Raw genomic sequence first — 113681 nt, 5'->3', positions numbered from 1 at the left:
CGAGCAGCGGGAGGAAGGCGGCAACAACGGGCACGTGTGGCAGCTGCCCTCCCGGGTGCGGCACTCCAACGTCCGGCTGACCAGGCCGCTCACCAAGGAGACGGTGAAGGTGACGGCGTGGATCTCCTCGGTCTCCACGGGGGTCGAGCGGCCGACGGCGGAGATCGAGGCGTTGCGGCTCGACGGGTCCGTGGTGGCGCGGTGGAAGCTGCTTGAGGTGGTGCCGGTGAGCTGGACGGGCCCGACGCTGAACCCCGAGAGCCCGGCGGTGGCGACGGAGGTCCTGGAGATCGCGCACCACGGGTTCATGAGCTGATGAAGGGCAAGGCGAGCCACGTCCGGGCGAAGCTCAGCATCCACAACCCGCCCGCGGGCAAGGGGACGCGGCCCGGCGCGCTGATGAAGGTGGTCAAGTTCCAGTTCAACCCGGCGTCGCTCGAACTGACCAAGTCGGCGAACTGGCGGTCCAGCCCGGCGGTCGCGACGCGGGCCGGGGCGGAGGTGGAGTTCCTCGGCACCGAGCAGCAGAGCCTCGATGTGGAGATCTTCCTCGACTCCTCGGACAAGCCGGGCGCGAGCAAGGTCCGCGACGAGGTGGAGACGCTGTTCTCGTGCCTGCGGGCGGCGCCGTCCAGCCTGCCGGACCGGGCGTCGCCGCCGTGGGTGCTCTTCGAGTGGGGCGAGTTCACGACCGTGCGGTTCGTGGCGTACGTGCGGCAGGTGAGCGCGTCCTACACGCTGTTCAGTTCCACGGGGGTGCCGATCCGCGCGACGTGCAGGGTCTCGCTGGAGGAGATCCCGCAGGACACGCCCAAGCAGAATCCGACCTCGGGGGCGTTGACGGCGCGCAGCGTCCACCGGCTGGTGGCGGGCGACTCGCTGCAGTCGCTGGCGTGGCGGGAGTACGGCGACGCGACGGCCTGGCGGGTGATCGCCGAGGCGAACGAGATCGATGACCCGATGCGGCTGGCGCCGGGACGTGAGCTGCTGCTCCCCGCCGCCGACGAGATCCGGGTCTAGAGGGGGAGTCGTGAGCTACACCAACGAGCTTCAAGTGACCATCGACGACCGCAGGCTGCCGAGCGCGCTGGAGGCGAAGCTGGTCGAGGCGTGGGTGGACACGAGCGTGAACCTGCCCGCCGCCTTCCAGCTGACCTTCCGGGACAAGGAGCGGGAGCTGCTGGCGGACGTCCGGGCGACGCTCGGGTCCGAGGTGGTGCTGCGGGCGCTGGTCGTCGGCAAGGACGGCGGCAAGCCGTTGTTCACCGGGGAGGTCACCGCGCTGGAGGTCGACTCCGACCGGACCGGGAAGTACACCGTCGTGCGGGGCCACGACCAGGGGCACCGGCTGCTGCGCAACCGGCGGGTCATGGGCTACAAGGAGATGACCGCCTCGGACATCGCCCGCAAGCTGGCGTCGCAGAACGGGTTGAAGGTCGACCGCATCGACCGGACCCCGATGAAGTACGACATGATCACCCAGGCGAACGTCACGGACTGGGAGTTCCTGACGAGGCTGGCGCAGGAGAACGGCGTCGAGCTCTACTTCTCCCCGGAGGGGAAGTTCCGGTACGTCAAGCCGAAGCCGGCGTCGGGCGCGCCGGGTAAGGGCGTCAAGGCGGAGTCCAACTCGTACGTCCTGGAGTTCGGGGCCAACCTGCTGCGCATCCGGGCGGGGGTCACCGCCTCGGACCAGACGAGCACGGTCCAGGTGCGGGGCTGGGACCCCAAGCGCAAGCGGGAGTTCGCCGAGATGGCGGAGGCCGCGGTGAGCCCCGAGCTGTCCATCGGGCTGACCGGCAGCGCGGTGACCAAGGCGTTCGGGAAGGCCGAGCTGGTCGAGACCGGCGTCCCCTACGAGACGCAGGCGCAGGCCCGCGGGGCCGCGAAGGCGCTCGCCGCGGACGTGGGCTCCGCCCTCGCCGAGCTGGAGGCCGAGGTGCATGGCGACCCGAAGCTGCGCCCCGGGCTTCCGGTCGCGGTGAACGGCGTCGGCGCGCCGTTCGAGGGCAAGTACACCGTCACCTCCGCCCGGCACATGTTCATGAGCGGCGAGGAGTACGTGACGCGGCTGACGGTGTCCGGACGCCAGGACCGCTCGCTGTTCGGGCTGGCCTCCGGCGGCTCGGCGGCGCCCGCGCCGAGGCTGCCCGGGGTGGTGTCCGCGCTCGTCACCGACAACGACGACCCGGAGAACCAGGGCCGCGTCAAGCTGCGCTTCCCCTGGCTGGACAAGGACTACGTCAGCGACTGGGCGCGGGTCGTGCAGTTCGGCGGGAAGGGCGGCGGCGGGCTCCTCATGCCCGAGGTGAACGACGAGGTGCTGGTCGCGTTCGACCGGGGCGCCCTGGACCACCCCTACGTGATCGGCGGCCTCTACAACGGCGTCGACCGGCTGCCCAAGTACCAGCGGATGCCGGTGGTCGCGCCGCGGCCGGGCGGAAAGGTCAACTGGCGCAGCGTGGCCTCGCGCTCCGGCAACCGGATCGAGCTGCTGGACGCCCCGGGCCGGCAGGGCGTCACGATCTCCAGCGGCGACGACCGGATGTCCATCACGCTGCGGGAGACCGGCACCCGCCTCACGGTGGAGAGCAACGGCTCCGTCGACATCTCCGGGGCCCGCGCGGTGATGGTCAGCGGCGGGGTGGCGACGGTCGACGCCAGGTCGAGGCTCGACCTCCGGGCGCCGACCATCGGCCTCACGGGGGCGAACATCAGCCTCACGGGGGCGAGCATCACGCTCACCGGGGTGGTCCAGGTTCAGGGCGCCCTCAACGTCAACGGGTTGATCACGCAGGCCGGCCATCCGGTCGTGGTCGTTTGAGCGAGGGGCGGTCATGGGGGAGCAGTTCGTCGGCGCGGGCTGGGGGTTCCCGATGCGGGTCAGCGCGTCCGGCGGGATCGTGCTGGTCACCGGGGAGCGGGAGATCGAGGAGGCGATACGGCTGGTGCTGGCGACGGCGCCGGGCGAGCGGCCGACGCGGCCGGAGTTCGGCTGCGCGATCCACGACCTGGTGTTCGCGCCCGTCAACGAGGAGACCACGGGCCGCATCGCCTACGAGGTGCGCGGCAGCCTGGACCGCTGGGAGCCGCGCATCGAGGTCACCGACGTGCGGGTGAGCGTGTCGCCGGACGACGGGTCGGTGCTGTTCATCGACGTCCGGTACGAGGTCCGCGGCACCAACAACCCGCGCAACCTGGTCTTCCCGTTCTACGTGATCCCGTCGCATGAGGAGCCGCCGGACGACGGCGTCCCGCCGTACGGCGATCCGTCTTCCGAGAGCGAAAGCTGATGCCCCTTTCCGCGCCCAACCTCGACGACCGGCGCTTCCAGCAGTTCGTCGACGACGCCAAGCGCTACATCCAGCAGCGCTGCCCGGAGTGGACCGACCACAACGTCTCCGACCCGGGCGTGACGCTGATCGAGGCCGTCGCGCACATGGTCGACCAGCTCGTGTACCGGCTGAACCGGGTGCCGGCGAAGAACCACGTGGCGTTCCTCGAACTGCTCGGCATCACGCTGCTGCCGCCCGCCGCCGCCCGCACCGACGTGACGTTCTGGCTGTCGGCGCCGCAGGACGAGGACGTCGTCCTGCCCGCCGGGGTGGAGGTCGCGACGCGGCGCACCGAGCACGAGGACGCCGTCGTGTTCGTCACCGAGCGGGACCTGCGGGTCGTGCCGTGCGAGCTGGCCGCGGTCGCCGTGCAGCCGGAGGGCGGGGCGACGACCGACCACACCGCCGACGTCCGGTCCGGGGAGGACTTCGCGTGCTTCTCCGCCGCGCCCCGTCCGGGGGACGTGCTGGCGCTCGGGCTGTCGGCGGCGGTCCCGTCGTGCGCGGTGATGATCCGGCTCGACAGTCAGGTCGACGGCGTCGGCGTCGACCCGCGGCAGCCGCCGCTGCGCTGGGAGGCGTGGACGGGCGAGGGCTGGCGGGAGTGCGAGGTCGCGTCCGACGGGACCGGCGGCCTGAACCGGTCAGGTGAGGTGGTGCTGCATGTGCCGGACGGGCACGTCATGTCGCGCGTGGGCGTCCAGGAGGCGGGGTGGCTGCGCTGCCGGGTGACGGAGCCGCTGCCCGGCCAGCCGTTCTATTCGGTGTCGCCGACCGTCAAGCAGGCGGAGGCGGCGACGGTCGGCGGCACGACCGGGGCCGTCCACGCCGAGACGGTCCGGGACGAGACGCTCGGCGAGGCCGCGGGCGTCCCGGGGGAGCGGTTCCGGACGGAGCACGCCCCCGTGGTGGTCGGCGACCCTTCGCTGGTGCTGGAGTCGTCCGACGGTGAGGGCTGGCGGGAATGGGAGGCGGTGGAGCATTTCGCCGCGTCCGGGCCCGCCGACCCGCACTTCCGGCTGGACGCGGCGACCGGCGAGATCTCGTTCGGCCCCGCGGTCCGGACCCCGGACGGGGGGCTCCGGCAGTACGGTGCCGTCCCGGACAAGGGCGCGGTGCTGCGCGCGCGCCGGTACCGGACGGGCGGCGGACGCACCGGCAACGTGGCGCGCGGGGCGTTGAGCGTGCTGCGCACGTCCGTCCCGTATGTCGCGCAGGTCGAGAACCGGGAGGCCGCGCGTGGCGGGGTCGACGCCGAGACGCTGGACGAGGCCAAACGGCGCACCCCCGTCGCGCTGCGCGCCCAGGACCGTGCCGTGACCGCGCGCGACTACGAGGAGCTGGCCCGCCGCGCCGCGCCCGACACCGCCCGGATCCGCTGCCTGCCCGTGGACGAGGCGGGCACGGGCGCGGTGCGCGTCCTGGTGGTGCCGCAGGCGGTGCCCGACCCGGGCGGACGGCTCAGGTTCGAGCAGCTCGTGCCAGGCGACGACCTGCTGCGCCGGATCACCCGCTACCTGGACGACCGGCGCCCGATCGGCATCCGGCTGGCCGTGGGCCCGCCGTTCTACCAGGGCGTCACGGTCGTCGCGACGGTGCACGCGTTCGCCGCCGCCGAGGGCGAGGCCGTCCGCCGCGCCGCGCTGAACGCCCTGTACGCCCACCTCGACCCGCTGACCGGCGGCTCCGACGGCCGGGGCTGGCAGTTCGGGCGCCCCTTGCAGGCGGGCGAGATCTTCGCCGTGTTGCAGCGCGTCCCCGGGGTGGAGCTCGTCGACGAGGTCCGGCTGCACGCCGCCGACCCGCTGACCGGCAAGCGCGGCGACGCCGCCGACCGCATCGACCTGGACGCCTCCGCCCTCGTGTTCTCCTACGACCATAAGGTCCGGGTGCTCGGCGGAGCGTCGGGAGCGGCGTCGTGAGGGGCGCCGTCGACGGGCTGCGCTCGCCGTATCCGCTGGGCCCGCGGCTGCCCTCGGTGTTCGCCGACGACGACCTCGCCCAGCGCTACGTCGCCGGTCTCGACGACCTCCTCGCCCCGCTGCTGACGGTGCTCGACAACCTGGAGGCGTACTTCTCGCCCGCGCTGGCCCCGCTCGACTTCGTCGGCTGGCTGGCCGGATGGGTCGGCGCCGAGCTGCACGGCGACGAGCCCGAACCGCAGGCCCGCGCCGCCGTCGCGAAGGCGACGGGGCTGCACCGGCTGCGCGGCACCCGGCACGGCGTCGCCGCGGCCGTCCTGATGGCGTTCGGCGAGACGCCGGAGATCGTCGAGAGCGGCGGCGCGACCTGGTCGGAGCGTCCGCTCGGCGCGATCCCGGGCGAGCCTGAGCCGCGCCTCGACGTGTTCCTGCGGGTCGACGACCCGTCCCGGGTGGACGAGCGGCGGCTGGACGCGCTGGTCGCCGCCGTCCGTCCGGCCCACGTTCCCTACGCCGTGCACGTTCTGAAGAAAGGAACAGCGCAGTGACCTCGACCGGAGTGTGCGTGGACTGCGGGGCCACCGGTCAGGGCGGCTCGTTCTGCGACCGCTGCGGCGCGGTGCTGAACTGGACGCGGCCGCGCGGCCCGTCCCAGCCCGTCCCGGCGGAGCAGCCCCCCGAGCCGAACCCCGCGCCCCCCACGGCGCCGCCCCCCGCACCCACGGCCCCGAACCCGATACCGCACGCCGCGCCATCCGCCGCACCGCCTGCCGGACGGCCCGCCGCGCAACCCGCGCCGCGCACCGGACGGCCCGGCGCGTCCGGTGGGCGGGCCGTGCCGTCGTCCGGCGTTTCGCGTGATCGTCGCGTCGCCCCGCTGCCGCACGAGCAGCCGCACGAGCAGCCGCCCGCGCAGCAGCCGCAGCCGTTGCCCGCGGAGGAGCGGCCGCCCTGGGAGGAGCCGCCGCCCGCGCAGGACGAGCGCGCCCGGCGGCTGCTGATCCCCGTGGCTCCGGAGAACCGGCCCGCTCCCGTCCCCCAGGGACCGACGCCTGTCCTGCCGGGCCGTCCGGAGGCGGCCCGGCCGCACGTGCGAACCGGACGTCCGGACCTGTCCGGCGGCATCCCCTGCCCCTGGTGCGACACCCCGAACCCGCCCGACCGGCACTTCTGCCGCCAGTGCGCGATGAGGCTGGCCGCCGCCGACAAGGACGGCCTCCGCACCCGCACCTGGTGGCAGCGGATCTTCCACGGCGAACGGGACCGGGAGGCGCCCTGGGCGGGGGACCGGCCGAGGCTGCGCCGCGGCCCCGGCAACCTGCTGACCGTCGTGGTGCTGGTCCTCGCCGGGGCCGCGCTGGTCGGGACGGCCGCGGTCAAGACCGACGACGTGGCCAACGGGATCGTCGACCACTTCGTCAAGCGCGCGCCCGTCCCGGCGAACGGGGCGAAGGCGTCGCACTCCGACCCGAACCACGGGCCGCAGCTCGCCATGGACGGCCTCCACACCACCTTCTGGGGCACCGGATTCGGGGGCGGCAGCCCGGGCGTCTTCCTGGAGGCGTCCTTCACCCAGCCCCGCCGCCTGCTCAACGTGATCATCACGTCGGGGATCTCGAAGCAGCCGGACAAGTACGCCACCCAGGCCCGCCCGCAGATCCTGGACGCCACGATCGTCTCGTCCGACGGGACGCGCAGGACGACGGCGTTGCACCTCGACGACTCCCCGGGACCGCAGAAGCTCAAGCTTCGCGGGGACAACGTCGTCCAGGTCAGGCTGACGATCCGGTCCGCGTACGGGGTCGCGGCCAACCGTCAGGTCTGCATAGCCGAGGTCGAGTTCTTCACCCGATCCACCGTGAAGACGCTCTGACCGGCCCGTCCGAAACGGCGAGGCTCCCGGCCGGGGGCCCGGGAGCCTCGCTGGGAGTGTCGTCGCAGGTCAGGAGCAGATCGCGGTGTCCACGGCGTCGAGGACGTGCTGGTGCGCCTTGAGCATGTCCGCTTCGTTCGCGGCGACCGCGCTGGGGAGCGCGGTGACCGCCACCGTGGCGGCACGCCCGTCTCCGGTGACGCCGCCGCGCGTCTCGTACCCGTTGATGTCGCCGCCGTGGCCCCAGAGCACGGCGCCGCATGACAGCTTCGTCCTGAACAGGCCGAGGCCGTAGGAGGCGCCCGGCAGGCTGCCCGGCGCGGCCACGGTCCTCGTCATCTCCCGCAGTTCGGCCGGGCGGAGCACCTTGCCTCCGAGCAGGGCGCCGAAGAAGCGGTCGAGGTCGCGCGGGGTGCTGACGAGCTGACCCGCCGCCCAGCCCCAGGACGGGTCCAGCCGCGTGATGTCGCGCAGCGGAGCCCCAGGCTCGGACGCGTCGTAGCCCTTCGGATGCGGCCCGCGGACGCCCCGCTCCCCGACCCCCGGCCAGTAGGTGTCGCGCAGGCCGAGCGGGCGGACGAGCCGCGTGGCGATCTCCTCGCCGACCGGACGGCCGGTGACCCTCTGGACGAGCAGCCCCGCCAGCACGTAGTTGGTGTTGCTGTATTCCCATTTCGTACCGGGCGGGAAATCGGCGGGATGCTTGAACGCGAGGTCGAGCAGTTCACGCGGTTCCCGGTAGGTGTCACGCATATTGAAGGCGTTCCGGTCCATGTAGCGGGTGTATTCGGGCAGGCCGCTGGTGTGCTGCAGCAGTTGCCGCACGCTGATCTTCTTGGAATTTATCCCTTTCCCGCGGACGAGCCCCGGCAGATAGGTCTCGATCGGGGCGTCCAGTTTGACCTTGCCATCGCCGACGAGTTGCAGCACCACGGCCGCCGTGAACGACTTGGTGTTGCTGCCGGCGCGGACGCGTCCGTTCACCGGCGGCTTCGCGCCGGTCGCGCGGTCACCGACGCCTGCGACGTAATCGGCGGTGCGCCCGTCCCGTCCGCGGACGGCGGCGAGCACGCCGGGGAAGCCATCGCGTACCAGCACGTCCATGCTCCGTTGGACGGCAGGATTCCCCCGCCTCGTGCCGGGCGCCTTTTCCTGGGCGCCGCTCAGCGTGGCGTGAATGCCGCCGTCACCCTTGTCGAAGTAGGCCAGCGCAGGCACGCCCGCCGCGACGATTCCGCCGGACACGGCGAACGCGGCGATGGCGGCGGACATTTTCCGGCGCCGCGCGGGTGGGGTGGGAGAGCTTTGAGAAAACTGCTGACGACCCGGCACGGGGAACTCCTCACGAGTGGTTCTCGGGACGCCTTAAAGCATCGCCACCAGCCATCTCCGGAACGAGCCTGGCGGCCCCCCGAATCGCGGTGTAGCCAGCACTACCATCGCCCGCCGGGCGAACCTCGCCGGAACTTCAGTTCTTGCAATTGGCCTCTAGATAGCGCAGGACGGCGGTGACGCGCCGGTCGGCCGGGCTGGTCGGGTCCAGGCCGAGCTTGGCGAAGATGTTGCGGATGTGCTTGTGGACGGCCCCCTCGGTGACGACGAGCCGTTCGGCGATGGCGGAGTTGCCCAGGCCCTCGGCCATCAGGGCGAGCACGTCCATCTCCCGGGGCGTCAGGCCGTCCAGCGCGCTGTCGGCGCGGGGGCGCGTGAGGAGCTGCGCGACGACCTCCGGGTCGATGGCCGTGCCGCCGCCGGCGACGCGGTGCAGCGCGTCCAGGAACTGCTCGACGCGTCCGACCCGCTCCTTGAGCAGGTAGCCGATCCGGTGGGCGCCGCCGTCGTGGAGCAGCTCGGTCGCGAACGCCTGCTCGACGTACGCCGACAGCACGAGCACGGCCAGGTCGGGACGGCGGCGGCGCGCCTCCACAGCCGCCCTGATCCCCTCGTCGGTGTGGGTCGGCGGCATCCGGACGTCGACGATCGCGGTGTCGGGACGGTGCTCGTCGACGGCCGTCAGGAACGCGTCCGCGTTGTCGGTGGTGGCCACCACGTCCAGGGACTCCGCGCGCAGCAGCAGCGCCAGCCCCTCGCGCAGCAGCGGATCATCCTCGGCGATCACGATCCGCATGGGAGCTCCACCTCAAGAGTCGTCGGCCCACCGGGTGGGCTGGTCAGGGTGAGGCGGCCGTCGTGCGCCTCGATGCGGCTGCGGATCCCGGCGATGCCGGAGCCGCCGCGGGCGTCCGCGCCGCCGACGCCGTCGTCCTCGATCCGCAGCCGCAGCTGCGCGCCCTGGCGCCGCACGGTCACCAGGGCGTGCCGCGCCCGGCTGTGCCGGGAGACGTTGGTGAGCGCCTCGGCCGTCACGAAGTAGGCGGTGGCCTCGACGGACGCGGCGCAGCGGCCCGGCACGTCGACGTCCACCTCGCAGGGGACGCCGCAGTTCGCCGCGAGCCCGGCGAGCGCGCCGGTGAGGCCGCGGTCGTTCAGGACGGGCGGCAGGATGCCGCGCACGACCGTGCGGAGCTCGGCCAGCGCCTGCTCGGCGGCGTCCTGCGCGCGGTCCAGCATGGCGAGGGCCGCGGCCGGGTCGCGGTCGAACGCGCGGCGGGTGGCGCCGAGCAGCACGGTGACCCCGACGAGCCGGTTCTGCGCGCCGTCGTGCAGGGAGCGTTCGATGCGCCGCAGCTCCGTCGCGTGGGCGTCCAGCGCGGCGGCGCGCGTGGCGGACAGCTGGGCGACCCGCAGCGACAGGTCGGTGTCGGACGTGGGCGCCAGGAGCCGCCGTCCCGGCCAGGCCTGCAACCGGGCCAGGACGGGCCCGAACAGCACGAACGCGGCGGCGAGCCCCAAGCCGATGAGCGTGACCGGCAGGGCGGTGGCCTCGTCCCGCACCGACCAGAACACGCCGGTGGGCTCGCGGTCGCCCGGGGGGAGGAACCGCCACCACAGCGGGTAGGTGATGTCCTGCGCGGCGGCGACCGGCATCGTTATCGCGGCCGCGCTGAAGAACAGGCCGACCGTCCCGTGCTCGAACACCCAGAACAGCTCGCGGCGCAGGCCCGTGTCGGCCAGGGCGTCCCGGACGCGGGGCGGCGCCCGCCCCGGGCCGATGATCTCCGGGCCCCAGCGCGACAGCCGCGCGCGCTCCCGCGCGGCCACGGCCCGCACGGCGCGCGGCAGGCTGGGCGTGAGGAGCAGGCCCACGCCGACGACGCACAGCAGCGCCACCACCGTGACCCACGCCATCGCCACGAACGCCAGCAGGGCGGTGCCGAGGCCGCCGACGAGATGCTCCATGGCGTCCAAGACGGCGCGGGCGCGACGCCAGAGGACGCCCTGCCCGGCCTGCCGGGGAACCGCCGGTTCCGGCTTGCCCGCCACCATCCGCACCCTCCTCGCGCTGACGACTCTAGGACGGCGTGTCGGGGACCGCCCGGCGGGCGCCGCAGGAGTACAGCCTGCTATACCACGGGGGGACATGCGGGCTGGATCGTTGGCGGCTTTTGTGGTTCTTAGAGTGATTTGCGGTAATCGAAACCCCGCAACTCGGAGCGCAAGATGAATGATTCTCACAGCGGGTCGAAGACGACCACCCCGTCTACGACCACCCCGCCGTCTGTGACCCCCACCCCGTCCACGACCACCCCGTCCGCTGTGGCGGCGGGCGAGCGGAGCGGGGCCGTGCGTCCGGTGCTGTGGGTGCTCCTGGTGGTCTGCGCGGCGGGCGACGCGGTGGCGTCGAGGGCCGACGCGGGCGTGGGCGTCAGGGTCGCGTTCTGGCTGGCCACGCTCGGCTGCGCCGCCGCCCTGATCGTCCATCACTACCGGAGACGGCGCGGCTGAGCCGTCTCGCCCTCGCGCGCCCGGCCGCCCGGCAGGACCTCCGCGGGAACTCGGCGGGAACTCGGCGGGAACACGGCGGGAGTAGTGCCTGCTGTACCGCGCTCGGGTAACAGGCTGCATTGTCGCGCGCACATGACGTCCCTAATTTCGGAGGGCCATCAGCCGACCTCTCCCGGAAGACCTCGTCATGTCAGTGACCGCAGCTCAGCACGCCGTCAGCGTCGAAGGCGTCAGCAAGACCTACGGCGGCGACCAACCCGTCGCGGCGCTGACCGACGTCAGCGCCTGGTTCGCCCGCGGGACCGCGACCGCGATCATGGGCCCGTCCGGCTCGGGCAAGAGCACCCTGCTGCACTGCGCGGCGGGCCTCGACCGTCCCACCGCCGGACGGGTCCGGATCGGCGACACCGACCTGTCGGCGCTGTCGGAGAAGCAGCTGACGAAGCTGCGCCGCGGCCGGGTCGGCTTCGTCTTCCAGGCGTTCAACCTGGTCGGCGCGCTCACCGTCGAGCAGAACATCCTGCTGCCCGCGCGGCTGGCCAAGCGTCCGCCCGACCCGGCATGGGTCGACGAGGTCGTCGAACGGATCGGGCTGCGCGAGCGGCTCGGGCACCGTCCGGCGCAGCTGTCCGGCGGCCAGCAGCAGCGGGTGGCGATCGCGCGGGCGCTCGTCAGCCGTCCCGAGGTGATCTTCTGCGACGAGCCGACCGGGGCGCTCGACACGCAGACCGCGGCGGAGGTCCTGGCGCTGCTGCGCGCGGTGGTCGACCGGGCCGGGCAGACCGTCGTCATGGTGACGCACGACCCGGTCGCCGCGTCCTACGCCGACCGCGTCGTCGTCCTCGCCGACGGGCGGATCGTGCGGGACATGCCGCAGCCCGGCGTCCAGCGGATCGCCGAGCAGCTCGCGATGCTCGGCCCGCGTCCGCAGCCCACCGTGTCCTGGGCGGGCTGAACCGTGCTGCGACTCGCCGCGCAGATGCTGCGCTTCCGCAAGGGCACGTTCGTCGCGACCTTCGTCGCGCTCGCCGCCGGGGTCATGATCCTCACCGTGTGCGCGGTCCTGGTCGAGTCGGGGCTGCGGTACAAGGGCGAGCCGCAGCGGTACGCCGGTGCGGCGGCCGTCGTCGCGCAGCGCGAGATCACGATCGCCGGGCCGAAGATGTTCGGGGAGTCCGAGTCGGTGACGCTGCCGCTGTCCGAACGCGGTGGCGTCCCGGCGTCGCTGGTCCAGCGCGTCGCGGGGGTGCCCGGCGTGGCCGCCGCCGTGCCGGACCGTTCGATCACCGTCGCGCCGGTCGCCGCGCCCGGGGTCCCGGCCACGGGCCACGGCTGGGGGAGCGCCGCGCTCGCCCCGTACAAGGTCGTCTCCGGCGCGCCGCCACGGGCCGACGACGAGATCGCCGTCGACGCCCGGCTCGCCGAGCGCGGACGGCTGAAGCCCGGCGCCGCCACGGCGGTCGTCACCGGCGGGACCGTCCAGCGGTACCGGGTGAGCGGCGTCGTCGAGGCGCCCGGCTCGGACGGGTCCCGCGCGTCGCTGTTCTTCACCGACGCGCAGGCCGCGAGGCTCGACCCGCACCAGGGACGCGTCGACGCGATCGGCGTCCTCACCGCCCCGGACGCCGACCGCCCGGACGTGATCGCCGCCGTGCGCCGGGTGGCGGACGCCGCCGGAGTCACGACCTACGAGGGCGACGAGCGCGGGCTGGCCGAGGAGCCCGAGGCACTCGCCGCGCAGGACTTCGTCGTCCAGGGCGCGGGCGCGTTCGCGGGTTACGCCGCGCTGGTCATCGCCTTCGCGATCGCCGCGACCGTCGGGCTGTCGGTCCGGCACCGCCGCCGCGACCTGGCGCTGCTGCGGGCGATCGCGGCGACGCCGGGCCAGGTGCGGCTGATGATCCTCGGCGAGGTGGGGCTGCTCGCCCTGGTCGCCTCGGTGGCGGGCGTCCCGGCCGGGGTGGCGGGCGCCTTCTGGACGCGCGACCAGATCGTGGCCAGGGGATTCGCGCCCGAGACGTTCGCCGTGCGCGGCGGAATTCTGGCCTCGCTCGCCGTGATCGCGACGGTCGCCGTCGTCGCGCTGGCCTCCGCGTGGATCGCCGCGCGCCGCACCATCAGGATCCGTCCGACCGAGGCGCTGGGCGAGGCGGCCGTGGAGCGGACGCTCGGCGGCCGGGTCCGGATCGTGTCCGGCCTGGTGTTCCTCGGCGCCGCGGTGTCCCTGATCGGCCTCACCGGCGCGACCGACGGGCAGGCCGCGCTGGGCGCGGCGGTGAGCATGCTGTACACGTTCGTCCTCGCGATCGCGCTCCTCGCCCCGTGGATCAACCAGGGCACGGCCCGGCTGCTCGCGCCCGTGCTGCGGGCCGTCTGGCGCGACAGCGGGTACCTCGCCGCCGCGAACCTGCGGGCGAACGCGCGCGGCATGGTCGCCGTGCTGACCGCGCTCGTCCTCTCCGTCGGGTTCGGCGGATCGGTCTGGTTCCTGCAGGACAACCTGAAGCGCCAGACCGTGATCCAGAGCCGGGACGGGACGCTGGCGCAGCGGGTCCTCGTCGGCGGCGCGGGGCTGCCCGCGTCGGCCGCGGCGGACGCCCGCCGCGTCCCCGGCGTCGTCGCCGCGACGGGCGTGCGCCGCACCTCGGTGATCGTGCCGTCCGGGCCCGAGGCGATGACGGTCGTCGCGCAGGGCATCGACCCGCAGGGCGCCGACAAGACCCTTGACCTGCGCATACGTTCCGGAAGCCTCGCCGAGCTGCGCGGCGGCGCCGTGGCCGTGTCGTCCTCGCAGGCGGACACGTCGGGCTGGGACGTCGGCGACGACGCGACCGTCTGGCTCGGCGACGGCACCAAGGTCGTCCTGCGGGTCGTCGCGATCTACGAACGGGGCCTCGGGTTCGGCGACGTCACCCTCGCCAGCGAGACGCTCGCCGGGCACACCGCGAGCGGCCTGGACGATCACGTCCTGATCCGTGTCGCACCCGGATCTGACACAGGTCCGGCCCTGTCGAAACTCGCCGAGCGCTACCCGGGGAGCACCGTCACCGGCGCCGACCGGCTCACCGGCGAACTCGCCAGGGACCTGGAGATCAGCGCCTGGCTCAACAAGCTGCTGATCGCGGTGCTGGTCGGCTACGCCGCCCTCGCCGCCGCCAACACCCTGGTCATGGCCGCCCTGGGCCGGGCCCGCGAGCTGTCCCTGCTGCGCCTGACCGGCATGACCCGCGGCCAGGTGAGACGGATGGTCCACGCCGAGCAGTCCGCCCTGCTGGGCGTGGCGCTCACGATCGGCGTCGGCATCGCGGCCGTGACGCTGTCCTCGGTCGTCAACGCCGTCGCGGGACAGCGCATCCCGTACGTCCCGGTCCTCGGCTGGATCGTCATCGTCGGCGGCACCGTCGCCCTGGCGATGACCGCCACGATCCTCCCGATCACCCGCCTGCTGCGCACCCGTCCGGTCGAGGGCATGGGCATCAAGGAATAACACCTCGTAAACATTTCCTGGGGCGGGGTAAAGAGCGGAACCCGCCCTCTGGCGAAATCCGGTGAAAACAGAGGAAATTGAGAGACGTAGGTGACATATGTCCTGACCGGGGGAAATGCAATGGAGTTCTATGAGCGGGAGCTGGAGCGCCAGCGGGAGACGGCGGCGCGCCGGGTGGCCGAGCGCGTGCCGGAACGGCGCGAGCACGAGACCGTGCTGGCCTCGCCCGGCGGCGTGGCGGCGGCCGACACCGCCGAGCGCGTCGCCAAGCGGGTCGACAGGCTCAGCCGGTTCTACGGCGACGGCTCCCTGCTGGAACCCGGCGTCGCGGAGCCCGCCGCGCGGCTCGAAAAGATCATCAATACCGTCGACTACGTGGGCGTCCGCTACCTGGACGCCGGGGTCGCCGCGGCCCGCACCGTCGGCCGGGTGAACGTCCGCGACGAGGGCGGCCACACCGCCGGCTACGGGACGGGGTCCCTGGTGTCCCCGTCGCTGCTGCTGACCAACCACCACGTGCTGCCCGACGCCGGCACGGCCCGGACCAGCATGATCGAGTTCAACTACCAGGACGGCGTCGACGGACGCCCGCTCGCCGTCACGGCCTACCCGCTCGACCCGGACCGGTTCTTCCTCGCCGACGCCGACCTCGACTTCGCCCTCGTGGCGGTCGACGCCCCGGCCGCCGAGCTCGCCGCGTTCGGCTACAACCGGCTGATCGAGGCCGAGGGCAAGGCGATCATCGGGGAGTTCGTCACGATCGTCCAGCACCCGCGCGGGGACCGGAAGCAGGTCGCGCTGCGCGAGAACCGGATCGTGGACGTCCCCGACCTGTTCCTGCACTACGCGGCGGACACCGAACCCGGCTCGTCCGGCTCACCGGTGTTCAACGACCAGTGGGAGGTCGTCGCGCTGCACCACGCGAGCGTCCCCGTGCCGGACCCGGGGGAGCTCGGCGGGTTCGTGAACGAGGGGATCCGCATCAGCCGGATCTGCGCCCTGGTGCGCGCGGCGACGCTGCCCGACGCGCAGCGGGCGCTCGTCGAAGAACTCTTCGCCCCGCCGGGCACCGAAAAGGCCGCATCCCTCCAGGCGTCCACGGTCGGCCCGTCTCAGGTCGCGCCTCCGTCCCCGCTCATGGCCTCGTCGTCGGCCACGGCGCCGCGCGCTATGGCCGCCGTCCCGGCGGCGTCGGCGACCCGCGAGCGGACGATCACGATCCCGCTGGAGGTCACGGTTCGGGTCGCGGACGAGCAGTCACGGTCGGCCGAGGCCGCGCGCGAGGCCGTGCGCGAACCGGAGGCGATCGACACCGACTACAGCGCCCGCGAAGGCTACGACCCGGCGTTCCTGGCCCGGCCGCTGCCGATGCCCGTCCCGTCGCCCGACCTGGCCGCCGTCGCCTCGCCCGAGCTGCGCTACCACCACTTCAGCGTCGTCATGCACCGGCAGCGGGCCCTCGCCCTGTTCACGGCCTGCAACATCGACGGCCGGAGCGCGCGGCGTCCCAAGCGCGAGGGCGACCGCTGGTTCTTCGACCCGCGGCTGCCCGCCGGGGAGCAGACCGGCGAGGACGTCTACCGCGCCAACGACCTGGACCGCGGGCACCTGGTGCGCCGCATCGACCCCGCCTGGGGGACCGAGGCCATGGCCAAGGCCGCCAACGACGACACCTTCCACTTCACCAATTCCACCCCGCAGCACCACGCGTTCAACGCCGGCCAGACGCTGTGGCTCGGGCTGGAGGACTACGTCCTGAACAACGCCGACAACCATGACCTGACCGTCAGCGTGTTCACCGGGCCGGTGCTGGCCGACGACGACGACGTCTACCGCGGCGTCCGGCTGCCCCGGCAGTTCTGGAAGATCGTCGCGATGAGCGGCGCGTCGGGCGAGCTGTCGGCGACCGGCTACCTGCTCAGCCAGGAGGCCCTGATCGAGGATCTGGCCGGGAAGGAGGCGTTCTCCTACGGCGCGTACCGGACGTACCAGGTCCCGGTCCGCAAGATCGCCGAGCTCACCGGGCTCAACGTCGACCCGCACGTCCAGGCCGATCCGCTGGAGCGGCTGGAGTCCGTTCCGGCGCCCCGCGAGGTCGTCCGCCCCGAGGACCTGATCCTCTGATCCCGACGCCCGCTGCACCTGGTCGAGACAGCGCTACGGCTCGCGGGGCGTGGATCGCGCGGCGTGGGGCGGTCAGAGGGTTTTGACGGTGCCGCCGTCGATCAGGTAGTCGGCTCCGGTGATGTTTCCGGCGACGTCCGAGAGGAGGAACGCGATCAGGGCCGCGACCTCCTCCGGTTCGGTGATGCGTCCGGTGGTGATGTTGAAGGCCGCGGGGATCTGCTGGAGGAACGCGCCGTGCTCGACTCCGGCGGCGGCCGCCACCGTGGCGCCGAAGCCGTCGGGGTCTTCCCAGATGGAGGTGCGGACCACTCCCGGCGACACGGTGTTGACCCGTACTCCCCGCGGCCCGAACTCCTCGGCCAGGGACTTGCCGACGGCGGCGAGGGCCGCCTTGGCCGCGCTGTAGGCGACCGGCGCGGCGGCGGGCAGCCGGGAGTTCATGGACGAGACGTTGACGATCGCTCCGCGCCGCTCGATCAGGCTGGGCAGGGCCGCCCGGGAGGCGCGGACCGCGCTGAGCAGGTTGAGGTCGAAGACGCGGGCCCATTGGACGTCGTCGACGTCGAGGAAGCCGCCGAGGCGCACGTCGTCGCCGGCGCCGACGTTGTTCACCAGCAGATCGATGCCGTCCAGTTCGGTGCGGGCCGCGTCGATGAACGCGGCGACGCCGTCGGCGGTGCTGAGGTCCGCCGAGATCGCCAACGCGCCGGTCTCCTTCAGCTCGGGGGTGACGGTGCGGGCGGCGCCCGCGACGTGGACGCCTTCGGCGATCAGCGTCCGGACGGTGGCCAGCCCGATCCCACGGCCGGCGCCGGTGACGACGGCGGTCTTGGAGGCGAGGTCGAGGTTCATGACACTCCATTCTTGAACTACAGGTACAAAATCAGCCCAAGCGAAAGCCCGCCCGCGCGGCGGGGAGGTCAGAGCGTGTCGAGTGTCGCGTCGATCACCCGGGTGAGCCGTTCCGGCCCTTCGGCGACGCGGGCCACGACCCGCATCCCCACGACGGTGTTCATGAGCAGGCTTCCCAGGGCGGCGGGGTCGCGTCCGGGATCGATCTCCCCGGTCCGCTGCCCTTCTTCGATCAGCGCCCGGAATCCCTGCTCGGAGCGGTCGAGCATGCGGCGGACGAGCTCGGCCGCCTCCTTGTCGACGCCCGCGACCTCCGCCGCGGCGTTCACCGCCATGCAGCCGCGATGGTCCGGGTCGGCCAGGTCGCTCTCGACGATGGCCTGCAACACCTTGCGGAGACGCTCCTTGACGGGGCCTGGCTGCTCAAGCATGTTCAGCAGGGCGAGCGACTGGTTGTCGCGATACCGGCGCAGCGCCTGCGCGTAGAGCCTGTGCTTGCTGCCGAACGCATTGTAGAGGCTCCCCTTTCCGATGCCGAGCGCGTCCACCAGGTCCTGGGGGGTGGTGGCGGCGTATCCCTTCCGCCAGAACACGTCCATCGCCTGGTCGACGGCGACCTCCGGGTCGAACTGCTTGGGCCTTGCCATGTCCAGGACACTACGCCAATCTGTACCCGTAGGTCAAGAACGAGACTCGCGCCGTCCAATGGGGGTGGGAGCAGTCCGTGCGATCCGCCGTCCTCGGTCGGCGGGCGCTGCCATGATTCACGGGCCTAGCACCGACGACCCTTCCGGAGGGGCCCATGCTCAAGGTGACGAACGACGGCGTCGAGTGGGTCGACGACGGCCTGCTGCTCGGCGAGGTCTTCTGTCTCACCTTCCTCAAGAACGTCGACGAGACCGAGGCGCTGTCGCGGCTGGGCGGCCTGCCGGACACGCTGCGCCCCCGCACCCTGGACGAGGCGACCGAAGCATACGGCTCCTACGAAGAGGGCTATGCGGAGTTCGCGTTCGCCCTGAACCTCGGCGCCTGGACGGTGCTGGTCGAGCCCGACAGCGTCCAGGGGTCGTGCACCGGGCCGCTGACGGCGCTCTCCCAGGGCACCGAGGCCGTCTCGGTACGGCGCAACGACTACGCCGACCACGCCTTCCGCTACGCCGTCGACGGCACGCTCGTCACCGGGTTCGAGCCCACCTGGCCCGATCACCGCTGGGGCAGCGAGCCCGACCGCCTGCTCGGGCAGATGCGCGCGGCGGGCCTGGACCCGGACGCCGACGACGACGATGACGACGACTACGTGTCGCGCGCCTATGTCCCGGCGCTCCTGCTGGCGGGGCTGATCACCGGCGCCGTCCCGCATCCGGACGCCCTGGCCGGAGAGCTCCCGTCCGCCCAGATCGAGCCCTGGTTCAGCGCCGCCCCGCCGTCGCGGTCGCACGGCCCGGCCGATCCCGCCATGATCGCGGCCCTCGACGCCGCCCCGCCGCACCTGCTCCGCGCGGTCGCCGCCCGCGAGGCGATGCGGCTGGCCGCCGTCCTCGATCTGGACGGCACCCCCGGCCTGGCGGAGGCGGTCGCCGCGGCAGAGCGCGGTGAGACGGTCGCCGTCCCGCCCGGGTCCGAGCTCGGCACGCACGTCCGGTCCTGGCTGAAGCGCTCGCGGCAGGCGGGAATGTCGCTGAACGACTCGTCCGCCGGCGCCAAGTTGAGCGACGACGAGCGGACCGCCGCCGGCCTGCTGGGCTGGTTCGCGCCCGCCCTGAACGCCGCGCTGTGGCCCGAGCCGCACGCCGCCGCCCGCGCCGCGCTCCGTCCGCTCACCGGCGGCCCTCCCGAACTCCGCGACGCCGCCGAGGAGACCGCCGTCCTGCACATCCTCCGCGGCGAGCCGGAGGTATAGCGTGGAGGAGCCCCTCAAGAATCCGCCGCCGTACGCCATCGCCAGCGTCGACAACGCGCTCCGGGCGGCCCAGATGCTCCAGTTCGAAGGGCCGATGACGGTCACCGAGGTCGCCCAGCGGCTCGGCGTCGCCAATTCCACCGCGCACCGGCTGCTGGCGATGCTCGTCTACCGGGACTTCGCGGCCCAGGGACCGGACCGCGCCTACCGGGTGGGCCCGGTCCTCGAACTGGCGGCCGATTCCCAGTCCACCGTCTCCCGGCTCCGCGCCGCCGCGCTGCCGCACCTGCGCCGGCTGGTCGACCTGCTCGACGAGTCGGCCAACCTGACCGTCCGCACCGGCGACTCCGTGCGCTTCATCGCGAGCGTCGAGTCCTCGCAGGCGCTCCGCGTCGGCTCCCGCGAGGGCATGGTCTTCCCCGCCCACCGCACCACGGCCGGACTGCTGCTCCTCGCCGACCTCACCGCCGAGGAACTGGACGCGCTCTACTCCGCCGAGCGCTACGAGGACCGCGCCCACCAGCGTCCCGACATGACCGAGCTGCGCGCCGACCTGGCCCGCGTCGCCCGCAACGGGTTCGCCGTCAACCAGGGCCGCTCCGAGCGCGGCCTGGTCGCGATCGGCGTGCCGGTGCACGGCCCGGACGCGACGCTGGTCGCGGGCCTCTCGATCTCGATGCCGAGCATCCGCTACGACAAGACGAGGCTGCCGCACCTCGTCGCGACCCTGAAGAACGCGGCGGCGGCGCTCGAACGCTGCCTCGCCACCGACTGACGTCCACCGCCTCCCCCGGAGCAGCGCACACTCACGATCGTGTCGCCCGGCCCTACCGGTCTTGGAAGGAGAAGACGGTGGCGAGCGCGTCCGGGTCGTAGCCGTCGGGGTAGAACCACGCTTCGGCGATCTTGCCGTCGGCGATCCGGAAGACCCCGAGGTCGTTGCCTTCGACCTTGACGTCGCCCCGGCCGGCGCTCCAGCGGGCGTTGGTGGCCACGTGCTCGGCGGTGACGATGAACACGGTCGGCTCCAGGCGGAAGGTTCCGCCGGTGACGTCCAGCATGCGCCGCAGGAGTCGCAGTACGGTGTCCCGGCCGTGGTGATGGCCGGAATAGTCCTCGTTGCCTGGCTCGTGCCACGCGACGTCGGCGGCCAGGGTTCGCTCGACCGCCGTCCAGTCCTCGCGGGCGCGGGCGGCGTAGAACTCGCGGACGACGGATTCCAGAGCCGACATGAGAATGATCTTATAGCGCTCGCCCCTTGGCCTACGACGCCGATCCTCGCCGATCCCCCGCCGACGTTCTATACGTCAGCGTGTATAACGGGCGCGGGTAGTGTCTACTCCGTCCTGTCCGAGGAGCCCGAGACATGCCCGCACCCACCCGCACGCCGCGCGACCGCTGGGTCGCCGCCGGCCTGGACGCGCTCGCGGAAGGCGGGCTCGAAAGCGTGCGCGTCGAGGCGCTGGCGGCCAGGCTCGGCGTCACCAAGGGCGGGTTCTACGGCTACTTCCCGAACCGCGCCGCCCTGCTCACCGAGATGCTCGACGAGTGGGAGCGCCGCACCACCGACGACGTGATCGCCCAGACCGAGCGGGAGGGCGGGGAGCCGTCGGCCAGGATGCGGCGGGCGGGGCTGCGCACGTTCTCCAGCGAGCTGCTGCCGATCGAGCTCGCGGTCCGCTCGTGGGCGCGCCGCGACCCCGCCGTCGCGGCCCGGCTGAAGCGGGTCGACAACGTGCGGATGGGCTACCTCCGGACCCTGTTCGGCGCCTACCTCGACGATCCCGACGAGATCGAGGCGCGCAGCACCCTCGCCTTCACCCTCGCGATCGGCCACCACTTCATGGCGGCCGACCACGAGGGTCGCACCGAGCGGGAGGCGATGAGGCTGGCCAGCGAGTACATCCTCCGGCCGCCGCGCCCCTAGGGGTGCGCCGTGCGCTATCGGCGGTCGGCGGGGGGACCGAGCGCGGTGACGTTCAGCAGGAGGTTGGGGGAGCCGCTGCCCGGGTCGGAGATCACGCCGCGTTGCGCCGCGTTGACCACCGCGTTCCGCGACTCCTGCGGTGTCGCGGTCGGATGGCCCTCCAGGTAGATCGCGAGCGCCCCGGCCGCGTGCGGCGTCGCCATGGACGTGCCGCCCAGCACCGTCGAGCCGGTGTCGGAGTCGTTGCTGGCGGACGTGATGTCGCCGCCCGGTGCGAACAGGTCGAGGCAACGGCCGTAGTTGGAGAAGTAGGACACCCAGTCGCCCTCGTCCGTCGATCCGAGCGTGACGGCCTCGGCCACGTCGCCGGGCGCGTCGCAGCCGTTGCGGGAGTCGTTCCCGGCGGCGATCGCGAACTGGATGCCCGCGCGGATGGCGCCCCTGGTCGCCTCGCGGAAGGCCTGCGGCTCCGGGACGGGCGGGTCGGAGGCGATGCTCATGTTGCCGATGGCGGGCTTCTGGGCGTTCTTCGCCACCCACTCAAGGCCCTGGATGGCGAGCCGGTCGGGGGAGTAGCCGTCGCAGTCCAGGACGCGCACCGCGACGACCTTGACGTCCTTGGCCACGCCGTACTCCTTGCCGCCCACGGTGCCCGCGACGTGCGTGCCGTGGCCGTGGCAGTCCTGCGCGGTGGTGTCCTTGTCGACGAAGTCGTAGCCGTCGACCGCCCTGCCGCCGAACGTCCGGTGGCTGATCCGGACGCCCGTGTCGAGGACGTAGACGCTGACGCCCGCGCCGGTGCCCGGGTAGTCGTACGTGCGGTCCTGCTTGCCGTCGACGCGGTCCGTGCCCCAGGTCGGGGGATTGGGCTGCGAACCGCCTCCGGCCGCCGTGCCGTCCCCGGCCGTCGAGCCAACTCCGGTCGCAGTGCCGTCCTTGGTGGCTGTGCCGACCATCACCGACTTCTGCACGTAGCGCACGGCCGGGTCCGCGGCGAGGCGCCGGGCCTGCCGGGCGGTCAGGTCGGCGGCGAAGCCGCGCAGCACGGCGCTGAAGACGCCCTGCACGGAGCCGCCGTAGTCGTGCACCAGATCGTCCGCCTGGGCGGCCACCGGGGCGTCGGCCCCGGGGGCGAGGGACGTCGCGCCCTTCAGGGCCACGATGTACTGGCCGTCGACCGTGCCGGGCGAGTCCGCGTTGATCACGATCCCCTCGGCGGCGTCCGCCGGGGCGCTCAGGCCGCCGACGCTCAGCAACGCGGCGACGACGGTGAGGGCCGCACACCAGGTCCTCGGCCGTCTTCGGTTCTTGCCCACCTTTTCCATGGTGCTTTCCTCCATGTCCTGGCACTGACGGCCGGGAGCCGGGCCGCCGGGCCATAACAATAGAGATTGGACTAAAGGTGAACAATCAGACATAAGTGACTAAAATAGGAGCTATGACCGGCAGTTATTCTCGCTTGCCGTGCTGGGATGCCGCCGCCGTCGACTTCGCGACCTGCCCGCGGCGACCCCGGCCGCGGCGACCCTGAACACCGCCGATCGATACGACCGGGCACGCGTCCGGCAGTCGAATCGTGTCTCCGGCACCGGGTTGGCTGGCCGGGAACGGACATGGCGGGCACCTTGCTGCGACGTCCGAAATGATCGATAAATCTAAATGACCATGAAACATGGCACGTGCCATTCACAAGGAGAATCACATGGAATTACGGGGGTCTCATCGCCTGGCGGTGGCCACGGGGGCCGCGGTGCTCGTCACCGTCATGAGCGGATCGGCGGTCGCCGCCGCCCGGACCACGGAGACCGTCTGCGGCCCGGAAGTCGAACTCGGCTCCATCGTCTATCAGACCTGTAGTGACGTCCTCGCGGGGGACCCGCCCGGGTACGGCACCATGCCGTTCATGTTCGCGCGGAACCGCGGCCTCGCCTCGACGGACGTCTCCCTGACGCTCCAGTACTGGAACTACGCGACGAGCAGCTGGGAGACCGACTCCACCGGCTCGCGGACCATCGCGCCCGGCTCCGAGACCCGCTACTTCGCTCCGTCGCACAGCTGGGCGTGCGGCCAGGACGCGCGCGAGCGCACCCAGGCGACCACCACCGTCGGGACCGGAGACTGGTCCGAGGCGGTCACGCCCGCGGCGTGCTGATCGAACGCCGCCTCCACCCTTCCCGCTCCACCCTTTGAACGCGGCCCGCACCGGGTCGCGCGATCAGTCCTGCGCACGGCGGGCGTCCACGCCAGGGCGCCCGCCCCAGGACGCCCGCCTGCGGGGCCGAATCGGGCGCTCTTGAGTATTTCCTACTTAAGAAGTAGGGTTTGCATGGAAATGTCGAGGGCGTGAGGAGGCCGTCGAGGTGTCGAACGCCGCATCCACCGCGTCCGCGCCCGCGCCCGCGCCCGCGGCCTCGGGCTTCGCCGGCGTTCGCGTCGGCGCCTCGTCGGACGCGTCTGGAGGGCCGCGCCTCACCGTACGGCGGCATGTCGACCTGGTCCGGGTGGCGAGCGCGGTCTGTCGGGTGCGGTGTCGCCCCGTCCGGCCACTGCCCTGAGCCGGCGCCGCCTCGACGAGCCTGACCCGAGGCGCCCCGGCCCCCGGCGGCCCCCGGCATGCGCGCGGGTCTTCGTCCCCGTCCCTTCGCCGCGCCGCCGCCGGGTGTCCGCCCCCCGGTTCGCCCAGATCAGGAGCAGCCTCCTGACCGACCTCGGCATGGCCGACCCCCGACCTCGACTCCGACCCGGCTCCGATGACGAACGATCGACCAGCGTCCCCGACACGGAAGGAGCGGGAGGACGATGACCGCGCGACGGTTGCACCTCAACGCCTTCTTGATGAGCAACGGACACCACGAAGCGGCATGGCGGCTCCCCGACGCCGACCCCTTCGTCAACCACGACGCGGCGTACTTCACGCGGCTCGCGCAGACCGCCGAGCGCGGCCTGCTCGACTCGGTGTTCTTCGCCGACAGCCCAGCGCTCATGGGCGGTGTGGGGCAGCGCCCGTCGAGCGTTCTGGAACCGACCGTCCTGCTGGCGGCGATGGCGACCGCGACGACGCACATCGGGCTGATCGCGACGGCGTCCACCACCTACAACGATCCGTACAACCTGGCCCGCAGGTTCGCCTCGCTGGACCACATCAGCGGCGGCCGGGCCGGCTGGAACATCGTGACCACCGCGACCCTCGACGCCGCGCGCAACTTCGGCCTCGACGAGCTGCCGGCGCACCGGGACCGCTACGAGCGCGCGGACGAGTTCGTCGCCGTCGCGCGCAGGCTGTGGGACAGCTGGCAGGACGACGCCGCCGTCGGCGACAAGGACGCCGGCACGTGGGCGGTCCCGGACCGGGTGCGGGCGATCCGGCACTCCGGGCGCTACTACCGGGTGCACGGGCCGCTGAACACGGCGCGCTCTCCGCAGGGGCATCCGCTGCTCGTCCAGGCGGGCTCGTCGGAGCACGGCAGGGACTTCGCCGCCCGCCACGCCGAGGCGATCTTCACCGCGCACCAGACGCTGGCCGACGCGCAGGCGTTCTACGACGACGTCAAGCGCCGCGTCGCCGCCGCGGTACGCGACCCGGCCCAGATCAAGATCCTGCCGGGGATCGTCCCGGTGATCGGGAGCACGGAACGGGAGGCGCGGGCGCTCGACGCGGAACTCGACCGGCTCATCCGTCCCGAATACGCGCGCTCGCAGCTGGCCGAGACGCTGCGGGTGGACCCAGAGCGGCTCCCGCTGGACGCGCCGCTCCCCGCCGACCTGCCCGACGAGGACGAGATCGAGGGCGCCAAGAGCCGGTACACGCTGATCGTCAAGCTGGCCCGGGACGAGAGCCTCACGGTCCGCCAGCTCATCGGCAGGCTCGGCGGCGGCCGCGGGCACCGCACGTTCACCGGGACGCCCGAGCAGATCGCCGACACCATCGAGCACTGGTTCACCGCGGGCGCCGCCGACGGGTTCAACGTCATGCCGGCCGTGCTGCCGTCCGGGCTGGAGGCGTTCGTGGACCACGTCGTCCCGCTGCTCCAGGCGAGAGGCCTGTTCCGGACCGAGTACACCGGCCGCACCCTCCGCGAGCACTACGGCCTTCCCCGGCCCGCGGACGACCGGACGGCCTCCGCATCGCCGGCCGGAGACCGGGGCCCTGTCGCGTCCACAGGAGGAGCACCGTCATGACCGCCCGGAACGTCGCATCCGACCTCGCCCCGAGGCCCGCCCAGAACGTCGCACCGGACCTCGCCCCGGGCTTCGCCTCGAACGCCGCACCGGACCTCGCCGCGGGGCGGGACCGTTCCGACGGCGTCGGGGCCGACCTGTTCAGAGAGGCGCTGGGCCGTCACGCCAGCGGCGTCGTCGCCATCACCGCCGAGGTCGGCGGCGCGCCCGTGGGCCTCACCGCCACGTCGTTCACCAGCGTCAGCCTCGCCCCGCCGCTGGTCTCCTTCTACATCGCCGACTCGTCCACGACCTGGCCCAGGCTCCGCCTGGCGCGGATTTTCGGCGTCCATCTGCTCGCCACGGACCAGGCGGACCTGGCCGCCCGCTTCGCCGACCGCGGGGCCGACCGGTTCGGCCCGCCGACGGCGTGGCGGCCGAGCGAGGAGGGCGTCCCGCTGATCGACGACGCCATCGCGCACCTCATCTGCGACCGCCACGAGACGCATGCCATCGGCGATCACTGGCTCGTCGTCGGGCACGTCAGGCGGGCGCTCCTGAACCGCCGGAGGGAGCCGCTGCTCTACCACCAGGGCGCGTTCGGCGGCTTCGCGGAGCTTCCCTGACGTCCGGCCCTTTTCCGTCCGGCCTTCTTCCGTCCGGCATCACCAGACTTTCGACACATGGAGGAGCGATATGTCCATCACCGTCCTCGTGGGGAATCCGCGCCCGGCCTCCCGCACGTCGCTGGCCGCCGTCAGCGCCGCCCGCGTCGTGTCCCGGCTCGCGGGCGACGAGGCCGAACCGCACGTCATCGAGCTGGCGGGCCTGGCCCCTCATCTCTTCCAGCGCGGGGACCCGTCCGTCGCCGAGGCGGTGCGGCAGGTCAACGCGGCCCGCCTGCTGGTGGTGGCGAGCCCGACGTACAAGGCGACCTACACGGGCCTGCTGAAAGCGTTCCTCGACCAGATCGACACCGGCGCGCTGACGGGGACCGTCGTCCTGCCCCTGATGGTCGTGGGGTCGCCGGCGCACGCCCTGGCCGTGGAGGTGCACCTGCGGCCTCTGCTGGTGGAGCTCGGCGCCACCGTCGTCACCCCCGGGCTGGCGGTCGAGGAGGGCGACCTCCCGCGGATCGACGAGATCACGACCGCGTGGGTCACGCGGCTCGAACCTCAGCTGCGCCCTCGGTTGAACACCGTCTGGTAATTTCATATTAATTAGGTAGGAATAGTGAAAGAGGCTGCTCCCATGAGGGTGAGACCGACCGTCCTGCTCGGCGCCGCGTTACTGGCGATCGTCACGGCCTCGGCGGGGTGCGGCGGCTCCGGCGCCGAGGCCGGAGGGGCGTCGTCGTTCGACCGGGACGACTGCCAGGGCGGGACGCTGACCGTCCTCAACCAGGGCGGGCTGGACGAGTTCGACCCGGCGCGCCTCTACACCTCGGGCGGCGGCGCGCTGCCGACGCTCGTCTACCGCACGCTCACCACGCGGCAGCGGGTCGCCGGAGAGGCGGGCAACAAGCCCGTCCCGGATCTGGCCACCGACCTCGGCACGCCCAGCGACAACGCCAAGACCTGGAAGTACACGCTGAAGGACGGCCTGAAGTTCGACGACGGCACGCCCATCACGTCCGCGGACGTCAAGTACGGCATCGAGCGCTCGTTCTCGCCCGACCTCCCGGGCGGCGCCCCGTACCTGCACGACTGGCTGATCGGCGGCGAGGACTACAAGGGCCCCTACGACGGCGCCCACCTGAAGTCGATCGAGACGCCCGACGCCAGGACGATCGTCTTCAGGCTGCGGCAGCCGCACGGCGACTTCCCCTACCTCGCCACCGCCACGCAGTTCGCCCCGGTGCCGAAGGCCAAGGACACAGGCACCAAGTACACCAACGCCCCGGTGTCGAGCGGCCCCTACAAGGTCGAGAAGTACGAGCCGGGCAAGAAACTGCTCCTCGCGCGAAACCCGCACTGGTCGCGGTCCGTGGACGGCCAGCGGCTGGCCTGCCCCGACCGCATCGAGGTCACCGCGGGACTGGACGCGACGGTCATCAACCAGCGGCTCGTGAGCGGCGCGGGCGCGGACGCCGGGGCGATCACCACCGACACGCCCGTCGGGCCCGAGCAGCTCGCGCGGCTCGGCAGCGATCAGCGACTCGCCAAGCGGGTGGCCAGGGGCGTGTTCGGGGAGACCAAGTACCTGGCGTTCGATGCGACCAAGAAGCCGTTCGACGACATCCGCGTGCGGCAGGCGTTCGCGTACGCGACCAACCGGCAGTCCGTTGTCAACGCGGTCGGCGGCAGCTCGCTCGCCTCGCCCGCGACGACCTTCCTGCCCGAGGGAAAGGCGTTCGGGCACCGGCCATACGACCATTTCCCGGCGGGCCCGAACGGGAATCCGGCCAAGGCCAAGGAGCTGCTCGCCCAGGCGGGCCACGCGAACGGGCTGACCGTCGAGCTCGCGTTCCCCAACTCCGACGCCGGCGGCTACGGGCCCAAGGTCGCCGCCGCCGTGCAGGACGCGCTCAAGCAGGCGGGCGTCACCGTCAAGCAGAAGCCGCTCGGCGAGGAGGACTACCGGACGATCGCCGGCAAGCCCGCCACCCAGCCGCCGCTCACCCTCCAGTCGTGGGGCGCGGACTGGCCGGCCGGCGGCCCGTTCCTCATCCCGATCTTCGACGGCCGGCAGATCCTGCGCGACGGCGGCAACTTCAACCTCGCCCAGTTCGACGACCCCGCGGTCAACGCGGAGATCGACGCGATCAACCAGCTCACCGACCCGGCGAAGGCCGCGCCCAGGTGGGGCGCGCTGGACGCCAGGATCGGCGGGCAGGCGCTGCTCGTGCCGCTCTACCACCCCCGGACCGTCGTGCTCTACGGCAAGGACGTCAAGAACGCCTACATCGACCAGTGGCGCGGCTGGTACGACGTCTCCACGGTCTCGGTGAAGTGACCCTCCGGCCGTGACGCTGCTGGAGAGGGAGGCCGCGCCCGGGGCGGAGCCGGCGCGGGACGCCCCGCCCCGGGGACGGCAGGCGTGGCGGCGCCTGCGGGCGGACCGGGCCGCGATGGCCGCCCTCGCCACCGTCGTCCTGATGATCACGGCCGCGCTCGCCGCGCCGCTGCTCTGCGCCCTCGAAGGCCAGGACCCCACCACCTTCCACAGCGAGCTGCTCGACTCCGAGCGGGGTGGGGCGCCGCGCGGCGCGTTCGGCGGGCTGAGCGCCGACCACTGGCTGGGCGTCGAGCCCGCGACGGGACGGGACGTGTTCGCCCGCGTCGTCCACGGCGCCCGCGTCTCGCTGGGGGTCGCGATCGGCGCCACCGTCCTGGAGCTGCTGGTCGGCGTCGCGGTCGGGCTAGGCGCCGGGTTCGGCGGGCGCCGCGCCGACGCCGTGCTCAGCCGCCTGATCGAGCTGTCGCTGGCGTTTCCGCACTTCCTGCTGGCGCTGGCGCTGATGGCGATCGTCCCGCAGTCCGTGCCGCGCCCGCTGCTGCTCGCCTGCGTCATCACCGCCGTCAGCTGGGGGAACGTCGCGCGCCTCACCCGGAACCAGGCGCTGTCGCTGCGCACCCGCGAGTACGTGGACGCGGCCAGGCTCAGCGGGGCGAGGCCGAGCCGCATCGCCGTCCGCGAGATCCTGCCGGGGCTGACCGCGCCGCTGCTGGTGCTCGTCGCGCTCAAGGTGCCGCTCAACATGGTCAGCGAGGCCGGGCTGTCGTTCCTCGGCGCGGGCGTGCGGCCGCCGACGCCGTCCTGGGGGCAGATGCTGTCCACCGCGACGACCTGGTTCCGCACGGACCCGATGTACGTGATCGTCCCGGGCGGGCTGCTGTTCGTCACGCTGCTGGCCTTCACCGTCCTCGCCGACGGGGTGCGCAAGGCCCTGGACCCGCGCTGGAGCGGCGCGGATCTCCGCCGGGGCGACGCATGATCTGGTATCTGCTGCGCCGGACGGGCGCCGCCGTCGTGGTCCTGCTGGGCCTCTCCGCGATCGTGTACGCGCTGTTCTACCTGACGCCGGGCGACCCGGCCGTGCTCGCCTGCGGCAAGGGCTGCGACGGCGAACGGCTCGCCCTGACCCGGCAGAAGCTCGGCCTGGACGACTCCGTCCTCCTCCAGTACTGGCACTTCCTGGAAGGGCTCGTCGTCGGACGCGACTACTCCGCGGGCCCGGACGTGGACCACTGCGCCGCGCCCTGCCTCGGCTACTCCTTCCAGACCGACCAGCCCGTCACGGCGATGCTGCTGGACCGGATGCCCGTCTCGACGTCCCTCGCCTTCGGCGCGGAGGCCCTGGCGCTGCTGCTCGGCGTCTCCGCCGGGCTGCTCTCGGCGCTGCGCCGGGGACGGATCACCGAACGGATCCTGACCGGCGTGACCCTCCTCGGATACTCCACACCGGTCTTCCTGATCGGGCTGGTGCTGCTCCTGGTGTTCTGCGCGTATCTGCAGTGGCTGCCGTTCCCCGCGTACGTGCCGCTGACCGAGAACCCGGGGGAGTGGGCGCGCAACCTGATCCTGCCGTGGCTCGCGCTCGCCCTCATCCAGGCGGCCGTCTACGCCCGCATCAGCCGGGTCGGCGCCCTGGAGACCCTCGTCGAGGACCACATCCGCACCTTCCGCGCCTACGGCCTGCGGGAACGCCAGGTGATCAGGCGGCACGCGCTGCGCGGCGCGCTGGCCCCGCTCGTCACCCTCACCGCCGTGGAGGTCGCGCAGATCATGACGGCCGCCGTCCTCACCGAGACGATGTTCGGGCTGCCCGGCATCGGCAAGCTCACCGTCGAGTCGGTCAACTCGGTCGACCTGCCGGTCGTGGTCGGGGTGACGGTGCTCGCGGGCGCCGTCGTCGTGCTCGCCAACACCGCCGCCGACCTGCTGCACGCGGTCGTCGACCCGCGGGTGCGGCTCGCATGACGCTGCGCGTGCGCGACCTGCGGGTGCGGTTCGGCGGCTTCGAGGCGGTCAGGGGCGTTTCGTTCGACCTCGCCGCCGGACGGGCCCTCGGCGTCGTGGGCGAGTCGGGCTCGGGCAAGAGCACCCTGGCGATGTCGCTGCTGCGGCTGAACCGCGGCGCCGAGGTCACCGGCGAGATCGTCGCCGCCGGGACGGATGTCCTCACCGCCCCTGACGCCGAACTGCGGCGGCTGCGCGGCGGCGGGATCGCCATGGTCTTCCAGGATCCGCTGTCGTCCCTCGACCCGTACCTGCGGGTGGGCGACCAGATCGCCGAGGTGTACCGCGTCCACACCGGCGCCGCCCGCAAGGCCGCCCGCGCCAAGGCCGTCGAGGTGCTGGACCGGGTCGGCGTCCCCGACGCCGCGCGCCGCGCCCGCTCGTACCCGCACGAGTTCTCCGGCGGCATGCGCCAGCGCGCGCTCATCGCGATGGCGCTCGCGCTGGAACCGCCGATCCTCGTCGCCGACGAGCCGACCACCGCGCTGGACGTGACCGTCCAGGCGCAGATCCTCACCCTGCTGAACGACCTGCGCGCCGACACCGGGATGGCGCTGCTGCTGGTCAGCCACGACTTCGGGGTGATCGCCGGGAGCGTCGACGAGGTCCTGGTCATGCACGACGGGGAGGCCGTCGAGCACGGGCCGGTGGACGCCGTCCTGCGTGAGCCGCGGGCGCCCCACACGCGCGAGCTGCTGGCCGCCGTCCCGCGGATCGACGCCCCGCGCACCAGAAAACCGGCACCGGCACCGGCTCCGGGATCGGCGTCGGGCGAGCCGCTGGTGCGCGTCACGGATCTGCGGCGCGACTTCGTCCTCGGGCCGCCGCTGCGCCGCCGGACCGTCCCGGCCGTGGACGGCGTCACCTTCGACGTCCGCCGGGCCGAGACCCTGGGCATCGTGGGGGAGAGCGGCAGCGGCAAGACCACGCTGGCGCGGCTGCTCGTGCGGCTCCTCGAACCCACCTCGGGCGGCGTCGCCTTCGACGGGCACGAGCTGGCCGGGATGCCCGAACGGCGGCTGCGCCCCCTCCGCCGCGACCTCCAGATGATCTTCCAGGATCCCGGCGCGTCCCTGAACCCGCGCCGCACCGTCGGCGAGAGCATCGCGGACCCGCTGCGCGTCCACGGCGAGGCCGCCCCGGCCAAGACGGCCCGCGCCCTGATGGAACGCGTCGGCCTGGACCCGGCGCGCTACGGCGCCCATCCGCACGAGTTCTCCGGCGGGCAGCGGCAGCGGGTCGGCATCGCCCGCGCCCTGGCCCTGCGTCCCCGCCTGCTGGTCTGCGACGAGCCGGTCACGTCCCTGGACGTCTCCACCCAGGCCCAGGTCCTGGACCTCCTCGCCGACCTCCAGGACGAGTTCCAGCTGACGCTGGTCTTCGTCTCCCACGACCTCGCCGTGGTCCGCCAGGTCAGCGACCGCGTGGCGGTGATGCGCGACGGCAGGATCGTGGAACTGGCCGCCACCGACGAGGTCTTCGGCTCGCCGCGGCACCCCTACACGAAGGCGCTGCTCGACGCCGTCCCGGTGCTGGCCCCGGCGGGCCCTCGCCCTTCGGCGTCCCGCTAGCGTCCTTCGGCGCCGAGCCGGCGCAGGAGCGCGCGGTTGTCGGTGCTCACCCATTCCTCGACGAGGCGGCCCCGGTCGTCGAACCGGAAGATGTTGATCAGGTCGAAGACGACGCGCTCGCCGTTGGGCGGCACCGGACCGGCCGGCGACCGGCTGAACTCGCGGACGAAGGTGCCCTCGATCCAGGTCTGGCAGGCCAGGCGGTCGCCTTCCGCCACCACGATGCCGCGCCGGATCGACCGGTCGTCGAAGGCGTCGCGCACCGCCGCGAAGTAGTCGTTGAGCCCGTCGAAGTCGGTTTCGAAGCCGTCCGGTCCGTGGAAGCGGAACTTCTCCGTGTCGAAGTACGTCGCGGCCTCGGCCAGATCCTCGCCGGACACTTCCAGTTCCCCGGCGCGGACGAGGCGCGCCACGAGTTCGTCCCGAGTGAATCGCTGCTGTGTCATGGCTCCAGCCTGCCTGCCGTCAGACATGCTGTCCAACGATGGTTTGGCACCGTTTCCATGAGGAGAACGCATGTTAGGCTCCGCGCCATGGCGGAGTTCACCCTCACCGGCCTGCGGGTCGTGCACCAGGTCGCCGCCGCGGGATCGTTCACCCGCGCCGCCGAGCTGCTCGGCTACACGCAGTCGGCCGTCTCCCGCCAGGTCGCCGCGATGGAGGCCGCGGCCGGGGCGCCGATCTTCGACCGCGGCCGGCGGGGGGCGGCGCTGACCCCGGCGGGGCAGGTGCTCGTCCGGCGCGCGACGGAGATCCTCGCCGACCTGGCGGCGGCCGAGCAGGAGCTCGCGGGCCTGCGCGACCGGCTCGCGGGCCGCCTCACCGTCGGCGCCTACCCCACCGCCGCCATGGCGCTGATCCCGCGGGCGATGGCGCAGGTCACGTCCGGCCATCCGGGCCTCGCCGTGGTCCTGGAGGAGGCGTCGACGCCCGCGCTGCTCCGGCGGCTGCGGACCGGACGCCTGGAGGTCGCGGTCATCGGCGTCGGCCACGGCCTGCCGGACTACGACCTGAGCGAGCTGCGGCAGACCACCGTGCTCCAGGGCGATCTCCGGATTGCCGTCCCGGACGCGCACCGGTTCGCGGGCCGCACCGCCGTCACCGTCGCCGACCTGGCCCAGGAGCACTGGATCGCCGGGGACGGCGCGGCCGGCGAGCCGCAGTTCGGGGCCTGGCCGACCCTGCCCGATCCCCACGTGGTCCATACCGCGCGCAGCTGGTCGACACGTCTCGGCCTGGTCGCGGCCGGGCTGGGCGTCACGGTCGTTCCCGTCCAGGCCCTGCCGGCGCTGCCTGCGGGCGTTCAGGCCGTGGCCGTCACCGACGGCCACTGGACCGGCCGCGCGACCGTCGCCGTGACCCGGCCCCGCCCGTCCGCCCAGGCCCAGGCGATGATGACGGCCCTGCACGACCAGGCCGCCCGCCTCCACAGCACCTGAACCTGGCCTGGCGACGTTGTGGCTCAAGGCCCCTGGTGCCGGGCCTGGGTGCTGACACGCAGGGCGATCATGGCGATGTCGTCGGTGCCGGTGCTGGGCATGGCGTCCAGGAGGTCGTCGCAGAAGTCCTCCAGTGGACGGTCCGCGAGGTCGGCCGCGTGGCCGCGGAGCCGGTCCAGGCTCGTGTCCAGGTCCTCGCCGGGATGTTCGACGAGGCCGTCGGTGTAGAGCAGCAGGGTGGAGCCGGGCGGCAGCGGTTCGGTCGCGCAGCGGTAGGGCCGGTCGAGGGGGGAGCCGAGCAGGGGGTCGGCGACGGCGTCCAGGAAGCGGGCGTCGCCGCCGGCGCTGATCAGCAGGGGCGGCGGGTGCCCGGCGACGGCGTAGTTGAGCCGCCACCCGCCGGGCTCGGCCTCCTCGACGCGGGACAGGACGCAGGTCGCCGTGGCCTCCGGATCCACCGTCTCCATGGCGATGTTGAGGCGGCGCAGGATCTCGCAGGGCGGGGTGAGGCGGTCGGCGGTCAGCACGCGCAGCATGTTGCGCAGCCGGCTCATCTCCACGGCGGCGGCCAGGTCGTGCCCGGCCACATCGCCGATGACCAGCGCCGTCGCACCGTCCGGCAGGACGAACGAGTCGTACCAGTCGCCGCCGACCCCGGCCGCGGCGGCGCCAGGTACCGGGCGGCGAGTTCCAGGTCCGCGAGCCTGGGCGGGTCGGCGAGCAGGCTGTGCTGGAGGGCCAGCGCCAGCTGCTGCGTGCGGTGGTACTGGACGGCGCCGCTCAGCGCGTCGTGCGTGTGGTTGAAGACCTGCTTCATGAGGGCGATGTCGTCCGGCCCGAGGGGCGCGCGGTCGCCGCGCCGGGCGGCCGTGACCGCCGCGGCCACGGTCCCGTCGACGATCACCGGCATCAGCACGACGCTGGTGGCCTCGGCCTGGGTCAGCCAGGCGACGGTGGTGTTGGGCAGCAGATCCGCGGGCGGGCGGCCCGGCGGGAAGGTGCGGTGCAGCGGACGCCGCCGTTTGATCGCGCGCGCGAATCCGCTGTCGGGGGCGAAGCGCTCCTCGCCGGTCGGCGGCTGCCGCCGGACATCGTCCCGCGACGCGGTCGCGATGCGGTGCGCGACGATCGGGGCCCCCGCCGGACGGTCGACGAGGTCGGGCAGCAGGTGCACGCCGCACCCGTCGGCGAGCGCGGGGACGAGCACGTCCGCGAGCGCGGCGAACATCCCGGCCAGCTCGGTCTGCTCCCCGGCCGCCGCCGCGGCGCGGTCGAGCAGTTCCGCGCGCTGCCGCTCCTGCCACTGGTCCTCGACGTCGGTGCAGGTGCCGACCCATTCGACGACGACGCCGTCCTCGAACACGGGCGCGGCGTGGACGTCGAAATGCCGGTACTCGCCGTCCCGCCTGCGCACCCGGTACGTGTAGTGCCAGGGACGGGCCTGCCGGCACGTCTCGACCCACGACCGCAGCGCGGGCTCGCGGTCGTCGGGATGCAGCACGTCCGACCAGCCCTCGCCGCGGTACTCCTCCCAGCTCTGGCCCGTCACCCGCTCCCAGATCCCGCTCGACTCGGTCACCAGGCCCGACGGGTCCGCGACCCACACGATCTGCGCGCTCAGCCACACCAGGCTCTCGAACCGGCGCCGGAGGCGCTCCTGCTCCTTGGTGGCCCGGTCGGCCCGGCGGGCCGCGACGACCTGTTCGGTGACGTCCACCGCGATCACCAGCACCCCGGGCCGCCCGTGGCTGAACCGGGACAGGCTGACGGACAGGAACCGGTCCGGGCCGCCGCCGGCGGCCCGGACCGGCGCCTCGACGAGGCTGGCCGGCTCCCCGGTGGCCAGCACCTGGTCGAACAGGGCGCGGTAGCCGCGCCCCGCCTGCTCGCTGAACGCCTCCGCGATCGGCCGGCCGAGCGGATGGTCGCCGACGTGGGTCCGGTAGGCGTGGTTGGTGTACGCGAGCCGGTGGTCGGGCCCGATCGTCAGGGCGACCGCGACCGGCGTCGGGTCGAACGCCTCAAGCGCGACCCACTCCATCCCCCGCTCGCCATGCATCACGCGTCCCCCGGTCGGCCCGCCGCATCCGCGGCATCCCGTCCCTACCCACGATGCCGGGCCGTATTTTGCACGGGTTCATTGGCGCGGCCGCCCATGGGCCTTTCGGCCGGATCGGGCCCGCCCGGAGAAACTCCGTGCCCTGCCGCGCTGGCCGAGGACGGCCACGGCGTGACATTTCTTGGCCGGCGATCGCTGAATAGGGCCTGGTTCACCCCTGCATTGCTGGAAGTTATGCCCAAATGTGATGGCCCGTAGGCGTTCATGAGGTGTCAATCTCGTCTTTGCAAGACGTGATGGCCGTCCGGCGCGGCGCGCTGCTCCCCAGTACGTGCGCGCCGCCACCCCGGTCCGCCGTCGCGTCGGCCGCCGCCCCGACTCCACGGGGCGGCCTCACCCCCGCCCATATGGAGGCATGCGGCTGTGAAACGCAGAAGTCATCTCCTGGTGATCACGACGGTCACCGCGCTCGCGGTCACGGGCATGGCGGCTCCCGCCATGACGTCCACCCAGAGCAGCAAGAAGGCCGGCCCCGATCCGCGGACCGCCGCGATGGCGACGGCGGACCGGCTGATCGCCGGCAACGCCGCCGACCTGCACACCGGCAAGGACGAGCAGTACATCCGGACCCAGGTCGTCGGGACGCCCTGGGACCAGTACTACGTCGCCTACGAGCGCACCTACCGCGGGCTCCCCGTGGTCGGCGGCGACTTCGTGATCGCCACCGACGCGAAGGGCAGCGTCCGCACGCTGTCCGTCGCGCAGAAGCAGCAGATCACGGTCGGCACCACCCCGAAGGTCGACGGGACCAAGGCGGCGGGAAGCTCCCGCACCGCGGTCGCCAAGCCGGACAAGGCCGAGCTCAAGCCGCGCCTCGTCGTCCACGCGCTGGCGAAGCCCAGGCTCGCATGGGAGACGGTCGTCTCCGGAAGCGAAGGCAAGGAGCCGAGCCGCAAGAAGGTCTACGTCGACGCCCTGACCGGTAAGCGCTTCGCCGAGCAGGAGACCATCCAGGCGGGCACGGGCACCGGCATCTGGGGCGGCCCGAACCTGACGATCGGGACGACCCAGTCCGGCAGCACCTACTCGATGCGCGACCCGAACCGGGCCGGCCTGACGTGCGCCGACTTCAGCGGCAACCGGATCTTCACCGGCCCGGACGACGTCTGGGGCAGCTCGTCGAAGACCGACAAGGAATCCGGCTGCGTGGACGTCATGTACTCCGCCGGCGGTTTCTGGGACCTGCTGAAGTCCTTCGGCCGCACCGGCCTGCGGAACAACCAGTGGGCCCCGGCGAGGGTCGGCCTCAACGCCGTCAACGCCTACTGGAACGGCACCGACGCCCAGTTCGGCCACAACCAGCAGAACCAGTGGATCACCTCGACCGACGTGGTGAACCACGAGTTCGGCCACGGGCTGGACAACTTCACCCCGGGCGGCATGTCCGGCGGCGGCACCCAGGAGTTCGTCGGGGACGTCTGGGGCGCGGTCACCGAGCACTCCCTCAACAACCCGGCCGACACCCCCGACTACACCGTCGGCGAGCTGGTCAACCTGGTCGGGCGCGGCCCGATCCGCAACATGTACAACCCGTCGCAGGTCAATAACGACCCGAACTGCTACTCGGCGTCCGTGCCGCGCATGGAGGTCCACAAGGCGGCCGGTCCTGGCAACCACTGGTTCTACCTGCTCGCCGAGGGCTCCCAGCCGGGCGGCGGCAAGCCGAACAGCCCGGTCTGCCAGGGCGGCCAGGTGACGGGCATCGGCGTCATGAACGCCGCGAAGATCTTCTACAACGCGATGATGCTGAAGACGTCCGGCACCAGCTACGGCCGGTACCGGGTGCTGACGCTGACCGCGGCGAAGAACCTCGACGCCACCTGCGCGCAGTTCAACAAGGTCAAGGCGGCGTGGGACGCCGTCCAGCTCGGCGCGCAGTCCGGCGAGCCGACGTGCACCGCGGGTGCTCCCTCCGCGTACACCGTGGGTGGTGGGTCCCCAAAAGCACTGGCCGCGCCTGACATCAACGTCGAGAACGTCAAGGCGCACCTGCAGCAGCTCCAGACCATCGCCTCGCAGAACGGCGGTACGCGCCGTTCCACCGGTGCCGGCTACCTCGGATCGGTGTCCTACATCGAGCAGAAGCTGAAGGCGGCCGGGTTCACCGTGACCCGCCAGGCCTGCTCGTCCGGATGCAGCGGCGGCGCCGGGCCCAATCTGATCGCGGACTGGCCCGGCGGGAACGAGAGCAACGTCTACATGTTCGGCGCCCACCTCGACAGCGTCGCGGCGGGTCCGGGCATCAACGACAACGGCACCGGGTCCACGGCGCTGCTGGAGACGGCGCTCCAGCTCGCCCAGACCAAGCCCACCATGCTCAACCACGTCCGCTTCGCCTGGTGGACGGACGAGGAGCAGGGCCTGCGCGGCTCGAAGTTCTACGTGAGCCGCCTGCCGGCCGCCGACCGGTCGAAGATCAAGGGTTACTTCAACCTCGACATGGTCGGCTCGCCGAACCCGGGCTACTTCATCGACAACCTCAACTCGCCGCTGGCGAAGAACGTGAAGGAGTACTTCGACTCGATCAACGTGCCGACGGAGGAGGTCGCCGAGTGCTGCAGTGACGACGGGTCGTTCCGCGACGCCGGAATAGCCACGACGTTCCTGTTCACCGGCGCTCCGGCCAGGAAGACCGCCGCCCAGGCGCAGAAGTGGGGCGGCACCGCGAACCAGGCGTTCGACCGGTGCTACCACCAGTCCTGCGACAGTTACCCCGGCAACGTCAACACGACGGCGCTCGACCGCTTCTCCGACGCGCTCGCCTACGCACTGTGGAAGGTCGCCGTGGGCGCTTAGCCCGCGTCCGGCTACCGGCTGAAGCATCAGCCTTCAGCACTGCTGGAACCGTGCCCGGTCCGGTCTGTCTCCAGGGGTAGGGAGACCGGACTGGGCACACTCGTGCGCGCAGCCTGATGCCCCAGGGGTCAGGGGCGGACGAGGGCCTTGAGCGCTTCGCGGTCGTTCATCGCCCGGAACCCGTCGGCGACGTGGTCGAGATCCACGGACAGGTCGAACATCTCGCCCGGCGTGATCGTGCCGTCGAGCACCTCGGCCAGCAGTTCCGGGATGTACCGGCGGGCCGGGGCTACGCCGCCGGTGATGGTGAGGTTGCGCATGAAGACGTCGAAGTCCAGGCGCGCCTCGGAGTACTGGGGGACGCCCACCCGGCTGATCGTGCCGCCGTCGCGGACGATCCCCAGCGCCGTCTCGAACGCGGCCGCGTTCCCGACGCATTCGAGCACGTGGGGCGCGCCGTCGCCGCCGGTCAGCTCCCGCACCTTGGCCACGGCCTCCTCGCCGCGCTCCGGCACCACGTCGGTCGCGCCGAACCGGCGGCCGAGGTCGGTGCGGGCGGTGTGGCGGCCGAGCAGGACGATCCGCTCCGCGCCCAGCCGTGCGGCGGACAGCACGGCGCTCAGCCCGACGGCGCCGTCGCCGATGACGGCGACCGTGGAGCCTTTCCCGACGGCTGCGGTGACCGCCGCGTGATGGCCGGTGGGAAGGACGTCCGACAGCGCCATCACCGAGGGGATCAGCGGGTCGTCGGCGCCGATCGGCAGCTTGATCAGCGTGCCGTCCGCCTGGGGGACGCGGGCCGCCTCGCCCTGGCCGCCGTCCAGGCCGTTCATCGCCCAGCGCCCGCCGTTGCGGCAGGAGCCGTGCAGGCCGTCGCGGCAGAAGTCGCAGGAGTTGTCGGTCCAGAGGAAGGGGGCGAGGACGACGTCGCCGCGCCGCACCGTGTTCACCTCGGTGCCGGTGTCCTCGACGACGCCCATGAACTCGTGGCCGATGCGCAGGCCCTCGGTCACCGGGTCCATGCCCCGGTAGCGGTGCAGGTCGCTGCCGCAGACGCAGGCGCGGGTCACCCGGACGATCGCGTCCGTCGGCGCGGCGAGGACGGGGTCGGGCACCTCCTCGACCCGGACGTCGCCCCGGCCGTAGATGAGGGTGGCTCGCATCTGTTGATCACTCCTTCGGATCGGCGATCGTGGCGCCGACCAGCTCGCGTACCGGACGGTGGTCGAGGTCGAGGGCGACCGCGACGAACCCGTCCAGGCGCGCGGCCGTCAGCGGGGTCTCGGCGGCCATGGCGCGCAGGCGGGCGGCGGTCTCGTCCCGGTCCCAGTTGAACGTGGTCGCGTCGGGGGCGAACGCGTCGGCGCGCGTCCCGCCGTCGCGGGTGCGGACGGTGATCCGGCAGCCGCCCCGCGGGACGTCGTCCGCCGCGGCCACCGTGATCCGGCGGGTCAGATCCATCAGGGCGGGGTCGTCGAAACCGGTCAGGTCGGCCAGTTCGATGCCGCCGTTGCGGAGCGCGACCGCCAGGCAGTAGGGGAGGCTCATCAGCGTGCCGCCGACGTCGCGGAACGGGCCGTGGGCGTCGACGCCCGGGTAGGCGGCGTCGTCGGGCGACAGTTCGGCGGTGACGGACGCGACGTCGTCCGCCTTGATGCCGTGGCGGCGCGCCAGCCCGGTCAGCACGGTGACGGGGACCTGGTTGATCGCGCAGATCGGGTACGGCTTGTAGGTGACGCGGCGGATCCGCCAGTCGCCGCCGAGCCGCTCCGGTGCCGGGGCGTCCTCGACGCCGGCGAAGGCGCGCTGGTGCCCGGCGGCCCCGTCGAGCGCGTCCGGCGCGCCGGTGACGCCGCGCGCGGCGAGCAGCGCCGCCACCATGCCGTTGCGGCTCGCGGCCCCGACCTGGTAGCGCCACTCCTGGGTTCCGGCGAGCCACGTCTGGTTGGTGCCGCCGCCGAACGCCGCCGCGAGCCCGAGCGCCGACACGGTCTCCTCGACGCCGAGGCCCAGCAGCCGGGCGGACGCGGCCGCCGCCGCGAGCGGCCCGTAGACGCTGGTCGCGCGGAACCCGCGCGCGGTGGCCGGCCAGGCCCGGCCGTCCGCGATGACGGACGCCGCCTCATACCCGGCGATCATCGCGGTGAGCAGGTCGCGGCCGTGCAGATCGCCGCGGTCGCCGAGGGCGAGCAGCGCGGGCAGGGTCGTCGATCCCAGGTGGGTGGACACCGCGACCTGCGTGTCGTCCTGCGTCCGCGCGTGGATGAGCGCGCCGGTCGCGAGCGCGCAGGACTCGACGGTCACGGCCGTCCCGTCGACCGGGAGCCGCGCCCCGCGCGACGGGTCGCAGGCGCCGTTCTCCTTGGCGAACGCGAAGCCGGTCTCGGCGAGCCGGTGCCCGGCGAGCCCGACCCCGAGGTCGTGCAGCAGCGTGACCTTCGCCTTCTCGACGACGTCGGGCGGCACGGCGGACAGGTCGAGGCCCGCGGTGAACTCCGCGACTCGTTCGGCGAGCGTCCTGTTCGCGGCGGTCATGAGGCCGCTCCGTTGCCGGTGTCGATCCTGGCGATGACCTGGCCCACGACGACGTCGGCGTCCTGGGCGACGAGGAGTTCGACGACCGTCCCGGCGGCCGGGCTGACGATCTCGGCGGTCGCCTTGTCGGTCTCCATCTCGGCGATGGGCTCGTCCTCGGCGACCCGGTCGCCGACGTTCTTCAGCCATTGGACGATCGTCGCCTCGTCCATGGTCGCGCCCCACTTCGGCACCACGACGTCCGTCATGCGTCCTTCCCTTCGATCGTGGCCAAGGCCGCCGACACGACGTCGTCCGGCCCCGGGTAGTAGGCGCGTTCCAGGTCCGGGGCGAACGGCACCGGCGCGAACGGCGGGCGAACCTGCGCGGCCGGGGCGCGCAGGGACGCGAAGCCGTCCGTGGCCGCCAGCCGGATGACCTCCGAGCCCACGCTGCACGGGCCCTGCGCGTCCTGGACGACGACGAGCCGTCCCGTCTTGGCCAGCGACCGCAGGATCAGGGCCTCGTCGAGCGGGCTCAGCGTCCGCAAGTCGAGCACTTCTGCGCCGACGCCGCGCCCGGCGAGCGTCTCGGCGGCCTCCAGGGCGGACGGCACCGTGTCGCCCCAGCACACCAGCGTCACGTCGTCGCCTGGGCGGCGGATCAGCCCGGCGCCGATCGGCACCACGTGGTCGGGGTCGTCGGGGACCTCGCCGCGGCGCGTCCACAGGCTCAGGCTCTCGATGACGATCACCGGGTCGTCGTCCCGGATCGCGGCCTTGAGCAGGCCCTTCGCGTCGGCCGGGGTGCCGCCCCAGACGACCTTCAGCCCGGGGACGGCGGCGAGCCAGCCCTCCAGACTCTGCGAGTGCTGCGGGCCCGACCCGCGGTGGCCGCCGCAGAGGGTCCGGATGGTCAGCGGGACCGCGAACGCACCGTCCGACATGTACGACATCTTGGCGGCCTGGTTGACGAGCTGGTCCATGGCGAGCGTGATGAAGTCGAAGTACATGACCTCCGCGATCGGCCGGAGGCCCGCCATCGCCGCGCCGACCGCCATTCCGGTGAACGTCGATTCGCTGATCGGGGTGTCGCGGACCCGCCACTCCCCGAACCGCTCCCGCAGCCCGCGCGTCGCCGCGAACGGGCCGCCCGGCAGGCCGACGTCCTCGCCGAACAAATGGACGGACTCGTCCCGCTCCAATTCCTCGTGCAACGCGGAATTGACCGCCTGCCAGTACTTCACGGTCGTCATCCGACGGCACCTCCGTTCACCGGACGGCGATACACGTGCGCGGAGATCGAGGCGGCCGACGCGACGGGGTCGGCCTCGGCGGCGGCGACGGCGTCCGACATCTCCTGTCGCGCCGCGTCCTCGATGGCGGTGAACTCGGCGGCCTCGGGCGGGTCGCCGGAGACGGTGTCCGCCAGGCGTTTCAGCGGGTCCGCGGCCTTCCACTCCGCGACCTCGGCGGCGTCGCGATACCGCTGCGGATCTCCTTCGAAATGGCCGTGCCAGCGGTAGGTCACGCACTCCAGCAGGGACGGCCCGCCGCCCTCGCGCGCCCGCTCCACCGCCTCCTCGGCGGCCCGGCGCACGGCCATCACGTCGTTGCCGTCCACCCTTATGCCGGGGATGCCGTACGGGGCGGCATGGTCGGCGACGTGCTGCGCGGCCAGATGCACGGAGACCGGGGTCAGCTCGACGTACTGGTTGTTCTCACAGACGAAAACGATGGGCAGTTTCCACAGCGCCGCGAGGTTCAGCGATTCGTGGAAGACGCCCTGCGCGACCGCGCCCTCACCGAAGAAAGCCACCGCGACGCCCTTCCGTCCATGCCGGGCCGCCGCGAACGCGCCGCCGAGCGCGATCGGGATGCCCGCGCCGACGATCGCGTTCGCGCCGAGGATCCCGGCCGCCGGATCGGCGATGTGCATCGAGCCCGACCGGCCGCCGCAGTATCCGGTCTCACGGCCGAGCAGCTCCGCCATCATCGCCTTCGGCTCGCCGCCCTTGGCGAGGCAGTGCCCGTGGCCCCGATGGGTGGTGGTGATGTGGTCGTCGCGGCGCAGGACGTCGCAGACCCCGGCCGCGACCGCCTCCTGCCCGATCGAGACGTGCAGCGTCCCGGGCAGCCGTCCGGTCGCCATCAGCTTGGACGCGGCGACCTCGAACTGCCGGATCCGCGCCATCGTCCGGTACAGCCGCCGCGATGTCGCGGTGGTGCCGGTGTCCTGCCGAACGGTCATGCTCGGGCGTCCTCTCCGTCGCCGCCGTCCGGCGACCTTCTCGGGAGTTCCAGGACGGCGGTTCCCGGGGCGCAGAGCGTCCCGTCGTCCTTGCGTTCTTCCAGGGCGCATTCGACGATTCCGGCTCCTGACTCGTCGACCCGGCAGGCGGTGACCACGCCGGTGCAGGTCAGCGTGTCGCCGGGCACGGCGATGCCGCGGTTGCGCCAGCCGAACGAGCGCAGCCGCGCCGCCGGGCCCGCCCAGCCGAGCGCGGTCCGCAGCAGGAAGCAGCCGTGCAGATGCGACTGGACGAGCACGTCCGGATACCCCTCCGTCGCCGCGTACCGGGCGTCGTAGTGGATGCGGTGCGCGTTCCAGGTCGCCGCGCTGAACCGGAACAACTGCGTCGCGGTCGGACGGACCGTCACCGCGTCGAGCGCCATCCCGACCGCGACGTCCTCGAAAGCCCGGGAGGCCCGGGGGAGCTGCGAGGTCATTCGCTTGCCTCCGGGCGGGCGATGAGGTTGTCGCGGCAGGTCAGCAGGGGTGTGCCTGATTCGTCCAGGAACCTGCGCAGCCGCGTGATGACCAGGAACGGGCCGGAGCGGCCCTCCTTGAGCGTCACGTCCTCGACCGACGTCTCCCGGACGACGCGCACCCCGTCATGCACAGGGTTGTGGAAGTCGAGGTCCTGACCGGCGCCCATCAGCCGGAGCCCGGCCAGGGGAAGACCGGCCGTCTCGTCGCCGGTGCCGTCGGCCCCCAGCTCATCGTCGGACGGGCCCGCGCCCCAGCCGAGCACGCTGCTCAGGAACAGCGGCGGCGCGACGGCCCCGGGCAGCCCGGCGGCGCGGGCCGCCTCGTCGTCGAAGTACACCGGGTCGGTCTCGCCCGCGGCCATCGCGAACCGCTGGAACTCCGTCGCGGAGACGCGGCCGAGGCTGTCGCGGACGACCGTCCCGACCTGCTTCCGCACGCGCTCGCACACCTCGTCCAGCCCGCTCAACGCCCACCTCCCGGGACCATTTCTGACAGCCGTCGTCTCAGCAGCTTCTTCTCCACCTTGCCGATCGAGGTCTTCGGCAGCTCGGGGACGACATGGATCCGCGTCGGCACCTTGAAGCTCGCGAGACGCGTCCGGCAGTGCTCGGCGATCTCGTCGCGGGACGGCGGCCCGCCGGGCGAGCGGGGGACGACGAACGCCACGACCTCCTCGTCCCGCACGGGATCGTGCCCGGCGACGACCGCGGCCTCGACGATCGACGGATGCGCCAGCAGCGCGAACTCCACCTCGCTCGCGGAGACGTTCTCGCCCGCGCGCTTGATGACGTCCTTCTTCCGGTCGAAGAAGTACACGTAGCCCTTCTCGTCGAGGTAGCCGTGGTCGCCGGTGTGCAGCCAGCCGTCCCGGATCGTCGCGGCGGTGGCCTCCGGGTCCTTGAAATAGCCCTTCATCAGCGTCCTGCCCGGCACCCCGGACACGAGGATCTCGCCGACCTCGCCCGCCGGGAGGTCGCGTCCGCCGTCGTCCACGATCCGGATCCGGCGGTCGAAGTTGGGCAGCCCGATGGACGGCCACCGCCGGTCCCCGAACACCGGGGACATCGTGACGACCGTGCCGCCCTCCGACAGCCCGTAGCCGTTGATCAGCTCGACGCCGAAGCGGCGCTCGAACTCGTCCTTCTCCTGGTCGGTGACGTTGATGGCATAGATGGCGCGATGGACGCGGTGGACGGCGTCGTCCGGCGAAGGGGGCTGGGCGAGCATCGTCCGCACCTGCATGGCGACGAGGCTCACCGACGTCGCGCCGTGGTGCCGCACCCGGGGCCAGAAGCCGCTCGCGTGGTACTCCTCCAGCAGGATCGCCGTGCCGCCCACGGTCAGCGCCGCCAGGAAGGTGATCTCCTGCGCGTTGATGTGGAAGAGCGGCAGCGCGGTCAGCAGCCGGTCGCCGCCGTGCAGCGCGGCGCCGCGCGAGACGCGCTCGCCGCCCCACAGGCAGTTCGCGTGCGTGATCATGACGGCCTTGGGCCGGGCGGTGGTGCCCGAGGTGAACAGCATCTCCACGACGTCCTCGGGGCCGAGGCCCTCGGCGGGGTCGGCGGGCGGGCCGGACGCCACGTCCGCGAACGGGACGAACCCGCCGCGCGTCCCGTCGCCCCGCGCCAGGATTCTGTGCTCGACCTTCGGCGCGTCCGCCAGGACCTCGGCGAACATCGCGAGGTGGTCGGGTTCGGTCAGGACGCCCACGGCGTCCGAACGCTCGATCAGATACGCCAGCTCGGCGGCCGAGTTAGCGACGTTGGACGGCACCATGACCGCCCCCAGCCAGGCCAGCCCGAACCACGCGAACACGAACTCGGCGCAGTTGCGGAGCTGGATCACGACCGCGTCGCCGCGGCCGACGCCCAGCGCGGCGAATCCTCCGGCAGTCCGGCGGACGGCGTCGAGCGTCTCCCGGTAGGTGTATTCCGTGACGTCGCCCGACCGGTCCTCGATGACGAGGCAGGCGCGGTCCGGATGCCGGTCGGCGCGTTCGATCAGCAGGTCGGCGAGGGTGCGGTTCCCGATCAGGTCCACGACGGCTCCCGGCGCTCAGTCCCGTGACGACAGACCGAGCAGGTTACGCGCGATCATCCAGCGGTGGATCTCGGACGACCCGTGCCCGATCCGCCACACCCGCACCTGCCGGTAGAAGCTCTGGATCGGCAGCTCCTTGCTGTAGCCGAGCCCGCCGAAGATCTGCAGGCAGCGGTCGGTGACGCGCTGGGCCATCTCGGTCGCGTAGAGCTTGGCCATGAACGCCTCGTTGCGGATCGGCTCGCCTTCGTCCGCCATCCACGCGGCCCGGTAGACGAGGAAGCGGGCCGCGTCCAGCTCGACGGCGGAGTCGGCCAGCATCCACTGCACCGCCTGCCGCGTCGCGATGGGCTTGCCCCAGGTCACGCGCTGCTTCGCCCACTCGACGGCCATGTCGATGCACCGCTGCGCGATGCCGAGCTGGTAGGCGGCGATCTTGAGGCGGCCGTGCGTCAGCTGCTCCGACGCGAGCGCCCAGCCGCCGCCGACCGGGCCGAGCCGGGCCGAGTCCGGGACGACGCAGTCGTCGAAGGACAGCTCGTACGGCTCCCAGTCGTCCCCCATGGTGGGGATCGGCCGGGACGCGTCGAACCCGGGCGTGCCCATGTCCACCAGGAAGCAGGTGATGCCCCGGCTCCCGGCGGACGGGTCGGTGCTGGCGAACAGGATGCAGAAGTCGGCCCGGTCCACCTCGGAGATGAAGATCTTCGTGCCGTTGATGACCCAGTCGTCGCCGCTGCGCACGGCCGTCGTGGTGATGCGGGCGAAGTCGGATCCGGTGCCGGGCTCGGTGAACGCGTAGCAGCTGCGCCGCTCGCCCGCGATCACCGGATACAGGTACCGCTTCTTCTGCTCGTCGTCGGCCTGGTAGAGGACGGGCTCGGGGCTGCCGCCGAAGTCGAACATCGCCGGATGCTTGTACAGCTCCTCGGCGACCAGGCAGGCGGCGAGCGTGCCCATGCCCTGGCCGCCGTACTCCTCCGGGACGTCCAGCGCCCACAGCCCGTGGTCCCTGGCCTTCTCCTGGAGTTCGCGGCGCTCGGCGGGGGAGAGCCTGCCCTCGGTGAGGAAGCGCGGCTCCAGCGGCATCAGTTCCCGCTCGCGGAACCGGCGCACCGAGTCGACGAACATGCTGAGCTCGGCCGGGATGCTGAAGTCCATACGCCGTCACCCTCCATTCGACCGACTAGTCGGTCGGTTTCGACTTTTCCATGACCCCGGGCCGTTGTCAACGCCCGGTCGGGAGCCCTCGGAACCGGTGTCAGGCGGAATCAATGGGCACGAACCGCTCCTCGCAATTCAGGCTCGGGTGTTATGCCGGGCGGCGCCGAATGGGATCCATCGCGCACCCGTTTCGGATGGAACAACGATCTCCGGTGAATTGTCAATCCCCCGGAATCCGGGGTTGACGGTCTCGCGAAGACGAGGTTAACTGGAGTCGCCCGACCGGTCGGTCGACAGAGATCGTCTGGGTCGTGAGCTGCATAGATTCCTGCCGTCGCCGCGAGAGGCCTGGATCGTCGAGACCGGCCTCGAACCCGTCCTCGAACCAATCGATCAACTGATCGTCGTCCCGCCGCGGACCCGGACCGGCGCATTCCGCCGCCGTCCGCGGCGGAATAGATATCGTCACTCGAATTCTCAGGAGGACGGATGGCCGGCGATCTCAACAATGTGCCGACGGCGGGCGAACTCGTCACCGCGTATGCCGCGGGGACGCTCTCCCCGGTGGAGGCGGCGACCGCGGCCCTGGACGCGATCCAGGAGCGCGACCCCGACGTCAACGCCTTCGCCCTGGTCGACCGGGAGCAGGCGCTGGCGACCGCCCGCGCCGCCGAGACGCGCTGGCGCGACGGGACCCCGCTCGGCCCCCTCGACGGCGTGCCGATGTCGATCAAGGACCTGTTCCTCACGCGGGGCTGGCCGACGCTCCGCGGCTCGCGGCGCATCGACCCCGCCCAGGCGTGGGACGTCGACAGCCCGGTCGCCGCCCGGCTCCGGGAGGGCGGGCTGGTGCTGCTCGGCAAGACCAACACCCCGGAGATGGGGTGGAAGGGCGTCTGCGACAACCCGCTCACCGGGATCACGCGCAACCCCTGGGACACGTCCCGCACGTCCGGCGGCTCCAGCGGGGGCAGTGCGGTCGCCGTCGCCACCGGCATGGGCCCGCTGTCGGTCGGCACCGACGGCGGCGGCTCGATCCGCATCCCCGCCGCGTTCTGCGGCGTCGTCGGGTTCAAGCCTACGCACGGGCGCGTCCCGCAGTATCCGCTCAGCTCGCTCGCCGTCCTGGCGCACGCCGGGCCCATGGCCCGCACGGTGGACGACGTCGCGCGCCTCCTCGACGTCCTCGCGGCGCCCGACCACCGCGACCCCTACGACCTGGGCCTCCACGACGGCCCCTACAGCAGGGCGGTCGGCGGGGACGTCAGCGGGGTGTCGGCCGCCTTCTCCGCCGACCTGGGGCACGTCCGGGTCGACCTCGAGATCGCCGCCGCGGTCGCGTCCGCCGCGCAGGCCCTCCAGGACGCGGGGATGCGCGTCGAAGCGGCCGACCCCGGGTTCCCCGACCCGCTTCCCGCGTTCGACGTGCTGTGGTGCGCGGGCGCGTCCAAGTGGCTCGACGTCTTCGACGCCCGCGCCGACGACGTCGACCCCGGGCTGCGCGCCGTGATCGAGCGCGGCCTCACCTACTCGGCGGGCGACTACCTGGCGGCGGAGGCGGAGCGGCTGGCGCTCGCCGTCCGGATGGGCGAGTTCCACACCCGCCACGACGTGCTGATCACACCGACGGTGCCGATCCCCGCCTTCGAGGCCGGACACGACGTGCCGCCGGGCAGCGGCCTGAACGACTGGGCCGAATGGACCCCGTTCACCTACCCGTTCAACATGAGCCATCAGCCGGCGATCAGCGTCCCGGTCGGGTTCACCGCCGCCGGGCTGCCGATCGGCCTCCAGATCGTCGGGCCGCGGCACGCCGAGGCGCTGGTCCTGGCCGTGGCCCGCGCGGTCGAGCGTGCGCGGCCCACGGGGGACCGCCGTCCGCCTGCGCCGTCCCCCCGCAGGACGACCGCCGCGGCCCCCTGACCCATGCCCCTGATCGCGGACGGGCCGCGGGCCGTGCTAGCGCAGGCGGTCGGCGAACGTCGCGAGGTCGTCCAGGGCGTGGAGCGCTTCGGCCTCGCCCGTGGTGGGGAGGGCGAGGCCGATCCGCTCCACGCCCGCGTCGGCGAGGTCCGCGACGGCGCGGGCGTCGGCGTCCAGGCCGCAGAGCGTGATCGGGACGTCCGGCCGCCCCCGGTCGGCCAGGAGCGCGGCGACCCGCCGGATCTCGGCCGGCGGGGTCGCGGCGCGCGGCAGCCAGCCGTCCCCGTGCCGGACGACCCGGTCGAGCGCCGCCGGGCTCTCGCCCCCGATGTAGATCGGCGGATGGGGGCGCCGCGCCGGCTTCGGCCACAGGTGGATCGGGTCGAAGTCGATGTGCTCGCCGTGGAACTCGGGCTCGTCCTCCGTCCAGATCGCCTTGATGGCGGCGAGCTGCTCGTCCAGCAGCGCGCCCCTGGTGCGCGGGTCGGTGCCGTGGTTGCGCATCTCCTCGCGGTTCCACCCGACGCCGACGCCGAGGACCGCGCGGCCGCCGGAGAGCACGTCGAGGGTCGCGACCTCCTTGGCGGTGTGGATCACGTCCCGCTGCGGGAGGAGCGCGACGGCGGTGCCGAGCAGCAGGGTGGACGACGCCGCCGACGCCGCGGCGAGCGCCGGGAACGGGGCCAGCGTGCGGTAGTAGGCGTCCGGCAGCTCGGCGCGGCCCTGCCAGAGCGTCTCGCGCTTGACGGGAATGTGCGAGTGCTCGGCGACGAACAGCGAGTCGAAGCCGCGCTCCTCCGCCGCGCGGGCCAATACGTCCGGCCGGACGCTCGCCGCGGTCAAAAGCGTGTAGATGCCGAACTTCACGGGATCACCGGCCTTCTCATCGTCCCGCCCATTTCTCCGGCCGAACCGAGCGGGATTCGCCTGGAGTTCGCCGTGAGTTGCCTGGGAGGGGGATCGTTGAATTCCATGTATCGACATCTGGAGCTTAGGAGGACGGCCCCGAAGCGGCAACCGCACAATGGCAATGGATCATGTTGGCAAGGGTTGACACGCCCCCTCCCACCTGCAATCGTACTTGTACGCCCGACCGGTCGGTCGGGAGGATGGGGATTGGTCGGCGGCTCCGCCCATAAGGCGGGCGCGGGCCGCCAGTCCGACCCGGTGGCCGCACCTCTGCCGCCGTGCCGGACGACCACATCCGAGGTGACGTGAGCTGAAATCGAGATCGCCGCCCTCAATGACGACGCGGCCGATCCACAAAGCGCTGCCCGGGGGTATCAGCGCGACCATGAGCCGAGGCGGGAAAAATGCGAACCCGGCGGTGGAGAACCCTGGGTCATGACACTTTCCACGCGCGGCGAGTGACCGGGAGACCGCCGGCGGGCGGTCCGCCACGTCGTTGAAAGGAAACGCGGATGGCCTCCGGAACGACACCCGCGAAAGAAGCGCCCAAGAAGGGCACGCTCAGGATCGCCGCAGCGGCGCTGGCGGCGTCGAGCATCGAGAACTACGACTTCTTCATTTACGGGACCGCCGCGGCGCTGGTCTTCCCGGATCTGTTCTTTCCCGGGCAGAGCCCGCTCGCCGGCGCCCTGCTGTCCTTCTCCACGTTCGCCGTCGGATTCATCGCCAGGCCGCTCGGAGCGGTGATCTTCGGCCATCTCGGCGACGTCCACGGCCGCAAGCGGTCCCTGGTCATGGTGCTCCTGACGATGGGCGTCGGCACCACGCTCATCGGCGTGCTGCCCACCTACGACGCCATCGGACCTGCGGCCCCGCTCCTGCTGGTGCTGCTGCGGCTCGTCCAGGGGATCGCGCTCGGCGGCCAGACGGGCGGGGTGATCCTGCTGGCGCTGGAGAGCGCGCCGTCCCACCGCCGCGGGTTCTTCTCCAGCTTCGCGCTCGCCGGCGGGCCCGCGGGCATCCTGGTGGGCAACCTCGCCTTCCTGATCGCGGACCTGGTCACCACGTCGGACTCCTTCGACGCCTGGGGCTGGCGGCTGCCGTTCCTCGCGAGCGTCGTCCTGCTCGGGCTGACGATCTACATCCAGCTGCGGATCGAGGAGACCCAGGCGTTCAAGCGCCTGCAGCGCACCGCGACGACCGCCGACACGGCGAACACGGCCAACGCCGACACGGTGAAGGCCGGTGCGGCCAAGCGGCCGGTGTCGCCCACGGGACGCTCGCCGGTCCTGGAGGCGGTGAGCCGCTACCCGAGGAAGATCATCCTCATCGGTGGCGCCTACGTCGGCATCAACGTCACCTACTACCTCTTCATGACCTTCGCCGTCGCCTACGGGACCAACGAGGACATCCTCGACATGCCGAAGAGCAGGATCCTGCTCGGCGTGCTGCTCGGGGCCGCGGTCCAGCTCGTCCTGCTGCCCGTCGGGGGAGCGCTGTCGGACCGCGTCGGCCGCAAGACGATGCTGATCGCCGGGTCGGTGCTGCTCGGGGTGTGGGCGTTCGCCTTCTGGCCGCTGCTCAACACCGAGTCGCCCGTCGTCATCGCGTTCGCGTTCGTCATCGGGCTGGGACTGCTGCACACGACGATGTACGCCCCGCAGGGCGCGTTCTTCGCCGAGACGTTCCCGACCGCGACCCGCTACTCCGCGATGTCGCTGAGCATCCAGGTCGCCTCGGTGGTCGGCGGCGCGCTGGCGCCGCTCATCGCCACGTCCCTGTACGCCTGGACGGACTCCTGGGTGGCCATCGCGGCGTACATGGCGGGAGTGTGCCTCATCACCCTCGTCTCGGTGCTGCTGCTGCCGGAGACCTACCGGAACGACATCGAGGAGCACGCGCTGCCGGGCCAGGAGGCGCCGGGCCCGGACGAGGCGGGCACGGTGAGCACCGTCTGACCGCCGCCGGAGCCGCCGACTGAGGTTGAGGCCCTGACGGGACGCGTCAGGGCCTCAACCCGCGGTAGGCGTAGTCCCAGAAGGCGTCGGCGATCTCGTCGTGCGTGAGCGCCCCGTCCGGGTGGTACCACTGGTACGCCCAGTTGCTCATCCCGAATATCGCGAGGCTGAACAGCTTGGCGTCGACCTTCCGGAACGTTCCGGCGGCGATTCCGTCGCGGACGACGTCCTGCACCATCGCCTCGTACCGGGCGCGTTTCTCGGTGGCGACGGCGAGATCGGCGTCCGGAAGCTCGCGGTGGTTCTCGAAGAAGACCCGGCACTGGCCGCGCCTGGTGGCGATGTTCTCCAGAAAGTCATGGATCACGCCGCGCAGCAGTTCGGCCGGTTCCAATCCCTGTTCGACCCGGGCGCCGTGCGAGTCGATGAGGCCGTCGATGAGCTCCTCGTGCATGTACCAGAGCAGTTCCGACTTACTGCGGAAGTAGTGATACAGAGTGGGCTTGCCGATTCCGACGGCGGCGGCGATGTCGTCCATGGAGGCGCGGGCGTACCCCAATTTCTCGAAGAGGTCGGCGGCGACCCGGATGATCTCCGCGCGCCGTTCGTCCTTCGACATCTGCCGCCGCCTCGACCGCCGCGCCGACTCAGCTTCCGACATCCGCGTTCACTCCGCATCACTGGAAAACTTCAAGGGGGCGAGCCGGGCCTTATGGGCCGGAGCGGATCTCCCGCCCGATAGCTTGATCCTGAAGTATACCAGGATGTTCATAATTGACTTGACGCCCCCGTCCGGCGGCGGCGAAGCCCCGCCAAGCCAATAGTGAAGTCGCCCGATCGGGCGCCCGATCGGCCGCCCGCAAGGGCCGAATAAAATGCGGCCGCTCGCCCCGGTATTCCCCGGCTCTAAAGCGGCATATCGGCACACGGGATGGGAGAGCGGCATGAGCCGGTCGGACGGTCACGGGTTCGGCTCGGGGTCGTCGTCGAGATGTCGCGCGGCCTGGAGGCCCGCTTGGAAACGGGTCCGGGCGCCCAGCCGCTGCATCAGTTCGCTGACCCGGCGGTTGAGGGTCCGGACGCTGACGCCGAGCCGCCGGGCGGCGGCCTCGTCCTTCAAGCCCGCGGCCAGCAGGGTGAGCAGCTGCCGGTCGAGGCCGGCGTCGTCGGGGAGCTCGTGGCCCTGGACGGGGATGGCGCCGTCCCAGAGCAGCTCGAACAGGCGGACCAGCGCGTCCAGCAGGTTCCCGGCGTGGATCACGAACGCGCTGTCGACCGTTTCGCGCTCGTCGCCGCTGAACGGCAGGATCGCGGTCGTCCGGTCGGCGATGGCGAGCTTGAGCGGGACGTCCACGTGCACCCGCGCCTCCTCCCCGGCCGCGGCGGTCTGCCGGAACGTCTCGAACGCGCCCGGGACCTCCAGCGCCTCCGGGGCGTACAGGCCGCGCACGCGCACCCCGCGGGCGAGCATCTCCAGCTCCGGGCCGTTGGGCTCGGCGGGCTCCTGCGCGTACGGCGGCCGGTCCAGGACGAGCAGCTCGTGCCGCGCCGCCCGCTGGAGCCGGTCGAACCGCGCTGCGACCGCGTCCCGTCCGAAGAGGATCTCCACCTGGTCCTCGGGACGGTGCCTGGCGTCGACCGGGAGTTCGGCCAGCAGGGCGCGGGCCGTCGCGCGGGCGCTGGTCACGCGCTCCTGCCAGCGGGTGGCGAGCATCTCCACGGCCGCGTCCGGACGCGCCGCCGCGAGCCGGACCGGCCTGCCGGGCAGCGGCTCGACCAGGCCGAGCTCCTCCAGCCTGGCCAGCACGGGGCCGAGGTCGGAGACGGTTCGTCCCGTCCGCGCGGCCAGTTCGTCGCGGGTGAGCGGCGGGTGGCGCAGCAGCAGCCGGTAGATTTCCTCGTCGGCCTCCCGTACCCCGAACGCCTCCAGCATGGCGCGTCCTCCCAGCGTGACGTGTTCCCGCCGTGGCAGCGGTCCGCCATCCAAGATCATGGACGAGACCCGCGCGCTCGCGCTACTTCCTTGATCAGGACCCCGCAGTCTGGAGGAGCCGACGTGAGAAGCCTCGTGACCCTGATCGTGGCGGCGGGCCTCGGCCTGTCCCTGGTTCCGGGCACCGCCCGGGCCCAGTCAGCCGCGCCCACCGCCCGCACCGCCGCCGCCCGCACCGCCTCCGACCCCGCCGACCTGGAACGTTCCGGATTCTGGTGGCATCGTCCGCGCTGCGAGACGGTCACCGGCGACGGCTCCGTCTCCTTCACCCGCGACGGCGGCCGGACCGTCGCCCCGACGACGGGCGTCCTGAAGCCGGTGACGTACGTGACGGGCCTAACGCCGCTGGCGCGGCCGAACCACCTGCTGGCCGTGGACGACAGGGGCCGCCTGTCACGGTCGCGCGACGCCGGCTGCACTTGGGACGCCTTCGCCGCGCTCCCGAGCCGGGGCACCTGGTCGATCATCCCGACGCCCGACGGCGCGGCCTACCTGTGGAGCTTCCGCGGCGACCGCGTGTACCGGGTGGACGGGACGACGGTGTCCGAGGGCCCGGCGTTCGACGCGGAACGGCTCGGCGGCCTGGTCACCCTCACCGCCGACCGGTGGCGGCCGTGGCACCTGCGCGGCGTCACCAAGCTCGGCCGCGTACTCGACTCCCGGGACGGGGGCCGTTCGTTCCGGCCCATCGGCGCCGCCCCGGTCGAGGACGCCGGGCCGCACTACCTCGTCTACGACGCGAAGATCGCTCCGTCCCGTCCCGACCACATCGTGCTCGGCATGACCGACCTGGGCGGGCTCACCAGCACCGACGGCGGACGGACCTGGCGCCGCACCAAGATCGGACGGCCCGGCGACCGGGTGAACGGGTTCACGATCGCGATGTCGCCGATCGATCCGCGGATCGTCTTCATCCAGGGCCTGAACGTCACCGAGCTGGACGAGGGCGGACCGGGCGGCGGACGCCACCTCTACCGCTCCGCCGACGGCGGACGGTCGTTCCAGCCGGTGGTCGACCAGGACGCCCAGGTGACGATCACCAACGGCGGCCTGGTCGTGCCGAGCCCGTGGGACCGCGACCTGGTGTACTTCGAGTACGGCGACCCCGTGGTGCGCACGGAGCTCTACACCTACAACACCCGCACGCGGCAGCTGTCGATCACCCGCGACCCGCACGACGGCATCAAGTCGATCGCGTTCAATCCGGGCGCCCGCGACGTCATGTACCTCGGCTTCATCGAGGAGCGCTGACCGGCCATGCGCAACCACTCCCGGCTCGGCGCCGTCGTGCTGCTGCTCGTGGGGCTTGCCGTCCCGGCGCAGGCCGTCCCCGCGTCCGCTCGCGCTGCCCCCGCGCGTTCGGAACTCGCGCCCGTGGAGCCCGCGGCCCGTGAGGTGCGGCTGCCGACGGGCGACCTGGTCAAGGTGTCGGCGGCACGCGGCGACGACGGCGGCGGCGGCCCGCTGGTGACCGACATCCAGGCCGCCGCGCGCAAGGGCGGACAGCCCGCCTTCCTCACGACCGAACGCGGCGAGAACGTCTACGTCGTCCCCGAGGACGCGCTGCCCGGCCTCACCGACATGGAGCCGTACAACGTGACACGACTGGCCCGCGGCGGGCAGGCCCCGCGGGGGCGGGTGAAGGTTCCGGCCGGCGCCACCCTCGACCTGCGCGTCAGGGCGGTCGACCGGTTCGGCCGTCCGGCCCGCGGGATCGTCGGCGTCCTCGACGTGGACGACGGCGGCGTCGTCGAGTACCGCTTCCTCCCCGGCGACTCGGCGAAACCCTGCACGGAACAGGGCAGCTCCTGCATCCGCCTGCCACCGGGCACCTATTCCGTGATGGGGTTCGTCTACACGATGCCGATCTGGCGCGGCAGCACCGACCGCGGTACGGAGCTGCACCGCAGCCTCGTCGGCGACCCGGAGCTGACGCTCACCCAGGACGGCGAGTTCGTACTGGACGCCCGCAAGGCCACCGAGGTGAAGGTCGTCACGCCCGACCATCAGACCAAGGCCAACCGGGGCTCCCTGAGCCATGTCATGTGGCGCCGCGCCCCCGCGAGCGGCCCCGACTTCTCCCAGGGCTTCCTGATCTCGGGCCAGCAGATGCAGGAACGGGTGTTCCTCCAGCCGACCCGCCGCGTGCGCACCGGGACGTTCGAGGCCTACACCCGGTGGCGGCTCGAAGCCCCGGCCATCACGCTGGGCACGCGCGGCGTCCGGCTCGACCCCGACTACTACCGGCCGACGTATTTCAGCGACGTGTCGGCGGAGTTCCCGCGGCTGGACGGCCGCGCCAGGCTCCGCCTCGCCGACGCGGGCGCCGGTCGTCCCGAGGACCTGGCCGGACGGGACCTGCGCGGGAAGCTGGCGCTCATCCGCCGGTCGGACGAGCTCACCGTCGCCCAGCAGTCCAACGCCGCCGCGAAGGCGGGCGCGAGGCTGGTGGCCGTCTACAACGACCGGCCGGGTCTCGACACCGACACGGCGTACGGCTCGCGGCTGATGGTCCCGACCGTCCATCTGCCGCATGAGCAGGGCCGCCGCCTGCTGGACCTCCTGGACGAGCGGCCGGTGACCGTCGACGCGAGAGGCATCATCGACAGCCCGTACCTGTACGAGCTCGTCCTGCCCGAGAAGGGGCAGATCCGGTCGGACCTGCGCCATGTCGCCCGCTCGCGCCACCTGGCCCGCGTCCGCGCCGACTACTACGCCCTGCCGGGCCAGGACTTCGTCATCGAGACCATGCGGACGCACCGCCGTCCGTGGGAAAGCGTGGCTCGCGCCACCATGACGCCTTTCTTCAAGGCGCCCCGTTCCCGCGTCGAATACCTGTCGCCCGACCCCGAGACCCGCTGGCACGCCGCCCTGACCGCGCCCGAGAGCCCCTACAACGTGCAGTGGCCGCGCCCGAAGACGCCCTACATGCTGCTGGACGAGACCCAATGGAAGTCGTACTCGCCGGGCGAGCGCAGGCACATCGGCTGGCTCAAGCAGCCCGTCGCGCCCGGCGTCTACCCGCTTTTCCCGAGTTCCCGGGACGGCGACGTCGTCCGGCTCGTGCACAAGGGCTTCGCCGACGCCGGCGGCAACGCGGGCGACGCCGCCACCACCCCCTATCCGGACGGCCTGTCGACCGACTTCCGCGTCTACCGCGACGGCCGGCTGATCACTCAGACCCATGACGCGCCCTACGGGTCGATCACCGTCCCGCCGGAGGAGGCCGTCTACCGGATCGAGCACGAGGTCGGCAACGACGCCGTCTGGGCGCGGCTGTCGACCCGCACCCGGGCCGTCTGGACGTTCCGTTCACGACGGTCGGCCGAGCCCGTCGTCCTCCCGCTCCCGCTGATCGGCGTCGACGCGCCGGTGGACGAGCACAACCGGTTGCGGGGCCGCACCCTGACCCTGACGCCGCACCACCAGCGGGGCGCGGCGGAGATCCCGTTCCGCGCCGTGACCCTCGCCGCCTCGTACGACGAGGGCGCGACCTGGCATGACGTGCGGGTCCGCGGGAACCACGACGGCTCCTACCGGGCCCTCCTACGGCCGCCGCGGCGCGGAGCCGAGACCGTGTCACTGCGGACCCATGCGGAGGACGTCCAGGACAACGCCCTCACGCAGGAGATCGTCCGAGCAATGGCGCTCCGCTGACCACCGCACCCGGCCCTGTGGGACGCGTCGGCGGGTCAGACCGTCCATCCCGGTCAGGGCGTCCATGCCGGGTCGCGGCCGAGGTAGCGGAGGAGGGCGGCCACGTCGTCGCCGCCGGAGTGCTCGATCGCCGCGGCGTACGCGCCGTACTGGCGCAGCGGCTCGACGATCTGCTTGGCGACGTCCATCAGCGGCCGGGCCAGTTCGGACGTGAGCGGGGACGGCCGCCCGATGGCGACGGCGATGTCCCAGGCGTGGACGGCCGCGTCCAGCGCGGCGGCCCCGGCGCCGGTCTCGGGCTTGAGCGACCCAGGCGGGACGGGGACGGCCACCGAGCCGGCGTCGCGGTCGACGGTGGCCCAGGCGGCGGCGCACGCGGACACCGACGGTTCCAGGAAGCCCATCGGCGATCCGTCGAGCCTGCCGGACGGAGCGAAGGGGTCGTAGTCGGGCCCGGGCTCCCCGGTGATGAAGGAGGCGTAGGCGAGCTGGTCGCCGGCCGCGTGCTGGAGGACCTGGGCGACGTTCCATTCGGAGCAGGGGGTGGGGCGTCCGAGGTCCTGGTCGGACAGGTCGCGGACGACGGTGCGCAGCGCCTCGTGGGCGGCGTCGAGGACGGGCCAGCCGGAGATGATGTTCTCGCTCATGCCCGCCATTCTAGCAGAACGGAATGATTCGTTCCAGTAGAATCCGGCTCAGATCAGATCGGGGGTGAGCTGAGGTGCGAAGCCGGAAAGTTGGTGCCCCGGCCGCCCGAGGGAGGAGTGGAGAGCGTACGGGCGGCCGGGGAGGTGTGGGGGATGGGAGTCGGTTCACGCTCTCGGATTGGCGTCCACGAAGAAGGGTGACATCCGGAGAGGCATATGGGGCCTGCTAATTTCACATAGCTCCAAAGCTATGCCGACCCGGCACGCGTGATCGGGACTTCGCTCTGGGCGGGTTACGCCATGGAATGCCTGCTCGGGCCTGTCGTGTCCGGGTGGGCCCTCGCGTTCGGGTGGGCCGTCACGTCCGGGTGGCCGTCACGTCCGGGTGGCCGTCACGTCCGGGTGGCCGTCACGTTCGGGTGGGCGTCACGTTCGGGTGGGGCGGGGTGGGCGCATGGCGATGATCCGGGCGCTCGCCGGGTCCGGGGGGACGGCCGCGCGCCGGTCCTCGGCGAGTTCGATCAGCCGGGCGGACGTGTCGGCGAACAGCACCAGCTGGCGCGCCGTCGACGGGTTGAACGGCTCCGCGCCCGGCCGCCCGAGGACGGCGAGCACGCCGCGCGGGGCCTCCCCGGGGTCCAGCGGCAGGATCAGGATCGGGCCCGCGGGCAGGGCGGTGAGCGTCTGGTCGGCGACGATCCGCGCGGACAGGGCCCGGCGGGAGTTGAAGGCCCGGCCGAGCATGGACCGGCCGCGCCGCACCGTCAGCCCGCGCACCAGGTCGCTGCCGGGGCCGACCGCGACGTCGATCCGCAGCGTGTGGGCCTCTTCGGCGGGCAGGGCGATGAACGCCAGCGGGACGTCCGCGATGGCGCGGGCCCGGTCGGCGACGAGTTGCAGCAGACCGGACAGGGCGATGCCGTCCAGGGCCGCCGCCATCAGGTCGAACGAGGCGGCCAGCCGCTGCCGGTCGGCCGCGCCCCGGGACATGTCCGGCGGACCCCAGACGGTCGTCGGCAGGTCGTCGCCCATCGTCGTCATCCCGGTCTCCTCCTCCGGCCGGGCGGCCACCCCGGCTGTCGCCCCTCGGCCTTGGCCCCCGGTCCTTGCTGGGGCTCCGCCCGCGCGCGGGGGGCCCGCGTCCGGCGGGATCAAGCCGCGGGCGATTGGACGTCCGGGCCCGCGTCGCGCGCGTCGGCGCCAGTGGAACGGACGGTGAACCCGTGCGACAGCCCGGTGACCCGCAGCAGCCTCGCCACCTGGGGACGCGGACGGTTGAGGATCACGGCCGCGCCCGTCGCCTCCGCCCGGCGGCGCGCGCCGACGAGCAGCGCCAGCCCGGACGCGTCGCAGAACGTCACGTCCGCGAGGTCGATGACGATGTACGCGCCGGGGTCCCGCAGCGCGACGAACAGGCGCTCCCGCAGGCGCGGCGTCGACGAGAAGTCGAGTTCGCCGCTGACGGCGACGACGGTGTGGTCGGCGCGCCGCTCGTGGGTCAGGGCGGCGGCCCCGACCCCGGCGGCGAAGCGACCGGCCGTCTGTTCGGCGAGGTGTTGCGGCGTCATAGCGCCGGACCTGTCTGGTCCGCGAAGGACCGAGAATCGTGAAACCAGGGGACGCGAGCTTGTCCGCCCGCGTAGAGAAACCCTGATCACCGTGAGTCTACGCCCTCGCCTCGCCGTCGCGCTGCGTCGCGAGCCGCCGACAGGGCGAACAGGGCGGCGGGCCGATCAGGGCGGCGGGGCGATCGGGCGATCGGGGCGGTGGGGCGGCGCGCCGTCGTTCGGGGTGGATGGTCAGTCGGTGATGCCGGCGGCGTCGAGCAGGGTCTCGGCGGCCGCTCGGGCGTGGGCGGCGGCGTCCGGGGTGCCGGCGATGGCGGCGGTGGTCTGGGCGCCCTCGGCCAGGAGCGCCAGCTGCGGCGCCAGCTCCGGAGGCGCCCCCGCGTCCGCCACGAGCCGGGCGACGTGCTTCTGGAACCCGTCCTTCTGCTCGCGGACGGCGCGCGAGACCGCCTCGGAGGTGGAGCCGAGCTCCCCGTGCATGTTGATGAACGCGCATCCGCGGAAGCTCGGCTCCCGGAACCAGGCGTCCAGGAAGTCGAAGATCACCAGGATGCGTGCGCGGGGCGTCGCCGCCCGTTCGGACGCGGCCGCGAGCCCGGTGTCCCAGATCTCGGTGCGGTGGCGCAGGACGGCGGCGATGAGCTCGTCCTTCGAGGCGAACAGGGAGTAGATCCGCTTGAGCGACACTCCGGCCGCCGTCCGCACCGCGTCCATCCCCACGGCCTGGACGCCGCGTGCGTAGAACAGCTCGTCCGCGGTCCGGACCACGGCCCGGCGGGCGGTCTCCTGGTCGGTCATGCGCCTTCACTCCCGTGTCGACCGCGCGTGGACTTGCGCTGAGAACGATCGTTCTCTAGAGTAGCAGACATCCGGAGAACGACCGTTCTCCGGAGAGATCCAGGGAAGGGGACCCAGGACCATGGGCTACATCAACGTCGGGACCGAGAACAGCACCGCCGTCGAGCTCTACTACGAGGACCACGGCGCGGGGCGACCGGTCGTCCTCATCCACGGCTACCCGCTGGACGGCAACAGCTGGGAGCGGCAGGCCCGCGAGCTCATCGACGCGGGATTCCGCGTCATCACCTACGACCGCCGCGGCTTCGGCAGGTCGAGCAAGGCCGGCGCCGGGTACGACTACGACACGTTCGCGGCCGACCTGAACACCGTCCTGGAGACCCTCGACCTGCGCGACGTCATCCTCGTCGGGTTCTCGATGGGCACCGGCGAACTCGCCCGCTACGTCAAGAACCACGGGCACGAGCGCGTCGCCAAGCTGGCGTTCCTCGCCTCGCTCGAACCGTTCCTCGTCGCGGCGGACGACAACCCCACGGGCGTCCCGCGGTCCGTCTTCGACGGGATCGAGGAGGCGGCCCGCGCGGACCGGTTCGCCTGGTTCACGAAGTTCTACCAGGACTTCTACAACCTGGACGAGAACCTCGGCACCCGCATCTCGCAGGAGGCCGTCACCGCGAGCTGGAACACCGCCACGGGCAGCGCCCCGGTCGCCGCCTACGCCGTGGTCTCAAGCTGGATCGAGGACTTCCGCTCCAGCGTGGCGGCGGTCCGCGCCAGCGGCAAGCCAGCCCTCATCGTGCACGGAACGGCGGACAACATCCTCCCGATCGACGCCACGGGACGTCCGTTCCACCAGGCCTTTCCCGAGGCCGAGTACGTCGAGATCGACGGCGCGCCGCACGGCATGCTGTGGACCCACGCCGCCGAGGTGAACGAGGTGCTCCTCCGCTTCGTCCGGGCCTGACACCTTGACGGTGCGCCGGTCCCGGCGCACCGTCAGGGTTTCCGCGGCGCTATTTCACGGCGTCTCGGCCCCATAGGCGTGCCCGCCCCATACCTGTGCGGCCAGAGCGGCGCCGCCGCCCATCAGCGCGACGCCGAGCGGAACGTGGACGGCGGTGTCGCCGCTGTCGCCGAGAGCGAACTGGACGAGGGTGAGAACGGCCGTCACCAGGCTGGTGGCCAGGGGACGGGCCGATCCGCCGCCGCGCCGCACCAGGATCGCGGCGGTGATCGTGACGAGGAGGGCGACGATGACGACGCCGGACGTGGACCGGTGTATCTCGCCGCCGTTCTCGGCGCCGTCCAGGAGCTGGCCCGCGGTGATCCCCTGGAGCAGCAGGGTTGTCGCCAGGAACGCGGTCGCCGCTTTCAGCAGCCCGTAGAAACGGGGCGGGCCGGACGCGGCCGAACCGTGAACGTCATGGACGCCGTTGACGGCGGCCTCGGCACCGTGGGCGCCGGGACCGGTCTGGGGGGCGGGTTGAGGGGATTGGGACGGCAACGGTCACTCCTTGAGGGTGTCGGCGAGGAGACGGTGTTCCGGTGAGTCGAGCTCGGCGAGCGGGTCGGCGGCGGGTCGGGTGTGGAGTTCGGTGAAGCGGCCCTGGGCGTCCATGACGATCCGGCCGGTCTCGCGGCCGTGCACCGCGACCTGGCGTTCCCGTCGGGTGAGGTGGTGGCAGATCCGGTTCGCGACGACGAACGCCGCCACCGGCCCGGCGAAGACCGCGACGCGGAAGAACCACGTGACGGCGAACAGATCGAGATGGAAATTGAGGGCGATCTGGTCGTTGGCCGCGGCGAGCCATAGCAGCCCGTAGAAGGCGATCCCGGCGGCTCCGGCGCCGGTTCGCGCCGGACGGTCGCGCGGACGGTCCAGGACGTGATGTTCGGCGCGGTCGCCGGTGACGATCGCCTCGCCGAGCGGCCACAGCGCCAGGGCGGTGAAGAAGGCGCCCGGGACGACGATCGCAGGGACGAGCACGGCGAGCGTGAGCGGGTGCCCGACGACGTCGAGTTCCCAGCCGGGCATGATGCGTACGGCGCCGTCCAGGAACGCCATGTACCAGCCGGGGACCGCGCCGGCGGTGATGGCGCCGGGCTCGAACGGCCCGTACTGCCAGATCGCGTTGATCTGCACGAATCCGCCCAGCAGCGCCAAGACGCCGCAGGTGTAGAGGAACATTGCGATCGAGGCCGGCTTGGGGGCGTCGACGATCGCGGCCCGCAGGCGGGTGACGTGGTGCGAGCCGAGTCGGCGCGCGGCCGAGCCTGGGGCGAAGCGGGTGTGGCCGTGCTGCCGGACCATCAGGCGGCGGCGATGTGCCAGCGCCCCGCCGATCGCCAGCGGCAGGACCAGGACGTGCAGCCAGTAGACCCGTCCGATGATGACCTCGCCGGGGAAGTCGCCGTCGAACACGAACCGCTGTAGGTGGGTGCCGACGACCGGGATCGACTCCAGGACGCCCTTGGTCAGCAGCAGGCTCCCGCCCGACAGCATGTCGTCGGGCAGGATCGTGCCGGTCAGCGAGGCGACCATGCCGAGCGTGAACAGGCCCACCCAGATCAGCCAGTTCAGCAGCCGCGGACGGCGGAATCCGCCGGTGAAGAACAGCCGGAGCAGCTGCAGCGCGATGGACGCGCAGAAGATCAGCGCCGCCCAGTGGTGGACCTGCCGCATCAGCAGCCCGCCGCGTACCTCGAACGACAGCTCCATCGTCGAGTCGTAGGCCCGGGAGACCGGCACGCCCCGGAGCGGCTCGTACGGGCCGTCGTACGGGGCCCGGGCCATGGACGGGTCGAAGTAGAAGGTCAGGAACACGCCGGTGAGCACGAGCACGACGAACGAGTAGCCGGTGATCTGCGCGAACATGAAGGTCCAGTGGTCCGCGCGGGAGCGGTACCGGCGCGTCAGGCTGCGGCCGTCCGCGCTGCCCAGCGTGCTCCTCACCAGCACGGCGGCGGTCGAGGCGGCCCCCCTGGCCATCGCACCGGCGGACGATCTCAGTTCGTTCACGGACTCCCCCCGAGGAGTTGAATGGCCGAAGCCACACGCGGGTCCGGCTAGCGGCCGCGCGCGGGTCCGACCAGAGGCCACGCGTGTGGGTCTACCTAAAAGACCGAAAAGGCGCGTCAGATGTGACCGGTGGCCGAGAACTCCATGGGCGGCGCGCGCAGTGGTCGGTCACATGGTGGGCGTGGGGCCGGTCTTAGGGGTGAAGCCTCAAGTTCGTCTCAGCTGCACCCAAGGAGAGACCCGTGGCAAGAGAGAACGCCGCCCCCGCGGCCGGACGGCCGGATCCGGGAGCGGCCGGAACGGCGGGAGCCGACGGAACGGCGGGAGCCGACTCCAAGCGTTGGCTCGTCCTCGCCGTCATCTGCATCGCCCAGCTCATGGTGGTCCTCGACGCGACGGTGATGAACCTCGCACTGCCGCCGGCGCAGGAGGACCTGGGGTTCACCGACGCCGACCGGCAGTGGATCCTGACCGCGTACCTGCTGTCGTTCGGGAGCCTGCTGCTGTTCTGCGGGCGGCTCGCCGACCTGGTCGGCAACAAGCCGACCTTCCTGGTCGGCGTGGCCGGGTTCGCGGGCGCCTCCGCGGTCGGCGGCGCAGCGACCGACTTCCAGATGCTGGTGGCGGCGCGCGCCGGTCAGGGGATCTTCGCCGCGCTGCTGGCGCCGGCCGCGCTGTCGCTGCTGGCCACGACGTTCACCGACCCGAAGGAACGCGGCAGGGCGTTCGGCGCCTTCGGCGCGGTCGCGGCCAGCGGCGCGGGCTTCGGGCTGATCATCGGTGGCGGGCTGACCTCCGCGCTGTCCTGGCGGTGGTGCATGTACATCAACGTGGTCTTCGCGGCGTTCGCGCTGCTCGGCGCGGCGCTGCCGATGGGCAGCAAGCCCAGGTCGGCGGGCGTCCGGCTGGACGTCCCCGGCGTGCTGACGGTGTCGGGCGGCATGTTCTGCCTGGTCTACGGCTTCTCCAACGCCGCCGACGAGAGCTGGGGCACGCCGTCGACGTGGGGCTTCCTCGCCGCCGGGACCGCGCTCCTGATCGTCTTCGGCTACTGGCAGACGCGGGCCGCGCAGCCGTTGCTGCCGCCCCGGATCGTCCTCGACCGCACCCGCGGCGGCGCCTACCTCACCATGCTGGTCGTCGGGGGCGGGATGTTCGGCATCTTCCTGTTCCTCGTCTACTACATGCAGACGATCCTGGGGTACTCGGCGATCAAGTCGGGGATGGCCCTGCTGCCGATGGTCGTGCTCACCGGCGTGTCGGCCAACGTGGGCAACATCAAGCTGATGCCGAGGTTCGGCCCGAGGCCGCTGGTCCTCGCCGGCCTGGCGCTCGGCGCGGCCGGCACGGCCTGGCTGACCACGATCGGGGCCGATTCGGGCTACGCGTCCGTCCTGCTCGGACCGACCATGGTCGCCGGCGCCGGGATGGGCCTCCTCTTCGCCGCCGGACTCCAGGCGGGCACCTTCGGCGTGGGGGCACAGGACGCCGGCGTCGCCTCGGCGAGCCTCCAGATCGGGCAGCAGCTCGGCGGCGCGATCGGCACCGCGCTGCTCAACACCATCGCCGCCAGCGCCACCACCGGCTACCTGGAGAGCCACGCGCGGGGACGGCCGAGCCCCGAACTGATCGAGCTCGCCGCGATCGACGGCTACACCACGGTGTTCTGGTGGTCCGCCGGGATCTTCGCGGGCGGCGCCGTCCTCTGCACCCTGCTGCTGCGCGGCGGCCCGCTGGCCGAGTCCGGGGACGAGGCGCCCGCCGGGGTGGACGTCACGAACCTCACGCACGCGGCGATGGACGGGGGAACCGACAGATGAGCGAACAGGACTGGCTGGCCGAACGCTTCGAGAGCGATCGCCCCCGCCTGCGCGCGGTGGCGCGCCGGATGCTCGGCTCGCCGGCGGAGGCGGACGACGCCGTCCAGGAGACCTGGATCCGGCTGAGCCGCTCGGACACCAGCTCCGTGGAGAACCTGACCAGCTGGCTCACGACGGTCGTCGCCCGGGTGTCGCTGAACATGCTCCAGTCCCGCAGGTCCCGCCGTGAGGACCTGGTGGACGCGGCCGACGCCGACGACGCGGGCGGAGCGGACGCGGCGACCGACCCGGAGGAGGAGGCGCTGATCGCCGATTCCGTGGGCGTCGCCATGCTCGTCGTCCTCGACAGGCTCACGCCCGCCGAGCGGCTGGCGTTCGTGCTGCACGACATGTTCGCGGTCCCGTTCGAGGAGATCGCGACCATCGTGGACCGCTCTCCGGCCGCGGCCCGCAAGCTGGCCAGCCGCGCCCGCCGCCGCATCCAGCAGTCGGGCGCGGACACGTCCGCCGACGGCGGCCCCAACGGCGACGGGGGCGGGCCCGGCACCACCGCCGGGCCCGCCCGGCCCGACCCCAGCGCCCGCTCCAGCACCGGCGATCGGCGCGGCACTGGCACCCGGCCCGGCACCGGCAATCGGCCCGACACCGGCGCCCGCCTCAGCGCCACCGGCGGTGCCGGGCCGAACGGCGGTGCCGCTGCGCGCGATGACGGCGCGGCCACCGCCCAGGTGGACAAGGCGGAACTCGTCCGCGCCTTCCTCGCCGCCTCCCGCGGCGGCGACTTCGAGCTGCTGCTGGCCACACTCGACCCGGACATCGTGGTGCGCGCCGATCAGCTGACCGTCCGGCTGGGCGTCGAGGCGACGAGCCGCGGCATCAGCCCCATCACCGTCGAGCCCGAGATGCGCGGCGCCGACGCCGTCACCCGTGCCTTCGCCGGGCTCGCCTGGGCCCCGCGCTTCGCACTCATCGAGGGGACCGCCGGCCTGGTCTGGGCCCCGGACGGCGAACCGCGCGTCGCGTTCCGCTTCACCTGCGACGACGGCAAGATCACCGCGATCGACATCCAGGCCGACCTGAGCGGCCTCGCCATCGCGCTGTGCTGAACGCCCCGTCGGAATTCACCCTTTTAATGGGCGACGGCCATCAGTACGGCGGACGCCATCCGCCGGGAATTCTCGGCGGATGGCGTCCGGGGTTTCATCGGCGGTCGTTCCACCTGTCCAAGGCGGCGTAGGCGGGCTGCCATTCGTTCTCGTATGCCGCGCGCACCGGGGGCGGGAGGAGCGCCATTGTCGACGCGACGACCTTTTCGTCCGCGCGGTCGAGCATCCAGGGCGTGATCCGCGGGCCGTCGGGGCCGGCCTTGGCGGCGTGAACCGAACCGAAATTCTGTAGTTGCTCCAGCGTCAGGGTCCTTTCGATCAGCGGCAGTGCCGCGTCTTCCTCATGCTTCACGTGGCCGACCAGTTTGGTGGCGAGGGCGTCGGTCAGGTCTCCGAGGCGCGCCGGTCCGGAGTCGCGGTCGGCCAGGGCGGCGTCGACCGCGTCGATGAGCGGGTCGATGGCGGCGTGCTCCGCCTCCATCGCCTCCACCACGGCCAGGTCGTCGGGGCGGTCGGCGAGGGCCGCGCTCAGCATCGGCCACAGCGCCTCGTCCTCGGAGGTGTGGTGGATGTGCAGGGCCCTCTTGAACAGTTCCCACCCGGCGGCGCCGGCGAGGATTCGCCGTGGATCGTCATCGGTGCGCGCGGTGATCCTGGCGATGTCCTCCAGATCGCGCCTCAGCGCATTGTGCGTCGCATACATCAGGGTGAAGTCGACTTTGTCCCCCAAGGTCTCTCCTTGTCATTGAGCCGGATGCGGCACATTCGGGATCGGATGCGCCACCGCCCGCCGCGCCGAACGGCAAATGCGGGCTCACCCATAAGACCGGCCGCGACGGCACAATGTGACCGCTTGTCCCTCAGGGTCGGCCGGTCGTCCAATGACGGAGTTTCTCGGGATTGGTTATCACCCAGATGCGCGTGATCCGGTCGGCGGCGACGTCGAACGCGAGCACCGTCGTGGTGACGCCGTCCCGCTGAGCCACCAGGCCGGGACGGCCGTTGACCGTTCGCTCCAGGAGCGTCCTGCTGCCGGCCGCCCGCCTGGCGAGCTCGGCCCAGGCGTGCGCGATCTGCTCGCCGCCCTCGATCGGGTGCAGGAACGCGGTGGCGAGCCCGCCGCCGTCGGCGGTCGCCGTGGCGTCGGGATCGAGCAGGCCGATCAGGGCGTCGATGTCCTGGGCCTCCCAGGCCCGCCTGAAGTCCCTGACGATGTCGGCCTGCCGCCGGACCGGCGGATCCAGGCGGGCCCGCGACGCGCGGACGCGGCGGCGGGCCGAGGAGGCCAGCTGGCGGCACGCCCCCGGCGTACGTCCGACGATCTCGGCCACCTCGGCGAAGGAATGGGAGAAGACGTCGTGCAGGACGAACGCGACGCGCTCGGCCGGGGTCATCGATTCGAGCACGACGAGGAAGGCCATGCTGACCGACTCGTCCAGGGTGACCTGGTCGGCCGGGTCGGTCGCGGCGCCGCCCGGCCGCCCGTCGATCCACTCCGTGCGCTCGGGCAGCGGCTCGGGGATCCATTCGCCCACGTAGGTCTCCCGCCTGGCGCGTGCCGAGCCGAGCAGGTTGAGGCAGATGCGGCCGGCGACCGTCGTCAGCCAGGCGCCGGGGGACTCGATCGCGTCCCGCTGCTCCTGGGACATGGCGTACCAGCGCGCGTAGGTCTCCTGGACGGTGTCCTCGGCGTCGGCGAGGGAACCCAGGAGCCGGTACGCGACATTGAGCAGCTGGCGCCGCTCGCTCATGATCGCGTCCAGACCCGGGTCGGGCCGGTCGCGTCCTGGCCCGGGTCGGGCGGTCTCGGACGGCATGGTGCCGACGGCTCCTTCCCTCGCGTCTTCCCTCACTGGTCCGACAAGACAGCCCACCGGAATGTCAGGCCGCCGCGCCGCCTGACATTCGGAGGGGTCGCGTTGTCGGTACTGCTGAGACCAGTACACCCCCCGACGAGCAGGCCAGGAGTCACGATGACGACCCAGATGCCCGCCACACCGTTCACCGACCCGGCGCCCGCGCGGCGCCTGGAGCGGGCGGCCACCGCACTGACCGCGCACGGTTTCACCGTGGAGATCCTCGACGACGCGGCCGCCGCGCGTACCCGCATCAAGGACCTGATACCGGACGGCGCCAGCGTGTTCACCGGATCCAGCCAGACGCTCCGCCTGTCCGGCATCGACGCGGACATCAACGGCAGCGGACGGTACGACGCCGTCAAGCCGCGCCTCCTGGCCATGGACCGAGACACCGCCGCCGACGACATCCGGCGGATGTCGTCCAGCCCCGACGTGATGGTGGGCAGCGTCCACGCCGTCACCGAGACCGGCTCCCTCGTGATCGCCTCGGGCAGCGGAAAGCAGCTGCCCGGCTTCGCCGGTGGCGCCGCCCGCGCGATCTGGATCGTCGGGGCGCAGAAGGTGGTGCCCGACCTGAGCACCGCCCTGCGGCGCGTCGAAGACCACTGCCTCCCGCTGGAAACGGCCCGCACCCAGGAGGCCTACGGATGGCCCAGCGCCGTCAACCTGCTGCTCGTCCTCAACGCGGAACCCGTCCCCGGGCGCGGCACCGTCCTGCTGCTCCGCGAGGCCATCGGATTCTGAACGCGCCCGCATCGCCAGCTCGGACCCACTGCCCGGACGGTCGGTTTTGTCCGATGCTTGGCTGATGCCAAAGCTGAGGAAATGACGGTGCAGGCGGAGTTGTTCGGCTTCGCCGCCGGGGCGCTGATCGCGGCGGTGACCGCCCCGGTCGGGGTGTCGGGAGCGGTGTTCCTGCTGCCGGTGCAGCTCAGCGTGCTGGGTGTCCCCAGTCCGGCGGTCACTCCGACGAACCTGCTGTACAACGTCGTCGCCGGTCCCGGCGCTCTGGTGCGCCATCACCGCCAGGGAAACCTCGCGGGCCCGCTGACCCGGCTGCTGATCGCCGGGACGCTGCCCGGTGTCGTGGTCGGAGCGGCCGTCCGGGTGTTCGCCGTTCCCGGGCCGACGGTGTTCCGCGTTCTGGTCGGCCTGCTGTTGCTGCCGCTTGGCGTGTGGCTGTGCGTCCGCGTCCTGCGTCCGGGCCGGCACCACACCGGCCGGCCGTCCTCTCGCTTCGTCACGGTGCTCGCGCTGGCGGTCGGCACCGTCGGGGGCGTCTACGGCATCGGCGGCGGCTCCATCCTCGGGCCCGTCCTGGTCGGGCGCGGGATGCCCGTCGCCGAGGTCGCCCCCGCCGCGCTGGCCTCCACCTTCCTCACCTCCCTGGCGGGGACCGCCGCCTATGCGGTCCTCTCGCTCACCGCGCATGGCGACATCGCGCCAGATTGGTCGCTCGGTCTTTCCTGCGGTCTCGGCGGGCTGGCCGGCGGCTATTTGGGCGTACGGCTCCAGCCCCGGATCCCCGAGACCGCCCTGCGGCTTGGCCTGGGACTTCTTGCCGCCGCGCTGGCCGTCGTCTACCTCGTCCAGGCGATCGGCTGACCGTCCCGCGGCACCGGCCGCGCGGACGAGCCGGGGCATGCTTTTTCCTCCGCGGTCTACTTGATACGGAGCGCGACTGATAGGAAACTTACCTATCGATTGGCTCGTTCTTGCTCCCCGCACCAAGGAACCGCCATGTCCCTCGACACCCGCTTGCGGCCCTCGTCCCCCCTGGCCTCCGAGCACCCCGCCCGCTACGCGCTCGCGGCCGGACGGCTCCTCCTCGGCTGGATCTTCCTCTGGGCCTTCCTCGACAAACTCTTCGGGTTCGGCAAGGCCACCGAGGACGGTTGGCTGTCCGGCACCTCTCCGTCCAAGGGCTTCCTCAGCCGCACCGAAGGCCCGTTCAAGGAGATGTTCCACGCGATGGCCGGAGAGGTCTGGGTCGACGCCCTCTTCATGTTCGGGCTCGGCGGCCTCGGCGTCGCCCTCCTCCTCGGGATCTGCCTCCGCCTCGCCGCGCTCGGTGGAACGATCCTCATGGTCATGCTGTGGGCGGCGTCCCTGTGGCCGGAGACCAACCCCTTCATGGACATGCACTGGATCTACGCCGCGCTGCTGATCGCCGTCGCGTTCTCCGACGCCGGGACCACACTCGGCCTCGGACGGGCCTGGGCGCGCCTCCCGGTGGTCCGCCGCCACTCCATCCTCCGCTGACGCCCAGCGAAGGCGCCCAGCGAAGGCGCCCAGCGAAGGCGCCCAGCGAAGGCGTGACTAGCAGAGCTTGATCTCGGCCTGCACGGCCCCGAGCAGGTGGGCCGGTCCGCCCGCGCGCTCGTAGATGGCGCGGGCCTGGTCGAGATGACGTCCGGCCTCGGCGGTACGGCCGAGCCGCCGTTGCGCCATGCCCAGGGCCGCGAGCGCGCCCGCAGTATAGACGTGGTTCACGGTGCCGTACCGGCCGGTGTACAGCCTGAGCGCCTCCCGCGCCACCGCCAGGGCGTCGGCCGGACGGTCGTTCAGCAGCAGCGTGCGCGTCAGGGCCGTCAGCGTGCTCGCCATCACCACGTGCACCGGATAGAACGCCCGGAGGAAGTCGGCGGCGCGGAGCTGCAGGCGCAGGCCCTCGGCCGGGCGCCCCGACGCCGCCAGGACGATCCCCAGCGTCTCCTCGGCGCGGACGGTCTCCACATGGCCGGGCCCGTAGAGCTCGCGGGCCATCCGGATCGCTCGCTCGACGACGGCTTTCGCGGCCGCGTGGTCGTGCAGGTCGCAGAGGACGGCGGCCTGCCAGCGGGCCGCCGCCGTGCGTTCCCGGTCGGGGCGGCTGCCGGCGGCGTGCCATGCCTCGTCCGCCCGCCGGTAGGTCGTGCGGGCCAGCTCCAGATCTCCGTGCCGCCAGTGCGCGTAGGCGAGCCTGGCCAGCAGTTCCGCGGTGCGGGGATGCGCCGTCCCGTGGACGTCCGCGCTGATCGTCGCCGCCCGGTCCAGCACGGCGATCGCGTCGTCCGGCCGGCCCGCCTCGGTCAGCGCCCGGCCCAGCAGGCGCAGCGTCGACAGCGCGGCGGACGGGTCGGCGCCCGGGAGCCGGTCACGGATGGCCAGGGCGGTACGGGCGGTCGCCACGGCGGTGAGGTGATGCCCGAGATAGCACTCGGCCTCGCCGCGGACGGTGAGCGTCTCGGCGTACTGCTCGCAGTCGCGGCCGAACGCCGCCGCGGCGAAGGCCAGTGCGTGGTCGATCAGTTCCAGCGCCTGCTCGTACTGGTCGCGGGCCTCCAGATGGACGGCCGCGCGCCGGCAGACGTCGGCCGCCTCGGCGGGAGCGGGCGGGCCGTCCGGTGCGCGCCGGACGTGGCGGGCGACCGCCGCCACATGGGGCAGCAGCGCGATGCACTCCCGCCACGAGTCGGGTGAGCGCGGCCGGTCGGGGAAGCACAGCGCGAGCTGCCGCACGGCTACCGTGAGCCAGGTGCGCCGCTCCTCCCGGGTCAGCGACTCGCGGATCATCGTCTGCACCAGCGGATGCACCGAGAGCGTCTCGGGCGCGGCGTCGACCAGCGCGTACTCGGCGAGCGCTCCGGCGGTCAGGTCGTAGCTCACCGGGTCCTCGGCCATCAGCCGCAGTGCGGGCGGCAGCTCGGACGCCCCCGGCCGGACGAGCCCGCGCGGGATGCGGTCGGCGTCGACGAAGGCGCACAGCCGCAGCAGGTCGATGCTGCCCGGATGCTCCTCCTCCACCCGCGACATCGACAGGGACCAGGTCGTCGCGGCCGTGCCCGGGTAGTCGTCCGGCCGGTTGAGGTGCAGCAGCCGCGCGGGGGCCGCGCGGAGCAGATCGGTGTAGCGCTCCCAGCCGGTGTGGTTGCGCGTCACGTAGGCGGCGGCCTGCGCGAGCGCGAGCGGCAGGTCGCCCAGCTCTCCCGCGACGCGCCCCGCCTGCGACCGGTGCGGCTGCCCGGGCCGCGGCCCGCCGCCGGTGGTGCGGTGCAGGAAGTCGATCGACTCCGCCCGGCTGAACGGCGGGACCTGGACCGGGTCCGCCAGCCGCCAGGTCGCCGTCCGCGTGGTCACCAGCACGACGCCCACGTCGGTGGACGGCCACCAGGCCTCGACGTCCTTCTGGTTCTCGGCGTTGTCGTAGATCAGCAGCCAGCGGCCGCGGGCGGCGAGCTCGTTCCACAGCTGCACGATGCGGCGCTGGGCGTCGTCGCGTGGCAGCCCGAGCCGGTCGGCCACGTCGCCGAGATCGCGGACCAGCGCGAACGGGTGCCCGGCGTCGATCCACAGCACACCGCTGAACCGGGCGCCATGCCGATGGGCGAACTCCCGCGCGATCTGGCTCTTGCCCACTCCGCCCATGCCGTGCAGAGCGCAGCTGGACGGCGCGGGCCCGCTCACGCCGGGGGCGAGCCGTCCGGCCAGCACGTCGAGCAGGGCCTCGCGTCCGGTGAAGTCCCGGTTGCGGCGCGGGACGTTGAAGAGCATCGGGCCCTCGTCGTCCGTCCCCGCACTCTCCGTCGCCGGGCCGCCCGCGACGACGTCCGGAAGCGGCTCGCCGGGCTCGACCACGCGAACCCGTGCGGTGGTGGAGGTCTCCTTGAGCTCCACCCGCACCTGCCGGAAGGCGTCCGGACGGCTCCCCGGATCATGGCGGACGACCTCCTCGAAGAACCATTCGGAGACCACCAGCACGAGCGGCGCCCGCGACCCGGCCAGGACGTCCTTCACGGCGGGCGCCTCCAACAGTCGGAAGGCGTCGTTGACGCAGGCACCGGCCACGCCGTGCGTGTCGTGGTGCACCTCTCCCGCGTGCAGCGCCATCCGCAGTCCGATCCGCTGCGCGGGCGGGGAGGCGGTGTTGTGGTCGTCCAGCGCGTCGGCCAGCGCCTGCGGCAGGCTCCCGCTCAGCCTGACCTTCGGCACCTCGGGCGAGACCAGGACGAGCGCGCCGTCCCCCCGGTCTTCGCGGTGGCTGGTGTCCCACGGGAGCGCGGACCGGGTGAACGACCGCCGCAGCGCCCGGTAGAGACCGTCCCGGGCGCGCACCCGGTCGGGGTTGGTGCGGCGCCGGTCACCGAAGCCCGCCACGTCGACCGCGACGATCGCGCGGTGCAGGGCGGCCGGGGGGAGGGACATCGCTCATCCTCCAGCCATCGGGTTCCAGGAATCCCCGGACGGCCACAATGTCGCCGATGTCGGCGATGCTATTCCACCGCCGTCCCGCCCCCGGCGGCCACGCCGCCCGGCGAGGTGGAGCTCGATATCGCCTCGTGCAGCCGTGGGGTGGGGGAGTAGCCTGGCGCCGTGGCCGCTCCGCAGCGCCTTCTTAGCTAGCCGCGCCGACATCTGACGTCGACGCGGCCGCCCCTCATGCCCATGGAGGGGCTTTTTCTTTTCCCCAGGCACCGAGAACCCGGCAGGTGAAGAGGACGATGAGCGAGAAGGGGACGAGCAGGGCGGCGGACACGCGGCCGTCCGACGTCCCGCCGCACCGCTATGACGCGGCGCTGGCGGGTGAGATCGAGCGGCGCTGGCAGGAGCGGTGGGCGGCCGCCGGGACCTTCGACTCGCCCAATCCCGCGGGCCCGCTCGCGGACGGTTTCGAGCGGATGAAGGGCCGCCGCAAGTTCTTCGCGCTCGACATGTTCCCGTATCCGAGCGGCGCGGGGCTGCACGTGGGACACCCGCTCGGCTACATCGGCACCGACGTGTTCGCCCGCTACCTGCGGATGTCCGGGCACCACGTCATGCACACCTTCGGGTACGACGCGTTCGGGCTGCCGGCCGAGCAGTACGCGATCGACACCGGGCGGCACCCGCGCGCGACGGCGCGGGACAACGTCGCGACCATGCGACGGCAGCTCCGCCGGCTGGGGCTGGGGCACGACGCGCGGCGCGAGGTCGCGACGACGGACCCCGCGTTCTACCGCTGGACGCAGTGGATCTTCCTCCGGATCTTCGACAGCTGGGTGGACGAGCGCACCGGCCGGGCGCGTCCGATCGCCGAGCTCGTCGCGGCGTACGCCTCCGGTGCGCGCCCGACGCCGGACGGCCGCCCGTGGGCGGAGCTGGACGACGTCGAGCAGCGCACGCTGGTGGACGGGCACCGGCTGGCCTACGTGTCGGAGGAGCCGGTCAACTGGTGCCCGGGGCTGGGCACGGTGCTGGCCAACGAGGAGGTCACCGCCGACGGCCGCAGCGATGTCGGCAACTTTCCGGTGTACCGGCGGCCGCTGCGCCAGTGGATGCTGCGGATCACCGCGTTCGCCGAACGGCTGATCGCGGACCTGGACCTGGTCGACTGGCCCGACTCGATCAAGCAGATGCAGCGGAACTGGATCGGCGCGAGCGACGGCGCCCGGTTCGCGCTCCAGGCGTCCGCCGACGCCGACGTGGTGGTCGAGGTGTTCACGACCCGGCCCGACACGCTGCCCGGCGCGACGTACGTGGTCCTGGCGCCCGAGCACCCGCTGGTGGACGGGCTCGTCCCCGCGGAATGGCCGGCGGGGACGCCCGCCGCGTGGCGCTATCCACAGGGCCGCAAAGGCGCCCAGGACTGGACGCCGAAGGACGCGGTCACGGCCTACCGCGCCGCCACGGGACGGCTGTCGGACCGGCAGCGCACCGAGGCGTCCGGCAAGAGCGGCGTGTTCACCGGCGCCACCCTGGTCAACCCGGCGACCGGCGAGGACATCCCGGTCTTCCTGGCCGACTACGTGCTGATGGGGTACGGCACCGGCGCGATCATGGCGGTGCCGGCGCACGACCAGCGGGACCTGGACTTCGCCCGCGCGTTCGGTCTGCCGGTGCGTGCCGTCCTGGCGCCGCCCGCCGCCTGGCTGGACGGGCACGGCCTGCCCGAAGGCGCCCCGGCCGAGGACTGGCCCGAAGCGTTCACCGGCGACGGCGCCTACCTGCCGGCCCCAGGCCCCAGCCTGTCCGGGCTGAGCGTCGAGGACGGCATCGCGGCGGCCGTGGCGTGGCTGGAGGAGCGCGGGCTGGGCCGCGGGGCCCGCTCGTACCGGCTGCGCGACTGGCTGTTCTCCCGGCAGCGCTACTGGGGCGAGCCGTTCCCGATCGTCTACGACGAGCACGGCATGCCGATCGCGCTGCCGGAGGAGCAGCTGCCGGTCACGCTGCCGGAGATGACCGACTTCAGGCCCGAGCCGCAGGACGACGAGACGGCCGACCCGGTCCCTCCCCTGGCCAGGGCCGGTGACTGGGCCGAGGTCGAGCTGGATCTCGGCGACGGGCCCAAGCGCTACCGCCGCGAGCTGAACACCATGCCGCAGTGGGCCGGGTCATGCTGGTACTACCTGCGCTACCTCGACCCGACCAACGACGAGGCGTTCGTCGACCCGGACGTCGAGCGCTACTGGATGGTCCCCCCGGACGCCGAACGCGAGGGCGAGGGCGGCGTCGACCTGTATGTGGGCGGCGTCGAGCACGCCGTCCTGCACCTGCTGTACTCGCGGTTCTGGCACAAGGTGCTGTACGACCTGGGGCACGTCTCCACGAAGGAGCCGTTCCGCCGGCTCTACAACCAGGGCTACATCCTGGCCGACGCCTTCGTCGACGAGCGCGGGATGTACGTCCCGTCCGCCGAGATCGCGGAGGACCAGGACGGGACGCCGACCCACCGCGGCAAGCCCGTGTCCCGGCGCTCCGGGAAGATGGGCAAGAGCCTGAAGAACGGCGTCAGCCCCGACGACATCTACGAGCGGTACGGCGCGGACACGCTACGGCTGTACGAGATGGCGATGGGCCCGCTGGACACCGACCGGCCCTGGCGGACGAACGACATCGTCGGCGTGCACCGGTTCCTGCAGCGGCTGTGGCGGAGCCTCGTGGACGAGGACACCGGCGAGTCCCGGGTGTCGGAGGACCGGCCCGACCCGGACACGCTGCACCGGCTGCACCGCGCCGTCGACGTGGTGCGGCGGCACTTCGGCGAGCTGAGGTTCAACACGGCGATCGCCCGGCTGATGGAGCTGGCCGCGCATGCGGCGAAGGTCTCCGCCGGCCGGGGCGCGCTGCCCCGGGAGGTGGCCGAGCCGCTGGTCCTGATGGTGGCGCCGCTGGCCCCGCATGTCGCCGAGGAGTTGTGGCGGCGGATGGGCCACGCGGAGTCGCTGCTGTACGCGGACTTCCCCGAGGCCGATCCGGCGCTGGTGGCCGAGCGGGTCGTGACGCTCCCGGTGCAGGTCAACGGCAGGACCCGCTTCACCGTCGAGGTCCCGGCCGAGGCGGGCGAGGACGAGATCGAACGGGCCCTGGCCGCCGCCCCCGGCTACGCCGTCCACACGTCGGGCGCGGCGGTGCACCGCCTGATCATCGTCCCCGGAAAGATCATCAACATCCTCACCCGCTGACACCGGTCGTCCCTTCGCGATGCCCTCGCGCCGGGCGGCGGCGGAGTCCTCAGGATGCGGGTCGGCGAGGCGAATGGTCCGCGCCGCCGACCCGTTCCTGAGCAACCTCTAACTGCCTGATGGCGTTCGGGCGGTGTTTTGCCGGACCGCTCAGGCGGCCGGGACGGGGGCGTCGAGGGCCTGGACGATGCCGTCCCAGAGCTTCCGCCGCACCGTGAGCGCGTGGATCACGGTCTGGGCGCACTCGTCCCACTTGGCCTGGTCGTCGCCGCAGAGGTCGGCGAGCATCGTCATGGCCATCGGCGTGTGCTCCTCGCCGTCGACCTCGATGTGCCGGGCGAGGTAGTCGCGGAAGGTGGCCAGCTTCCCGCCCTGGTCATCGATCTTGATGACCTGGTCGAACATCTCGGGGATCAGGTCCTCCCGGCCGAAGGCGAAGGCCGCGGCCTGGCAGTGGAGGGGCGCCGTGTCGATGATGCTCCAGGTGGTCGCCATGAACTCGGCCGCCGGGGCGGGGACGCCGGCCTTCTCGATCGCGGTGGGGACGTCCGTGCCGGTGCGGACGAGGTTGAGGAAGGTCGTGATCGTCTCCGTGTCGGCGCCGGCCTGCTCCATGCCGCCGACGTAGAGCTCGAAGTGGCTGATGAAGCCGTCGTTCAGCTCGTCGCTCTCCTCGACCAGGACGATGTCGTTGATGAGGCGCCGGCTCTCGACGGAGCCCTGCGGCACCCACGGGACGTCGACGCACGTGAGCCGGCGCTGGAGGACCTTGAGCAGCGACATGAAGTCCCACACGGCGAAGACGTGGTGCTCGGTGAAGGTGTTGACGTCGTCGAGCGAGTTGAGCCTGCGGTAGATCGGGTGCTCGATGACGGCGGATCGCGCGTCGTCGACGGTCCGGCGTAATGCCTCGATTTGCGGATGGCTCTTTCCCCAGTCGTAGCGGGACATCGTGCTGCCTCCTCAGTCGGGGGGAGTACGCTACGATACGGTAGCGTAGCGCACTTGTATCCTGGCGCCAATACCCTCGCGGTGACCCCGCCGACCCATGCGAAGAGGACCGGGATGACAAGGGCAGTCTCGACCGACCCGCGGGCCGTCCGATCGCGGCAAGTGATCATCAACGCGGCCGTGGAACTGCTGGTCGAACGCGGGCTGGCGGGCACCAGCATCGAGGCGATCGCCGCCCGTTCGGGCGCCGCGAAGACCACGATCTACCGGCACTGGCCGGACAAGCGGGCCGTCCTGCTCGCCGCCGTGGAGACGGCCATTCCCGCCGCCTTCGCCCCCGACAGCGGCAGCCTCCGCGGCGATCTGGCCGCCTTCATCAACGACCTCGCCAGGATCGTCACCACCCCGCCGACCTCCGCGCTCGTCCCGGCGCTCATCGACGCGGCCGAACGCGACGCCGAGATCGCGAGCCTGCTGGCGCACTTCACCGCGCAGCGCCGCAAGCCGATCCGGGCCGCGATCGGCCGGGCGGTGGAGCGCGGCGAGATCCCGTCGGACCGCGTCCGCGATCTCGACCTGATCGACGACCTGCTGCTCGGCCCGCTGTTCTACCGTCGCCTGCTGTCCCGCAGCCCGATCACCCCGGAGTTCACCAGGACCGTCACCGACACCCTGGTCGCCGCCCTGAGCATCTGATCCGGACGGCGGCGAGCCGCGGCGCCCGGGCCGGTCAGGGGGCGAGGAAGTCGCGGTCGAGGCGGTCCGCCTCCGTGGTGCTCCGGATCTGGGCGCAGATCGTCGTCGTTACCCGCGAGTGACCGTGGGAAAATAGGGCCGAAAAGCGTACCCAGCCGCTTGCCACAATTCTCGCCACCGGTCAAGCCCCCGTCGAGGAGCCGACGATGTCTCCTGCTAAAAGTCCTTCCGGCGACCCCGCTGCGAATCCGCCTCCCCACCTGCCGCGATACGCCCGGGAACGGTTCCGGACCGACATTCCCTCCCCGGCGCGGACGTGGAACTACTGGATGGGCGGCCAGGACAATTACGAGGCCGACCGGGCGGTCGGGGATTCCACCGCGGCGATCAATCCCGAGGTCATCACGCTGGCTCAGGAGTCGCGTCCGTTCCTCGTGCGCGTCGTGCGCTATCTGGCGGTCGAGGAGAAGATCCGCAATTTCCTCGACATCGGCGCCGGGCTGCCCGCCGCGTCCAACACCCACCAGATCGCCCAGGGCGCCGCGCCGGACGCGCGCGTCGTCTATGTCGACAACGACGCCACGGCGCTCGCGCGCGCCCGCGAGCTGATGCGCGGGACCACCCCCGAAGGCGTCACCGACTATCTCGACGCCGACTATCACGACCCCCGGCAGATCCTGGAACAGGCCGCCAACGTCCTGAATTTCGACCAGCCGATCGCGGTGATGTTCATGGGCGTGCTGGGGTTCTGCCCGGAGTACGGGACCGTCCGGCGGATCGCGGCCGACACCATGGCGGGCGTGCCTTCGGGCAGTTTCCTGGCGTTGTGGGACTGCACCGACACGTCCGACGCCGCCCGGCGCAGCACCCAGCAGTACGCCGATTCCGGGACCGCGCCCTACGTCCTGCGCAGTGTCGAGCAGCTCGACGCTCTCTTCGACGGCTTGGACAAGGTCGAGCCGGGCCTGGCGTCCATCACGCAATGGCGGCCGGACCAGGACCAGGACGGCCTGCCTGAGCACGTCAACGGCTACGGCGCCGTGGCCCGGAAGCCTTAGGCCGACCCGAGGCCGCGCCCGCCGGGGCCGCTGGGGCCTCCGGGGCCGCCGGCCAGCAGGCGGAGTGCCTCGGTGATCTCATTGCTCGCCGGTGCCCGCTCCGGGTCGATCAGCCAGTGCATCACCAGCCCGGTGAGCAGGGTCTGGCACAGCGCGCCGACCAGCCGCGCGTTCGCGGGATCGCCGGGCGCGACGACGTCGCCGAAGATCTCCGCCAGGCCCGCGCGTCCCTCGGCCATGCTCGCGGTGAGCGCCTCGCGGAGGTCGGGGACGTGCTGCGCCTGGACCATCATCTCCGACAGGACGGTCCACAGCGCGCGGTCGTCCTCGAACGACGCGACGATCCGCGCCCAGACGAGCTCGAAGCGCTCGATCGGGGACGAGGGACGGCCGGCGACGTCCCCGACCGTCCGCTCAAGGCGGGCGCCCCATTCCTCCATCGCCTGGTGCAGGGCGGCGTTGAGCAGCGCCTCGGTCGAGCCGAAGTGGTATCCGATGGCGGCCAGGCTGGTGCCCGCCGCCTGGGTGACGTCGCGGGCGGTCGTGCGTGTGTAGCCCTTCCGCTCCAGGCACTCCCGGGCGGCGAGCAGCAGTTTCTCTCGGTTTCCCACCCCTGGATGATAGCAGCGTCTTAGACAAGTGTCTTGAAATTTGTCTAAGACGCTGTGTACGTTCGGTCGTGCCGCCACCCGGGCGGCGTGGCATGCGAAGCAGGGGGTCCAGATGTCACAGCCGATCTCGCGGCGAGGCGTCCTCATCGGCGGCGCGGCGGCAGGCGCCGCACTGGCGGTGGGCGCGCGTCGTCCGGCGGCGGCCGAGGCCGGGCCACGGCCGCGGCTGGCGCTGCGGGGCGTCACGGTGATCGACGCGACGCGTTCGCGGCCGCGTCCCGACTCCACGGTGCTGATCGAGGACGATCGCGTCGTCGCGGTGGGACGGCGAGACGAGGTGCCCGTCCACCACGGCGTCACGGTCGTCGACCTGCCGGGCAGGTACGTGATCCCGGGCCTGTCCGAGATGCACGCGCACAGCATCGGCACCCACGAGATCTCCCCGCCCCTCTACCTCGCCAACGGGGTCACCACCGTCCGCGAGATGGCCGGTTCGGCGGTGGTCGGCCGGTGGCGCGACGACATCGAGCGCGGCGCCCTGGCGGGCCCGCGCTGGACCATCGCCGGCACGATCATCGACGGGTCCCCGTCCCTGATCGCCGGACCGGACGACCCGGACAGCGCCCTCCTGGTCACCGACGAGGCCGAGGCCCGCAGGGCGGTGCGGCGCGTCAAGGCGGAGGGCGCCGACTTCGTCAAGATCTACTCCAGGCTGACACCCGAGGCGTTCGACGCGATCGCGGACGAGGCGCGCCGCCAGGGCCTTCCCCTGATCGGACACTGCCCCGACAAGGTCGCCCCCGCCCGGGCCAGCCGCCTCGGCCAGCGCAGCATCGAGCACGTCCACACGCTGTGGTGCGCCGCGTCCAGCCGCGACCGGCAGGTCCGCAGGGCGCTGGACGCCATCACGATCGAATCGGGCGACTACGCCGGCTGGTTCCGCCAGTTCCACAAGGCGGAATGGCTGGCGACCAGCCACTACAGCCCGCGGCAGGCCGAGCGCCTCTTCGAGCGGCTGACCTCCGACGGCACCTGGGTCACGCCCACGCTGAGCATGCACCTGATCGTGGACCGTCCCGAAGACCTCGTCCGGGACGACCCGCGCCTCAAGTACATCCCCGCCGAGGACCGGGAGTGGTGGCAGTGGGCCGTCGACAACATCTACCTCCCGGGACGCGGGCCCGCCGAGATCCGGCAGCAGCGCGAGCTGTTCGACCGCAGGCTGCGCTTCGTCGGCGCGATGCGGCGCGCCGGGGTCCGCCTGCTGAACGGCAGCGAGGCGGGATTCATCTACGCCTACCCCGGGTTCAGCCTGCACGAGGAACTGGCGCTGCTGGTACGCGCCGGCCTGACGCCCCTGGAGGCGATCGGCGCCGCCACGCTCGAACCGGCCAGGCACCTGGGCGTGGAGCGGGATCTCGGGTCGATCCGTCCCGGCAGGCTCGCCGACCTGGTCGTGCTGGACGCCGACCCGCTCGCCGACATCGCCAACACCACCCGGATCCACGCGGTGGTGGCGGACGGCCGCCTGATCACGTCCGCCCGGCGGAAGCGGATGCTCGCGGACGTCGAGCGGGCCGCCGCCCGCACCCCGGGCGACACCTCACGCGCCGCCCCCGTCGGCTGCGGCTGCCACGCCCCCCGCAAGATCCGGCTCTGAACCCCGTCACTCAGGCGGGGCCGGTTGGCTGTCGGTGACAGAGCCTTGTCGAAGGCTGCCGGATCCGGGGCCGGGCGTTGATGTCCCATGCGCCTGCCATTAGCAAGGCATGCGGTGTAGTAGGTCCTCCCAACTCCTAGGGAAGAGACGGACATGAAGAGAGTCTTCTCGGTCGCTCAATTGGCGGTGCTGACCGCGCTCGGCGGGGCGGCGGGGGTGGTGGCGGTCTCCGCGGCCGTCCAAGCGGCCACCGGCGAAGGACGGCAGAGCCTCACCGCGCAGGTGACGGACGTCCAGGGCAAGGAAGTGGGGAGGCTGACCCTGGACGCGGCCGGCTCGGGACGCCAGCGCGTGTCGGTCCAGGTGTGGAACCTCCCGGCCGGTTTCCACGGTTTCCACGTGCACGCGACCGGCAAGTGCGATCCCGCGGCCGTCGACCCCAGCACCGGCAAGGTCAGCCCGTTCTTCACGGCCGGCCCCCACCTGGACGTCGGCGGGCCCCACGGCCACGGGACGCACGCGGGCGACCTGCCGAACCTGCTGATCGGCGAGAACGGGCGCGGGTCGGCCGACGCGCTCACCGACCGGTTCCGGCCCCAGGACCTCCTGGACGCCGACGGCAGCGCCATCGTGGTGCACGCGCTGGCCGACAACCACGCCAACATTCCGGAGCGCTACGAGTCCGGCGGCAAGAAGGGACCGGACGCGGACACCCTGAAGGCGGGTGACTCCGGCGGCCGCAGCGCGTGCGGGGTCATCGTGAAGCGCGATCACTGACGTCCTGACGCCTTGACGTCCTGATGCCCGCCGGTGCTGGTCAGCCGGCGGTGGTCTGGGCGGTGTAGTCCACGGCGAGCAGTACGTCTCGCACGTCGCCGAAGTCCACGTCGGTGTTGTCGATGCGGTCGATGGTCACGGTGATGGTCTGGTCGGCCGTGACCCCGCCCAGGACGTTCAACGGCGACGGCGGGACCGTGGACTCCGGGTCGGTGATCGGCGGCCGGTTGGAGAACGCGACGCCGTCGGGCATCGACACGGGAACGGTGACGTTCTGGGGAACGGTGACCGACACCTTCGCCTCGATCGGCTCCGTTCCTCGTGCCCCGCACACCAGGACGGCGAGGTTGTCGATGGTCCGGTTCTGCTCGGACGACGGCAGGCCCAGCGCGGTCAGATCGAAGTGGAGCCTGGCGCGGGGCCTGCCGTCGCGCAGGTCCTGGAACCCCTCCAGGCCCCGTTTGACGGCGGAGACGAGGACGAGCCGGTCGACCGTGGCCGGCGCGAGGGCCTCGTGCGACTGGTGCAGGGCGGCGGAGTACTGGGCCCGCAGATCGAAGGTGACCAGGACGTCCACGACGTTGAGCAGGCCCGACTGGTTGGCCGCGGCGGGGAACTCCATCGTCCACTGGCTCTCCAGCCCGCTGCCCTCGAACTGCATCAGGGCGTTGCCGGGCAGGCCGTAGACCTCGCGGTCGGACGTGCCGAGATCGAACTCGGAGATCGGCAGCGCGTCCGCGGGACGGACGGAGGGGTGCATCGTCCCGTCCGGCCCGCCGATCTGGGAGACTCCCGCGTTCGACAGCAGCCCCCGGACCGGCGCGGTGCTGGCCGCCTGGATCACGCGCGGCGTCACGGCGATGACGCGGTGGCCGTGGGTCCCGGGATGGGCGGTCTGGACGGCGGCCTCCAGCGTCTGGAACTGGCAGCGTCCCATGGCCTTGAGCTGCGCGAACTGTAGCGGCAGATCGCGGGCGAGGGAGAGGGTGTACTTCACGGGGACCAGTTCCCGCACCCCTTCCAGGTACCGGGTCTGGAGGCTCGCCAGGTCGAGCAGCAGCTGGTCGGCGCCGCCCGCGCCGCCGTGCGCGAGCGGGAAGTAGTCCATCCGGATCAGGTCGACGGCGGTGTTCTGCTCGTAGGCCAGGGCGCGCTGGGCGAGCCACGCGGTCCGGGTCGCCAGGTCCAGGTAGCGGCGCAGGATGCGCTGGAGCAGGGCGGTCATGTAGGACCAGAACTCCACGTTGAGGAAGCGTTCCTGCGCGAACTCGAGCAGGTCGGCGGCGAGCCGGGCGTCGACGTCGGCGAGCTGCCGCTGGAGTCCCGCGATCGCGGCGGACCGGTGCGCGATGTCGAGCTGCGCCTCGGCCGTCGGGAGCACCGTGGTCTGGAGGTCCTTGAGCTGGCCCCGGCGGCTGTTCGCCGCGCGGGCCATGCTCGACATGGTGATGTAGCTGGTGACGAAGAAGGCGCCCATGCCGGTCACCGTGGTCGCCGCGGACCCCATTCCCAGCAGCCCCGACGACACCTTTTCGGAGAACCCCGCCTCGTAGGCGACGCTGGCTCCGGCGGGCTTGGCCGCCCAGCCCGGCAGGTCACTCACGATGTTCTTCATGCCGGTGAAGTAGTCGCCGACCTGACCGAAGAAGCTGTCATGGTCGGCGATGTCGGCTTTGGCCTTCTCGATCTGCTGCTTGACCCGTCCGACGACGATCTTGGCCATGGCGATCTGGTCGGCGGCCACGCCCGCCTGCTGCTGGGCGATCCGGGACTGGATCGCCGCGCGCTGCAGCATGGCGGAGTTCTTCATGTTCTCGATCAGCAGCTCCTCCAGCTGCGCCACGGCGTTCAGGAAGTCCTCCTGCGCCGACCGCGCCGACGCGGCCAGGGTGTCGGCCGCGGACTTCAGCGTGGAGTAGCGCAGCAGCGGGACCATGTCGGGGGCGAAGCCGAAGTAGTTCAGCCCCGCGGCGATCTGGGAGAAGCCGAGCCGGGCCCGGACGAGCTGCGACGCCTGCGCCGGATTGTCCGGCTCGGGGCCCGGCTCGGGGCCCGGTGACGGCGGGACAGTGGACCAGTCCGGGCTGATCGGCGGCACGGTGCCGTGCACGTAGTAGACGCCCTTGTAGAGCTCGCGGGCGCGATCGACGTTCGCGGGCTCGTCCGTGCGGTACAGCGCGTCCGCCCAGTCGAGCATCGCGGCGCCCAGCTGGAGCCGGAAGGACAGCTGCTCGACCGGATGCAGGCCCGCGGGGATCAGCTCGCGGGTGAGCCGCCAGGACGGCGAGTCGGGCAGGCCGGCGCCCCAGAAGTAGGCGTCGTCGTCGCTGGGCTGCGGTAGGTCGGGCGGCGTCTGAGTGTCAACCGTGTAAGGGAGAACGCCCCCGTGGTACAGCGTGAAGTCGGACCAGGCGGCCGCGTCGTCCGGGGCCCACAGGTAGTGGGACCGCCACGCGTACGTCGACTCCGGCGCCGCCTTCCCGACGGAGAAGCCCGCGACCTGGGCGGCCATGCGCACCGCCCGGGAGTAGTCGCCCACCCCGACGGCCGCCTGGACGATCAGCGAGGGCAGCGCGAACACGTCCGCGTAGACCACGCCGTAGGACAGCCGCTCCTGGTTGTTGATGGCCCACTCGTCGAGCGTCGCTTCGTCGGGACCCGGCGAGGTGACCGTCCACATTCCGGTGATCTTCGGGAGGTCGTCCAGCGAGCCCACCGGGATCTGCTTGCGCTTGGTGAACTCGTCCAGCGCCTTGCCGGTCTTGGCCTCCTTGTGCTGGAGGAGGCCGAACGTGTCCGAGCGGGCCGAATTGGCCAGGTCGAGCGCGCCCCGGTGATTCCGGTTGTCCAGGAACCGGTACGCCTTCTGCACCGTGTCCAGGACGCCGAGCGCCCTGGCGTAGAACTTGAAGAGCTCCTGTCTCGGGCCGGGGGTTTCGGCCCGCACTTTGATCGCGTCCCTGTACTCCTGCCGGATGTCGATGCTGAAGATGGCCCGGATCTGGAAGTAGTTCTCCAGCGGAATGGGACGCTGCCGCGCGAGCCATTCGTCGGGCTCCAGGAAGAACGGCGCCCTGCCCTGCATGATCTCCGGCACGATCGGCTGGCCGAGGACGTCCGGGTCGGTGTGCGAGGGGTCGGGCGGGCTTTGGAAACCGTCACGGAAGAACGCCTGCAATGTACGGACGTTCTCCCATGCGTCCGAGGACGTCGCGCTGTCGGGCCGGGTGAAGTCGGTCCGGTAGCGCAGTGACAGTTCCTGCGCGCTGACCCCGGTGAGCGCGATCAGCGCGTCGAGATACTGGCGCGCCGTCGCCTCTCCCCGGGGCGGGATCAGTTCCGGCGGGACGCCGAAACCGAACGTCCCGCCGGTGGGCGCGGTCAGGATCTCCCGCAGGATCGGGATCAGGATCTCGTTCGCGGGCCGCGGCTCCGTGCCCGTGACCGCGAAGTCCTGGTGGAAGCGGTTCGCCAGCTGCTGGAGCGCCTGCTCCTCGGTGATCCGCTGCGCACCGCCCCCGACGCGAATGATCATGCTGGTCCACTGCGTCCGCAGATAGTCGCGGTAGGCGAGCGCCTGGGCCGGTTCCCACGCGACCACCGGCGCCGGCGTCCCGTCCGGATCGCCGCTGTGGACCCTCGCGAAAAGCGCGCCGAGGTCGCTCGTTGCCGTTTCCGTCATCTCTTCTCCCCCCGAGAAAGGACGGCCGCCCGTGTGATCCGTCCCGTGGGCTCAGCCCAGCCAGCGCTCCCGCTCCACTGACCTGCAAACCGTGCCACATCGACTACGCGCCGTTAATCCGGGAAAGCCCGTACATCGCACGCCCGACATCACAACGCTCACTCCGGGGCCTCGGGGGTTAACCCGTAGCGTCCAGTCCAAACCCAGATATTGGCCAACGAGAACCTTTGTTCTGACCGCCCAAAAGGAGGGCGGTGACGTCGGCGACCTGGGGGCGCATGCGTGAGGGGCGGGTGGCGAGGGCTGTGCCCTCGCGTCCCGCCCCTCGCTGGTCTTGTTAGTGCGTGTGTGGCTTTTCTGTCAGGCGGCTTGGGTCGGGGGTCCATTTTTGGGCGGCCTTGCCGTTCAGGTCCCAGACGACCTTTCCGGCGCGGACTGTCAGCTCGGTGGACAGCTTCTGCTTGCCGTCGATGCGGAAGCCGAAGCTGTCGACGAAACCGAACCTGCCCTTGTCGAGGGAGAACACCGCCAGGTCGGCCGGTGCGCCCACCGAGAGGTGGCCCAGGTCGGGACGGTGGATCGCCTTCGCGGGCACCCAGGTCGAGGCGTCGACGACGTCCTTCAGCGGCATGCCCAGCGCCATGAACTTCGACATGATGTTGGACTGGTCCTTCATGCCGGCGTTCATGCTGGTGATGTGCAGGTCGGTGGAGATGGTGTCGGGGGCGAAGCCCTCCTTCATCGCCGGGACGGCCACGTCGTAGGCGAAGCTGCCGCCGCCGTGGCCCACGTCGAACAGCACGCCGCGGTCGCGGCCCTTCTTCATGCCCGGGTTGAGCTTGCCGTCCGGGCCCAGCTCGCCGCGCAGCCCGGAGTAGGCGTGCGAGTAGATGTCGCCGGGACGGAGCTTCTCGGTGAGCAGCGTCTCCAGCGGACGCTCCGGACGGTTGGCGCCGAAGTCGACCATCACGGGGATGCCCGCCGCGTCGCCCGCCTTGACGGAGTTCTCGACGGCCGTCCACTCCGGTCCCTCGAAGTGCGCCGTCTTGATGCCGACGATGGTGCCCGGGTGCTGCTCGGCCTTCGCCGCGGCCGTCGCCGGGTCCATGTCCTTGAGGTCCTGTTCGTACTTGCCGCCCGCCATGCCCTCGCCGACGATGTTGAGGAAGGCGAGGACGCGGGTCTGGGAGCGGTCGATGACGTTCTTCTTGAACAGGTCGAAGCTCTTCGCGCCCGACGAGCCGGCGTCCACCGCGGTCGTGACGCCGGAGCGGAACGTGAAGCCGTCCGGCGCCACGCCGGACCAGCCGTTCCGGTAGGCGCCCTCCGGGCCGGCGAAGAGGTGGGCGTGCAGGTCGATGAGGCCCGGGGTGACGACCTTCCCGGACGCGTCGACGGTCTTCTTCGCGGCGGCGGCGTCGATCCGCCGCGCGACCTTCGCGATCTTCCCGTCCTTGACGGCGACGTCGCGGACGCCGTCGAGGCGGTTCTTCGGGTCGACGACATGGCCGCGCTGGATGACCAGGTCGTACGCTTCGGCGGCGGACGGCGCGCCGCCCGGGGCGAAGGCGCCGAGCGCGGCGCCGACGGCCAGGGTGAGGGCGGCGGGCAGGACCCGCCTGCGGAATCGGTCTCTCGCGTGCATCCGGACTCCAGTTCTCAGCTGACGGCGGCGCTCATCTGACGGCGATGCAGTCGATCTCGACGAGCGAGTCGCCGGGGATGCCCGCGGCGGCGGCGATGGTGGTGCGCACGCCGGGCTCGCGGCCCCAGCGGCCGCGGAAGACCTCGTTCATGCCGTCGTAGTCGTCCAGGGAGTTGAGGTAGACGTTGACCTTCAGCACCTTCTCCATGGAGGAGCCGACGGACTCCAGATAGCGCTCGACCTCGTTGAGGACGTGGTCGGTGTGGGCGCGGATGTCGCCCTCGAAGTGCGCGCCGATGCCGGAGATGTAGACCATGTCGCCGTACGTGACGATCGGGCTGAACAGCGGGTTCTTCGGCGGCTCCCCGCCGCCCGGGTAGTGGACCTCCTTGCGCGGCCGGCGGCCGCGCCCGCCGTCGGCCGCGGCCGGGGTGGCGCCCGCCACGATCGGCACGGCGGCGACGGCGGCGACCGTCGGGGCCTTGCGGATGAAGTCACGCCGGTTCGAGGACGACTTCGAAGACGACACGGTTCCTCCAGAGTTGGTGGGGGTGAGACACGGTTCAGTGCATGACGTGCAAAGGAGCGGACGTGCGGTGGGACGGGCATGCAGAAGGACGGACGTGGGGGAGAGACGGACGTGCAAAGGAGTGGAGAGAGGGGGGCGGGGCGTCGCCGGTCAGGACTTGCGGGTGGCGGTCCAGGACGCGCCCAGGTACTCGCCCATGTTGAGCTTGCCGCTGATGCGGTCGCCCTTGAGCGTGCCGGTGAAGGTGAAGCTGAGCGCGTCGCCGTGCTCCTCGCCGTAGTAGCTGCGCACGGTCACCTCCGCGCCGCTGACGGTGCCGGTCGCCGGACGGCTGACGAACTCGCCGCGGTGGGTGCCGGTGATCTTCGCGCCGTCCTGGGTCAGCTTCAGCTCGTGCGCGGTGGACGTGCTGGCCGTGTACTTGATCTCCAGCGCCCAGGTGCCGCTCGCGTTGACGGTCGGCGGCTTGGGCGGCTCGGGCGCCGGCGGCGGGTCCCTGAGCAGCTTGACGATCTCGCGGGCGATGGTCCGCGCGTCGCCGGGCTCCAGCATGTACGGGGTGATGGACACGCCGGACTGCGCCGGGTCGCTGCCGCGCGCGGCGTTGATGGCGATGCGCGGCTCGCCGTCCCACAGGGTGTCCACGATGGTCTGGCCCGTGACGCCCTGCTGCTCGGCGTTCCACAGGACGGTCAGCGACGGGGTCCGGTTGGAGAGCCCCTCCGGCTGGACGATCTTCGTGGTCACGCCGCGGACCACCGAGACGCGGCGGGCGATGTCCTTCAGCCAGGACGTCCACGTCGCGTACTCGGCCTTGTGGTCGCGCTGCACCCACATCTCCACGGCGGCGAGCATCCCCATCGCCTCCTCCTTGCCCACCTTGAACCCGCGGGCCCAGCCGTGGTGGGGCGCGCTGTGCACCCAGGCGGCGCGGACGAGGTCCTCGCGGCCGAGCAGGATCCCGGCCGACTGCGGTCCGCGCAGGCACTTGCCGCCGCTGTACGCCACGAGGTCGGCGCCCCGCGCCAGGTGGACGTTCGGGATGGTGAGGATCTCCGCGGCGGCGTCGACCAGCACCGGCACGTTCGCGGCGTGGGCGATCTCGGCGATCGTCTTCGTGTCGAGCTCGCTCTCGTCGACGCGGGGCATGGCGAAGATGTAGACGAGCGCGGTCTGCGGCCCGAGGGCCTTCTTGAGCTGGTCGCGGGTCTCCACCTCGACGATCTTGAGCCCGGTGGCGCTGATGGCGGCCTCGTACACGTTCCTGGAGTGCTTCGGGATGATCGCTTCGGTCTTCCTGAAGCCGGTCAGGTCGGGCAGCTGGACGTGCAGGTCGGGGTTGCCGCCCGCGACGCACGCCGCGCTCGCGTGCCCCAGCGCCGCGGACGCGCCGGAGCTGACCATCCCGAACTCGGCCTTGGTCAGCTCGGCGAGCCGCTTGCCGATGGCGTCGGCGAGCTCGTCCAGCTGGACGTACTTGCGTGCCGCCCGGTCGATGGCGTCGCGCACCTCGGGCAGCATCAGCGAGCCGGACAGGACGGTGTACGTGCCGCGTCCGTTGATCAGCGGGCGCACGCCGATCGCCTCGTAGCCGGTCTTCGGGCCCTTCCCGGCGGCGTGGGCGAGCGTGCCGTTGTTCGGCGCGGCCACCGCCTCGCCGCCCAGGAGCGGCCCCAGGGTCAGGGCGCCGCCGACGGCCGCGCCGCGCCCGAGCATCGTCCGCCGTGATATTCCTTCAGTTTTCATCTGGTCCACCCCAGGGCGACTCGTGGTTCGTGGTGCGTCAAACGGTAAGGCGAGCGGGAGCGGGCGTTAAGCTCGTGATTCGTATGGCGGTATTCGGAACTCGGATGCCGCGGGGCGCCTCGAAGAAGTGCATTCCTCCGGCCGCCGTAATGGCACATGAATTCCTCCGGGAACACGGCCGGCGCCGGTGCCGCAGCGGGTGCCGCCGCCGGTGCCGCCGGACGTCACCCGGCGGGCTGCGGTTGTTTCTCCGCCACGGTCAGCCGCGTGGTCCCCACCGGGATGTCCGACACCTCGATCTCGCGGAGGAGCGTGCGGGCCGGCGGCGTCAGCGGGCTCGTCGTGCTCCAGTGCACGCCGACGCGGCGGCCGCAGGGGACGTCGAGGCGGCGCGCCATCACGCCGTCCGTGTCGGCGGTGGCGACCGCCAGGAAATTGATGACACCGACGCCGAGACCGCTGCGGACCAGGGAGATGAGGGTCTGCGGCTGGTTCGTGGCCTGGACGGCGTTCGGTTCGAGGCCGCGCTCCTGGAAGGCGCGGTAGGGCTCGAAGGCCATCGCCTTCGCCGAGCCGAGGCGGCCGATCGTGATGACCGGGTACTTGGCGACCTCGGCCAGCGGCAGCGGCTCGGGCAGGTCGGCCAGCGGGTGGTCCGGGCGGTGCACGACGATCAGGCCCTCCCGCCACAGGGGGCGGCACTCCACCGACGGCCCGGTCGGCGGCGACATGGGCCGCAGGCAGAGGTCCACCTCGCCGGCGGCGAGCGCACCGTCGAGCTCCAGCGTGGAGCGCTCCACCAAGATCACCTTGATCGCGGGACGGGTCCGCGCCATCCGCTCCAGCAGCTGTGACACGAACGCCGCGCTGGCGCTGGGATAGCTGCCGAGCGTCACCACCCCGCGGGCCGCGCCGCGGTAGCCGGCCATGGCGGCCTCCGCGCCGGCGAGCTGCCGCAGGATCGTCCGGGCGTGCTCGGCGAGCACCACGCCCGCGTCGGTGAGCGACACGGGCCGGCGGTCCCGGTCGAACAGCGCGACGCCCGCCTCCCGTTCCAGGGCGGCCACGTGCATGCTCACCCGGGGCTGGGAGCGGTGGATGACCTCCGCCGCCGCGCTGAAGCTTCCGGTGTCGACGACGGTGAGGAACGAGACAAGCCATTCGAGGCGCAGATCGGTACGGAGCATGCCTTTGCTCTACCGCCGTGCCTGGCGGCGGACAATCCCGTCCATGGTTTCGGATGGGGGCCGATCCGCATTCCGAATAGTCGTGCGGTCCGGAGCCGCCGGCGTGCTCACCATGGGTTCGAGACCTGGCCGCATAGGCTCGGGACCTGCCCGCATGCGCACGGGACCCGGCCGCGGCCCGGCGCGGCCGTGCGCCGGTCAGGTCAGGACCCTCGTTTCGGCGCCTCGATGTGCTTGATCCAGTATTCGCGGGCCAGCGCGTCCACCCCGGCCGGTGCCACGCCCCGCAGGTGGACGACATGGCCGTCGGTGCCGGCGATGCGTCCATGCTTCTGGATGCGCAGGATGTGGTACCGCTCCGGCGCGAAGCCGAGTTCCACGTCGACCGGGAAGCGGCCGCGCTCGTCGCGGTCCGCGCCGACGCCGGGGCCGACCTTGCCCCCCGCCTGAACGCTCAGCCAGATCTGGTAGGCGAGCACGATCGCGACCACCACGGCCAGCTTGCGGAGCGTCGGGCTCTTCGCCGCCCGGCGCAGCAGCGACGTCCTAGGCGGCACCGTGCTCGCCCCCCGCGCCCTCGCCGCGTCCGCCACCCTTGGCGTCCTCAGCGCGTCCGCCGCCATCCTTAGCGCGCTCGCCGCTGACCTTGGCGTCCTTGGCCTGCGCGTCCTCGGCGTGCGCCGTGTCCTCGCCGGGCTGCGCGTCTTCGTCTCCGGCCAGCAGGGCGTTGACGCGGTTCGCGGTGCGGCGGAACTCCGGGAGCTCCGCCGTCTCCTGCCAGCTGCGCGGCCTGGGCAGCGTCACGTCCACGATCTCGCGCACGCGGCTGGGCCGCCGGGACAGCACCACGATCCGGTCGGAGAGGAACACCGCCTCGTCGACGTCGTGGGTCACGAAGAAGACCGTTGGACGGCGGGTCTCGAAGATGCCCGTCAGGTCCTCCTGGAGCTTGCGTCGCGTCTGCGCGTCGATGCTGGCGAACGGCTCGTCCATGAGCATCACGGCCGGTTCGTTGGCCAGCACCCGCGCCACGCCGAGCCGCTGCTGCATGCCGCCGGACAGCTCGTGCGGGTACCTGTGCGCGAAGCCGTCGAGCCCGACGAGCTTCAGGAACTCCTCCGCCCTGGCGTTGCGCTCGGCCCGTGGGACCTTGCGCATGCGCAGCCCGAAGACCACGTTGCCCAGCACCGTCTTCCACGGGAACAGCGCGTGGCTCTGGAACACCACCCCGCGGTCAGGGCCGGGCCCGTCGACGGGACGTCCGTCGACGACGACCGTCCCGCCGGACTGCCGCACGAACCCGGCGACGATGTTCAGCACGGTCGTCTTGCCGCAGCCGCTGGGGCCCAGCACGGACACGAACTCGCCCTCCTTCACCGCGAAGGAGACGTCGTCGATGGCCGTGACCTCCTCACCGCTGTAGGCGTCCGTGTAGACCTTGTTCAGTCGGTCGATCTTCAGCGCGGTCATCCATCCGCCTCCATCGCGCGAACCATGCCCCAGCGTTCGACGGTCGCCCGCTCGAACGGGGCCAGAATCAGGGCGTCGAGCGCGTACCAGAGCGCGCCGAGCACTGCCATGCCCAGGAACACCTGGCTGACGTCGCCGACCCGGCGGGCGTCGAACATCATGAAGCCGACGCCGCTCGTGCCGACGATGATCTCGGCGGCCACCAGCGCCCGCCAGCCGTAGCCGAGCCCGGTCCGGATGCCGCCCGCCACCGACGGCAGCGCCCCGGGCACGATCACCTCCAGGAACACCCGCAGGCGGCCGGCGCCCAGGCTGCGCGCCGCCCGGACGAGCTCGCGCGGCACCTGCTCCACCCCGGCGACGACGCTGAGCATCAGCGGGAACACGATCGTGTAGACGAGGACGAACGTCACAGTGGTGAGGCTGAAGCCGAACCAGACGATGACGATCGGCAGCCACGCGATGTCCGCGACGGCCTGGAAGAACAGCAGGATCGGCCAGAAGGCGCGCCGCACCAGGGGGCTCATCGCCACGGCGAAGCCCAGCGGGAGCCCGATCAGCAGGCCGAAGCCGACGCCGTAGCCCAGCCGGGTCAGCGAGTCCGAGAGGTAGCCGGGCAGGATGCCCTTCTCCATCAGCTCGCCGAACCTGTCCACCACGGTGGGCGGGCCGACGAAGAAGGACTCGGGGAACACCTCCAGCACGTCCAGCAGCCACCACAGGGCGACGACCGGCACGAACGGCCCCAGCGTGCGGAACGTGCCGCTGCGCAGGCACCGGCGCCACATCCGCCACGCCAGACCGCGGCGGGCCTTTCGCCCGTGCCGGCCGGGTCCGCGTCCCGTGTGCTTCTCCTTCGTCGGGAAGGCGGTCGAAGTCATGTGCCCTGCGCTCCCGTCATCCCCCAGCGCTCGACCGTGCGCCGCTCAAGCGGCGCCAGCAGGAGCCGGTCCATCAGCAGCCACAGCACGCCGATGATCACCATCGACGCGATGATCACGTCGGTCTGGAAGTACTTCTGCGCCTGGAACAGCGCGTAGCCGAGGCCCGCGTTGCTCGCGATGATCTCGGCCGCGACCAGGCCGCGCCAGCCGTAGCCGAGGCCGACCCGCAGGCCGGTGACGATGCTCGGCAGCGCGCCGGGGAGGAGGATCTCCCAGAACATCCGCAGCCGGCCCGTCCCCAGGCTGCGGGCGGCCCGCAGCAGCTCCGTGGGGATCTGCCGGACGCCGAGCATCGCGTTGTACGTCAGCGCGAAGAACATCGCGTTCCACACGATGAAGATCACGGCCCGGTCGCCGTACCCGAACCACAGCGTCGCGATCGGGATCCAGGCGATGCCGGCGAGCGCCACCGAGAACCGCAGCAGCGGCAGGAAGAACGCCGACAGGACGCGGCTGGCCCCGAGCGCGATGCCGAACGGCAGCGCGGTGACCAGCGCCAGCGCCATCCCGATGCCCGTCCGCCGGAGGCTGGCGCCGAGGTGCCGCCAGAGGTCGCCGCTCGTCCACAGGTCGCCCAGGGCGCCGAGCACGTCGGTGACCTGCGGGAAGACGCGCAACGGCGCCCCCGACGCCGACACCGCGACGGCCCACGCCGCCACGAGCGCGGCGAGCGGTCCGAAGAACCACAGCGCGCCCGTGGCGGTGGAGCGGAGGCCGCGCCGCCGCGGGGGCCGCCGCACCGCCGGCCGCCTCGCGGTCGGCGCCGTCACGACGGGCACGCCTTCTCGGCCGCCGCGCGGTCGAAGGTGTAGCCGTCCTGGATCTTCGCGGACGCCGGCATCGCCGGAAGGTCCTGGAAGAGCTTCGGCTGGGCGGCCATCACCTTGAGGATCGGTCCGGGACGGAAGAGCTTGTTGACGTCGAACCCGGCCTTGACCTTCCCCTGCGCGGCCAGCAGCTGGGCGACGGTGTCCAGGGCGAGGTAGTTGCAGGCGGAGAAGCGCGGGTCGAGCTGCTTGACGTTGTGCGTCATCGCCTCGGACGCCACGGACTTCTTGATCCCGGGCAGCCACCGGGTCGCGGAGTCGGCGGCCTTGGCCGGGTTCTGCCGCATCCACTGGTCGGCGGTCGCCCGCGCGGTGAGGAAGCGGCTGACGACGTCAGGGTGCTCCTGGGCGTACTTGGGGGTGGTGACGATGTAGCCGACGAACGGGATGTACTCGCCGCCGCGCAGCACCTCCTTCGCGCCGGCCACCTGCTGCGTGATGGTGATCGAGAACGGGTCCCAGACGATCGCGACGTCGATGCCGCCGGACTTGAGCGCCACCGCCATGTCCGGCGGCTCGGTGTTCACGATCTTGACGTCGGCGGCCTTCAGCCCGGCCTTCTTCAGCAGCCCGAGCAGGTACAGGTGGTTGATCGAGCCCTCGGATACGCCGACGCGCTTGCCCCGCAGCGTCTTCAGGTCCTTGCCGTCCACGCCGGAGTCGCCCTTCGCCACCACGGCCATCGTGTCGTCGATGCTGCGCCGGCTGGCGGACCCGGTGTAGTTGCCCACCAGCACCAGGTCGAGGCCCTTCTGGGTGGCGGCGATGGCCGGCGTGCCGACCTGGACGAAGTCCACCTGGCCCGCCTGGAGCGCGTTGAGCGCGTCCACGCCGGTGGGGAACGGGTCGGCGAGCTTCACATTGAGGTTCTGGTCGTCGAAATAGCCGGCCTCGACCCCGGCCGGCAGGCCGAGCTGGTCGATGGCCGAGACGTATCCCGCGGAGACCTTGGTCGGGGCGTTCGCACCGTCGCCTCCGGCGTTGTCGTCGACGGTGGATCCGCCGGAACACCCCGCGAGCAACGTCACGAAGCCGGTGCAGGCCACCGCCGCGAGATGGCGTTTCGCGCGCAACATGGGTCATCTCCTGATCGGTCTGGACGGACGGACGGGTCGGTGGCCCCCGGCGAGCACGGCGTCGACCGTGCCGCGGTGGGGGATGGGGGTGACCGCGCCTGGGCCGGTCGTGGTGAGCGCCGCCGCGACCGCCGCGTAGCGGGCGGCCTCGGGCACCGGCGCGCCGTCCAGCAGCCGGGCCGCGAACGCGCCGTCGAAGGTGTCGCCGGCCCCGGTCGGGTCGACCTGCCGCACGGGGTGCGGGTCGACGCGGGTGACCGTGCCGTCGTGCGCCACCAGCGCGCCCTCGGCGCCCATCTTCAGCACCACGGTGGACGGGCCGCGCCGGACGAACGCGTCCAGCACGTCCCGGGGCTCGTGCTCCCCGGTGAGCGCGCGGCCCTCGGTGAGGTTCGGCAGCGCGATGTCGCACAGCTCGACACCGCGCATGATCACGGCGCGGGCGCGCTCCGCGGGCCAGAGCGCGGGACGGAGGTTCGGGTCGTAGCTGACCAGCGTGCCGGACCGCCGCGCCAGCTCCATGGCGTGGAAGCCCGCGTCGCAGGCCGACGGGCTGATCGCCTGGGTGATGCCGCTGACGTGGACGAGCCGGGCCCGTCCGACGGCGTCCGCCGGGATGTCCCGCGGGGCGAGCCTGCTGGCCGGGGAGTGCGCGCGGTAGTAGACGAACCTGCTCTCCGACTCCGTCCGGGAGACGAAGTAGATGCCGGTCCGCCCGCCGGTCTCGCGCACGACGTGGTCGGTGCCGACGCCCTCCCGCTCCCACAGCCGCAGGAACGCGGCGCCGAAGTCGTCGTCGCCGATCCGGGTGACGTAGCCGGTGCGGGCGCCCGAGCGGGCCGCGGCGACGGCGAAGTTGGACGTGTCGCCGCCGTAGCCGACGGTGAAGGCGTCGTCGCCCTCGACCGGCCGGACGCCGTCGACGCGGGCGTTGAACTCCAGGAGGGGTTCGCCCACCGCGAGGATGTCCACGGCTCAGATCCGGCCGTGCTTCTCAAGGCCGCCGCGCAGCGAGCCCGATTCGAGGATCAGCGCCGTCTGCTCCCGCTCCCGCCGCTCGATCTCCAGCGCCGCCTCCAGCACCTCGGCGACGCGCTCCCTGGGGACGCACACCACCCCGTCGGCGTCGGCGACGATGAGGTCGCCGGGGCGCACCGCCACGCCGCCCATCTCCACCGGCTCGTTGAGGGACACCGTGCGGTAGCGGCCGACCGTGGTCGCGGGCACGCTGCCGCGGGCGTAGACGGGAAAGTCCGGGTAGTCGCGGCGGATCTCCTCGACGTCGCGGACGGCGCCGTCGAGCACCGCGCCCGCGACGCGGTTGGCCACCGCCCCGGCCGACATCAGGCCGCCCCACACGGCGACGTCGGCGCCGCCCGCGGCGATGCAGATGACGCTGCCCGGCTCCGACTCGTCGATGGCCCGCAGCGCGTGCGCGGGCGGGGCCGGGTCGGGCGAGGGCACTTCGAGCACCGTCGCCGCCGGGCCGACGAGCCGGCCCGCGCCGGGGAGCATCTGCCGGACGCTGCCGGACAGGTAGCCGCGGCGGCCGCCCAGTTCCACCGCGTCGGCCACCGAGGCGGTGGCGACGGAACGGAACGCGGTGATGATATCCGCGGGAAGCGTCGTGGTCATGTCGTCTGGGCTCCGTTCTCTGCAAAGCGTTCCCTGCGAGGCGCCACATTCCGGAGACGAATTCCGGCACGGCGCGACCGGCTCGGTGACGCGGCTACAGAAACCGTAGAAGCGGATTATCGGAGCGGTTAAGGGCGGTGCTCGAATGCGGTTATTCGACAATTGGATGCCGGCGGCTATACGGCGGCCGGCAACGAGGGCGGAGAGGGCGGGGCGGGCGGCGCGGCGTCCGGCCAGGGCCATGCGGGCGGGGCGAGGCGGCGCAGGCAGTCCCGTACCGCCTCCACGGCGGGCGACACGCCCTCGCCCTGCCGCCACCAGGCGGCGACGACGCGCTCGAAGCCCGCGCCCGCGATCGGGACCAGGCAGACGCCGTCGGTGTTGGCCGTGGTCATGGCGAGCGCGTTGGTGATGCCGACGCCCAGGCCGTGCCGGACGAGGGAGATCAGCGTCTGCGGCTGGTTGGTGCGCTCGCTGATCACGGGGTGCAGGCCGTGGTTCGCGAACGCGAGGTTGGTCTCGTACTGCCGGCTGTGGCCGTCGTCGCTCTCCCCGATGCTGATCACCGGCAGCCTGGCGGCCTGCGCCAGCGTCACCTCGGGCTCGCGGGCCAGCGGGTGGTCGGCCCGGAACACGGCGACGAGCGGCTCGCGCCACAGCACCTCGCTGGTCACCTGGTCGGAGTTGACCAGCGGATGCAGCGGACGGACGGCGAGGTCGACGCCGCCGTCCACGAGCTGCTCACCGATCTCCAGGCTGGGGCCCTCGTGCAGCACCAGGCGCACCTGCGGATGGGTGTCCCGCAGCGCCCGCACCGCCCGCGGGTACAGGTACGCCGCGACGCTCGGGTAGCAGCCCAGCCGGACCGTCCCGCACACGGTCCCGGACGCCGTCTCGGCGAGCAGGTCGAGCCGCCGGATGATCTCCTCGGCGTGCGGCAGCAGCCCGCGGCCCTCCGGGGTGAGGATGGCCGGCTGAACGGAACGGTCCACAAGCCTCCGGCCGACCAGCCGTTCCAGGGCCGCGACGTGGCTGCTGACCCGTGGCTGGGAGCGGTAGAGGGTGCGGGCCGCGGCGGAGAAGCTGCCGTGCCGGGCCACCGCCACGAAGCTCGCGATCCAGTCGATTCGGTAGTGATGCGCGCTGCTGAGGTCCATGGCCGTCCTCCCACAAGCCGAGATCGTCGAGAACGTTACCCGCGGCCCACCGATAGTTAAATGGTGCAGATGGGTTGTCAGGGCCCCTGGGGGGTCATCAGCGGACGAACTGGTCCGCGTAGCCGGCGCCGAGGCCGTTCCTCGCGTAGTGGGCCCGGCACATGTCGATCTTCGTGAAGGTGTCCTCGTAGCCGGTCTGCTCGCCGTCCTCGTCGACGTAGGCCATCGCCCCGGTGATGTTGAAGAACGTGATCATCTCGGGGCAGTCCGGGGGGACCTCAAGCGTGTGGATCTCGCCGGGCGGCTCGTAGACGAAATGGCCCGCCTCGGCGACCCAGTCGTGCTCGTGGTACTGCCATTTGCCCTTGAGCACGTAGCCGAAGACGACCCCCGGATGCCGGTGCCGGGAGACGATTCCGGCGGCGGTCACCTTGAGCAGGTTGCACCACTGCCCGGTCACGGTGTTGAACATCAGCGGGCGGAACCACACGTTCGGCGCCTGCGGCACCCACACCCGGTCGTCGTCGGGCACGGCGGCCACGGCGATCTCCGGCGGCACGGCGGCGGACATGGGAATGACGGCCATGGACATCGATCCTTTCCGGGATTCAGGAGTGCGATTCGGGGTGGGATCCGGGGCGCAGGATTCGGGAGCGGGATTCAGGTAGCGGGATTCGGGAGCGGGTTCCAGGTAGCGGGATTCGGGAGCGGGTTCCAGGGAGCGGGATTTCGGGTTCAGGCGGCCAGGTATCCGCCGTCGACCGCGAGGACGGCGCCGGTGATGAACGCGGCGTCGGGACCGGCGAGAAACGACACGGCGCCGGCGATGTCCGCGGGCGTGCCCCAGCGCCTCATCGGCGTCCGGTCGATGATGCGGCGGCTGGTCTCGGCGCTCTCGTGCAGTTCGCGGGTGAGCCCGGTGCGGATCCAGCCGGGCGCGACGGCGTTCACCCGGATGCCCTCGTCCGCCCAGGCAACGGCGAGGGACTTGGTCAGCTGCAGCACCCCGCCCTTGCTCGCGCTGTACGCCGGGACGCGGGCGCCGCCGAAGAAGCTCAGCATGGACGCGATGTTCACGATGCAGCCGCGCGCGCCGGCCAGCGCCTCGCGGGCGGCCAGGCAGCTCCGCATCGTGCCGGTGAGGTTGACCCCGACGACGTCGGCGAACACCTCGGACTCGAACTCCCGGCCGCGCGCGACGATGCCGACCGCGTTGATGAGGACGTGCAGCTCCCCGAACGTGCCGAGGAACGCGCGGAGCTCGTCCTCCCGCCGGACGTCGAGCTCCACTCTCCGCACGTTCTCGGGCAGTTCGCGCGCGGCGCTCGCAGCGTCGAGTCCGGCGGCGACGACGTGGTCCCCGTCGGCGGCGAATCGGCCGGCGATCGCGGCGCCGATCCCGCTGGTGCCGCCGATCACCACCACGGTCCGTCCCCCGGGCCCCGCAACGCGGTCATCGTGCACGGCCGTCTCCTCCAATGTTCGGCTCCGATGCGACGGACCCGATTGAACACAGGCGGGGAACGGCCGTCAGTTCTCATACGAGAGGGGAATGAGGGTCATTCGGATGCCCTGGCACCGCCCGCGGCCCCGGCCGCCGGGCGCCCTCCGCGGTCCGCGGCCCCCGGCTGCGCTGTCTCGCAGGTCCGGGGGCCGCGGCTCACTTGGATTCGTGGGCGAGTGCTACTTCAGGATGCTGAGCGCCTTGGCGACGCCGGGGTCGCGTCCGGTCGCCAGGTCCATGGAGGAGACCGGGGCGAAGTGGTCGGGCGGGACGCCGACGGTGTTGATGATCTCCTTGTTCGCGGCGAAGTCGTGGCGCTCGGGGAGGATGAGCAGGCTGCCGTCGTCGAGGATCCAGGGGGAGGCGGGCCCCGCGACGACTCCCGCGGTGCGGGTTCCGACCAGGGTGCCGAGGCGCAGGTCCTTCACCGCGCTGGAGAAGGCGTCGCAGGCCGACGCGCAGCCCCGGTCGGTGAGCGTCACCAGCTTCAGCTTCAGCAGCGCGACGGAGTCGTCCGTGCGGACGGGGGTGCACTCGTCCCGCACGGTGCACAGGTAGCTGAAGATCTTGTTGTGCGCCCAGGCGCCGAGGAGCCGCCTGACCTCGTCCGGGCTGCCGCCGCCGTTGCTTCGCAGGTCCAGGACGAGACCTCGCAGGTTCCTGCCCTTGCGCAACTCCTCGACGGCGGCCAGGACTTTGTCGGCCGCACCGGAGAAGAAGCCGGGGAGGCTGACGTAGGCGACGTCGCCGGGCAGCAGCCGGGACTCGACCCCCGGGCCGCTGCCCGGTATCTCGGCGCGCGTCAGTTCCCTGGTGTACGTGGCGCCGGTGGTGGGACGGCGCAGCTTCAGCGTGACGGTGTCCTCGGTGCCCTGGCGGAGCCCCATGATGACGTTCGGGATCGGGGCCCCGTTGACGTACGGCGGCACGCCGTCGACCGAGACGATCTCGTCGCCCAGCTTCATCCCGGCCTTCTCGGCCGGGCCGCCCGGGGCGATGTGGTCGACGAAGAGCGGCGGCCTGCCGACCGGGTCGACGTTCCCCGGCCCCTGGAAGCCGGACGTCCTGAACCCGAGCAGTTTCGGCCTCGACGTCTGTGGCTGACGCCAGTTCGCGTGATTGTCGTTGAGGCTCGCGACCATGCCGTCGATCGCCGCCTTCAGGGCCGCTTGCGCCGCGTCCGCGGGCAGTTTGGCGACGACCTTCTCCAGGACGCCCCTGAACGCGGCCCAGTCGGCGTCGCGCCTGCCGGTGAGGGCGGGCATGGTGGCGTCCGGCTGGTCCAGCCCGCGCCGCTGCAACTCCTGGGTGAGCGCGGCGAAAGCGGGCAGCAGGAGAAGCCGGCCGTCCAGTACGGGCCCGCTGTAATAGTTCTTTAACACGCAGTAGTACACCTGACCTACCACGTCGATGGTGGTGGGTTTGGGTTCCGGCGGCGTCTGCGGTGGCCGGGTGCAGGGATTCGGGCGTTGGGGAGCGGCCGAAACGTGGCTCGCGGGCCCGATGGAGGCGAGCGACGCGGTGACCATCACGGCCACCATGATCGGTTTGGTGATTCTCATGCGCTCAAAGTTCACCAGCGCGCATAACGCGTCGGTTAACGCGTCCGTCGGATCCGGACGATATTCGAGGCGTCGCACAACGTGACCGGAACTGGTTATGCGGGCACGCGGCCGGACCGGGCTCCTCTATTCTGTCGCGCGGGCGACGGCCCGGTAAGTCCGTCGCACTTCGTACACAGCCAAGCTGAGGAATGACGTGCTGATCGCGAAACCCACCGAAGCGTTCAAGGAGTTCCAGCAGAACCTCGGTTATGCCAGGCAGCTGGTCGACGGCGGACGCCGGCTCGGACAACTGCAGGTCGGAGCGTTCGACATCGACGACCTGTACCGGGCCGCGTGGGTGCAGGCGGTCGCGGCGCTCGACCACTGGGTGACGGTGGAGATCGTCGATCGCGCCGTCGCCCTCGCGCGGCAGCCGTCCGCGGTCCGGCCGCCGAAGTTCAGCAAGCTGACGATCAGCATCGACCTGTTCGAACAGATCCATCATCACCATCAGCCGATCGACGCCGCGTTCCGGGCCCACCTGGAGCAGACCTTCGGGTTCATGACCTTCCAGAACCCCGACAAGATCAAGGAAGGGCTGGCCTATGTCAGCACGGTGAATCTCTGGCCGCGGGTGGCCGCGCACCTGAGTTCGCCGGACGACGGCGAGATCAGTGCGGACTTCGTCCGGACGAAGCTGCGCGAGATAGCGCAGCGCCGCAACGCCATCGCCCATACCGCCGACCGCGATCCGCAGAACGTCAGCGGCCGCGCCGCCATTACGGCGGACGACGCCATTGAGACCATCACGTGGCTGGAGAGAATCGCCGGCGCGATCGTCCTCGCGCTGGGCCCGATCGTGGCGGCCCCCGACTACGACCAGCCCCCAGAAGGCGCCGACGCACTCGGCGAGGCTCCCACTCCCACGCGCGCGGTACTGGTCCGGGGCCGCAGCGAATGGGACGAGAACAGCCTCATCGAAAGCATCAAGAATTACTGCACGCCCGAAGTCGCCGCGACTCTCCTGGCCGTTTACCGGCATGCCGAGACCCATCCGACATTCCAGGGTTACTATTTCGGCGAGGCAGCTCATCCCTCGGTCACGGCGTGGTTTCACATGGGCGACGACGAGGCCGCCGTATGGAGCATTTACACGGGAACCACCAGGTCGACGCTGTCGATCAACTTCCAGTGGATGCGCGATCGCGGGGCATCTCTCGAACGGCTGGAGCGCCTTGCGAACGACCTCGCCTCGCTCCCTGGATGGGCGCGCCTATCCGATACTTTGGCGGGCTGGAGCTTCGCCAAGCGCCCTTCGGTGTCGCAGGCGGCGCTGGCGGCTCCCGGCACGAAGGACACCATCCTCTCCGCCCTCGGCGGCTTCCTCAGTCCAAGCGCTGACGACTGAACCGGCATCGTCCGCTTGACCTCAAGTTCGGTCGAGGTGGCAGGGTGCTGGACATGAGCGAAGACAAAGTGATCATTTATGAGGAGAGCGGCGCCGACCCCGGGACCGACGTCATGACGATCCGGAACGGCGGCGGACGCACGCGCGTGCGGGCCGTCGACAAGCCGGAGGAAATGGTCGAGCTGGTGTCCCGGCTGGTCGGCGAGGGCGTGACCCAGATCGAGCTTTGCGGCGGGTTCGGCGCGATATGGCACGCCGCGGCCGGCCGGGCGGCCGATGGAAAGGTGCCCGTGGGGGCCATTTACTACGGGTTCGAATCGCTTGCCGGTGTGGCTTCGTACAAGACGCGTTTCGAGGACGGGGACGTGCTGTCGGAGGCGTTCATCATCGTCCACGAGGGCGCCGACCCCTCGGGCGACGTGGTGGTGCACGAGCGGGCCGACGGCGGTAGGACGACCTTCGTGGCGGTGCCCGACGAGGCCACCGCCGGCGAGGTGGCCGAGAAGATGGCCGACGACCTGCATTTGATCGAGCTGTACGGCGCTTCCGGGCCGGAGGGGGCCGAGCCGGTCATCCGGGCGGTGGACGGCCGAACACCCGTCGGCGTCAGCGCGTACCGCCGCTAGTTCCCACCCCGCGACCCCGAAGGCCGCCAGGGGCGGGGGACCGCCACGGGCGGGGGAGCCCTTCGCGGCCGCCGCTCCGTACGGTTCAGGGTGCCGATGCCAGTGCCCGCCGGGGCCGGTCGGACGGCGCTTTCGGCGTACCGCGCCACCAGCCGCGCGACGCCAGCGCCGCCAGCCCGGCCCCGGCGGTGTTGAGCAGGACGTCGTCCACGGACGACACTCGGTCCAGCCACAGGACGTACTGCGCGACCTCGACCAGGACCGAGCAGCCCGCCGCGAGCGCCAGGGCCCGCGGCACCGACGCCAGCGCCGCGAACCGCACCGGGGCGAAGAACCCCAGCGCCGCGAACACCACCAGGTTGCCGACGATCTGGCCCGTCCCCATCGTGGCCAGGTCCCGCAGCGGCACCAGGCTCACCCGTCCGGGGACGACACCGGCCCCGGCGCCCGGCAGCATGGTCATCCACACCCACGGCACCGTCCCGTAGACGATGCCGACCTCGGCCAGCGACATCCGCCACGCCCGCGCCGGCGTGGCGCCGGCGCCTCTTCGGCGGTGTGCCAGCGCCCACACCGCCAGCGCGGCCAACGGCAGCGCGGCCATCGCGATGAGCGCCACACCGGTGAACGTGCCGAGGCAGCCGTTCCACCGTCCGGCCGCGCACATCGGGACGGACATCATGAGCGGCCCCTGTCCAACGAACGCGGCGCGTTGTGTTCCATGCGGCCAGTGAAGACGGAAGACCGTTGCGACGGCGTATGCGCTTTTCGATACGCCCGCGATACACGGTCAGCTACCGCGGGTGCTTCTCCGTGCCCGGGGCAGTGAATGGCGATTTTCGGCTGGGCTGTAATCCGTTCGGCGGCCACATACGTCAATAATCTGGAAACGCATGGTTCACACCCCGCTGTGAGGAGATGGATGCATGCTGCGACGTGCGCTTAGCGTCCCCGTAATTCTGTCAATGGTGGCCGCAGGCTTAGCGATGCAAGTCACGCCGGCTCAGGCCGCCGACGTCGAGCCAGGGGTATCGGCTGGCTTCTCGTCCAGCCGGGTGAGTGTCAGCGACACCGGCGCCGAGGGGAACGCCGACAGCGGGCTGAACGAGGATTGGTTCAAGTGGGGCGGCGCGGTGAGCGGTGGAGGCCGCTATGTCGTGTTCACTTCCGCGGCCGCAAACCTCGTGCCCGGCGACACCAACGGCGTGCCGGACGTTTTCCTGCATGACCGTCGGACGCGTAAAACCGAGAGGGTGAGCGTCTCCGGCACCGGCGCGGAGGGGAACGGGAGGAGCCTCGACCCATCGATCAGCGCGGACGGTCGCTACGTCGCGTTCACCTCGGAGGCCTCCAATCTGGTGGCCGGCGACGCCAACGGAACGTTCGACGTCTTCCTGAAGGATCGGCGGACCGGCGTAACGACCAACCTGCACGTCGACAGCGAAGAGGACCAGGGAAACTCCGCCGCATTCTCACCGTCGGTGAGTCCCGACGGGCGCTATGTGGCGTTCAGTTCCAGCTCGGTGAATCTCGCGCCCGGGGCCGACAACGGCTTCTTCAATGCCTTCCTGCGCGATGTGGCGGCGGGAACCACCGAAGTGGTCAGCCTCAGTACCGCCGGTGAGCCGGCCTGGGGCAGCAGCAGCGAACCATCGGTCAGCGCGGACGGCCGCTACGTCGCGTTCACTTCGGAGGCCGCGAACCTCGTCCCAGGCGACACCAACGAAACCTACGACGTGTTCGTACGGGACAGGACGGCCAACGCGACCACGCGGGTGAGCCTCACCGTCTCCGGCGGACAGTTCACGCTGGGCAGCGGCGCACCGTCGATCAGTGCGGACGGCCGCCATGTCGCCTTCGGCGCCGGATCCGAGGAGGGAATCACCAACGTGTACCGTCGCGACCTGCGGCGCGGCGCGACCAGGCAGGTCAGCGCCAACGCCCAGGGCATCCCGGGAAACGGCGACAGTGCGTGGCCGTCGATCAGCGCGAACGGGCGGTTCGTCGCCTACGAGTCGCGCGCGACGAACCTGACCCCGGGCGAGGACACGAACGAGACGATCGACGTCTTCGTCACGGACCTGCGGACGCGTGCGACGACGCGGGTGACCGTCACCTCCACGGGCGAGCAGGGCAACGGCCGCAGCGAAGTCCTGGGGATCAGCGGCGACGGGCGCACCGTCCTGTTCGGATCGGCCGCGTCCAACCTCGTGCCCGGCGACGCCAACGACTCCGGCGACGCCTTCATCAGCACCCGGAGGTGACCTCTGAGAACGACTGACGAAGGCGGCCCGCACGCACAAAGCGTGCGGGCCTCGGCAACAGCACGAAAGGCCGTGCCGCCAATGGCGGAGTTCGCGCGAGTGGAACGTTGTGGAGTTGAATATTGGTGATTGACACTGACCGGGGTGAAAGTTAATCTCCGTTCAGTTCCGGTCCGGGCGAGCGCCAGGTCGCCGGGCAGGCGCCTCTTCGGTCGCGGAATAGGGCGTCCACTCAAGCGAAGAGGAATCGCATGCGTAAAAGCACCGCCATTTCCGTTGTAGCCGCCGCGGCGCTCACCGCGACCGCGGCGGCGGCCGTACCGGCCGCGGCCGGACCACGCCCCGCCCGCGGCCCTGAGGGATTCAGCGTCGAGATCGTGGGCGTCACCGGTTCCGGGTGCCCGGTCGGCACGGTCCGGGCGGACACCTTGGAGGGCAAGGACGCGTTCACCGTCGTCTACAGCGAGCTCATGGCGCAGGCGGGCGGTTCTTCGAGTCCTGTGGACGCCCGCAAGAACTGCCAGGTCTTCCTCCAGGTGAGCGTCCCGAAGGACGTCACCTACGCCATCTCGTCGTCGGAATACTGGGGTTTCGCCCACTTGGAGAATGGCGCGAACGCCACCCTGAGCGCCGGCTTCTATATCCAGGGTCATTCGTCGGGCGGGATGGTCACGCACACCGTGAACGGCTTCTACGACGACCTCTGGAACTACACCCACCGGTCGCACCAGCTCGTTTTCAAACCGTGCGGCGAGGAGCGGACCCTCTACATCAACACCCAGCTGCGAGTCGACAAGGGAACCTCGGACCCGTCGAAGGTCAGCTTCATCGCGATGGACTACACCGGCGAGGGCCCCAGGACGATCTACAACCTCGCCTGGAAAAGCTGCCCTTAGTGAGACTCGGCCTGGCCCGCCGACGTCACCCATGCAAGTGCGTTGCCGGTGTCGGGCGGGTGGGGCGATGATCGCGTTATGGAGCTCGACCGGGGCCATTACCGGCGGGTGTACGAAGGCCTGCATGATCTTGACGATGCCGCCGGGCGTCAGGAGTACCTGGTCGGTCAGCAGTCGGCGGCCGCGCATCTGGCCGAGTTGGGGTCGCTGCACACGCGGGAGCCGACACCCGTCGGCGGATACAGCGGGGACGACGAGCAGCTGTGGCGGATCATGAAGCTGTATGCGCTGAGCCGGGTCAGTGACTATTTGATCGAGCCCGGAGTCGATCGTGGACGTGCCACGGAACCGATGACGCTCCCGCAACCAGAACCGACACGACGTTTCCCGGCGGGGCGTCACACGACGGCGACGGCGTCTATCTCGACGAGGAAGCCGGGGCCCAGGCCGGAGACGACGTGGACGGTGATGGCCGGAGGCGGGTCCGCCGGGTTCCAGACCTGCTGGAAGGCGGCCACACCTTCGTCGACGAACGAGTGGCCTTCCACCACGGCTATGCGCCAGTGCACGACGTTCGCCAGGCTCGCCCCCTCGCTTTCCAGGATGGTTGCGAGGTTTCGCAGCGCCTGGCCGGTCTGCTCCCCGACCGTGGGGCCGACGACCTTGCCGTTGGCGTCGATGCCGTTCTGTCCGCCGACATAGATGGTCTTGGCCGGTTGCTCGACCACGACGGCCTGGCTGAAGGCCGGGTTGCGGTGGAGACCTTCGGGATTGATGTGGCGCGTGCTCATGTGATGCCCTCCTCGGATCTGAAACCAGTTAAAGCGGTTACCACGACACCGGTTATACTAGTTTCATGCGAGGGAACGCAACCGGACGCCGCCTGCACGATCCCAAGGGAGGGTCGTTCTGGTTCGACGCCGGCGCCGTCTGCCTGGACTTCGCTCACACGGGCGGTGAAGGCCGGTACGCGAAGTTCGAGAGCCTCCACGAGCCCGCCGACCTGGGCGAATGGCTGGCCCAGCCGCCACTGGACGCGGCCGTGACCGTCCCGGTGACGGCCCGCGACCTGGCCGCCGCCAAGGCGCTGCGCCAGGCGATCTGGGACGCGGCGCACGCCAGGGCGGCGCACCGTCCGCTCCCCGCCGAGGCCGTGGCGACCATCAACCGGGCCGCGGTCGCGGCGCCGCTGGTCCCCGAGCTGGCCGCCGACGGCACGACCGCGGGGTGGGCGCCCCCGGTGCGGGCGGCGCAGGCGCTGTCGGCGCTGGCGCGGGAGATGATCGAGCTGCTGTCCGGGCCGCTGTCCGAGCGCATCCGCGAGTGCGCGAGCGACACCTGCCCGATGGTGTTCGTCGACTCGTCCCGTCCCGGCGCGCGGCGCTGGTGCTCGATGGAGCGCTGCGGCAACCGCCACAAGCTCCGGGCTCTGCGCGCCCGGCGGGCCACGGAGCCCTAACGCAGCCCACCGGACGCAACGCAGCCCACCGGACGCGAACTGGCTCGCCGGCACCGGGTGGGAAGCAGCCTCTTTGGCGTCAGCTGTTGAGCAGGCCGAGCAGTTGACTGACCATACTGCTGGTGCGTTGCATGACGCCGTTGGCGTACGCCTTGGCGGCGGGGTTGACTCCCTTCTTGATTTCCACCTGTGACATCTCCACCGCGTTGTGCTGGAGGCTGAGGAGCAGGTTGAGGAATGTGGTGTCGAAACCGCTGCCTTCGGCCTGTTTCAATGCCCTCATCTCCGCGGGACCGACGGCCGGCAGGCCGCCATGGGCGGCGTGGGAGTTCGCCGGCCCCTGGAGCGTCGTCGGCTTCGACCATGCGGTGAGCCATGAGGTCATCTGCTGCACTTCGCCGGTGCTGGCCTTCTCGACGGCGGCGGCCATTTTCCTGACTTCCCCGCGACGGGAGCGGTCGGGGGCCAGCCTGACCATGTCGAGCGTCTGGCGGCGGTGCGCGATCATCATCTGCAGGTACATGACGTCGTCGGCGTCGTGATCGGCCGAGGCGTCCTGTTTCGGCTTGGCCTCCGCCGGATCGCTCGCCTTCGACGTGCCGCCGCACGCCGTGAGCAGCATGACGAAGGCGAACAGTACTCCTGCCAGCACACGGTGCGGGGAGCGCGCTGCGGCTGGTGCGGGACGGTGGCGGGGGTGCGGGAGCTTGGCGGTCAGGCGGAGCTTGTGGCGGGGGTGCGGGAGCTTGGCGGTCATGGGGAGCTCGCGATGGCCGCGAGGGCGGTGAGCGGGTACGCGATGGTTCTTCGCATGGGAATCCCTTCGTGGTGCGGACGTCGGCCACGCTATCCACAAAGCCGCCTTAGCGTCAATTAAATCATCCTCGAATTCAAGGTCATTCGCATGGCCTTCTATTTTCCGCCGCAATTGGCGGGCCCGGGTTCTGAATCGGGAATTCTTTTGGCGGGACGGCCAGGTGGCGCGCGTCCAGAACCGCGTCACGGGGGGCATGCGCGTGGGGTTAGGGAGTGGTCGCGTCGTCCTTTGTGAGCGGTGCGGGGGAGGCCAGGGCGATGTGGGGGCGGCCGGTGATGGGGTGTGGGCCGATGTGGGCGCGGACGCCGAAGACGTCCTGGATGAAGGCGGGCGTCAACACCTGTCGGGGTGGTCCGTGTCCGGCGACGCGGCCGTCGCGCAGGACGACGACCTGGTCGGCGTGGTCCAGGTCGTGCAGGGCGGCGAGGAGGGTGAGCCCGAGCGAGCGGATCAGGTCGAGGAGGGTGAACTGCGCGCCCGCGTCCAGGTGGTTGGTGGGTTCGTCCAGGACCAGTAGCGGGGCCTGTTGGGCGAGCGCTCGGGCCAGCAGGACGCGTTGCCGTTCTCCTCCCGACAGGGTGGACAGCAGGCGGTCGGCCGCCCAGGCCATGCCGACGCGTTCCAGCGCGTCGGCGATGGCGGCGCGGTCGGCCGGGGTCTCCCGGTCGAGCGGGCGTTTGCGCGCGGTCCGGCCGACGGCGACGGTTTCGGCGACCGAGAACTCGCCGCCGCCCCCGCCGCATCCTCCAGCGGCGGCGCCGCCGGGGTGGGCTACCGCGTCCTCCGAGGTGCCGCGCCGGTGAGGGCCTGTCCCCTGTGGTGATCAGGATCGCGAGGCGACGGCCTTGGGGCGGTCGCCCGCGGGGGTCAGGTGTTTGAAGGCTTGGAGGATGTCGTTGACCCGGTCCTTGGCGTCGCCGAAGAGCATATGGGTGTTGTCGCGGAAGAAGAGCGGGTTCTGGACGCCGGCGTACCCGGTGGCCATCGAGCGCTTGAACACGATGACCTGCTGGGCGTTCCAGACCTCCAGGACGGGCATGCCGGCGATGGGGCTCGCGGGGTCCTCCTCGGCGGCGGGGTTGACGATGTCGTTGGCGCCGATCACCAGGACGACGTCGGCGGTGCCGAAGTCGTCGTTGATCTCGTCCATCTCCAGCACCAGGTCGTAGGGCACCTTGGCCTCGGCGAGCAGCACGTTCATGTGGCCGGGGAGGCGTCCGGCGACCGGGTGGATGCCGAACCTGACCTGGACGCCATGGTCGCGCAGCCGCTCGGTCAGGGCGGCGACCGGGGCCTGCGCCTGGGCGACGGCCATGCCGTAGCCGGGAGTGATGATCACTGAGGAGGCCGCGGCGAGCGCCTCGGCGGTCTCCTCGGCGGTGATCTCCCGGTGCCGGCCGTGCTCGCCGCCGGACGCGGCGGGCGCCTCAAGGCCGAAGCCGCCGGCGATGACCGACAGGAACGAGCGGTTCATCGCCTTGCACATGATGGCCGACAGGTAGGCGCCCGAGGAGCCCACCAGCGCGCCGACGATGATCAGGAGGTCGTTGCCGAGCAGGAACCCGGACGCGGCCGCCGCCCAGCCGGAGTAGCTGTTCAGCATGGAGACCACCACCGGCATGTCGCCGCCGCCGATGGACGCGACCAGGTGCCAGCCGAGCAGCAGCGCCACCGCGGTGACCGCGATGAGCGACCACAGTCCGGGCTCGGCGACGAAGGCGACGGTGAGCGCGGCGAAGGCGACGAGCGCCCCGACGTTGAGCAGGTTCTTGCCCGGCAGCATCAGCGGCGCGGACTTCAACCTGCCCGACAGCTTGCCGAAGGCCACGATCGAGCCGGTGAAGGTGACGGCGCCGATGAAGACGCCGATGAACACCTCGGCGCTGTGGATGCCGAGCATGTCGTCGCGGGCGAGCGCGGTCGCGTCCGTCCCTTCGGGGTGGCGCTCGACGTGCAGGTAGCCGCTCCAGCCGACCAGGACGGCGGCCAGCCCGACGAAGCTGTGCAGCAGCGCGATGAGCTCGGGCATCGCGGTCATCTCCACCGCCCTGGCCCGGTTCAGGCCGATCAGCGCGCCGGCCGCGATCGCGGCCACCAGCAGCCCGAACGCGGGGACGCCGATGTCGCCGTCGATGGTCAGGGCGACGGTGGCGACGAGGGCCACGGTCATGCCGAGCATGCCGTAGGTGTTGCCCAGGCGCGCGGACTCGTGCCGTGAGAGCCCGGCCAGCGCGCGGATGAAGAACAGCGCGGCGACGATGTACGCCGCGGTCGCGGCGGTCGCGATCGTCATTTCCTAGCTCCTGATGAACATGGCGAGCATGCGGCGGGTGACCGCGAATCCGCCGAAGACGTTGATGCTCGCGAGCAGGATCGCCGCGAGCGAGAGCACGGTGATCGCCGCGTTTCCCGTGCCGATCTGGAGCAGCGCGCCGACCACGATGATCCCGGAGATCGCGTTGGTCACCGACATCAGCGGGGTGTGCAGTGCGTGGTGCACCTTCCCGATGACGTAGTAGCCGATCACGATGGCCAGCGCGAACACGGTCAGGTGCACCTGCAGCGCCGCCGGCGAGACCGCGATCAGGCCGAACAGCCCGGCGGCCGCGGCGGCGGTGCCGAGCCGGCGCACCGCGGGCGCTGCGCCGAGCCGGTGCAGCGCCGGTTTCGCCTTGCCGGACGGGTCGTCCACCTGGGCGTCCCGCTGCTCCGGGCGCGCGGCCGCCGGTGCCGCCGACACCGGGACCGGGGGCGGCGGCCAGGTGAGCTCTCCCTCGCGGACGACGGTCATCGAGCGTTGCACGACGTCGTCGAAGTCCAGGACGAGTTCGCCGTCGCGCTGCGGGGTCATCAGCTGGATCAGGTTGACCAGGTTGGTGCCGTACAGCTGGGACGCCTGCGCGGGCAGCCGTCCGGCCAGGTCGGTGTAGCCGAGGATGATCACGCCGTTCGCGGTGACCACCCGCTCGCCGGGCACCGTGCCCTCGACGTTGCCGCCGTTGGCCGCGGCCATGTCGACGATCACCGAGCCCGGCCGCATCGACGCCACCATCTCGGCGGTGATCAGCTTCGGCGCGGGCCGGCCGGGGATGAGCGCGGTGGTGACGACGATGTCGACCTCACGGCACTGGTCGGCGTAGAGCGCGGCGGCGCGGACGTTGTAGTCGTCCGACATCTCCTTGGCGTAACCGGTCTTCGGAGCGGCGGCGTCGTCGTCCGGCTGGGCCTCGGCGACGGCGAGGTAGTCGCCACCGAGCGAGCGCACCTGGTCGGCGACCTCCGGCCGCGGGTCGGTGGCCCGGACGATCGCGCCCAGGCTGCCGGCCGCGCCGATCGCCGCGAGCCCGGCGACGCCGGCCCCCGCGACCAGCACCTTCGCCGGCGGCACCTTGCCCGCCGCCGTCACCTGACCGGTGAAGAACCGCCCGAACTCGTGCGCGGCCTCGATCACCGCCCGGTATCCGGCGATATTGGCCATCGAAGAGAGCACGTCGAAGGACTGCGCCCGGGAGATCCGCGGGACCGCGTCCAGGGACAGTGCCGTGATGGGGCGCCGGGCGAGGTCCGCCACCAGTTCCGGACTGAGCCGGGGGCTCAGCAGGCCGATCAGCGTTGCGCCCGGACGGAGCGCGTCCAATTGCTCGGGGGAGGGCGGGTTGACGCCGAGCACCACGTCCGCGGCGCCCGCGTCCCCGACGGCGGCGCCCGCGGCCTCATACCGGTCGTCGGGGAAGCCGGACCCGGCTCCGGCGCCGGGCTCGACGACCACTTCGTATCCGAGCTTCTGCAGTCGGGTAACGGTGTCCGGCGTCACCGCCACCCTCCGTTCGCCGGGCGGATCCTCCTTGAGAACTCCAATGATCATGACAATCACCTCACATCTCCTGAGGCGTCAGCGGTCAGCGGCCGGTGGGCGCGGCGCGGGGCATCGCACCGCGGGGCCGGGGGCGCCCTGTCCGCCGGTGCGGGCGCTGACGAGCGGACGGCATCGGGTATCTCGACATCAAGCTAATTCTGCCACGATAGCTGCCGCTTCCGCTTTGCGCTGTGTGCCAGTCTTGACCATGAAAATTTGGGCACTTGGAATAGTGCCGCTACGGACGGCGATGACGAGGATGCGTTCAGCCGCGCTACCGCGCAGGGATCGAGCCCGCTCCGCTACCGCGCAGGATCGAGCCAGCTCCGTACGCTGAAGGATGGCTCTCGTGGTCCGTGCCGGGGGGTCACGGGTCTGAGACGCAGGTCCGTCCGTTCGCGCGGACGTTCGGCCGGTCGGAGTGCTTCCAGCGGCAGACGGTCGTTGGGCTGGCTATCGTCCCGTTGGTGCCGTCCCGGTCTTTCGAGCAGACGCCCTGGTCGGCGAAGACCACATAGTAGGGATAGCCGTGAGACTTGCAGTAATTCTCATAATCCGCCGTGCTCAGGGTGCCAAGGTTTCTCGGCTTTGAGTCGGGCGCCCTTTTTGACGGCTGGCGCCCGGCGCGCGACTCACTCTTGGACACCGTTGGACGGACGCTAGGCTCTCGGTCTCCTTCAGGCTTGCTCTTGGTCGGATCCGGGCTTTTGCTGGGCTGTTTTGAGGGGCTTGCCGGGGCGGTTTTCGAGGTGGTGGTTACGAGGGCATTCGGTGCAGGGGGCGAGCTGCCGTCTTCTCTCACCCCGGGGATCGCGAAGTAGAGAATGCCGATAAGGGCCAGGATCGCCACCGTCGCAGCGGCGATCACGAGGCGGCGGCGCTTGCCGCCGGCCTCTCGGTCAGGTTCGGTGTCGTCGACCGCGGCTACGGCCGTGGCTGCGGACGCCAGTTCGGGCGCCGGTGCGGGCGCGGCCGCGGGTTCGGGCACCGGTGCTGGCCCGGGTTCCGACGCGGAGGCGGGTGCGAGTTCGGCCGCGGGCGCGGGCGCGGGTTCGGACGCGGAGGCGGGTGCGGACGCGGGTGCGAGTTCCGACGCGGAGGCGGGTGCGAGTTCTTCCGACGCGGGTTCGGGCGCCGGTTCGGGTTCGGGGCCGGACGTGGGTGCGGCGGCGGGT

Annotated in this window: 99 protein-coding genes and 2 pseudogenes (1 of these 101 running past the window's edge); 45 read left to right on the top strand and 56 right to left on the bottom strand. The window is 71.9% G+C overall.

The window, feature by feature from the left end:
* The 7 genes in view from ACH34T_RS37055 to ACH34T_RS37025 are tightly spaced (at most 13 nt apart) and all read left to right on the top strand, a layout consistent with a single transcriptional unit that may run on beyond the window.
* Positions 1 to 316, top strand: partial view of a phage tail protein gene (locus tag ACH34T_RS37055; RefSeq protein ID WP_396025657.1) — the 3' portion only. Its footprint begins 107 nt before the window's first position; the window shows 316 of its 423 coding nt (coding positions 108-423); its start codon lies beyond the left edge, outside the window; the stop codon is at positions 314 to 316.
* Complete coding sequence (locus ACH34T_RS37050) at positions 316 to 1020, top strand: LysM peptidoglycan-binding domain-containing protein (protein WP_396025656.1); 705 nt, start codon at positions 316 to 318, stop codon at positions 1018 to 1020. The genes ACH34T_RS37055 and ACH34T_RS37050 overlap by 1 nt, the downstream gene beginning before the upstream one ends.
* A gap of 10 nt (positions 1021 to 1030) precedes the next feature.
* A complete protein-coding gene (locus tag ACH34T_RS37045; protein WP_396025655.1) occupies positions 1031 to 2824 on the top strand; it encodes a VgrG-related protein in 1794 nt (597 codons plus the stop codon).
* A 13-nt stretch (positions 2825 to 2837) separates the two neighbouring features.
* Positions 2838 to 3293: a GPW/gp25 family protein gene (locus tag ACH34T_RS37040; protein ID WP_396025654.1), complete on the top strand. Its 456-nt coding sequence runs from the start codon at positions 2838 to 2840 to the stop codon at positions 3291 to 3293.
* The gene (locus ACH34T_RS37035; RefSeq protein ID WP_396025653.1) at positions 3293 to 5257 is read left to right on the top strand and encodes a putative baseplate assembly protein; all 1965 of its coding nucleotides are present in this window, start codon (positions 3293 to 3295) and stop codon (positions 5255 to 5257) included. Before ACH34T_RS37040 ends, ACH34T_RS37035 begins: the two co-directional genes overlap by 1 nt.
* Positions 5254 to 5805, top strand: a complete 552-nt coding sequence (locus tag ACH34T_RS37030) for a phage tail protein (protein ID WP_396025652.1) — start codon at positions 5254 to 5256, stop codon at positions 5803 to 5805. Before ACH34T_RS37035 ends, ACH34T_RS37030 begins: the two co-directional genes overlap by 4 nt.
* Positions 5802 to 7130, top strand: a complete 1329-nt coding sequence (locus tag ACH34T_RS37025; protein WP_396025651.1) for an NADase-type glycan-binding domain-containing protein — start codon at positions 5802 to 5804, stop codon at positions 7128 to 7130. Before ACH34T_RS37030 ends, ACH34T_RS37025 begins: the two co-directional genes overlap by 4 nt.
* 69 nt (positions 7131 to 7199) lie before the next feature.
* Here ACH34T_RS37025 and ACH34T_RS37020 read toward each other — a convergent pair whose 3' ends face one another.
* From ACH34T_RS37020 to ACH34T_RS37010, 3 genes are all read right to left on the bottom strand, one after another.
* Positions 7200 to 8402 (bottom strand): serine hydrolase domain-containing protein, encoded by a 1203-nt coding sequence (locus ACH34T_RS37020; RefSeq protein ID WP_396025650.1) that lies wholly within the window; start codon positions 8400 to 8402, stop codon positions 7200 to 7202.
* Between the two features lie 196 nt (positions 8403 to 8598).
* Positions 8599 to 9258 carry a response regulator gene (locus ACH34T_RS37015; RefSeq protein WP_396025649.1) on the bottom strand — a complete coding sequence of 220 codons (660 nt, stop codon included), beginning with the start codon at positions 9256 to 9258 and terminating at the stop codon, positions 8599 to 8601.
* The gene (locus ACH34T_RS37010; protein ID WP_396025648.1) at positions 9246 to 10517 is read right to left on the bottom strand and encodes a sensor histidine kinase; all 1272 of its coding nucleotides are present in this window, start codon (positions 10515 to 10517) and stop codon (positions 9246 to 9248) included. Before ACH34T_RS37010 ends, ACH34T_RS37015 begins: the two co-directional genes overlap by 13 nt.
* A 174-nt stretch (positions 10518 to 10691) precedes the next feature.
* Here ACH34T_RS37010 and ACH34T_RS37005 point away from each other — a divergent pair, with 174 nt between their 5' ends.
* The 4 genes from ACH34T_RS37005 (at position 10692) to ACH34T_RS36990 (ending at position 16587) form a co-directional block, all read left to right on the top strand.
* On the top strand, positions 10692 to 10976 hold the full coding sequence (locus ACH34T_RS37005; protein ID WP_396025647.1) for a hypothetical protein: 285 nt from the start codon (positions 10692 to 10694) through the stop codon (positions 10974 to 10976).
* A gap of 187 nt (positions 10977 to 11163) precedes the next feature.
* Complete coding sequence (locus ACH34T_RS37000; protein WP_396025646.1) at positions 11164 to 11931, top strand: ABC transporter ATP-binding protein; 768 nt, start codon at positions 11164 to 11166, stop codon at positions 11929 to 11931.
* 3 nt (positions 11932 to 11934) lie between these two features.
* Positions 11935 to 14463 carry an FtsX-like permease family protein gene (locus tag ACH34T_RS36995; RefSeq protein WP_396025645.1) on the top strand — a complete coding sequence of 843 codons (2529 nt, stop codon included), beginning with the start codon at positions 11935 to 11937 and terminating at the stop codon, positions 14461 to 14463.
* 120 nt (positions 14464 to 14583) lie between these two features.
* Positions 14584 to 16587, top strand: a complete 2004-nt coding sequence (locus ACH34T_RS36990) for a DNA/RNA non-specific endonuclease (protein ID WP_396025644.1) — start codon at positions 14584 to 14586, stop codon at positions 16585 to 16587.
* Between the two features lie 72 nt (positions 16588 to 16659).
* Here ACH34T_RS36990 and ACH34T_RS36985 read toward each other — a convergent pair whose 3' ends face one another.
* Together ACH34T_RS36985 and ACH34T_RS36980 are read right to left on the bottom strand one after the other, a co-directional pair.
* A complete protein-coding gene (locus ACH34T_RS36985; RefSeq protein ID WP_396025643.1) occupies positions 16660 to 17442 on the bottom strand; it encodes an oxidoreductase in 783 nt (260 codons plus the stop codon).
* A gap of 68 nt (positions 17443 to 17510) precedes the next feature.
* Entirely contained in the window at positions 17511 to 18089 is a 579-nt protein-coding gene (locus tag ACH34T_RS36980) for a TetR/AcrR family transcriptional regulator (RefSeq protein WP_396025642.1), read from the bottom strand.
* A 155-nt stretch (positions 18090 to 18244) separates the two neighbouring features.
* On the opposite strand from ACH34T_RS36980, the gene ACH34T_RS36975 reads away from it, so the two are divergent.
* Both ACH34T_RS36975 and ACH34T_RS36970 read left to right on the top strand, forming a co-directional pair.
* Positions 18245 to 19342, top strand: coding sequence for a DUF6461 domain-containing protein (locus ACH34T_RS36975; RefSeq protein WP_396025641.1), 1098 nt, complete (start codon positions 18245 to 18247; stop codon positions 19340 to 19342).
* A gap of 1 nt (position 19343) precedes the next feature.
* A complete protein-coding gene (locus ACH34T_RS36970) occupies positions 19344 to 20117 on the top strand; it encodes an IclR family transcriptional regulator (protein WP_396025640.1) in 774 nt (257 codons plus the stop codon).
* Positions 20118 to 20169: 52 nt separating this feature from the next.
* On the opposite strand, the gene ACH34T_RS36965 is transcribed toward ACH34T_RS36970, so the two are convergent.
* Positions 20170 to 20574: a nuclear transport factor 2 family protein gene (locus ACH34T_RS36965; RefSeq protein WP_396025639.1), complete on the bottom strand. Its 405-nt coding sequence runs from the start codon at positions 20572 to 20574 to the stop codon at positions 20170 to 20172.
* Positions 20575 to 20708: 134 nt separating this feature from the next.
* Between ACH34T_RS36965 and ACH34T_RS36960 the strand changes: the two genes are divergently transcribed.
* Positions 20709 to 21269: a TetR/AcrR family transcriptional regulator gene (locus tag ACH34T_RS36960; protein WP_396025638.1), complete on the top strand. Its 561-nt coding sequence runs from the start codon at positions 20709 to 20711 to the stop codon at positions 21267 to 21269.
* Between the two features lie 14 nt (positions 21270 to 21283).
* On the opposite strand, the gene ACH34T_RS36955 is transcribed toward ACH34T_RS36960, so the two are convergent.
* A complete protein-coding gene (locus tag ACH34T_RS36955; RefSeq protein WP_396025637.1) occupies positions 21284 to 22594 on the bottom strand; it encodes a S8 family peptidase in 1311 nt (436 codons plus the stop codon).
* A gap of 377 nt (positions 22595 to 22971) precedes the next feature.
* Here ACH34T_RS36955 and ACH34T_RS36950 point away from each other — a divergent pair, with 377 nt between their 5' ends.
* From ACH34T_RS36950 to ACH34T_RS36910, 9 genes are all read left to right on the top strand, one after another.
* Positions 22972 to 23421, top strand: a complete 450-nt coding sequence (locus ACH34T_RS36950; RefSeq protein ID WP_396025636.1) for a hypothetical protein — start codon at positions 22972 to 22974, stop codon at positions 23419 to 23421.
* Positions 23422 to 23629: 208 nt separating this feature from the next.
* Positions 23630 to 23824 carry a putative leader peptide gene (locus ACH34T_RS36945; RefSeq protein ID WP_396025635.1) on the top strand — a complete coding sequence of 65 codons (195 nt, stop codon included), beginning with the start codon at positions 23630 to 23632 and terminating at the stop codon, positions 23822 to 23824.
* Positions 23825 to 24068: 244 nt separating this feature from the next.
* The gene (locus tag ACH34T_RS36940) at positions 24069 to 25448 is read left to right on the top strand and encodes an LLM class flavin-dependent oxidoreductase (protein WP_396025634.1); all 1380 of its coding nucleotides are present in this window, start codon (positions 24069 to 24071) and stop codon (positions 25446 to 25448) included.
* A complete protein-coding gene (locus tag ACH34T_RS36935; RefSeq protein WP_396025633.1) occupies positions 25445 to 26053 on the top strand; it encodes a flavin reductase family protein in 609 nt (202 codons plus the stop codon). The genes ACH34T_RS36940 and ACH34T_RS36935 overlap by 4 nt, the downstream gene beginning before the upstream one ends.
* Before the next feature lie 70 nt (positions 26054 to 26123).
* Positions 26124 to 26636 carry an NADPH-dependent FMN reductase gene (locus ACH34T_RS36930; protein ID WP_396025632.1) on the top strand — a complete coding sequence of 171 codons (513 nt, stop codon included), beginning with the start codon at positions 26124 to 26126 and terminating at the stop codon, positions 26634 to 26636.
* 42 nt (positions 26637 to 26678) lie between these two features.
* Positions 26679 to 28382 (top strand): ABC transporter substrate-binding protein, encoded by a 1704-nt coding sequence (locus tag ACH34T_RS36925; RefSeq protein ID WP_396025631.1) that lies wholly within the window; start codon positions 26679 to 26681, stop codon positions 28380 to 28382.
* A 10-nt stretch (positions 28383 to 28392) separates the two neighbouring features.
* Positions 28393 to 29364 (top strand): ABC transporter permease, encoded by a 972-nt coding sequence (locus ACH34T_RS36920; protein ID WP_396025630.1) that lies wholly within the window; start codon positions 28393 to 28395, stop codon positions 29362 to 29364.
* A complete protein-coding gene (locus ACH34T_RS36915) occupies positions 29361 to 30350 on the top strand; it encodes an ABC transporter permease (protein WP_396025629.1) in 990 nt (329 codons plus the stop codon). The genes ACH34T_RS36920 and ACH34T_RS36915 overlap by 4 nt, the downstream gene beginning before the upstream one ends.
* A complete protein-coding gene (locus tag ACH34T_RS36910) occupies positions 30347 to 31960 on the top strand; it encodes a dipeptide ABC transporter ATP-binding protein (RefSeq protein WP_396025628.1) in 1614 nt (537 codons plus the stop codon). Before ACH34T_RS36915 ends, ACH34T_RS36910 begins: the two co-directional genes overlap by 4 nt.
* Here ACH34T_RS36910 and ACH34T_RS36905 read toward each other — a convergent pair.
* Positions 31957 to 32406 (bottom strand): ester cyclase, encoded by a 450-nt coding sequence (locus ACH34T_RS36905; RefSeq protein WP_396025627.1) that lies wholly within the window; start codon positions 32404 to 32406, stop codon positions 31957 to 31959. The two genes, ACH34T_RS36910 and ACH34T_RS36905, sit on opposite strands and share 4 nt — an antisense overlap.
* Positions 32407 to 32493: 87 nt before the next feature.
* On the opposite strand from ACH34T_RS36905, the gene ACH34T_RS36900 reads away from it, so the two are divergent.
* Positions 32494 to 33399 carry a LysR family transcriptional regulator gene (locus ACH34T_RS36900; protein WP_396025626.1) on the top strand — a complete coding sequence of 302 codons (906 nt, stop codon included), beginning with the start codon at positions 32494 to 32496 and terminating at the stop codon, positions 33397 to 33399.
* A 23-nt stretch (positions 33400 to 33422) separates the two neighbouring features.
* Here the strand turns inward: ACH34T_RS36900 and ACH34T_RS36895 are convergent, their stop codons facing one another.
* Both ACH34T_RS36895 and ACH34T_RS36890 read right to left on the bottom strand, forming a co-directional pair.
* Positions 33423 to 33986, bottom strand: a complete 564-nt coding sequence (locus ACH34T_RS36895; RefSeq protein ID WP_396025625.1) for a PP2C family protein-serine/threonine phosphatase — start codon at positions 33984 to 33986, stop codon at positions 33423 to 33425.
* On the bottom strand, positions 33950 to 35458 hold the full coding sequence (locus ACH34T_RS36890; protein ID WP_396025624.1) for a PAS domain-containing protein: 1509 nt from the start codon (positions 35456 to 35458) through the stop codon (positions 33950 to 33952). Before ACH34T_RS36890 ends, ACH34T_RS36895 begins: the two co-directional genes overlap by 37 nt.
* Positions 35459 to 35881: 423 nt before the next feature.
* On the opposite strand from ACH34T_RS36890, the gene ACH34T_RS36885 reads away from it, so the two are divergent.
* Positions 35882 to 38314 (top strand): M28 family peptidase, encoded by a 2433-nt coding sequence (locus tag ACH34T_RS36885; RefSeq protein ID WP_396025623.1) that lies wholly within the window; start codon positions 35882 to 35884, stop codon positions 38312 to 38314.
* A 128-nt stretch (positions 38315 to 38442) separates the two neighbouring features.
* On the opposite strand, the gene ACH34T_RS36880 is transcribed toward ACH34T_RS36885, so the two are convergent.
* The 9 genes from ACH34T_RS36880 to ACH34T_RS36840 are packed head-to-tail and all read right to left on the bottom strand — an operon-like array spanning position 38443 to position 46801.
* Entirely contained in the window at positions 38443 to 39477 is a 1035-nt protein-coding gene (locus ACH34T_RS36880; protein ID WP_396025622.1) for a zinc-binding dehydrogenase, read from the bottom strand.
* Between the two features lie 7 nt (positions 39478 to 39484).
* Positions 39485 to 40849: an MmgE/PrpD family protein gene (locus ACH34T_RS36875; RefSeq protein ID WP_396025621.1), complete on the bottom strand. Its 1365-nt coding sequence runs from the start codon at positions 40847 to 40849 to the stop codon at positions 39485 to 39487.
* The gene (locus ACH34T_RS36870; protein ID WP_396025620.1) at positions 40846 to 41097 is read right to left on the bottom strand and encodes a lipoyl domain-containing protein; all 252 of its coding nucleotides are present in this window, start codon (positions 41095 to 41097) and stop codon (positions 40846 to 40848) included. Before ACH34T_RS36870 ends, ACH34T_RS36875 begins: the two co-directional genes overlap by 4 nt.
* Positions 41094 to 42083, bottom strand: coding sequence for an alpha-ketoacid dehydrogenase subunit beta (locus tag ACH34T_RS36865; protein WP_396025619.1), 990 nt, complete (start codon positions 42081 to 42083; stop codon positions 41094 to 41096). The genes ACH34T_RS36870 and ACH34T_RS36865 overlap by 4 nt, the downstream gene beginning before the upstream one ends.
* Positions 42080 to 43078 (bottom strand): thiamine pyrophosphate-dependent dehydrogenase E1 component subunit alpha, encoded by a 999-nt coding sequence (locus tag ACH34T_RS36860; protein ID WP_396025618.1) that lies wholly within the window; start codon positions 43076 to 43078, stop codon positions 42080 to 42082. The genes ACH34T_RS36865 and ACH34T_RS36860 overlap by 4 nt, the downstream gene beginning before the upstream one ends.
* Complete coding sequence (locus ACH34T_RS36855; protein ID WP_396025617.1) at positions 43075 to 43557, bottom strand: MaoC family dehydratase N-terminal domain-containing protein; 483 nt, start codon at positions 43555 to 43557, stop codon at positions 43075 to 43077. Before ACH34T_RS36855 ends, ACH34T_RS36860 begins: the two co-directional genes overlap by 4 nt.
* The gene (locus ACH34T_RS36850; protein ID WP_396025616.1) at positions 43554 to 44066 is read right to left on the bottom strand and encodes a MaoC family dehydratase N-terminal domain-containing protein; all 513 of its coding nucleotides are present in this window, start codon (positions 44064 to 44066) and stop codon (positions 43554 to 43556) included. The genes ACH34T_RS36855 and ACH34T_RS36850 overlap by 4 nt, the downstream gene beginning before the upstream one ends.
* Positions 44063 to 45640, bottom strand: coding sequence for an AMP-binding protein (locus tag ACH34T_RS36845; RefSeq protein WP_396025615.1), 1578 nt, complete (start codon positions 45638 to 45640; stop codon positions 44063 to 44065). Before ACH34T_RS36845 ends, ACH34T_RS36850 begins: the two co-directional genes overlap by 4 nt.
* 15 nt (positions 45641 to 45655) lie before the next feature.
* On the bottom strand, positions 45656 to 46801 hold the full coding sequence (locus ACH34T_RS36840; protein WP_396025614.1) for an acyl-CoA dehydrogenase family protein: 1146 nt from the start codon (positions 46799 to 46801) through the stop codon (positions 45656 to 45658).
* Positions 46802 to 47293: 492 nt separating this feature from the next.
* On the opposite strand from ACH34T_RS36840, the gene ACH34T_RS36835 reads away from it, so the two are divergent.
* Positions 47294 to 48727, top strand: coding sequence for an amidase (locus ACH34T_RS36835; RefSeq protein ID WP_396025613.1), 1434 nt, complete (start codon positions 47294 to 47296; stop codon positions 48725 to 48727).
* 36 nt (positions 48728 to 48763) lie between these two features.
* Here the strand turns inward: ACH34T_RS36835 and ACH34T_RS36830 are convergent, their stop codons facing one another.
* Positions 48764 to 49594 (bottom strand): LLM class F420-dependent oxidoreductase, encoded by an 831-nt coding sequence (locus tag ACH34T_RS36830; RefSeq protein WP_396025612.1) that lies wholly within the window; start codon positions 49592 to 49594, stop codon positions 48764 to 48766.
* A 554-nt stretch (positions 49595 to 50148) separates the two neighbouring features.
* Here ACH34T_RS36830 and ACH34T_RS36825 point away from each other — a divergent pair.
* Positions 50149 to 51594 carry an MFS transporter gene (locus ACH34T_RS36825; protein WP_396025611.1) on the top strand — a complete coding sequence of 482 codons (1446 nt, stop codon included), beginning with the start codon at positions 50149 to 50151 and terminating at the stop codon, positions 51592 to 51594.
* Between the two features lie 46 nt (positions 51595 to 51640).
* On the opposite strand, the gene ACH34T_RS36820 is transcribed toward ACH34T_RS36825, so the two are convergent.
* A complete protein-coding gene (locus tag ACH34T_RS36820; RefSeq protein WP_396025610.1) occupies positions 51641 to 52213 on the bottom strand; it encodes a TetR/AcrR family transcriptional regulator in 573 nt (190 codons plus the stop codon).
* A gap of 342 nt (positions 52214 to 52555) precedes the next feature.
* Entirely contained in the window at positions 52556 to 53527 is a 972-nt protein-coding gene (locus tag ACH34T_RS36815) for a helix-turn-helix domain-containing protein (RefSeq protein ID WP_396025609.1), read from the bottom strand.
* 123 nt (positions 53528 to 53650) lie between these two features.
* On the opposite strand from ACH34T_RS36815, the gene ACH34T_RS36810 reads away from it, so the two are divergent.
* Both ACH34T_RS36810 and ACH34T_RS36805 read left to right on the top strand, forming a co-directional pair.
* Entirely contained in the window at positions 53651 to 54838 is a 1188-nt protein-coding gene (locus ACH34T_RS36810; RefSeq protein WP_396025608.1) for a WD40/YVTN/BNR-like repeat-containing protein, read from the top strand.
* A gap of 6 nt (positions 54839 to 54844) precedes the next feature.
* Positions 54845 to 57244, top strand: coding sequence for a PA domain-containing protein (locus ACH34T_RS36805; protein ID WP_396025607.1), 2400 nt, complete (start codon positions 54845 to 54847; stop codon positions 57242 to 57244).
* Between the two features lie 53 nt (positions 57245 to 57297).
* Here ACH34T_RS36805 and ACH34T_RS36800 read toward each other — a convergent pair whose 3' ends face one another.
* The 4 genes from ACH34T_RS36800 to ACH34T_RS36785 form a co-directional block, all read right to left on the bottom strand.
* A complete protein-coding gene (locus ACH34T_RS36800) occupies positions 57298 to 57891 on the bottom strand; it encodes a TIGR03086 family metal-binding protein (RefSeq protein ID WP_396025606.1) in 594 nt (197 codons plus the stop codon).
* A 426-nt stretch (positions 57892 to 58317) separates the two neighbouring features.
* Positions 58318 to 58932 carry a GAF domain-containing protein gene (locus tag ACH34T_RS36795; RefSeq protein ID WP_396025605.1) on the bottom strand — a complete coding sequence of 205 codons (615 nt, stop codon included), beginning with the start codon at positions 58930 to 58932 and terminating at the stop codon, positions 58318 to 58320.
* A 110-nt stretch (positions 58933 to 59042) separates the two neighbouring features.
* Positions 59043 to 59459 carry an STAS domain-containing protein gene (locus tag ACH34T_RS36790; RefSeq protein ID WP_396025604.1) on the bottom strand — a complete coding sequence of 139 codons (417 nt, stop codon included), beginning with the start codon at positions 59457 to 59459 and terminating at the stop codon, positions 59043 to 59045.
* Positions 59460 to 59690: 231 nt separating this feature from the next.
* Complete coding sequence (locus ACH34T_RS36785; protein ID WP_396025603.1) at positions 59691 to 60257, bottom strand: TetR/AcrR family transcriptional regulator; 567 nt, start codon at positions 60255 to 60257, stop codon at positions 59691 to 59693.
* A gap of 121 nt (positions 60258 to 60378) precedes the next feature.
* Here ACH34T_RS36785 and ACH34T_RS36780 point away from each other — a divergent pair, with 121 nt between their 5' ends.
* Entirely contained in the window at positions 60379 to 61221 is an 843-nt protein-coding gene (locus ACH34T_RS36780; protein WP_396025602.1) for an alpha/beta fold hydrolase, read from the top strand.
* A 54-nt stretch (positions 61222 to 61275) separates the two neighbouring features.
* Here ACH34T_RS36780 and ACH34T_RS36775 read toward each other — a convergent pair whose 3' ends face one another.
* Both ACH34T_RS36775 and ACH34T_RS36770 read right to left on the bottom strand, forming a co-directional pair.
* Entirely contained in the window at positions 61276 to 61761 is a 486-nt protein-coding gene (locus tag ACH34T_RS36775; protein ID WP_396025601.1) for a hypothetical protein, read from the bottom strand.
* Between the two features lie 3 nt (positions 61762 to 61764).
* The gene (locus tag ACH34T_RS36770; protein ID WP_396025600.1) at positions 61765 to 63276 is read right to left on the bottom strand and encodes a cytochrome bc complex cytochrome b subunit; all 1512 of its coding nucleotides are present in this window, start codon (positions 63274 to 63276) and stop codon (positions 61765 to 61767) included.
* A gap of 242 nt (positions 63277 to 63518) precedes the next feature.
* On the opposite strand from ACH34T_RS36770, the gene ACH34T_RS36765 reads away from it, so the two are divergent.
* Both ACH34T_RS36765 and ACH34T_RS36760 read left to right on the top strand, forming a co-directional pair.
* Positions 63519 to 65096: an MFS transporter gene (locus tag ACH34T_RS36765; protein WP_396025599.1), complete on the top strand. Its 1578-nt coding sequence runs from the start codon at positions 63519 to 63521 to the stop codon at positions 65094 to 65096.
* Entirely contained in the window at positions 65093 to 66202 is a 1110-nt protein-coding gene (locus ACH34T_RS36760) for a sigma-70 family RNA polymerase sigma factor (RefSeq protein WP_396025598.1), read from the top strand. Before ACH34T_RS36765 ends, ACH34T_RS36760 begins: the two co-directional genes overlap by 4 nt.
* A gap of 94 nt (positions 66203 to 66296) precedes the next feature.
* Here ACH34T_RS36760 and ACH34T_RS36755 read toward each other — a convergent pair whose 3' ends face one another.
* Positions 66297 to 66932, bottom strand: a complete 636-nt coding sequence (locus ACH34T_RS36755) for a hemerythrin domain-containing protein (protein ID WP_396025597.1) — start codon at positions 66930 to 66932, stop codon at positions 66297 to 66299.
* A gap of 130 nt (positions 66933 to 67062) precedes the next feature.
* Positions 67063 to 68019 carry an RNA polymerase sigma factor SigJ gene (gene sigJ, locus ACH34T_RS36750; protein WP_396025596.1) on the bottom strand — a complete coding sequence of 319 codons (957 nt, stop codon included), beginning with the start codon at positions 68017 to 68019 and terminating at the stop codon, positions 67063 to 67065.
* A 156-nt stretch (positions 68020 to 68175) separates the two neighbouring features.
* Here sigJ and ACH34T_RS36745 point away from each other — a divergent pair, with 156 nt between their 5' ends.
* The 3 genes from ACH34T_RS36745 to ACH34T_RS36735 all read left to right on the top strand — a co-directional run bounded on the left by ACH34T_RS36745 (position 68176) and on the right by ACH34T_RS36735 (position 70323).
* Positions 68176 to 68805, top strand: coding sequence for an LUD domain-containing protein (locus tag ACH34T_RS36745; protein WP_396025595.1), 630 nt, complete (start codon positions 68176 to 68178; stop codon positions 68803 to 68805).
* Between the two features lie 81 nt (positions 68806 to 68886).
* Positions 68887 to 69666 carry a TSUP family transporter gene (locus tag ACH34T_RS36740; protein WP_396025594.1) on the top strand — a complete coding sequence of 260 codons (780 nt, stop codon included), beginning with the start codon at positions 68887 to 68889 and terminating at the stop codon, positions 69664 to 69666.
* A gap of 135 nt (positions 69667 to 69801) precedes the next feature.
* The gene (locus ACH34T_RS36735; RefSeq protein ID WP_396025593.1) at positions 69802 to 70323 is read left to right on the top strand and encodes a DoxX family membrane protein; all 522 of its coding nucleotides are present in this window, start codon (positions 69802 to 69804) and stop codon (positions 70321 to 70323) included.
* 57 nt (positions 70324 to 70380) lie between these two features.
* Here ACH34T_RS36735 and fxsT read toward each other — a convergent pair whose 3' ends face one another.
* On the bottom strand, positions 70381 to 73245 hold the full coding sequence (fxsT, locus tag ACH34T_RS36730) for an FxSxx-COOH system tetratricopeptide repeat protein (protein ID WP_396025592.1): 2865 nt from the start codon (positions 73243 to 73245) through the stop codon (positions 70381 to 70383).
* 296 nt (positions 73246 to 73541) lie between these two features.
* On the opposite strand from fxsT, the gene ACH34T_RS36725 reads away from it, so the two are divergent.
* Positions 73542 to 76481 (top strand): leucine--tRNA ligase, encoded by a 2940-nt coding sequence (locus tag ACH34T_RS36725; protein ID WP_396025591.1) that lies wholly within the window; start codon positions 73542 to 73544, stop codon positions 76479 to 76481.
* A gap of 150 nt (positions 76482 to 76631) precedes the next feature.
* Here the strand turns inward: ACH34T_RS36725 and ACH34T_RS36720 are convergent, their stop codons facing one another.
* Positions 76632 to 77432, bottom strand: a complete 801-nt coding sequence (locus ACH34T_RS36720) for a DUF3050 domain-containing protein (RefSeq protein ID WP_396025590.1) — start codon at positions 77430 to 77432, stop codon at positions 76632 to 76634.
* A gap of 162 nt (positions 77433 to 77594) precedes the next feature.
* On the opposite strand from ACH34T_RS36720, the gene ACH34T_RS36715 reads away from it, so the two are divergent.
* Together ACH34T_RS36715 and ACH34T_RS36710 are read left to right on the top strand one after the other, a co-directional pair.
* Complete coding sequence (locus tag ACH34T_RS36715; RefSeq protein ID WP_396025589.1) at positions 77595 to 78128, top strand: TetR/AcrR family transcriptional regulator; 534 nt, start codon at positions 77595 to 77597, stop codon at positions 78126 to 78128.
* A gap of 206 nt (positions 78129 to 78334) precedes the next feature.
* Positions 78335 to 79186: an SAM-dependent methyltransferase gene (locus ACH34T_RS36710; RefSeq protein WP_396025588.1), complete on the top strand. Its 852-nt coding sequence runs from the start codon at positions 78335 to 78337 to the stop codon at positions 79184 to 79186.
* Here ACH34T_RS36710 and ACH34T_RS36705 read toward each other — a convergent pair.
* Positions 79183 to 79797 carry a TetR/AcrR family transcriptional regulator gene (locus ACH34T_RS36705; protein WP_396025586.1) on the bottom strand — a complete coding sequence of 205 codons (615 nt, stop codon included), beginning with the start codon at positions 79795 to 79797 and terminating at the stop codon, positions 79183 to 79185. The genes ACH34T_RS36710 and ACH34T_RS36705 overlap by 4 nt on opposite strands.
* 112 nt (positions 79798 to 79909) lie before the next feature.
* Here ACH34T_RS36705 and ACH34T_RS36700 point away from each other — a divergent pair, with 112 nt between their 5' ends.
* Together ACH34T_RS36700 and ACH34T_RS36695 are read left to right on the top strand one after the other, a co-directional pair.
* On the top strand, positions 79910 to 81457 hold the full coding sequence (locus ACH34T_RS36700) for an amidohydrolase family protein (RefSeq protein WP_396025585.1): 1548 nt from the start codon (positions 79910 to 79912) through the stop codon (positions 81455 to 81457).
* A gap of 153 nt (positions 81458 to 81610) precedes the next feature.
* Positions 81611 to 82234: a superoxide dismutase family protein gene (locus tag ACH34T_RS36695; RefSeq protein WP_396025583.1), complete on the top strand. Its 624-nt coding sequence runs from the start codon at positions 81611 to 81613 to the stop codon at positions 82232 to 82234.
* 40 nt (positions 82235 to 82274) lie between these two features.
* Here the strand turns inward: ACH34T_RS36695 and ACH34T_RS36690 are convergent, their stop codons facing one another.
* The 16 genes from ACH34T_RS36690 to ACH34T_RS36615 form a co-directional block, all read right to left on the bottom strand.
* Complete coding sequence (locus tag ACH34T_RS36690) at positions 82275 to 85916, bottom strand: hypothetical protein (RefSeq protein WP_396025582.1); 3642 nt, start codon at positions 85914 to 85916, stop codon at positions 82275 to 82277.
* A gap of 337 nt (positions 85917 to 86253) precedes the next feature.
* Entirely contained in the window at positions 86254 to 87561 is a 1308-nt protein-coding gene (locus ACH34T_RS36685; protein ID WP_396025581.1) for an amidohydrolase/deacetylase family metallohydrolase, read from the bottom strand.
* Between the two features lie 31 nt (positions 87562 to 87592).
* Complete coding sequence (locus ACH34T_RS36680; RefSeq protein WP_396025580.1) at positions 87593 to 88090, bottom strand: RidA family protein; 498 nt, start codon at positions 88088 to 88090, stop codon at positions 87593 to 87595.
* A gap of 150 nt (positions 88091 to 88240) precedes the next feature.
* Positions 88241 to 89836, bottom strand: a complete 1596-nt coding sequence (locus tag ACH34T_RS36675) for an aminotransferase class V-fold PLP-dependent enzyme (protein ID WP_396025579.1) — start codon at positions 89834 to 89836, stop codon at positions 88241 to 88243.
* Between the two features lie 224 nt (positions 89837 to 90060).
* Complete coding sequence (locus tag ACH34T_RS36670; RefSeq protein ID WP_396025578.1) at positions 90061 to 91023, bottom strand: LysR family transcriptional regulator; 963 nt, start codon at positions 91021 to 91023, stop codon at positions 90061 to 90063.
* Between the two features lie 203 nt (positions 91024 to 91226).
* The gene (locus tag ACH34T_RS36665; protein WP_396025577.1) at positions 91227 to 91580 is read right to left on the bottom strand and encodes a hypothetical protein; all 354 of its coding nucleotides are present in this window, start codon (positions 91578 to 91580) and stop codon (positions 91227 to 91229) included.
* On the bottom strand, positions 91570 to 92493 hold the full coding sequence (locus ACH34T_RS36660) for an ABC transporter ATP-binding protein (protein ID WP_396025576.1): 924 nt from the start codon (positions 92491 to 92493) through the stop codon (positions 91570 to 91572). The genes ACH34T_RS36665 and ACH34T_RS36660 overlap by 11 nt, the downstream gene beginning before the upstream one ends.
* Entirely contained in the window at positions 92490 to 93374 is an 885-nt protein-coding gene (locus ACH34T_RS36655; RefSeq protein ID WP_396025575.1) for an ABC transporter permease, read from the bottom strand. The genes ACH34T_RS36660 and ACH34T_RS36655 overlap by 4 nt, the downstream gene beginning before the upstream one ends.
* Positions 93371 to 94207: an ABC transporter permease gene (locus ACH34T_RS36650; protein WP_396025574.1), complete on the bottom strand. Its 837-nt coding sequence runs from the start codon at positions 94205 to 94207 to the stop codon at positions 93371 to 93373. Before ACH34T_RS36650 ends, ACH34T_RS36655 begins: the two co-directional genes overlap by 4 nt.
* On the bottom strand, positions 94204 to 95340 hold the full coding sequence (locus ACH34T_RS36645; RefSeq protein ID WP_396025573.1) for an ABC transporter substrate-binding protein: 1137 nt from the start codon (positions 95338 to 95340) through the stop codon (positions 94204 to 94206). The genes ACH34T_RS36650 and ACH34T_RS36645 overlap by 4 nt, the downstream gene beginning before the upstream one ends.
* 3 nt (positions 95341 to 95343) lie before the next feature.
* Complete coding sequence (locus ACH34T_RS36640; RefSeq protein WP_396025572.1) at positions 95344 to 96312, bottom strand: sugar kinase; 969 nt, start codon at positions 96310 to 96312, stop codon at positions 95344 to 95346.
* A 3-nt stretch (positions 96313 to 96315) separates the two neighbouring features.
* Positions 96316 to 96975 (bottom strand): RraA family protein, encoded by a 660-nt coding sequence (locus tag ACH34T_RS36635; RefSeq protein WP_396025571.1) that lies wholly within the window; start codon positions 96973 to 96975, stop codon positions 96316 to 96318.
* Between the two features lie 176 nt (positions 96976 to 97151).
* The gene (locus ACH34T_RS36630; RefSeq protein ID WP_396025570.1) at positions 97152 to 98132 is read right to left on the bottom strand and encodes a LysR family transcriptional regulator; all 981 of its coding nucleotides are present in this window, start codon (positions 98130 to 98132) and stop codon (positions 97152 to 97154) included.
* A gap of 97 nt (positions 98133 to 98229) precedes the next feature.
* On the bottom strand, positions 98230 to 98718 hold the full coding sequence (locus tag ACH34T_RS36625; protein WP_396025569.1) for a 2,4'-dihydroxyacetophenone dioxygenase family protein: 489 nt from the start codon (positions 98716 to 98718) through the stop codon (positions 98230 to 98232).
* A 149-nt stretch (positions 98719 to 98867) separates the two neighbouring features.
* Complete coding sequence (locus ACH34T_RS36620; protein ID WP_396025568.1) at positions 98868 to 99596, bottom strand: SDR family NAD(P)-dependent oxidoreductase; 729 nt, start codon at positions 99594 to 99596, stop codon at positions 98868 to 98870.
* A 219-nt stretch (positions 99597 to 99815) separates the two neighbouring features.
* Entirely contained in the window at positions 99816 to 101198 is a 1383-nt protein-coding gene (locus ACH34T_RS36615) for a S41 family peptidase (protein ID WP_396025567.1), read from the bottom strand.
* Between the two features lie 196 nt (positions 101199 to 101394).
* Between ACH34T_RS36615 and ACH34T_RS36610 the strand changes: the two genes are divergently transcribed.
* Positions 101395 to 102588 carry a hypothetical protein gene (locus ACH34T_RS36610; RefSeq protein ID WP_396025566.1) on the top strand — a complete coding sequence of 398 codons (1194 nt, stop codon included), beginning with the start codon at positions 101395 to 101397 and terminating at the stop codon, positions 102586 to 102588.
* Positions 102589 to 102641: 53 nt separating this feature from the next.
* Complete coding sequence (locus tag ACH34T_RS36605) at positions 102642 to 103214, top strand: DUF6506 family protein (protein ID WP_396025565.1); 573 nt, start codon at positions 102642 to 102644, stop codon at positions 103212 to 103214.
* Positions 103215 to 103299: 85 nt separating this feature from the next.
* On the opposite strand, the gene ACH34T_RS36600 is transcribed toward ACH34T_RS36605, so the two are convergent.
* Entirely contained in the window at positions 103300 to 103896 is a 597-nt protein-coding gene (locus ACH34T_RS36600) for a VanZ family protein (protein WP_396025564.1), read from the bottom strand.
* A gap of 244 nt (positions 103897 to 104140) precedes the next feature.
* Between ACH34T_RS36600 and ACH34T_RS36595 the strand changes: the two genes are divergently transcribed.
* Together ACH34T_RS36595 and ACH34T_RS36590 are read left to right on the top strand one after the other, a co-directional pair.
* Positions 104141 to 105478, top strand: coding sequence for a TolB family protein (locus tag ACH34T_RS36595; protein WP_396025563.1), 1338 nt, complete (start codon positions 104141 to 104143; stop codon positions 105476 to 105478).
* A gap of 251 nt (positions 105479 to 105729) precedes the next feature.
* Complete coding sequence (locus tag ACH34T_RS36590) at positions 105730 to 106374, top strand: DUF4360 domain-containing protein (protein ID WP_396025562.1); 645 nt, start codon at positions 105730 to 105732, stop codon at positions 106372 to 106374.
* Positions 106375 to 106772: 398 nt separating this feature from the next.
* On the opposite strand, the gene ACH34T_RS36585 is transcribed toward ACH34T_RS36590, so the two are convergent.
* A complete protein-coding gene (locus ACH34T_RS36585; protein ID WP_396025561.1) occupies positions 106773 to 107165 on the bottom strand; it encodes a RidA family protein in 393 nt (130 codons plus the stop codon).
* A 65-nt stretch (positions 107166 to 107230) separates the two neighbouring features.
* Between ACH34T_RS36585 and ACH34T_RS36580 the strand changes: the two genes are divergently transcribed.
* On the top strand, positions 107231 to 107833 hold the full coding sequence (locus tag ACH34T_RS36580) for a CGNR zinc finger domain-containing protein (RefSeq protein WP_396025560.1): 603 nt from the start codon (positions 107231 to 107233) through the stop codon (positions 107831 to 107833).
* Positions 107834 to 107912: 79 nt separating this feature from the next.
* On the opposite strand, the gene ACH34T_RS36575 is transcribed toward ACH34T_RS36580, so the two are convergent.
* From ACH34T_RS36575 to ACH34T_RS36555, 5 genes and pseudogenes are all read right to left on the bottom strand, one after another.
* Positions 107913 to 108455: a DUF305 domain-containing protein gene (locus ACH34T_RS36575; RefSeq protein WP_396025559.1), complete on the bottom strand. Its 543-nt coding sequence runs from the start codon at positions 108453 to 108455 to the stop codon at positions 107913 to 107915.
* A 400-nt stretch (positions 108456 to 108855) separates the two neighbouring features.
* Positions 108856 to 109314, bottom strand: a pseudogene (locus ACH34T_RS36570) (ABC transporter ATP-binding protein); the annotation flags it as partial.
* Positions 109315 to 109473: 159 nt separating this feature from the next.
* A complete protein-coding gene (pntB, locus tag ACH34T_RS36565; RefSeq protein ID WP_396025558.1) occupies positions 109474 to 110943 on the bottom strand; it encodes a Re/Si-specific NAD(P)(+) transhydrogenase subunit beta in 1470 nt (489 codons plus the stop codon).
* Between the two features lie 3 nt (positions 110944 to 110946).
* Positions 110947 to 112515 (bottom strand): Re/Si-specific NAD(P)(+) transhydrogenase subunit alpha, encoded by a 1569-nt coding sequence (locus ACH34T_RS36560; protein WP_396025557.1) that lies wholly within the window; start codon positions 112513 to 112515, stop codon positions 110947 to 110949.
* Between the two features lie 358 nt (positions 112516 to 112873).
* A pseudogene (locus tag ACH34T_RS36555) lies at positions 112874 to 113681 on the bottom strand (hypothetical protein); the annotation flags it as partial.

This window comes from Actinomadura sp. 9N215, assembly GCF_044326345.1.
GTDB lineage: Bacteria > Actinomycetota > Actinomycetes > Streptosporangiales > Streptosporangiaceae > Spirillospora.
The sequence above is the reverse complement of the archived record's forward strand: the minus strand, read 5'-3'. Positions and strand labels throughout refer to the sequence as shown.

What these genes read in the sequence shown, in the direction of transcription:
- ACH34T_RS36700 (WP_396025585.1), top strand. Translation starts at nt 79,910, where the DNA reads ATGTCACAGCCGATCTCGCGGCGAGGCGTCCTCATCGGCGGCGCGGCG.
- ACH34T_RS36965 (WP_396025639.1), bottom strand. Translation starts at nt 20,574, where the DNA reads ATGTCGGCTCTGGAATCCGTCGTCCGCGAGTTCTACGCCGCCCGCGCC.
- ACH34T_RS37020 (WP_396025650.1), bottom strand. Translation starts at nt 8,402, where the DNA reads ATGTCCGCCGCCATCGCCGCGTTCGCCGTGTCCGGCGGAATCGTCGCG.
- ACH34T_RS36795 (WP_396025605.1), bottom strand. Translation starts at nt 58,932, where the DNA reads ATGACGACGATGGGCGACGACCTGCCGACGACCGTCTGGGGTCCGCCG.
- ACH34T_RS36600 (WP_396025564.1), bottom strand. Translation starts at nt 103,896, where the DNA reads ATGATGTCCGTCCCGATGTGCGCGGCCGGACGGTGGAACGGCTGCCTC.
- ACH34T_RS36710 (WP_396025588.1), top strand. Translation starts at nt 78,335, where the DNA reads ATGTCTCCTGCTAAAAGTCCTTCCGGCGACCCCGCTGCGAATCCGCCT.
- ACH34T_RS37040 (WP_396025654.1), top strand. Translation starts at nt 2,838, where the DNA reads ATGGGGGAGCAGTTCGTCGGCGCGGGCTGGGGGTTCCCGATGCGGGTC.
- ACH34T_RS36740 (WP_396025594.1), top strand. Translation starts at nt 68,887, where the DNA reads ATGACGGTGCAGGCGGAGTTGTTCGGCTTCGCCGCCGGGGCGCTGATC.
- ACH34T_RS36975 (WP_396025641.1), top strand. Translation starts at nt 18,245, where the DNA reads ATGCTCAAGGTGACGAACGACGGCGTCGAGTGGGTCGACGACGGCCTG.
- ACH34T_RS36580 (WP_396025560.1), top strand. Translation starts at nt 107,231, where the DNA reads ATGCGAGGGAACGCAACCGGACGCCGCCTGCACGATCCCAAGGGAGGG.
- ACH34T_RS36800 (WP_396025606.1), bottom strand. Translation starts at nt 57,891, where the DNA reads ATGAGCGAGAACATCATCTCCGGCTGGCCCGTCCTCGACGCCGCCCAC.
- ACH34T_RS36990 (WP_396025644.1), top strand. Translation starts at nt 14,584, where the DNA reads ATGGAGTTCTATGAGCGGGAGCTGGAGCGCCAGCGGGAGACGGCGGCG.
- ACH34T_RS36660 (WP_396025576.1), bottom strand. Translation starts at nt 92,493, where the DNA reads ATGACCGCGCTGAAGATCGACCGACTGAACAAGGTCTACACGGACGCC.
- ACH34T_RS36615 (WP_396025567.1), bottom strand. Translation starts at nt 101,198, where the DNA reads ATGAGAATCACCAAACCGATCATGGTGGCCGTGATGGTCACCGCGTCG.
- ACH34T_RS36820 (WP_396025610.1), bottom strand. Translation starts at nt 52,213, where the DNA reads ATGTCGAAGGACGAACGGCGCGCGGAGATCATCCGGGTCGCCGCCGAC.
- ACH34T_RS36780 (WP_396025602.1), top strand. Translation starts at nt 60,379, where the DNA reads ATGGGCTACATCAACGTCGGGACCGAGAACAGCACCGCCGTCGAGCTC.
- ACH34T_RS36870 (WP_396025620.1), bottom strand. Translation starts at nt 41,097, where the DNA reads ATGACGGACGTCGTGGTGCCGAAGTGGGGCGCGACCATGGACGAGGCG.
- ACH34T_RS37005 (WP_396025647.1), top strand. Translation starts at nt 10,692, where the DNA reads ATGAATGATTCTCACAGCGGGTCGAAGACGACCACCCCGTCTACGACC.
- ACH34T_RS37000 (WP_396025646.1), top strand. Translation starts at nt 11,164, where the DNA reads ATGTCAGTGACCGCAGCTCAGCACGCCGTCAGCGTCGAAGGCGTCAGC.
- ACH34T_RS36645 (WP_396025573.1), bottom strand. Translation starts at nt 95,340, where the DNA reads ATGTTGCGCGCGAAACGCCATCTCGCGGCGGTGGCCTGCACCGGCTTC.
- ACH34T_RS36930 (WP_396025632.1), top strand. Translation starts at nt 26,124, where the DNA reads ATGTCCATCACCGTCCTCGTGGGGAATCCGCGCCCGGCCTCCCGCACG.
- ACH34T_RS36805 (WP_396025607.1), top strand. Translation starts at nt 54,845, where the DNA reads ATGCGCAACCACTCCCGGCTCGGCGCCGTCGTGCTGCTGCTCGTGGGG.
- ACH34T_RS37015 (WP_396025649.1), bottom strand. Translation starts at nt 9,258, where the DNA reads ATGCGGATCGTGATCGCCGAGGATGATCCGCTGCTGCGCGAGGGGCTG.
- pntB (WP_396025558.1), bottom strand. Translation starts at nt 110,943, where the DNA reads ATGACGATCGCGACCGCCGCGACCGCGGCGTACATCGTCGCCGCGCTG.
- ACH34T_RS36785 (WP_396025603.1), bottom strand. Translation starts at nt 60,257, where the DNA reads ATGACCGACCAGGAGACCGCCCGCCGGGCCGTGGTCCGGACCGCGGAC.
- ACH34T_RS36735 (WP_396025593.1), top strand. Translation starts at nt 69,802, where the DNA reads ATGTCCCTCGACACCCGCTTGCGGCCCTCGTCCCCCCTGGCCTCCGAG.
- ACH34T_RS36690 (WP_396025582.1), bottom strand. Translation starts at nt 85,916, where the DNA reads ATGACGGAAACGGCAACGAGCGACCTCGGCGCGCTTTTCGCGAGGGTC.
- sigJ (WP_396025596.1), bottom strand. Translation starts at nt 68,019, where the DNA reads ATGCCGTCCGAGACCGCCCGACCCGGGCCAGGACGCGACCGGCCCGAC.
- ACH34T_RS36635 (WP_396025571.1), bottom strand. Translation starts at nt 96,975, where the DNA reads ATGACCACGACGCTTCCCGCGGATATCATCACCGCGTTCCGTTCCGTC.
- ACH34T_RS36575 (WP_396025559.1), bottom strand. Translation starts at nt 108,455, where the DNA reads ATGCTGCTCACGGCGTGCGGCGGCACGTCGAAGGCGAGCGATCCGGCG.
- ACH34T_RS36720 (WP_396025590.1), bottom strand. Translation starts at nt 77,432, where the DNA reads ATGTCCCGCTACGACTGGGGAAAGAGCCATCCGCAAATCGAGGCATTA.
- ACH34T_RS36855 (WP_396025617.1), bottom strand. Translation starts at nt 43,557, where the DNA reads ATGACCTCGCAGCTCCCCCGGGCCTCCCGGGCTTTCGAGGACGTCGCG.
- ACH34T_RS36910 (WP_396025628.1), top strand. Translation starts at nt 30,347, where the DNA reads ATGACGCTGCGCGTGCGCGACCTGCGGGTGCGGTTCGGCGGCTTCGAG.
- ACH34T_RS36745 (WP_396025595.1), top strand. Translation starts at nt 68,176, where the DNA reads ATGACGACCCAGATGCCCGCCACACCGTTCACCGACCCGGCGCCCGCG.
- ACH34T_RS36940 (WP_396025634.1), top strand. Translation starts at nt 24,069, where the DNA reads ATGACCGCGCGACGGTTGCACCTCAACGCCTTCTTGATGAGCAACGGA.
- ACH34T_RS36595 (WP_396025563.1), top strand. Translation starts at nt 104,141, where the DNA reads ATGCTGCGACGTGCGCTTAGCGTCCCCGTAATTCTGTCAATGGTGGCC.
- ACH34T_RS36790 (WP_396025604.1), bottom strand. Translation starts at nt 59,459, where the DNA reads ATGACGCCGCAACACCTCGCCGAACAGACGGCCGGTCGCTTCGCCGCC.
- ACH34T_RS36625 (WP_396025569.1), bottom strand. Translation starts at nt 98,718, where the DNA reads ATGGCCGTCATTCCCATGTCCGCCGCCGTGCCGCCGGAGATCGCCGTG.
- ACH34T_RS36835 (WP_396025613.1), top strand. Translation starts at nt 47,294, where the DNA reads ATGGCCGGCGATCTCAACAATGTGCCGACGGCGGGCGAACTCGTCACC.
- ACH34T_RS36880 (WP_396025622.1), bottom strand. Translation starts at nt 39,477, where the DNA reads ATGCGAGCCACCCTCATCTACGGCCGGGGCGACGTCCGGGTCGAGGAG.
- ACH34T_RS36955 (WP_396025637.1), bottom strand. Translation starts at nt 22,594, where the DNA reads ATGGAAAAGGTGGGCAAGAACCGAAGACGGCCGAGGACCTGGTGTGCG.
- ACH34T_RS37050 (WP_396025656.1), top strand. Translation starts at nt 316, where the DNA reads ATGAAGGGCAAGGCGAGCCACGTCCGGGCGAAGCTCAGCATCCACAAC.
- ACH34T_RS36985 (WP_396025643.1), bottom strand. Translation starts at nt 17,442, where the DNA reads ATGAACCTCGACCTCGCCTCCAAGACCGCCGTCGTCACCGGCGCCGGC.
- ACH34T_RS36685 (WP_396025581.1), bottom strand. Translation starts at nt 87,561, where the DNA reads ATGCACGCGAGAGACCGATTCCGCAGGCGGGTCCTGCCCGCCGCCCTC.
- ACH34T_RS36925 (WP_396025631.1), top strand. Translation starts at nt 26,679, where the DNA reads ATGAGGGTGAGACCGACCGTCCTGCTCGGCGCCGCGTTACTGGCGATC.
- ACH34T_RS36840 (WP_396025614.1), bottom strand. Translation starts at nt 46,801, where the DNA reads ATGGACTTCAGCATCCCGGCCGAGCTCAGCATGTTCGTCGACTCGGTG.
- ACH34T_RS37010 (WP_396025648.1), bottom strand. Translation starts at nt 10,517, where the DNA reads ATGGTGGCGGGCAAGCCGGAACCGGCGGTTCCCCGGCAGGCCGGGCAG.
- ACH34T_RS36695 (WP_396025583.1), top strand. Translation starts at nt 81,611, where the DNA reads ATGAAGAGAGTCTTCTCGGTCGCTCAATTGGCGGTGCTGACCGCGCTC.
- ACH34T_RS36935 (WP_396025633.1), top strand. Translation starts at nt 25,445, where the DNA reads ATGACCGCCCGGAACGTCGCATCCGACCTCGCCCCGAGGCCCGCCCAG.
- ACH34T_RS36915 (WP_396025629.1), top strand. Translation starts at nt 29,361, where the DNA reads ATGATCTGGTATCTGCTGCGCCGGACGGGCGCCGCCGTCGTGGTCCTG.
- ACH34T_RS36590 (WP_396025562.1), top strand. Translation starts at nt 105,730, where the DNA reads ATGCGTAAAAGCACCGCCATTTCCGTTGTAGCCGCCGCGGCGCTCACC.
- ACH34T_RS36980 (WP_396025642.1), bottom strand. Translation starts at nt 18,089, where the DNA reads ATGGCAAGGCCCAAGCAGTTCGACCCGGAGGTCGCCGTCGACCAGGCG.
- ACH34T_RS36675 (WP_396025579.1), bottom strand. Translation starts at nt 89,836, where the DNA reads ATGAAAACTGAAGGAATATCACGGCGGACGATGCTCGGGCGCGGCGCG.
- ACH34T_RS36655 (WP_396025575.1), bottom strand. Translation starts at nt 93,374, where the DNA reads ATGACTTCGACCGCCTTCCCGACGAAGGAGAAGCACACGGGACGCGGA.
- ACH34T_RS36905 (WP_396025627.1), bottom strand. Translation starts at nt 32,406, where the DNA reads ATGACACAGCAGCGATTCACTCGGGACGAACTCGTGGCGCGCCTCGTC.
- ACH34T_RS36630 (WP_396025570.1), bottom strand. Translation starts at nt 98,132, where the DNA reads ATGGACCTCAGCAGCGCGCATCACTACCGAATCGACTGGATCGCGAGC.
- ACH34T_RS36960 (WP_396025638.1), top strand. Translation starts at nt 20,709, where the DNA reads ATGCCCGCACCCACCCGCACGCCGCGCGACCGCTGGGTCGCCGCCGGC.
- ACH34T_RS36825 (WP_396025611.1), top strand. Translation starts at nt 50,149, where the DNA reads ATGGCCTCCGGAACGACACCCGCGAAAGAAGCGCCCAAGAAGGGCACG.
- ACH34T_RS36875 (WP_396025621.1), bottom strand. Translation starts at nt 40,849, where the DNA reads ATGACCGCCGCGAACAGGACGCTCGCCGAACGAGTCGCGGAGTTCACC.
- ACH34T_RS36890 (WP_396025624.1), bottom strand. Translation starts at nt 35,458, where the DNA reads ATGCATGGCGAGCGGGGGATGGAGTGGGTCGCGCTTGAGGCGTTCGAC.
- ACH34T_RS36670 (WP_396025578.1), bottom strand. Translation starts at nt 91,023, where the DNA reads ATGCTCCGTACCGATCTGCGCCTCGAATGGCTTGTCTCGTTCCTCACC.
- ACH34T_RS36585 (WP_396025561.1), bottom strand. Translation starts at nt 107,165, where the DNA reads ATGAGCACGCGCCACATCAATCCCGAAGGTCTCCACCGCAACCCGGCC.
- ACH34T_RS36760 (WP_396025598.1), top strand. Translation starts at nt 65,093, where the DNA reads ATGAGCGAACAGGACTGGCTGGCCGAACGCTTCGAGAGCGATCGCCCC.
- ACH34T_RS36860 (WP_396025618.1), bottom strand. Translation starts at nt 43,078, where the DNA reads ATGACCGTTCGGCAGGACACCGGCACCACCGCGACATCGCGGCGGCTG.
- ACH34T_RS36605 (WP_396025565.1), top strand. Translation starts at nt 102,642, where the DNA reads ATGAGCGAAGACAAAGTGATCATTTATGAGGAGAGCGGCGCCGACCCC.
- ACH34T_RS36900 (WP_396025626.1), top strand. Translation starts at nt 32,494, where the DNA reads ATGGCGGAGTTCACCCTCACCGGCCTGCGGGTCGTGCACCAGGTCGCC.
- ACH34T_RS37035 (WP_396025653.1), top strand. Translation starts at nt 3,293, where the DNA reads ATGCCCCTTTCCGCGCCCAACCTCGACGACCGGCGCTTCCAGCAGTTC.
- ACH34T_RS36865 (WP_396025619.1), bottom strand. Translation starts at nt 42,083, where the DNA reads ATGACGACCGTGAAGTACTGGCAGGCGGTCAATTCCGCGTTGCACGAG.
- ACH34T_RS36950 (WP_396025636.1), top strand. Translation starts at nt 22,972, where the DNA reads ATGGAATTACGGGGGTCTCATCGCCTGGCGGTGGCCACGGGGGCCGCG.
- ACH34T_RS36560 (WP_396025557.1), bottom strand. Translation starts at nt 112,515, where the DNA reads ATGATCATTGGAGTTCTCAAGGAGGATCCGCCCGGCGAACGGAGGGTG.
- ACH34T_RS36815 (WP_396025609.1), bottom strand. Translation starts at nt 53,527, where the DNA reads ATGCTGGAGGCGTTCGGGGTACGGGAGGCCGACGAGGAAATCTACCGG.
- fxsT (WP_396025592.1), bottom strand. Translation starts at nt 73,245, where the DNA reads ATGTCCCTCCCCCCGGCCGCCCTGCACCGCGCGATCGTCGCGGTCGAC.
- ACH34T_RS36725 (WP_396025591.1), top strand. Translation starts at nt 73,542, where the DNA reads ATGAGCGAGAAGGGGACGAGCAGGGCGGCGGACACGCGGCCGTCCGAC.